Annotated in this window: 96 protein-coding genes, 1 tRNA gene, 2 pseudogenes and 1 riboswitch (2 of these 100 running past the window's edge); of the genes and pseudogenes, 43 read left to right on the top strand and 56 right to left on the bottom strand. The window is 73.4% G+C overall.

Annotation, left to right across the window (positions count from 1 at the left end):
- On the bottom strand, positions 1-9 hold the 5' portion of the coding sequence (gene map / locus ACFYXV_RS08745) for a type I methionyl aminopeptidase (protein WP_389382398.1). 759 nt of this gene lie to the left of the window's left edge; the window shows 9 of its 768 coding nt (coding positions 1-9); it begins with the start codon at positions 7-9; its stop codon lies beyond the left edge, outside the window.
- 64 nt (positions 10-73) lie between these two features.
- Here map and ACFYXV_RS08740 point away from each other — a divergent pair, with 64 nt between their 5' ends.
- From ACFYXV_RS08740 to ACFYXV_RS08665, 16 genes are all read left to right on the top strand, one after another.
- Positions 74-325 (top strand): helix-turn-helix domain-containing protein, encoded by a 252-nt coding sequence (locus ACFYXV_RS08740; protein WP_389382397.1) that lies wholly within the window; start codon positions 74-76, stop codon positions 323-325.
- Positions 326-616: 291 nt separating this feature from the next.
- Positions 617-997, top strand: a complete 381-nt coding sequence (locus ACFYXV_RS08735) for a PPOX class F420-dependent oxidoreductase (RefSeq protein ID WP_385464871.1) — start codon at positions 617-619, stop codon at positions 995-997.
- Positions 998-1,042: 45 nt separating this feature from the next.
- Complete coding sequence (locus tag ACFYXV_RS08730) at positions 1,043-2,398, top strand: hypothetical protein (protein ID WP_389382396.1); 1,356 nt, start codon at positions 1,043-1,045, stop codon at positions 2,396-2,398.
- Between the two features lie 149 nt (positions 2,399-2,547).
- A complete protein-coding gene (locus ACFYXV_RS08725) occupies positions 2,548-3,390 on the top strand; it encodes a nitrilase-related carbon-nitrogen hydrolase (RefSeq protein WP_385464877.1) in 843 nt (280 codons plus the stop codon).
- Positions 3,391-3,428: 38 nt separating this feature from the next.
- Positions 3,429-4,682, top strand: coding sequence for an aspartate aminotransferase family protein (locus ACFYXV_RS08720; RefSeq protein ID WP_385465005.1), 1,254 nt, complete (start codon positions 3,429-3,431; stop codon positions 4,680-4,682).
- A 16-nt stretch (positions 4,683-4,698) separates the two neighbouring features.
- Entirely contained in the window at positions 4,699-6,099 is a 1,401-nt protein-coding gene (gene hydA / locus ACFYXV_RS08715) for a dihydropyrimidinase (protein WP_389382395.1), read from the top strand.
- Positions 6,100-6,112: 13 nt separating this feature from the next.
- Positions 6,113-7,111, top strand: coding sequence for a TIGR03842 family LLM class F420-dependent oxidoreductase (locus tag ACFYXV_RS08710; RefSeq protein WP_389382394.1), 999 nt, complete (start codon positions 6,113-6,115; stop codon positions 7,109-7,111).
- 66 nt (positions 7,112-7,177) lie between these two features.
- Positions 7,178-7,582, top strand: coding sequence for a hypothetical protein (locus ACFYXV_RS08705; protein WP_389382393.1), 405 nt, complete (start codon positions 7,178-7,180; stop codon positions 7,580-7,582).
- A gap of 16 nt (positions 7,583-7,598) precedes the next feature.
- Positions 7,599-8,879, top strand: coding sequence for an MFS transporter (locus ACFYXV_RS08700; protein ID WP_389382392.1), 1,281 nt, complete (start codon positions 7,599-7,601; stop codon positions 8,877-8,879).
- Positions 8,880-9,142: 263 nt separating this feature from the next.
- Complete coding sequence (locus ACFYXV_RS08695; protein ID WP_389382391.1) at positions 9,143-10,642, top strand: NCS1 family nucleobase:cation symporter-1; 1,500 nt, start codon at positions 9,143-9,145, stop codon at positions 10,640-10,642.
- Between the two features lie 88 nt (positions 10,643-10,730).
- Positions 10,731-11,555, top strand: coding sequence for an inositol monophosphatase family protein (locus tag ACFYXV_RS08690; RefSeq protein ID WP_385464962.1), 825 nt, complete (start codon positions 10,731-10,733; stop codon positions 11,553-11,555).
- 98 nt (positions 11,556-11,653) lie between these two features.
- Entirely contained in the window at positions 11,654-13,075 is a 1,422-nt protein-coding gene (locus ACFYXV_RS08685; RefSeq protein ID WP_385464965.1) for a phytoene desaturase family protein, read from the top strand.
- Positions 13,075-13,587 carry an O-acetyl-ADP-ribose deacetylase gene (locus ACFYXV_RS08680; protein WP_389382390.1) on the top strand — a complete coding sequence of 171 codons (513 nt, stop codon included), beginning with the start codon at positions 13,075-13,077 and terminating at the stop codon, positions 13,585-13,587. Before ACFYXV_RS08685 ends, ACFYXV_RS08680 begins: the two co-directional genes overlap by 1 nt.
- A 106-nt stretch (positions 13,588-13,693) precedes the next feature.
- Positions 13,694-15,727, top strand: coding sequence for a DNA helicase RecQ (recQ, locus tag ACFYXV_RS08675; protein ID WP_389382389.1), 2,034 nt, complete (start codon positions 13,694-13,696; stop codon positions 15,725-15,727).
- 162 nt (positions 15,728-15,889) lie between these two features.
- Positions 15,890-19,105 (top strand): DUF3376 domain-containing protein, encoded by a 3,216-nt coding sequence (locus ACFYXV_RS08670; RefSeq protein ID WP_389382388.1) that lies wholly within the window; start codon positions 15,890-15,892, stop codon positions 19,103-19,105.
- A gap of 74 nt (positions 19,106-19,179) precedes the next feature.
- A complete protein-coding gene (locus tag ACFYXV_RS08665; protein WP_385464977.1) occupies positions 19,180-21,246 on the top strand; it encodes a SpoIIE family protein phosphatase in 2,067 nt (688 codons plus the stop codon).
- Between the two features lie 34 nt (positions 21,247-21,280).
- Here the strand turns inward: ACFYXV_RS08665 and ACFYXV_RS08660 are convergent, their stop codons facing one another.
- The gene (locus tag ACFYXV_RS08660) at positions 21,281-24,079 is read right to left on the bottom strand and encodes a SpoIIE family protein phosphatase (protein ID WP_389382387.1); all 2,799 of its coding nucleotides are present in this window, start codon (positions 24,077-24,079) and stop codon (positions 21,281-21,283) included.
- Positions 24,080-24,097: 18 nt separating this feature from the next.
- Positions 24,098-25,075 (bottom strand): GlxA family transcriptional regulator, encoded by a 978-nt coding sequence (locus ACFYXV_RS08655; protein WP_389382386.1) that lies wholly within the window; start codon positions 25,073-25,075, stop codon positions 24,098-24,100.
- 82 nt (positions 25,076-25,157) lie between these two features.
- Between ACFYXV_RS08655 and ACFYXV_RS08650 the strand changes: the two genes are divergently transcribed.
- Complete coding sequence (locus ACFYXV_RS08650; protein ID WP_389382385.1) at positions 25,158-25,769, top strand: cysteine hydrolase family protein; 612 nt, start codon at positions 25,158-25,160, stop codon at positions 25,767-25,769.
- Between the two features lie 88 nt (positions 25,770-25,857).
- Here ACFYXV_RS08650 and ACFYXV_RS08645 read toward each other — a convergent pair whose 3' ends face one another.
- A complete protein-coding gene (locus ACFYXV_RS08645) occupies positions 25,858-27,006 on the bottom strand; it encodes a glycerate kinase (protein ID WP_389382384.1) in 1,149 nt (382 codons plus the stop codon).
- Positions 27,007-27,149: 143 nt separating this feature from the next.
- On the opposite strand from ACFYXV_RS08645, the gene ACFYXV_RS08640 reads away from it, so the two are divergent.
- Genes ACFYXV_RS08640 through ACFYXV_RS08630 form a run of 3 tightly spaced genes read left to right on the top strand, consistent with a single transcriptional unit; the run spans position 27,150 to position 29,854 of the window.
- Positions 27,150-28,853, top strand: a complete 1,704-nt coding sequence (locus ACFYXV_RS08640) for a BCCT family transporter (protein ID WP_389382383.1) — start codon at positions 27,150-27,152, stop codon at positions 28,851-28,853.
- A gap of 36 nt (positions 28,854-28,889) precedes the next feature.
- Complete coding sequence (locus ACFYXV_RS08635; protein ID WP_383343511.1) at positions 28,890-29,390, top strand: NUDIX domain-containing protein; 501 nt, start codon at positions 28,890-28,892, stop codon at positions 29,388-29,390.
- Positions 29,391-29,425: 35 nt separating this feature from the next.
- Complete coding sequence (locus tag ACFYXV_RS08630; protein WP_385464993.1) at positions 29,426-29,854, top strand: hypothetical protein; 429 nt, start codon at positions 29,426-29,428, stop codon at positions 29,852-29,854.
- A 7-nt stretch (positions 29,855-29,861) separates the two neighbouring features.
- Here ACFYXV_RS08630 and ACFYXV_RS08625 read toward each other — a convergent pair whose 3' ends face one another.
- The 11 genes from ACFYXV_RS08625 to ACFYXV_RS08575 form a co-directional block, all read right to left on the bottom strand.
- The gene (locus ACFYXV_RS08625) at positions 29,862-30,359 is read right to left on the bottom strand and encodes a methylated-DNA--[protein]-cysteine S-methyltransferase (RefSeq protein ID WP_385465011.1); all 498 of its coding nucleotides are present in this window, start codon (positions 30,357-30,359) and stop codon (positions 29,862-29,864) included.
- Between the two features lie 24 nt (positions 30,360-30,383).
- Positions 30,384-31,865, bottom strand: a complete 1,482-nt coding sequence (locus ACFYXV_RS08620; protein ID WP_385464996.1) for an AlkA N-terminal domain-containing protein — start codon at positions 31,863-31,865, stop codon at positions 30,384-30,386.
- Positions 31,866-32,356: 491 nt separating this feature from the next.
- Positions 32,357-33,181, bottom strand: a complete 825-nt coding sequence (gene pssA, locus ACFYXV_RS08615; protein WP_383351671.1) for a CDP-diacylglycerol--serine O-phosphatidyltransferase — start codon at positions 33,179-33,181, stop codon at positions 32,357-32,359.
- A gap of 34 nt (positions 33,182-33,215) precedes the next feature.
- Positions 33,216-33,872 (bottom strand): phosphatidylserine decarboxylase, encoded by a 657-nt coding sequence (locus tag ACFYXV_RS08610; RefSeq protein ID WP_385463299.1) that lies wholly within the window; start codon positions 33,870-33,872, stop codon positions 33,216-33,218.
- A 186-nt stretch (positions 33,873-34,058) separates the two neighbouring features.
- Positions 34,059-35,264, bottom strand: a complete 1,206-nt coding sequence (locus tag ACFYXV_RS08605) for an acyl-CoA dehydrogenase family protein (RefSeq protein WP_048476593.1) — start codon at positions 35,262-35,264, stop codon at positions 34,059-34,061.
- A gap of 2 nt (positions 35,265-35,266) precedes the next feature.
- Positions 35,267-35,779, bottom strand: a complete 513-nt coding sequence (locus ACFYXV_RS08600) for a MaoC family dehydratase (protein WP_030155134.1) — start codon at positions 35,777-35,779, stop codon at positions 35,267-35,269.
- Positions 35,780-35,784: 5 nt separating this feature from the next.
- Entirely contained in the window at positions 35,785-36,777 is a 993-nt protein-coding gene (locus tag ACFYXV_RS08595; RefSeq protein ID WP_385463294.1) for an HpcH/HpaI aldolase/citrate lyase family protein, read from the bottom strand.
- The gene (locus ACFYXV_RS08590) at positions 36,774-38,825 is read right to left on the bottom strand and encodes a protein meaA (protein WP_376087761.1); all 2,052 of its coding nucleotides are present in this window, start codon (positions 38,823-38,825) and stop codon (positions 36,774-36,776) included. Before ACFYXV_RS08590 ends, ACFYXV_RS08595 begins: the two co-directional genes overlap by 4 nt.
- 31 nt (positions 38,826-38,856) lie before the next feature.
- Positions 38,857-40,194 carry a crotonyl-CoA carboxylase/reductase gene (ccrA, locus tag ACFYXV_RS08585; RefSeq protein ID WP_383351655.1) on the bottom strand — a complete coding sequence of 446 codons (1,338 nt, stop codon included), beginning with the start codon at positions 40,192-40,194 and terminating at the stop codon, positions 38,857-38,859.
- A 408-nt stretch (positions 40,195-40,602) separates the two neighbouring features.
- Positions 40,603-41,430, bottom strand: coding sequence for a TetR family transcriptional regulator (locus ACFYXV_RS08580; protein ID WP_385463291.1), 828 nt, complete (start codon positions 41,428-41,430; stop codon positions 40,603-40,605).
- A 175-nt stretch (positions 41,431-41,605) separates the two neighbouring features.
- Entirely contained in the window at positions 41,606-43,420 is a 1,815-nt protein-coding gene (locus ACFYXV_RS08575) for a 3-hydroxyacyl-CoA dehydrogenase family protein (protein WP_385463288.1), read from the bottom strand.
- Between the two features lie 370 nt (positions 43,421-43,790).
- Between ACFYXV_RS08575 and ACFYXV_RS08570 the strand changes: the two genes are divergently transcribed.
- The gene (locus ACFYXV_RS08570) at positions 43,791-44,342 is read left to right on the top strand and encodes an adenylosuccinate lyase (protein ID WP_385463285.1); all 552 of its coding nucleotides are present in this window, start codon (positions 43,791-43,793) and stop codon (positions 44,340-44,342) included.
- A gap of 78 nt (positions 44,343-44,420) precedes the next feature.
- Positions 44,421-44,621 (top strand): annotated as a pseudogene (locus ACFYXV_RS08565) (RidA family protein); the annotation flags it as partial.
- On the opposite strand, the gene ACFYXV_RS08560 reads toward ACFYXV_RS08565, so the two are convergent.
- The 3 genes from ACFYXV_RS08560 to ACFYXV_RS08550 all read right to left on the bottom strand — a co-directional run bounded on the left by ACFYXV_RS08560 (position 44,607) and on the right by ACFYXV_RS08550 (position 48,886).
- Complete coding sequence (locus ACFYXV_RS08560; protein ID WP_389382382.1) at positions 44,607-46,016, bottom strand: acyltransferase family protein; 1,410 nt, start codon at positions 46,014-46,016, stop codon at positions 44,607-44,609. The pseudogene ACFYXV_RS08565 and the gene ACFYXV_RS08560 sit on opposite strands and share 15 nt — an antisense overlap.
- A gap of 106 nt (positions 46,017-46,122) precedes the next feature.
- On the bottom strand, positions 46,123-47,733 hold the full coding sequence (locus ACFYXV_RS08555; RefSeq protein ID WP_385463279.1) for an alpha/beta hydrolase: 1,611 nt from the start codon (positions 47,731-47,733) through the stop codon (positions 46,123-46,125).
- 112 nt (positions 47,734-47,845) lie between these two features.
- The gene (locus tag ACFYXV_RS08550; RefSeq protein WP_389382381.1) at positions 47,846-48,886 is read right to left on the bottom strand and encodes an Rv2578c family radical SAM protein; all 1,041 of its coding nucleotides are present in this window, start codon (positions 48,884-48,886) and stop codon (positions 47,846-47,848) included.
- Between the two features lie 350 nt (positions 48,887-49,236).
- Here ACFYXV_RS08550 and ACFYXV_RS08545 point away from each other — a divergent pair, with 350 nt between their 5' ends.
- Positions 49,237-50,208, top strand: coding sequence for an SGNH/GDSL hydrolase family protein (locus ACFYXV_RS08545; protein WP_385463273.1), 972 nt, complete (start codon positions 49,237-49,239; stop codon positions 50,206-50,208).
- Positions 50,209-50,284: 76 nt separating this feature from the next.
- On the opposite strand, the gene ACFYXV_RS08540 is transcribed toward ACFYXV_RS08545, so the two are convergent.
- Both ACFYXV_RS08540 and ACFYXV_RS08535 read right to left on the bottom strand, forming a co-directional pair.
- Complete coding sequence (locus tag ACFYXV_RS08540; RefSeq protein ID WP_389382380.1) at positions 50,285-52,252, bottom strand: DUF5107 domain-containing protein; 1,968 nt, start codon at positions 52,250-52,252, stop codon at positions 50,285-50,287.
- A gap of 89 nt (positions 52,253-52,341) precedes the next feature.
- The gene (locus ACFYXV_RS08535; protein WP_385463266.1) at positions 52,342-52,899 is read right to left on the bottom strand and encodes a GNAT family N-acetyltransferase; all 558 of its coding nucleotides are present in this window, start codon (positions 52,897-52,899) and stop codon (positions 52,342-52,344) included.
- A 135-nt stretch (positions 52,900-53,034) separates the two neighbouring features.
- Between ACFYXV_RS08535 and ACFYXV_RS08530 the strand changes: the two genes are divergently transcribed.
- On the top strand, positions 53,035-53,265 hold the full coding sequence (locus ACFYXV_RS08530) for a hypothetical protein (protein WP_385463263.1): 231 nt from the start codon (positions 53,035-53,037) through the stop codon (positions 53,263-53,265).
- 5 nt (positions 53,266-53,270) lie between these two features.
- Here the strand turns inward: ACFYXV_RS08530 and ACFYXV_RS08525 are convergent, their stop codons facing one another.
- The 5 genes from ACFYXV_RS08525 to ACFYXV_RS08505 form a co-directional block, all read right to left on the bottom strand.
- Positions 53,271-55,277, bottom strand: coding sequence for a prolyl oligopeptidase family serine peptidase (locus tag ACFYXV_RS08525; protein WP_389382379.1), 2,007 nt, complete (start codon positions 55,275-55,277; stop codon positions 53,271-53,273).
- A 41-nt stretch (positions 55,278-55,318) separates the two neighbouring features.
- The gene (locus ACFYXV_RS08520; RefSeq protein ID WP_389382476.1) at positions 55,319-56,677 is read right to left on the bottom strand and encodes a M20/M25/M40 family metallo-hydrolase; all 1,359 of its coding nucleotides are present in this window, start codon (positions 56,675-56,677) and stop codon (positions 55,319-55,321) included.
- A 1-nt stretch (position 56,678) separates the two neighbouring features.
- Positions 56,679-57,512: a M55 family metallopeptidase gene (locus tag ACFYXV_RS08515; protein ID WP_389382378.1), complete on the bottom strand. Its 834-nt coding sequence runs from the start codon at positions 57,510-57,512 to the stop codon at positions 56,679-56,681.
- Positions 57,513-57,761: 249 nt separating this feature from the next.
- Complete coding sequence (locus ACFYXV_RS08510) at positions 57,762-58,205, bottom strand: SRPBCC family protein (RefSeq protein WP_366104841.1); 444 nt, start codon at positions 58,203-58,205, stop codon at positions 57,762-57,764.
- 156 nt (positions 58,206-58,361) lie between these two features.
- Positions 58,362-59,189 carry a methyltransferase domain-containing protein gene (locus ACFYXV_RS08505; protein ID WP_385463253.1) on the bottom strand — a complete coding sequence of 276 codons (828 nt, stop codon included), beginning with the start codon at positions 59,187-59,189 and terminating at the stop codon, positions 58,362-58,364.
- A 194-nt stretch (positions 59,190-59,383) separates the two neighbouring features.
- Between ACFYXV_RS08505 and ACFYXV_RS08500 the strand changes: the two genes are divergently transcribed.
- The 3 genes from ACFYXV_RS08500 (at position 59,384) to ACFYXV_RS08490 (ending at position 62,597) form a co-directional block, all read left to right on the top strand.
- The gene (locus tag ACFYXV_RS08500) at positions 59,384-59,995 is read left to right on the top strand and encodes a TIGR03086 family metal-binding protein (protein WP_389382377.1); all 612 of its coding nucleotides are present in this window, start codon (positions 59,384-59,386) and stop codon (positions 59,993-59,995) included.
- 200 nt (positions 59,996-60,195) lie between these two features.
- Positions 60,196-61,413, top strand: coding sequence for an aminotransferase class I/II-fold pyridoxal phosphate-dependent enzyme (locus tag ACFYXV_RS08495; protein WP_389382376.1), 1,218 nt, complete (start codon positions 60,196-60,198; stop codon positions 61,411-61,413).
- Between the two features lie 44 nt (positions 61,414-61,457).
- Positions 61,458-62,597: an MBL fold metallo-hydrolase gene (locus ACFYXV_RS08490; RefSeq protein WP_389382375.1), complete on the top strand. Its 1,140-nt coding sequence runs from the start codon at positions 61,458-61,460 to the stop codon at positions 62,595-62,597.
- A gap of 15 nt (positions 62,598-62,612) precedes the next feature.
- Here the strand turns inward: ACFYXV_RS08490 and ACFYXV_RS08485 are convergent, their stop codons facing one another.
- Together ACFYXV_RS08485 and ACFYXV_RS08480 are read right to left on the bottom strand one after the other, a co-directional pair.
- The gene (locus ACFYXV_RS08485; RefSeq protein WP_385463241.1) at positions 62,613-63,560 is read right to left on the bottom strand and encodes an NAD-dependent epimerase/dehydratase family protein; all 948 of its coding nucleotides are present in this window, start codon (positions 63,558-63,560) and stop codon (positions 62,613-62,615) included.
- A gap of 43 nt (positions 63,561-63,603) precedes the next feature.
- Positions 63,604-64,527: an alpha/beta hydrolase family protein gene (locus ACFYXV_RS08480; protein WP_389382374.1), complete on the bottom strand. Its 924-nt coding sequence runs from the start codon at positions 64,525-64,527 to the stop codon at positions 63,604-63,606.
- Positions 64,528-64,686: 159 nt separating this feature from the next.
- Between ACFYXV_RS08480 and ACFYXV_RS08475 the strand changes: the two genes are divergently transcribed.
- Positions 64,687-65,277: a TetR/AcrR family transcriptional regulator gene (locus ACFYXV_RS08475; RefSeq protein WP_385463235.1), complete on the top strand. Its 591-nt coding sequence runs from the start codon at positions 64,687-64,689 to the stop codon at positions 65,275-65,277.
- A gap of 25 nt (positions 65,278-65,302) precedes the next feature.
- Here ACFYXV_RS08475 and ACFYXV_RS08470 read toward each other — a convergent pair whose 3' ends face one another.
- Together ACFYXV_RS08470 and ACFYXV_RS08465 are read right to left on the bottom strand one after the other, a co-directional pair.
- Positions 65,303-65,908 (bottom strand): DedA family protein, encoded by a 606-nt coding sequence (locus ACFYXV_RS08470; protein ID WP_385463321.1) that lies wholly within the window; start codon positions 65,906-65,908, stop codon positions 65,303-65,305.
- Positions 65,909-65,964: 56 nt separating this feature from the next.
- A complete protein-coding gene (locus tag ACFYXV_RS08465) occupies positions 65,965-66,741 on the bottom strand; it encodes an MBL fold metallo-hydrolase (protein WP_385463231.1) in 777 nt (258 codons plus the stop codon).
- 127 nt (positions 66,742-66,868) lie between these two features.
- Here ACFYXV_RS08465 and ACFYXV_RS08460 point away from each other — a divergent pair, with 127 nt between their 5' ends.
- The 4 genes from ACFYXV_RS08460 (at position 66,869) to ACFYXV_RS08445 (ending at position 71,554) form a co-directional block, all read left to right on the top strand.
- Positions 66,869-67,273, top strand: coding sequence for a hypothetical protein (locus tag ACFYXV_RS08460; protein ID WP_385463228.1), 405 nt, complete (start codon positions 66,869-66,871; stop codon positions 67,271-67,273).
- A gap of 186 nt (positions 67,274-67,459) precedes the next feature.
- Positions 67,460-69,565 (top strand): phage holin family protein, encoded by a 2,106-nt coding sequence (locus ACFYXV_RS08455; RefSeq protein ID WP_389382373.1) that lies wholly within the window; start codon positions 67,460-67,462, stop codon positions 69,563-69,565.
- Between the two features lie 74 nt (positions 69,566-69,639).
- A complete protein-coding gene (locus ACFYXV_RS08450; protein WP_389382372.1) occupies positions 69,640-71,061 on the top strand; it encodes an amino acid permease in 1,422 nt (473 codons plus the stop codon).
- Positions 71,062-71,113: 52 nt separating this feature from the next.
- Positions 71,114-71,554: an SRPBCC family protein gene (locus ACFYXV_RS08445; protein ID WP_385463219.1), complete on the top strand. Its 441-nt coding sequence runs from the start codon at positions 71,114-71,116 to the stop codon at positions 71,552-71,554.
- A 170-nt stretch (positions 71,555-71,724) separates the two neighbouring features.
- On the opposite strand, the gene ACFYXV_RS08440 is transcribed toward ACFYXV_RS08445, so the two are convergent.
- On the bottom strand, positions 71,725-73,317 hold the full coding sequence (locus tag ACFYXV_RS08440) for an RNA polymerase sigma factor (protein WP_383338316.1): 1,593 nt from the start codon (positions 73,315-73,317) through the stop codon (positions 71,725-71,727).
- A gap of 227 nt (positions 73,318-73,544) precedes the next feature.
- On the bottom strand, positions 73,545-74,306 hold the full coding sequence (locus ACFYXV_RS08435) for a class I SAM-dependent methyltransferase (protein ID WP_385463216.1): 762 nt from the start codon (positions 74,304-74,306) through the stop codon (positions 73,545-73,547).
- A 107-nt stretch (positions 74,307-74,413) separates the two neighbouring features.
- A riboswitch (ZMP/ZTP riboswitch) is annotated at positions 74,414-74,511 on the top strand.
- 120 nt (positions 74,512-74,631) lie between these two features.
- Here ACFYXV_RS08435 and ACFYXV_RS08430 point away from each other — a divergent pair.
- Positions 74,632-75,477, top strand: coding sequence for a bifunctional 5,10-methylenetetrahydrofolate dehydrogenase/5,10-methenyltetrahydrofolate cyclohydrolase (locus ACFYXV_RS08430; RefSeq protein ID WP_389382475.1), 846 nt, complete (start codon positions 74,632-74,634; stop codon positions 75,475-75,477).
- A gap of 152 nt (positions 75,478-75,629) precedes the next feature.
- Positions 75,630-76,913 carry an NADH:flavin oxidoreductase/NADH oxidase family protein gene (locus ACFYXV_RS08425; protein ID WP_385463213.1) on the top strand — a complete coding sequence of 428 codons (1,284 nt, stop codon included), beginning with the start codon at positions 75,630-75,632 and terminating at the stop codon, positions 76,911-76,913.
- 31 nt (positions 76,914-76,944) lie between these two features.
- Here the strand turns inward: ACFYXV_RS08425 and ACFYXV_RS08420 are convergent, their stop codons facing one another.
- The 4 genes from ACFYXV_RS08420 to ACFYXV_RS08405 form a co-directional block, all read right to left on the bottom strand.
- Positions 76,945-78,135, bottom strand: coding sequence for an MAB_1171c family putative transporter (locus ACFYXV_RS08420; RefSeq protein WP_385463210.1), 1,191 nt, complete (start codon positions 78,133-78,135; stop codon positions 76,945-76,947).
- Positions 78,132-79,574 (bottom strand): NAD(P)/FAD-dependent oxidoreductase, encoded by a 1,443-nt coding sequence (locus ACFYXV_RS08415; protein WP_389382370.1) that lies wholly within the window; start codon positions 79,572-79,574, stop codon positions 78,132-78,134. The genes ACFYXV_RS08420 and ACFYXV_RS08415 overlap by 4 nt, the downstream gene beginning before the upstream one ends.
- 111 nt (positions 79,575-79,685) lie before the next feature.
- The gene (locus tag ACFYXV_RS08410) at positions 79,686-80,249 is read right to left on the bottom strand and encodes a toxin-antitoxin system, toxin component (protein WP_385463204.1); all 564 of its coding nucleotides are present in this window, start codon (positions 80,247-80,249) and stop codon (positions 79,686-79,688) included.
- The gene (locus ACFYXV_RS08405) at positions 80,246-81,265 is read right to left on the bottom strand and encodes a hypothetical protein (RefSeq protein WP_389382369.1); all 1,020 of its coding nucleotides are present in this window, start codon (positions 81,263-81,265) and stop codon (positions 80,246-80,248) included. The genes ACFYXV_RS08410 and ACFYXV_RS08405 overlap by 4 nt, the downstream gene beginning before the upstream one ends.
- 334 nt (positions 81,266-81,599) lie before the next feature.
- Here ACFYXV_RS08405 and ACFYXV_RS08400 point away from each other — a divergent pair, with 334 nt between their 5' ends.
- Complete coding sequence (locus ACFYXV_RS08400) at positions 81,600-82,022, top strand: hypothetical protein (RefSeq protein WP_389382368.1); 423 nt, start codon at positions 81,600-81,602, stop codon at positions 82,020-82,022.
- Here ACFYXV_RS08400 and ACFYXV_RS08395 read toward each other — a convergent pair.
- Positions 82,008-82,820 carry a helix-turn-helix domain-containing protein gene (locus tag ACFYXV_RS08395; RefSeq protein WP_389382367.1) on the bottom strand — a complete coding sequence of 271 codons (813 nt, stop codon included), beginning with the start codon at positions 82,818-82,820 and terminating at the stop codon, positions 82,008-82,010. The two genes, ACFYXV_RS08400 and ACFYXV_RS08395, sit on opposite strands and share 15 nt — an antisense overlap.
- Before the next feature lie 144 nt (positions 82,821-82,964).
- On the opposite strand from ACFYXV_RS08395, the gene ACFYXV_RS08390 reads away from it, so the two are divergent.
- Positions 82,965-83,270 (top strand): 4a-hydroxytetrahydrobiopterin dehydratase, encoded by a 306-nt coding sequence (locus ACFYXV_RS08390; RefSeq protein WP_030868143.1) that lies wholly within the window; start codon positions 82,965-82,967, stop codon positions 83,268-83,270.
- A gap of 13 nt (positions 83,271-83,283) precedes the next feature.
- Here ACFYXV_RS08390 and ACFYXV_RS08385 read toward each other — a convergent pair whose 3' ends face one another.
- The 9 genes from ACFYXV_RS08385 to ACFYXV_RS08345 form a co-directional block, all read right to left on the bottom strand.
- Positions 83,284-83,709 (bottom strand): RICIN domain-containing protein, encoded by a 426-nt coding sequence (locus ACFYXV_RS08385; RefSeq protein WP_389382366.1) that lies wholly within the window; start codon positions 83,707-83,709, stop codon positions 83,284-83,286.
- 7 nt (positions 83,710-83,716) lie between these two features.
- Complete coding sequence (locus ACFYXV_RS08380; RefSeq protein ID WP_389382365.1) at positions 83,717-84,565, bottom strand: aldo/keto reductase; 849 nt, start codon at positions 84,563-84,565, stop codon at positions 83,717-83,719.
- Positions 84,566-84,678: 113 nt separating this feature from the next.
- On the bottom strand, positions 84,679-85,455 hold the full coding sequence (locus ACFYXV_RS08375; protein WP_389382363.1) for an ABC transporter ATP-binding protein: 777 nt from the start codon (positions 85,453-85,455) through the stop codon (positions 84,679-84,681).
- Positions 85,452-88,220: an ATP-binding cassette domain-containing protein gene (locus tag ACFYXV_RS08370; protein ID WP_389382362.1), complete on the bottom strand. Its 2,769-nt coding sequence runs from the start codon at positions 88,218-88,220 to the stop codon at positions 85,452-85,454. Before ACFYXV_RS08370 ends, ACFYXV_RS08375 begins: the two co-directional genes overlap by 4 nt.
- A gap of 10 nt (positions 88,221-88,230) precedes the next feature.
- The gene (locus tag ACFYXV_RS08365) at positions 88,231-89,505 is read right to left on the bottom strand and encodes an ABC transporter substrate-binding protein (protein ID WP_389382361.1); all 1,275 of its coding nucleotides are present in this window, start codon (positions 89,503-89,505) and stop codon (positions 88,231-88,233) included.
- Positions 89,506-89,617: 112 nt separating this feature from the next.
- Positions 89,618-91,441, bottom strand: coding sequence for an AMP-dependent synthetase/ligase (locus ACFYXV_RS08360; RefSeq protein ID WP_389382360.1), 1,824 nt, complete (start codon positions 91,439-91,441; stop codon positions 89,618-89,620).
- 227 nt (positions 91,442-91,668) lie between these two features.
- Positions 91,669-93,384 carry a protein kinase gene (locus ACFYXV_RS08355; RefSeq protein WP_389382359.1) on the bottom strand — a complete coding sequence of 572 codons (1,716 nt, stop codon included), beginning with the start codon at positions 93,382-93,384 and terminating at the stop codon, positions 91,669-91,671.
- Between the two features lie 77 nt (positions 93,385-93,461).
- Positions 93,462-93,549, bottom strand: a tRNA-Leu gene (locus tag ACFYXV_RS08350).
- Between the two features lie 145 nt (positions 93,550-93,694).
- A complete protein-coding gene (locus ACFYXV_RS08345) occupies positions 93,695-94,156 on the bottom strand; it encodes a hypothetical protein (RefSeq protein WP_389382358.1) in 462 nt (153 codons plus the stop codon).
- Positions 94,157-94,362: 206 nt separating this feature from the next.
- On the opposite strand from ACFYXV_RS08345, the gene ACFYXV_RS08340 reads away from it, so the two are divergent.
- Positions 94,363-95,547 (top strand): low temperature requirement protein A, encoded by a 1,185-nt coding sequence (locus ACFYXV_RS08340; RefSeq protein WP_385463151.1) that lies wholly within the window; start codon positions 94,363-94,365, stop codon positions 95,545-95,547.
- On the opposite strand, the gene ACFYXV_RS08335 is transcribed toward ACFYXV_RS08340, so the two are convergent.
- Positions 95,526-96,467, bottom strand: a complete 942-nt coding sequence (locus tag ACFYXV_RS08335) for a beta-ketoacyl-ACP synthase III (protein WP_383338348.1) — start codon at positions 96,465-96,467, stop codon at positions 95,526-95,528. The genes ACFYXV_RS08340 and ACFYXV_RS08335 overlap by 22 nt on opposite strands.
- Before the next feature lie 223 nt (positions 96,468-96,690).
- Between ACFYXV_RS08335 and fdhD the strand changes: the two genes are divergently transcribed.
- Positions 96,691-97,527: a formate dehydrogenase accessory sulfurtransferase FdhD gene (gene fdhD, locus ACFYXV_RS08330; protein ID WP_389382357.1), complete on the top strand. Its 837-nt coding sequence runs from the start codon at positions 96,691-96,693 to the stop codon at positions 97,525-97,527.
- Positions 97,528-97,545: 18 nt separating this feature from the next.
- Here fdhD and ACFYXV_RS08325 read toward each other — a convergent pair whose 3' ends face one another.
- Together ACFYXV_RS08325 and ACFYXV_RS08320 are read right to left on the bottom strand one after the other, a co-directional pair.
- Positions 97,546-98,007, bottom strand: coding sequence for a (2Fe-2S) ferredoxin domain-containing protein (locus ACFYXV_RS08325; RefSeq protein WP_389382356.1), 462 nt, complete (start codon positions 98,005-98,007; stop codon positions 97,546-97,548).
- A 9-nt stretch (positions 98,008-98,016) separates the two neighbouring features.
- Entirely contained in the window at positions 98,017-99,069 is a 1,053-nt protein-coding gene (locus ACFYXV_RS08320; RefSeq protein WP_385463142.1) for a bile acid:sodium symporter family protein, read from the bottom strand.
- A 142-nt stretch (positions 99,070-99,211) separates the two neighbouring features.
- Here ACFYXV_RS08320 and ACFYXV_RS08315 point away from each other — a divergent pair, with 142 nt between their 5' ends.
- Positions 99,212-100,063 (top strand): LysR family transcriptional regulator, encoded by an 852-nt coding sequence (locus ACFYXV_RS08315; protein ID WP_385463312.1) that lies wholly within the window; start codon positions 99,212-99,214, stop codon positions 100,061-100,063.
- Positions 100,064-100,416: 353 nt separating this feature from the next.
- Here ACFYXV_RS08315 and ACFYXV_RS08310 read toward each other — a convergent pair.
- Together ACFYXV_RS08310 and ACFYXV_RS08305 are read right to left on the bottom strand one after the other, a co-directional pair.
- A pseudogene (locus ACFYXV_RS08310) lies at positions 100,417-101,166 on the bottom strand (IclR family transcriptional regulator C-terminal domain-containing protein); the annotation flags it as partial.
- 749 nt (positions 101,167-101,915) lie between these two features.
- Complete coding sequence (locus tag ACFYXV_RS08305; protein WP_385463139.1) at positions 101,916-102,530, bottom strand: sigma-70 family RNA polymerase sigma factor; 615 nt, start codon at positions 102,528-102,530, stop codon at positions 101,916-101,918.
- A 490-nt stretch (positions 102,531-103,020) separates the two neighbouring features.
- On the opposite strand from ACFYXV_RS08305, the gene metG reads away from it, so the two are divergent.
- Both metG and ACFYXV_RS08295 read left to right on the top strand, forming a co-directional pair.
- The gene (gene metG, locus ACFYXV_RS08300) at positions 103,021-104,736 is read left to right on the top strand and encodes a methionine--tRNA ligase (RefSeq protein WP_385463136.1); all 1,716 of its coding nucleotides are present in this window, start codon (positions 103,021-103,023) and stop codon (positions 104,734-104,736) included.
- A gap of 168 nt (positions 104,737-104,904) precedes the next feature.
- Entirely contained in the window at positions 104,905-106,074 is a 1,170-nt protein-coding gene (locus tag ACFYXV_RS08295) for a glycosyltransferase 87 family protein (RefSeq protein WP_389382355.1), read from the top strand.
- Here the strand turns inward: ACFYXV_RS08295 and ACFYXV_RS08290 are convergent.
- The 3 genes from ACFYXV_RS08290 to ACFYXV_RS08280 all read right to left on the bottom strand — a co-directional run bounded on the left by ACFYXV_RS08290 (position 106,050) and on the right by ACFYXV_RS08280 (position 109,690).
- A complete protein-coding gene (locus ACFYXV_RS08290) occupies positions 106,050-106,718 on the bottom strand; it encodes a LuxR family transcriptional regulator (RefSeq protein ID WP_385463134.1) in 669 nt (222 codons plus the stop codon). The two genes, ACFYXV_RS08295 and ACFYXV_RS08290, sit on opposite strands and share 25 nt — an antisense overlap.
- Positions 106,706-108,088 carry a sensor histidine kinase gene (locus ACFYXV_RS08285; RefSeq protein WP_389382354.1) on the bottom strand — a complete coding sequence of 461 codons (1,383 nt, stop codon included), beginning with the start codon at positions 108,086-108,088 and terminating at the stop codon, positions 106,706-106,708. The genes ACFYXV_RS08290 and ACFYXV_RS08285 overlap by 13 nt, the downstream gene beginning before the upstream one ends.
- 63 nt (positions 108,089-108,151) lie before the next feature.
- Complete coding sequence (locus ACFYXV_RS08280) at positions 108,152-109,690, bottom strand: YfcC family protein (protein WP_389382353.1); 1,539 nt, start codon at positions 109,688-109,690, stop codon at positions 108,152-108,154.
- A gap of 312 nt (positions 109,691-110,002) precedes the next feature.
- On the opposite strand from ACFYXV_RS08280, the gene ACFYXV_RS08275 reads away from it, so the two are divergent.
- Positions 110,003-110,602 (top strand): hypothetical protein, encoded by a 600-nt coding sequence (locus tag ACFYXV_RS08275; RefSeq protein WP_389382352.1) that lies wholly within the window; start codon positions 110,003-110,005, stop codon positions 110,600-110,602.
- A gap of 84 nt (positions 110,603-110,686) precedes the next feature.
- Complete coding sequence (locus ACFYXV_RS08270; RefSeq protein WP_385463122.1) at positions 110,687-111,466, top strand: hypothetical protein; 780 nt, start codon at positions 110,687-110,689, stop codon at positions 111,464-111,466.
- 37 nt (positions 111,467-111,503) lie between these two features.
- Here the strand turns inward: ACFYXV_RS08270 and ACFYXV_RS08265 are convergent, their stop codons facing one another.
- The 3 genes from ACFYXV_RS08265 to ACFYXV_RS08255 all read right to left on the bottom strand — a co-directional run.
- A complete protein-coding gene (locus ACFYXV_RS08265) occupies positions 111,504-112,691 on the bottom strand; it encodes an MAB_1171c family putative transporter (protein WP_383498771.1) in 1,188 nt (395 codons plus the stop codon).
- Positions 112,688-113,245: a toxin-antitoxin system, toxin component gene (locus tag ACFYXV_RS08260; protein WP_383338374.1), complete on the bottom strand. Its 558-nt coding sequence runs from the start codon at positions 113,243-113,245 to the stop codon at positions 112,688-112,690. Before ACFYXV_RS08260 ends, ACFYXV_RS08265 begins: the two co-directional genes overlap by 4 nt.
- A gap of 67 nt (positions 113,246-113,312) precedes the next feature.
- A protein-coding gene (locus tag ACFYXV_RS08255; RefSeq protein ID WP_383338376.1) for a helix-turn-helix domain-containing protein crosses the window boundary here: on the bottom strand, positions 113,313-113,886 show its 3' portion. Its footprint extends 92 nt past the window's final position; the window shows 574 of its 666 coding nt (coding positions 93-666); its start codon lies off the right edge, out of view; its stop codon occupies positions 113,313-113,315.

Below are 113,886 nucleotides of genomic sequence, written 5' to 3'. Positions count from 1 at the left end.
TTCCACCATGCCAATAACTATACCGGTATAACTTTAACGGGATAGTTATTGGCGGTGGGGGTAGGATGCGGTCATGGTCCGTACCCCTCTCACCCCCGAAGAGCGCGAGCGCGGCGAGCGTCTCGGCGCGCTGCTGCGCGACGCCCGCGGCTGCCGCAGCATGGTCGAGGTCGCGGCGAGCGCCGGTCTGTCCGCCGAGACCCTGCGCAAGATCGAGACCGGCCGCGCGCCGACCCCCGCCTTCTTCACCGTGGCCGCCCTCGCCGAGGCGCTCGGGCTGTCCCTGGACGATGTGCTGCGCCGCTGCGCCTTCGTGGCGGCCTGAGTCTCCAGCGGGGCCGCCTGAAGCGTTGCCCGAGCCGCGGACCTGCGGTTTCTTTCGGGCGGGGCCGGCGGGCCGAACGGCCCAATCGGCGGTGGGAGCATGCCGGCGCGGGGCAGGCGTGAAGGCGTGCCCTCCTCGAACGCTTCCCAACGACTCGGTCTCGCGCTCCTCGGCGCCCTGCTCGCGGCGGGTCTGCTGCTCGCGGTCTGCGTGACGCCGCAGGGCAGGGCGTCCGCCAGGGATCCGGGTACGCGGCCCTCCGCACCCCGGGCGCCGTCGTAGGCTCCGGGCATGACTCTCGACGAGCTGAACCAGGGCAAGTACGTCAGCCTCACCACGTTCCGCAAGGACGGCACGCCCGTCGCGACGCCGGTGTGGGCGGTGGCCGACGGGGGCGAGCTGTACGTGTGGACGCGCAGCGACTCCTGGAAGGTGAAGCGGATCCGCAACAACGGGCGGGTCGCGCTCAGCCCCTGTGATGTACGGGGGCGGGTCGCCGAAGGGGCGGCCGTGCTGGAGGGCGAGGCGCGACTGCTGGACGAGGCGGGGCTGGCGCGGGTGCGGAAGCTGATGTCGCGCAAGTACACGTGGCAGTTCTGGGTACTGGACGTGCCGGCCGCGCTGGCCCGGCGCGGGAAGCGTCCGCACACCGCGATCGCCGTCAAGGTTTGAGGCTCCCGTAGCCCGCCCGTAACGCGGGTGGGATCCAATGCGGGCATGGAGACCGCGACCTCGCTGGTGATCAGTCAACTCTCGGGCTACTTACGGGGTTTGACGCAGAGACTCGATCCGGGGACGGGCTGGTACGGGGAGTTTCTGCGCCGGGATCCGCAGGGCCTGAGGGCCTGCCTGGAGGGGGCCGCGATACCGCCCTGGGACGTGGTGGAGTCACTGCTTGAGGACCTCGCGGGCGCGCGCGGCGCTCAGCTCGCCGCGCGGGAGCGGGAGCACGCGGTCCGGCTGCGGGCCGCGGCCGTCACGGTGTGGGACCGGCTGCCCGGCGGCGCGGAGGAACTCCGGACCCTGCTGGCGGCGGCCGCGGAGCAGCGAGCCGTCTCGGATGCGGCGGCCGGCACCCTGACGGCCCGCCTGGCCGCGACCTCGGACCCGGCGCGGGCGGAGGCCCTGACCCGCGAACTGGCCTGGATCCACGACGACACCGCCAGGGCCGCCTCCCGCCAGGAAGACCTCACGGCCCGGCTCGAAGCCCTGGCGGTCCCCGCCGGCCCGCCGGCGCCCGCGCGCCCGGCCCGCCGCGAGCCGGCACCGACCGAGCCGCCCGTCGGGCGGGCGGAGGGCCGGTGGCTGCGCGGGGCGCGGCGCGGCGGCGGGGCCCGGTACGCGGGCGCCCCCGCCGCCGCCCCGGCACCTTTCACCCCGCCGCCCGGCCACCCGGAGGAGCCCGCCGCCGCCCCCCGCGGCGCCCGCTTCGCCCCGCCCGAGGCCGACGGCCCGGCCCCTGGCAGCCCGGCCTCCAGCGGCCCGGCCCCCGCCGACCCGGCCCCCGGTGGCCCGGCCTCCGCCGACCAGGCCCCCGGTGCCCCGGCCCCCGGAGGGATCGCCGCGGTGGTCGGGGAGTTGCTGGACCTGCGGGCCCAGGGCCGGGGCGGGGAGGCCCACGTACTGCTCTGCGAGGCGGCCGCCTGGCCCGCCGCGCGGCTGCCCGCCCTCGCCGACGAGCTGGTCCGGGCCGGGCTCGGGGCGGACTGGGCCACGCTGCTCTGGGAAGCGGCCTCGCTGCCGCCCGAGCGGCTCGCCGCGGCCGCCGCGGCCCTCGGCGAAGCCGGCCGGGGCGCCGATGGCGAGGCCTTGCTGCGCCAGGGCGCGGCCCGTCCCGCCGCCGAGATCGCCGAGGCCGCCCTGGCCCTGGCCGGGACCGGCCGGACCCGGGAGGCCGACGCCCTGCTCGGCGCCTTCGTCAAGGTCCGCACCGCCGAGGAGGCGGTCCGCCTGGCCCGCCGCGATCCGCAGTGGTTCACGCCCCGGCTGCTCCGGGCAGCCGAGGCCGTCTCCGGCACGCACCACCGTGACCTCGTACACGCCCTGCGGGTTGCGAAACCGCCCGTCCGATGAGCGGATCCGATCATCCGCAGTCGTAACTTGATCGACTCACCCAACCGCGCACGGCGGTCTTGCCCCGAGGTGTGACGAGGCCTACGTTCTACTCCCTACGCACCGTCTACGTGCGTAGAACTCGGCGTTCCCGTCGCGAGGAGCAGCTCATGGCCCAAGTCGTCCGCGCCGCACTCGTCCAGGCCACCTGGACCGGAGACACCGAGTCGATGATCGTCAAGCACGAGGAGCACGCCCGGCGGGCTGCCGCCGACGGCGCGCGGATCATCGGCTTCCAAGAGGTCTTCAACGCCCCCTACTTCTGCCAGGTCCAGGAACCGGAGCACTACCGCTGGGCCGAGGCGGTCCCCGACGGCCCCACCGTCCAGCGGATGCAGGCGCTCGCCCGCGAGACCGGGATGGTCATCGTCGTCCCGGTCTTCGAGCTCGAATCCGAGGGCTTCTACTACAACACCGCCGCCGTCATCGACGCCGACGGCAGTTACCTCGGCAAGTACCGCAAGCACCACATCCCCCAGGTCAAAGGCTTCTGGGAGAAGTACTACTTCCGCCCGGGCAATCTCGGCTGGCCCGTCTTCGACACCGCCGTCGGCCGGGTCGGCGTCTACATCTGCTACGACCGCCACTTCCCCGAGGGCTGGCGCGCCCTGGGCCTGGCCGGGGCCCAGCTGGTCTACAACCCCTCCGCCACCCACCGGGGCCTGTCCTCCTACCTCTGGCAGCTGGAGCAGCCCGCCGCGGCCGTCGCCAACGAGTACTTCGTCGCCGCGATCAACCGCGTCGGCCAGGAGGAGTACGGCGACAACGACTTCTACGGCACCAGCTACTTCGTCGACCCCCGCGGCCAGTTCGTCGGGGAGGTCGCCAGCGGCAAGGACGAGGAACTCCTCGTCCGGGACCTCGACTTCGACCTGATCAAGCAGGTCCGCGACCAGTGGGCCTTCTACCGCGACCGCCGCCCCGACGCCTACGGAGGGCTCGTTCAGCCGTGACCAACCCGATCCCCCTGCACAACCGCCACCAGGCCGTCATGCCCGACTGGCTGGCGCTCTACTACGACCGCCCCATCGAGCTCACGCACGGCGAGGGCCGCCACGTCTGGGACGCCGACGGCAACCGCTACCTCGACTTCTTCGGCGGCATCCTCACCACGATGACCGCCCACGCCCTGCCCGAGGTCACCAAGGCCGTCGCCGAACAGGCCGGCCGGCTGATCCACTCCTCCACCCTGTACCTCAACCGCCCGATGATCGAGCTCGCCGAGCGGGTCGCCGCGCTGTCCGGCATCCCCGACGCCCGGGTCTTCTTCACCACCTCCGGCACCGAGGCCAACGACACCGCCCTGCTGCTGGCGACCGCGTACCGCCGCTCCAACCAGATCCTGGCGATGCGCAACAGCTACCACGGCCGGTCCTTCTCGACCGTCTCCGTCACCGGCAACCGCGGCTGGTCCCCGACCAGCCTCTCGCCGCTCCAGACGTACTACGTGCACGGCGCCGTCCGCACCCGCGGCCCCTTCGCGCACCTCGACGACGCCGCCTTCACCGCGGCCGCCGTCGCCGACCTCGAAGACGTGCTGGGCCAGGCCCGCGGCGGGGTCGCCGCCCTCATCGCCGAACCCGTCCAGGGCGTCGGCGGGTTCACCGCCCCGCCCGACGGGCTGTACGGGGCCTTCCGCGAGGTCCTGGACCGCCACGGCATCCTCTGGATCAGCGACGAGGTGCAGACCGGCTGGGGCCGCACCGGGGACCACTTCTGGGGCTGGCAGGCCCACGGACAGAGCGGCCCGCCGGACATCCTCACCTTCGCCAAGGGCATCGGCAACGGCATGTCCATCGGCGGTGTCGTGGCCCGTGCCGAGGTGATGAACTGCATCGACACCAACTCCATCTCCACCTTCGGCGGTTCCCCGGTCACCATGGCGGCCGGCGTCGCCAACCTCGCGTACCTGCTGGAGCACGACCTCCAGGGCAACGCCCGCCGCGTCGGCGGACTGCTCCTGGAGCGGCTGCGCGCCATCGCCGCCACCGTGCCCGCCGTACGGGAGGTCCGCGGCCGGGGCCTGATGGCCGGCCTGGAGCTGACGAAGCCCGGTACCGACACCGCCGACCCGGACGCGGCCGCCGCCGTACTGGAGGCCGCCCGCGCGGGCGGCCTGCTGCTCGGCAAGGGCGGCGGGTACGACACCAGCGTGCTGCGCATCGCGCCGCCGCTCTCCCTCACCGTCGCCGAGGCGGAAGAGGGCGCCGAGATCCTCGAACGGGCCCTGCACAGCATCGTGTGACCGGGAGGCGCCGCACATGTCCATCCGCACCCTCATCCGCGGCGGCCTCGTCATCACGGCCGCCGACGAAGTCCACGCAGACGTCCTCATCGAGGACGGCCGCGTCGCCGCCCTGGCGGCCCACGGCTCGGCGGCCGCCGAGGCCTGGACGGCCGACCGCACGATCGACGCGAGCGGGAAGTACGTCATCCCCGGCGGGGTCGACGCCCACACCCACATGGAGCTGCCCTTCGGCGGGACCGCCGCCTCGGACACCTTCGAGACCGGCACCCGGGCCGCCGCCTGGGGCGGCACCACCACCATCGTCGACTTCGCCGTGCAGAGCATGGGCCAGGCCCTGCGCCAGGGGCTCGACACCTGGTACGACAAGGCCGATGGCAAGTGCTCCATCGACTACGCCTTCCACATGATCCTCTCGGACGTCAACGAGGGGACCCTGAAGGAGATGGACCACCTGATCGGGGAGGGCGTCACCTCCTTCAAGCTGTTCATGGCCTACCCCGGGGTGTTCTACAGCGACGACGGGCAGATCCTGCGCGCCATGCAGCGGGCCTCCGGCAACGGCGGGCTGATCATGATGCACGCCGAGAACGGAATCGCCATCGACGTGCTCGTCGAACAGGCCCTGGCCCGGGGCGAGACCGACCCCCGCCACCACGGCGAGGTCCGCAAGGTCGTCCTCGAAGCCGAGGCCACCCACCGGGCGATCCAGCTCGCGCGGGTCGCCGGCTCCCCGCTGTACGTGGTCCACGTCTCGGCGGACGAGGCGGTGGCCGAGCTGGCCGCCGCCCGCGACAAGGGCCTGCCGGTGTTCGGCGAGACCTGCCCGCAGTACCTCTTCCTGTCCACTGACAACCTCGAAGAGCCCGATTTCCAGGGCGCCAAGTACGTCTGCTCCACCCCGCTGAGGCCGCGCGAGCACCAGGCGGCGCTGTGGCGGGGACTGCGGACCAACGACCTCCAGGTGGTCTCCACCGACCACTGCCCGTTCTGCTTCCGGGGCCAGAAGGAACTGGGCCGCGGGGACTTCTCCAAGATCCCGAACGGGCTGCCGGGGGTGGAGAACCGCATGGACCTCCTCCACCAGGCCGTCCTGGACGGGCACATCAGCCGCCGCCGCTGGATCGAGATCGCCTGCGCGAGCCCGGCCCGGATGTTCGGCCTCTATCCGCAGAAGGGCACGATCGCGCCGGGCTCCGACGCCGACATCGTCCTCTACGATCCGCACGCCGAGCAGGTCATCTCCGCCGAGACCCACCACATGAACGTGGACTACTCGGCGTACGAGGGCAAGCGGATCACCGGACGCGTCGACACCGTGCTCTCCCGCGGCGAACTCGTCATCGACCGGCGCGAGTACACGGGCCGGGCGGGCCACGGGGCCTTCGTCCACCGCTCCACCTGCCAGTACCTGTAAGGAGAGTCCCCGCATGGACTTCGGCCTCGTCCTCCAGACCGACCCACCGGCCTCCCAGGTCGTCAGCCTCATGAAGCGGGCCGAGCGCAACGGCTTCCGCTACGGCTGGACCTTCGACTCGGCGGTCCTGTGGCAGGAACCGTTCGTCATCTACAGCCAGATCCTCGCCAACACCCAGAAGCTGACCGTCGGCCCCATGGTCACCAACCCGGGCACCCGCACCTGGGAGGTCACCGCCTCCACCTTCGCCACCCTCAACGACATGTACGGCAACCGGACGGTGTGCGGCATCGGCCGCGGGGACTCGGCGATGCGGGTCGCCGGCCGCGCTCCCAACACCCTGGCCCGCCTGGGGGAGGCCATCGAGGTGATCCGCGACCTGGCCGAGGGCCGGGAAGCCGAGGTGGACGGCAAACCGCTGCGGATCCCGTGGGTCAAGGACGGGAAGCTGCCGGTGTGGATGGCGGCGTACGGACCCAAGGCGCTGGCCCTCGCCGGCCAGAAGGCCGACGGGTTCATCCTCCAGCTCGCCGACCCCTACCTCACCGAGTGGATGATCAAGGCGGTCCGGCAAGCCGCCGCGGAGGCGGGGCGTGACCCCGCCTCGATCCGGATCTGCGTGGCGGCGCCCGCGTACGTGGGGGAGGACCTGGCCCACGCCCGCGACCAGTGCCGCTGGTTCGGCGGCATGGTCGGCAACCACGTCGCGGACCTGGTCTCCCGGTACGGCGAGCACTCGTCGATGGTTCCGGAAGAGCTCACGGAGTACGTCAAGGCCCGCCAGGGCTACGACTACAGCCACCACGGGCGCGCCGGGAACCCGTCGGCGGACTTCGTCCCCGACGAGATCGTCGACCGCTTCTGCCTGCTGGGGCCCGCCGAGGCCCACATCGAGAAGCTCCGGGCGCTGCGCGAGCTCGGTGTCGACCAGTTCGCCCTCTACGACATGCACGACGCCCGCGAAGCGACCATCGACGCGTACGGCGCCGACGTCATCCCGTCGCTGCGCTGACGCGCGCGGACCACTGCGGGGGCCGGCCACGTGGCCGGCCCCCGCAGCCGTTTTCCGTGCGCTCGCGTGCGCACGCGGACCAGGCAGGGCCGGCGGCACTCATGTAAAGGGGAGAAGCCCTGGCGCGCCACGGCCCAGTACACCGACTGGCGGAACGCCGACGGCGAGGCGGCCGACGCGCTCAGCACGGCCATGGCGGAGCGCTACTTCGAGCACATGACGCACGCGATCGACACCCGGCACCAACTGCCGGCCGAGTGGCGCCAGGCGGAGTGGTTCGGCGACGACGTCGTCTACCTGACGGCCGCCGAACTCACCGAAGTGGGCAAGCGCTTCTCGGAGATCCTGGGCTCCTACGCCGAGCGGCTCGACGACCCGTCCCTGCGCCCGCAGGACGCGGCACCGGTGACCATGCTGCGCATCGCGATCCGCCGGCGCAAGACGACCACATCACAGCCGGACGAACTCTGAAACGCGGAGTGAACGCATGCCAGCGACCAAGACCTCGACACGTGGAGAGTTAGCGAAGCCCGCGCACCGCGATCCCAACGTATTGCGCTGGGTCGTCGCCTACACCGCCTCGGTGGTGGGCAACGGCTGCTTCTTCCTGGCCCTCGGCTGGGCGGCGAGCCGGACCGCCTCACCGGCGGAAGCCGGTTTCGTCATGGCGGTCGGCGCCGTTCCCCGCGCAGTGCTCATGCTGGGCGGCGGAGTGATCGCGGACCGTTTCAGCCCCCGCTACGTGGTCATCGGCAGCGACATGGTGCGCTGCGCGGTGATCCTGGCTGCGGCGGCGGCGCTCGCCCTGGCGTCCCCCGGGCTGTGGCTGCTCGTCGCGGTCGCCCTCGTCTTCGGGGTGGCCGACGCCCTGTTCCTTCCCGCGGTGGGCGCGCTGCCGGCCCGGCTCGCCGACGCCGAACAGGTCCTGCGGGTCCAGGGCATGCGGTCCCTGGCGGTCAGGCTGGGCAACAGTATGGGGGCGCCGCTCGCCGGTCTGGTGATGGCTCTGAGCGGCCCCGCCGCCGCGTTCGCCGTCGCGGGAGGCCTGTTCGCGCTGTCGCTGACCCTGCTCTTCACCGTCCGCATACGTGCTCTGCCCGTGCGGAAGTCCGACCCGGAGGCGGAGGCGGAGGCGGAGGCGGGAGAGGCCGATGCCAAAGGAATGTGGCAGGAGATGACGAGTGGGCTGCGGTACGTGCGCGGACAGCCACTCGTCCGCATGCTCGTCCTGGCCCTGGTCGTCGTCGAACTCGGCTGCGTCGCCCCCCTGAGCATCGGCTTGGTGCTGCTGGCGGGTGACCGCGGCTGGGGGGCGTCCAGTGCCGGCTGGACCCTCGGCAGCTTCAGCGTCGGAGCCGCTGTGAGCTCGCTGCTGCTCACGACCATGGGCCGGCTGCCGCGCCCCGGTGTCTTCTACGTCGCCTCGCTCGCCGCCGGGTCGGCTTCGATCGCCTCGCTCGCCCTGGCCCCGAGCCCCCTGATCGCGGCCTCCCTCGGAGCCGTCGGAGGTCTGACCCTCGGCCTGAACGGCGGAATCTCCTACGCCCTCGTGCAGTCCGCCTGCAATCCCGCCTACCTGGGCCGGGTGATGTCTCTGCTGAGCCTCGCGAGCTTCGGTGTCGGACCCCTGGCCCTACCGGTCTTCGGCGCCGCCGCGGCCGGTTTCGGTACGGCTCCGGCCTTCGCCGTGTTCGGGGCAGTCGCCGGTCTCGGGGCGGTGGCCTGCCTCTTCTCGGCGGACGTCCGCCACGCCGAACTGCCCAACTGAACCGCGCGGGGCGGCGGCTGTCCTCACCGAGAGCGAGCGCGTCAGCGGGTGCATCGAGGTCCCCGAGGGCTACGATGAAAACCCGGTGCGCCCCAGGCGCACATCGGGAAGCCGCGGACCCCGCGCGACCCGGGCATCGACCGGTTCGCCGTGTACGACACGCATGACGCGCAGGAGGCCGCCACCGACGCGCACGGGCAGCACGTCCTCCCGGTGCTCAGAGCCTGACCGAGTTCCCCACCGACCCGAAGGGGCGCGCGTACATGCCGGACCACTCGATCGGCGAAACCCGGGACCGCGTGGAGCTCGCTCCCGGGGAGGTTCCCTCCGACGGCCGCTTCGCCAACCCCGACCTCCTCCCCGTACCCGTCGAGGCCAGGCGCTGGACGACGTACAACTTCACGGCCCTGTGGGTCGGCATGGCGCACAACATCCCCTCCTGGCTGCTCGCCTCCGGGCTGGTGGCCCTGGGGATGGACTGGAAGCAGGCCGTCTTCACCATCGCGCTGGCCAACCTCATCGTGCTGGTGCCGATGCTGCTCATCGGGCACGCCGGGCCCAAGTACGGGATCCCGTTCCCGGTGCTGGCCCGGGCCCCGTTCGGGGTGCGCGGGGCCAATCTGGCCGCCCTGATCCGGGCGGCCGTGGCCTGCGCCTGGTTCGGGATCCAGACCTGGATCGGCGGGTCCGGGATCTTCGTCCTGCTGGGCAAGGTCTTCGGCGGCTGGGAGGACGCCGCGGAGATCGCCGGCCAGCCCTGGCCGCTGTGGCTGTGCTTCATCCTCTTCTGGGTCCTCGAACTCGCCATCATCTACCGGGGTATGGAGGCCCTGCGGCGCTTCGAGAACTGGGCCGCGCCGTTCGTCATCGTCGGCGCGCTGGCGCTGCTGGTGTGGATCGGCGTCAAGGCGGGCGGCTTCGGCGAGCTGCTCGACCAGCCGTCCAAGCTCGGCTGGGGCGAGGACTTCTGGCCCGTCTTCTTCCCGTCGCTCATGGGAATGATCGCCTTCTGGTCCACCCTCTCGCTCAACATCCCCGACTTCACGCGCTTCGGCGCCGGCCAGCGCAGCCAGATCCTCGGACAGACCCTCGGGCTGCCGACGACCATGACCCTGTTCGCGCTGCTGTCGGTGTTCGTCACCTCCGGCTCGGAAGCGGTGTACGGCGCCCCGATCTGGGACCCGGTGGAACTGGTCTCCAAGACCGACAGCGTCTTCGGGCTGCTCTACGCCCTGGTCACGGTGCTCGTCGCGACGATCTCGGTGAACATCGCGGCCAACGTCGTCTCCCCGGCGTACGACCTGGCCAACCTGGCCCCGCGCCGGATCAACTTCCGCCGGGGCGCGCTGATCACCGGCGTGGTCGGCGTCCTGATCATGCCGTGGAAGCTGACCTCCACCCCCGAGCTGTACATCTACACCTGGCTCGGACTGGTCGGAGGCCTGCTCGGCACGGTCGCCGGCATCCTCATCGCGGACTACTGGGTCGTACGGCGGGCCCGGCTCTCGCTGCCCGACCTGTACCGGGAGGGCGGCCCGTACTGGTACACGGGCGGCTGGAACATCAGCGCCGTGGCCGCGTTCGCGGTCGGCGGCGTCCTGGCCATCGGCGGCTCGCACTCGGCCCCCGGCCAGGGCCCCTTCCCCGAGGAGGGCCTGATCCCCTTCCTCAAACCGCTCGCCGACTACGGCTGGGCGGTCGGCGTCGGCTCGTCCTTCCTCCTCTACACGGCCCTCATGATCCGCCGGCACCCCGCCCGCTGACCGGCGCCACCCGGAGTCCACCTGGAGGTCGTCCAGTGGACGGGACGACCGGTGGGGTTTGTCAGCCGGGCGTGGTGTGATGGGGGGCATGATCGAACAGTTCCTGGCCCAAGACCTGTCCGCAGTGGAAGAAGCGATCCGCAAGGCGGCGGCGGTCGAGATCATGCCGAGGTTCCGGCAGCTCGCCGAGCACGAAGTGGACCAGAAGAGCGGTCCGCACGATCTCGTGACCGTCGCCGACCGCAAGGCCGAGGAACACCTCACGGCCTCGCTGACGCGCCTGCTGCCCGGCTCCGCCGTCGTCGGCGAGGAGGCGGTCCACGCCGACCCTTCCGTGTACGGGGCGCTGCGCGCCGACGCGCCGGTCTGGATCGTGGACCCGGTCGACGGCACCCGGCAGTTCGTGGGCGGCGACCCGGCCTTCTGCACCCTGGTGGCGCTGGCACACCGCGGCGAGATCCTCGCCTCCTGGACCTTCGCCCCGGCGCTGGAGGAGCTGGCGACGGCCGTGCGCGGGCAGGGCGCGTACGTCAACGGCGAGCGCATCCGGAGCGGTTCGCCGCAGCCCGGCGCCGACCTGCGGGTCGCCATGGCCCACCCGCTGTACACCTCCGACGAGGACAAGGCCCGCCTCGCCCGGCTCGACGTGCCCGGGGTCGCGGCCCGGCCCTGCGGTTCGGCGGGCCTGGAGTACCTGAAGGTGGCCCGCGGCGAGATGGACGGCCTCGCCTTCACCTGGCCCTCCGCCTGGGACCACGCGGCGGGACTGCTGCTGGTCGCCGAGGCGGGCGGCGCGCAGAGCACCGTCGCCGGGGTCCCCTTCCGCGTCGACCGGGACAACGAGCTGCCGTTCGCGGTGGGCCGCGACGAGGCCACGGCCGTACGGATCCGCGAGCTGCTGCGCGGCGCGTAGGGCGTGCCTTCCGGATCAAGCCGGGCGCGGTCGGGGGCCGCCCTGGACGGGCCGAATATCCTGGGAGCGCAGCCGCTGCCGGACGAAGGAGTCGCAAGGTGCCGTCGATTCTCGATGCGGTCGTGGTGGGGGCGGGGCCCAACGGGCTGACGGCCGCCGTCGAGCTGGCCAGGCGCGGCTTCTCGGTGGCCGTGTTCGAGGCCGCGGAGACGGTCGGCGGCGGTGCCCGCACCGAGGAGCTCACCCTCCCGGGCTTCCGGCACGACCCCTGCTCGGCCGTACACCCGCTCGGCATCGGCTCGCCGGTGTTCTCCACCATGCCGCTGAAGCGGTACGGGCTGGAGTGGCTGCACCCCCCGCTGCCCATGGCGCACCCCTTCGACGACGGCACGGCCGCCGTGCTCTCCCGCTCCGTCTCCGAGACGGCGGCCTCCCTCGGGCCGCGCGACGCGGGCACCTACCGGCGGCTGGTGGAGCCCTTCCTCGGCAAGTGGGACACCCTGGCCCGGGACTTCATGTCCCTGCCCTCGACCGCCCTGCCCCGGGACCCGGTCACCCTCGCCCGCTTCGGACTCGCCGGACTGCCGCCCTCGACCTGGCTGCTGAACCGCTTCCAGGACGAGCGGGCGCGGGCCCTGTTCGCCGGGCTCGTCGCACACGTCATCGCCCCGCTGGGCGGGATCGGCACGAGCGCCGTCGGCCTGGTCTTCGCCCTCGCCGCGCACGCCGGCGGCTGGCCCATGCCGCGCGGCGGCTCGCAGGCCATCTCGGACGCCCTCGCCGGATACCTGCGCGACCTCGGCGGCGCGGTCCACACCGGCTTCGAGGTCAAACGCCTCGACGACCTGCCGCCCGCCCGGGCGTACGTCTTCGACACCTCGCCGACCGCACTGGCCCGGATCGCCCGGCTGGGGCGCGCGTACGACGGCTACAAGTACGGCGCCGCCGCCTTCAAGCTCGACTACGCCCTGTCCGGTCCCGTGCCCTGGACCGCCGAGGCCCCGCGCCGGGCCGGCACCGTACAGATCGGCCCGCACGCCCGCGACATCGACGCCGCCCTCCAGCTGGCCACCGGTGGGCGCGCCCCCCGCAACCCCTTCCTGATCACCGCCCAGCCCAGCCTGGTGGACCCCGGCCGGGCGCCCGAGGGCAAGCACGTGTTCTGGGCGTACGGGCACGTCCCCGCGGGCTGGGGCGGCAGTCTCACCGACGCCGTCGAGCGGCAGATCGAGCGCTTCGCCCCCGGCTTCCGCGACCTGGTGCTGGCCCGCGCCACCGCCGGACCGCCGGAGCTGGCCGCCCGCAACCCCAACTACGTCGGCGGCGACATCGCCTGCGGCGCGGCCTCCGGGCTCCAGCTGCTGCTGCGGCCCAAGCTGTCCCTGCACCCGTACGCGACGGCCCACCCGGCCGTGTTCCTCTGCTCCTCCGCCACCCCGCCCGGCCCCGGCGTGCACGGCATGTCCGGGCACAACGCGGCCAAAGCGGTCTGGCGCCACCTGAGAAGGGCCTCCTCCTGATGGTGCGCATCACCCTCGTCCAGGGCGACATCACGGCCGAGCACGCGGACGCGATCGTCAACGCGGCGAACTCCTCGCTGCTCGGCGGCGGGGGAGTGGACGGGGCCATCCACCGGCGCGGCGGCCCCGAGATCCTGGACGCCTGCCGGGCGCTGCGCGCCTCCCAGTACGGAAAGGGCCTCGCCACGGGCCGGGCCGTGGCCACGACGGCCGGCCGGCTCCCGGCGGACTGGGTGGTCCACACGGTGGGTCCGGTCTGGTCCCGGGAAGAGGACCGCTCGGCGCAGCTGGCCTCCTGCTACCGCGAGTCCCTGCGGGTCGCGGCCGAGCTGGGGGCCCGCACGGTCGCCTTCCCGGCGATCTCCACCGGCATCTTCGGCTGGCCGATGGAAGACGGCGCCCGGATCGCGGTCGAGACGGTCCGCGCGAGCGCCGCGGCGCCCGTGGAGGAGGTCCGCTTCGTCCTCTTCGACGAGAACGCGTACGCGGTGTTCGAGGCGGCCCTGGCCTAGGGACCCGTCCTGCGGGCTGGGCTGGGCTGGGCTGGGCGCCGGGCCGGGGCGGCCGGATCCGGCGGATGCGGTCAGGGGTGTCGGTGGGGGTCGATAGGCTTCTGGGATGAGCCTTGTCGACGCCCCCACCGAGACCCCCGATGCCCTGGAGGTGCTGCACCGCGTCTTCGGATACGACTCCTTCCGCGGCGAGCAGCAGCAGATCATCGAGCACGTGGCCGGCGGCGGCGACGCGCTGGTCCTGATGCCCACGGGCGGCGGCAAATCGCTCTGCTACCAGATCCCGGCGCTGGTCAGAGCCGGTACGGGCGTGGTGATCTCACCGCTGATCGCGCTCATGCAGGACCAGGTCGACGCCCTGACCGCCCTCGGGGTGCGGGCCGGGTTCCTCAACTCGACCCAGGACCCCTACGAGCGCCAGGCCGTCGAGCAGGCCTTCCTGGCCGGCGAGCTGGACCTGCTCTACCTGGCCCCGGAGCGACTGCGCACCGAGGGCACCCAGCGGCTGCTCGACCGGGGCACCGTCTCGCTCTTCGCGATCGACGAGGCACACTGCGTCGCCCAGTGGGGCCACGACTTCCGGCCCGACTACCTCGCCCTGTCGATGCTGCACGAGCGCTGGCCCAAGGTGCCGCGGATCGCCCTGACGGCGACGGCCACCGAGGCCACGCACGCCGAGATCGCGGCCCGGCTGGGCCTGGCGGAGGGCGAGGCCCGGCACTTCGTGGCCAGCTTCGACCGGCCCAACATCCAGTACCGGATCGCCCCGAAGAACAACCCGACCCGGCAACTGCTGGAGCTGATCCGCACCGAGCACGCCGGGGACGCCGGGGTCGTCTACTGCCTGTCGCGGGCGTCCGTGGAGAAGACCGCGGCCCTCCTCGTCGAGAACGGCATCGACGCGGTCGCCTACCACGCGGGCATGGACGCCCGGACGCGCGCCGCGAACCAGGCGCGCTTCCTGCGGGAGGACGGGGTCGTGGTGGTGGCCACGATCGCGTTCGGCATGGGCATCGACAAGCCGGACGTGCGCTTCGTGGCGCACCTGGACCTGCCGAAGTCGGTCGAGGGGTACTACCAGGAGACCGGCCGCGCCGGGCGCGACGGGGAGCCGGCCACGGCCTGGCTCGCGTACGGCCTCCAGGACGTGGTGCAGCAGCGCAAGTTGATCGAGGGCTCCGAGGGCGACGAGACGCACCGCCGCTCGCTGGCCGCGCACCTCGACGCGATGCTCGCGCTGTGCGAGACGGTCGAGTGCCGCCGGGTGCGGCTGCTCGCGTACTTCGGGCAGGCTGCCGCCGGGCCGTGCGGCAACTGCGACACCTGCCTGGCCCCGGCCGAGTCCTGGGACGGCACGGTCGCCGCGCAGAAGCTGATGTCCACGGTGTGGCGGCTGGCGAAGGAGCGGCGGCAGAAGTTCGGCGCCGGCCAGATCATCGACATCCTCCAGGGCAAGAAGACGGCCAAGGTCATCCAGTTCGACCACGACGCCCTGTCGGTCTTCGGGATCGGCACCGACCTGAGCACCGCGGAATGGCGCGGGGTCGTACGGCAGTTGCTGGCCTCGGGACTGCTGGCGGTCGAGGGGGAGTACGGCACGCTGGTGCTCACGGACGCGAGCGGCGAGGTGCTGGGCGGGCGGCGCAGCGTGCCGATGCGCAAGGAGGCGGCTCCGACCCCCGCGGCCCGCAAGTCCTCCGGCTCCGGCTCCGGTTCCGGGAAGACCGGGCGGGTCCCGGTCGACCTGCCGGCGGAGGCGGTCCCGGTGTTCGAGGCCCTGCGCGCCTGGCGGGGCGCGACCGCGAAGGAGCAGGGCGTGCCGGCGTACGTGGTCTTCCACGACGCGACGCTGCGGGAGATCGCGACCCGGCTGCCGCACTCGGCCGAGGAGCTCGGCACGATCAGCGGGGTCGGCGAGGCGAAGCTGGCCAAGTACGCCGAGGGGATCCTGGCCGCACTGGCCGAGACGGGCGCGACCGCGACCGCCGACGCGACCGCGACCGCCGACGCGACCGCGACCGCCGCGAGCGCCTCGCCCGCGCCCGTTCCCCCGGCGCCGCCGTCCCCCGCCCTGCACACCGACGAGGAACCGCCCTTCGACTTCGAGGACACGGACCCGCCCTGGGACGACTGGGAGTAGGCCCGGCAGTCCCGGGGGAGGAGGTCCCGTTCCTCCTCCCGGGCGGCGAAGGGGGTGTGAACTCCCCCGCCCGGCAAGGAACTTCGGCCGCTCCGCCGTCCGCTCCCGCGAGGTGGCGGCCGCCCGGGTGCGGTGCGCTTGATCCGGGGTCAAGCTGGTGCCATGAGCGACGACCGGCCGGGAAAGCGCAGTACCGAACTGCGCCTGGCCCTCGCGATGCGCGGCGGAGTCAGCCTCGCCGTCTGGATGGGCGGAGCCTGCTGCGAGACGGCGGCGCTCCGCGCGGCGGCACGACAGCCGGCCGCACCCCCGGCGGGCCAGGAGCCCGCCCCGGACGGCGGTCTCTACCCCGGGCTGCTCGGAGTGTGCGGATACGAGGACGTCGACGTCGACGTCCTCGTCGGGACCAGCGCCGGGGGGCTCAACGGCGTGCTCCTGGCCTGCCACCTCGTGTACGGGATGCCCTTCGGGCGGGGTGTACGGGACCTGTGGCTGCGCCTGGGCGACCTCGAAGGGCTGCTGCGCCGCTCGACGCCCTTCCACGTGCCGACCTCGCTGATGCGCGGGGACGAGGTCTTCTACAAGGAACTGCGCGACGCGCTGGGCCGGCTCGTCGACGAGGCCCCGCCGGACTGGAAGCCCCCCGCCTCGCTGCGGCTGATCCTGACGGCCACCCGGCTGCGCCCGCGCCGGGACCGCGTGCGGCCCACCCTCGGCCGACCGCTGCTGGTCGGCCGCTCGAACGCCTACTTCCGCTTCCGCCACCGCAGATCCCTGACGGACTTCCACGCCGACGTCACCGGTGCGGCCCGGGAGGCCGCGCTGAACCGGCTGGCCTACGCGGCGCGCACCTCCTCCTCCTTCCCCGGCGCCTTCGAACCGGCCCGGGTGTACGTCGGCAACGGCGCCCAGCCCGTCGAGGACCCGCCCCGGGTGGACATGCGCGGCGTCAGCAGCGAGAGCGGCTACCCCGACGAGAACCTGAACGGCTGCGCCGAACTGATGGACGGCGGGCTGCTGGACAACATCCCCGTCGCCTGGGCCGTACGGGCCGTCGCCGGGGCCCCGGTGGCCCGCAAGGCCGACCGCTGGCTCCTGTTCCTCCAGCCGGTGCCGCCGTTCCCGCCGCCGCCCGAGCCCGGGAGCAGCCGGCGCGTGACCCGCCTGGTGCGGATCGCCGCGAAGTCCCTGGCCGTGAAGACCGGAGCCGAGTCCCTGCGCGACGACGCCCTCGAACTGCGCGCCGCCGAGGCCGCCGCCCAGCAAAAGCGGGCCGCCAGCGGGGTGCTGCCGCCGGCCTTCGTCCCGGCGGCGGCCGGGGACGCGTCCCGTCTGGGCGCGTACGCCGACAAGGTCGGCCGGGCGGAGGCGCTGCGGCTCATCCGGTTGCTGGAGGACCCTGCCGAGGTGACCGGCCCGGACGCGCTGCCCCTACCCGCCGGCCCGGGGCCGCTGGAGGCGCTCGACGAGAGCGCGGGGCGGGGCTCGACGGACCTGTTCGCCCGACTGCGCAAGGCCTCCGGCGAGCTGGCGGCCGGCGCCGGCATGCTGCCCGCGCCCGGGTACTCCCCACTGCCCCTGGCGCGTGCGGTACGGCTGCTCATGGACTGGCTGAGCGCGTACGAGTCCGGCGAGGGGCCGGTGGACGTGGAGCTGGTGAGGCAGTACCGGAGGCGGTTGTTCGCCTGCCGTGTCGCCGTCGCCACTCTGATCGCCGCCCGGGACAGGCTGCTCCTCGACCGCTACCGGGCGGCCCTCGCGCTGGGGCTGGTCCCCGAGGACGTCACCACCCCCTTCCGCGAGGCGTCCGCGCAACTGGGCTCCCTCATGCCGGCGGTACCCGGCCCGGGCTCGGCCCGCGCGGTGTGGGAGGACTGGGCCGCGAACCTCGCGACGGCCGTCACCGGTGGATTCCCGCCTCCGGCACCCCCACCGGGCCCGGCGGCCGTACCGGAGGGCTTCGGCCTGCTGTGGGACAGGCTGTCGGAACTCGGCGCGGAGATCGGGGTGGGCCTGGCTCCCGACGTGCCCGGCTACGAGGCGCTGCACGCGGCGGCCACGGGCCTCGGTCCGCCGATGGCCGACGCGCTGGCGTACGCCGAGGTGCTGCTCGGCCCGCTGCGCCCGGACCCGCTGGCCGAGGCCCCCGACATCGACTTCCACACCGTCTCGGCGGCGAACACCAGCTGGGCCACCCGCCGGGTGCTGCCGGAGGCGGTCCAGAACTCCCCGAAGGGCCTGGTCTGCGCCAAACTCAGCGGCAACCAGCTCAACAACTTCGCCGCCTTCCTCAGCGCCCGCTGGCGGATGAGCGACTGGACCTGGGGCCGCCTGGACGGGGCCGCCTCCCTGGTGTCGATCGTCGCGACCGACGAGCGGCTCGGGGACGCGTTCGGCGGTATCGCCGATCCCACGGCACTCGGCGAGGCGGTCGCCGGCGCGACGGGACTCGGCCCGGCGTTCATGGACCCCTGGGCCGAGAGCGTCACGACGCAGCCGGGCCTGGACCCCTGGGACCGGGTGCGCGACGTGCTCACGGCCGTGCGCCAGCACGAGATCCTCCGCGAGGAGCTGCCCTTCCTCGCCGAGCTGAACCGCAAGGGCTTCCGGGGCGGCAACCGGCCCCCCGACCCGCCGCCGGACCCGCCCGATCTGGCCGACCCGGCCCGGTTCGACGCCGCGCTCGACTCCTTCGGCAGGATCGGCGCGGAGGAGGTCGGGCAGCTGCTCCGGGCCCGGGACCCGCGCCGGGCGGCCCTGCGGACCGGGCTCCTCGCGTGGCCCGCGGTCCAGCCGACCGGCAAGGTCGGGGCCCGCTTCGCACAGGGCGCCCTCGGCGTGCTCAAGCCCCTGGTCTACCTCCCGTTCCTGGTCGCCGCGGTCGCCCCGTTGTGGGCCCTGACCGCGGCCGTGCTGATGTGGACGGGCATCGCCTTCTCCACCGCCCACTGGTCCTCGCTGCTCGCCCACGTCCCGGTCTGCCTGTACGCGATGGCGGCCCTGGTGGCGCTGGTCCGGCAGCGGATCCGGCCGCACTGGCTGTGCGTCACCGTCGGCCTGATCGCGGCGGCCGGTCCGCCCGTCGCCCTCTGGCGGCTGCGCTGCGCGCCGTTCCCCGACGTCGGCGGAGGCTGGAGCACGCTGATCGTCGGGGCCTGCTTCGCGCTCGCCGCCGCCGCGGTGCTGTACGTGGGCACGGACCGGTGGTGGCTGCTGCCGGGGGCCGCCGTGATCGCGGGCCTGATCGCCGCCCTCGTCCAGTTCGACCGCGCCGGGCTCGGCGGCTGGTGGGCCGCCCTCATCCTCTACGCCGTCCTGTTCTGGGTCACCTTCGTCCTGCCCTGGCTGTACCCGAGGGAGCGGACCGCGCCGACCTGACACAGCGCCTCGCGCCGATGGCTCAGATAGGGTGAATCGGTAGGAATCGGACCCCCCGGGGTGAGGTCGGTGCGGTGGACACATACCAGTCGACGAGCGAAGTCCCGGAGCAGCCGGCCGCGGCCGTCGGGTACGCGGGCGTACTCAGCGAGCTGCTGCCGATCGCGCTGTGGCGGGAGGACGCCGACGGGATCATCGTCGAATGGTCGCTCGCCGCGCAGGACCTGCTCGGCCACCGTCCCGAGGACATCCTCGGCCTCCCCGGCACCTCCGTCCTCGTCCCCGAGACCAACCACGCCCTCGCCGACGACCTGACCCGGCGGGTCCAGGCGGGCGAGACGGTCGTCGGCACCCTGCCCGTGCGCCACCGCGACGGCCACCGCGTCACCATGGAGATGTGGATCGTCCCCGCCGCCGACCCGCAGGGCCGCCCCGGGGCCATGCTGATCGCCGTGGAGACCTCCGAGGTCCTGCGCATGCGGGACTCGCTCGCCGCCCTCCAGAGCCTGTTCACCCAGTCGCCCATCGGCCTCGCCACCCTCGGCCCCGACCTGCGCTTCCTGCGCGTCAACGACGCCCTGGCCCGGATGAACGGCGTCTCGGCCGAAGCGCACCTCGGCAAACGGCTCACCGAGGTCGTCCCTGGCGTCAACGCCGCCGCGCTCGAAGCGACCATGCGGCAGGTCCTGGAGCGGGGCACCGCCGTGGTCGACGTCCGCCGCACGGGCCGGACCCCGGCCGACCCCGGACACGACCACACCTGGTCCTGCTCGTACGCCCCCCTCCTCGACGGGTCCGGCCGCCCGCTCGGCGTGATCGCCTCCCTCATCGACATCACCGAGAGCCAGCGGGCCCAGGGCGACGCCGAGCGGGCCCGACGCCGCTTCGCCTTCCTCGCCGAAGCCGGCACCCGCATCGGCGCCACCCTCGACCTGAGCCAGACCGCACGGGAGATCGTGCAGGTCCTGGTGCCGCAGCTGGCCGACTCGGCGGACGTACAGCTGCTGGAGACCGTCCTCGCCCCCGACGACGCGGCGGCCAGCCACGAGGGCGTGCTCCGCCGCATCGCCGTCGAGTTCCCCGACCCCGAGGCCCCCACCGCCCGGCTGGAACCCGGCCAGACCTTCCAGATCCCGCCCGACTCCGTCTACGAGCGGGTCATCGCCGAAGGCCGCCCCATGAACCTGTACCGGTCCGACGTCCACGCACTGCTCCCCGACCCGCGCGCCGCCGAGCTGCGCGCCTACCTCGGTGCGCTCGGCTCCGCCCGGCTGATCCCGCTCGTCGCGCGCGGCACCGTGCTCGGCGCGGTCACCGTGACCCGGACGGCCGACCGCGAGCCCTTCGACGAGCAGGACGCCGTCCTCATCGACGAGGTGGTCGCCCGGGCGGCCCTCAACATCGACAACGCCCGGATGTACACCAACCAGCGCCGGGCCGCCCTGACCCTCCAGCGCAGCCTCAGCAACAGCGCCCTGCCCCGGGTCACCGGCCTCGAACTGACCGGCCGCTACCTGCCCGCCAGCGACCACGACGTCGGTGGCGACTGGTTCGACGTCATCCAGCTGCCCGGCGGCCGCACCGGCCTGGTCATCGGGGACGTCATGGGCCACGGCATCCACGCCGCCGCCGTCATGGGACAGCTGCGCACCGCCGTGCGCACCCTGGCCCGCCAGGACGTCTCCCCGACCAGCCTGCTGCGCTCGCTCGACGAGGCCGTCGCCGACCTGGGCGAGGACGAGATGGCCACCTGCGTCTACGCCGTCCACGACCCGGCGACGGGCGGCTGCGTCATCGCCCGCGCCGGCCATCCGCCGCCCGCCGTGGCCACGGCGGGCGGGGAGGTGACCTTCCTCGACGGCCCGCCCGGCACCCCGCTGGGCACCGGCGGGCAGGAGTTCCGCACCGAGGAGGTCGCCCTGCCGCCCGGGAGCCTGCTCGTGCTGTACACCGACGGCCTCATCGAGTCCCGCGACCGCGACCTCGACCAGGGCATGGCCCAGCTCGGGCGTGCGCTGCGCGCCGCCGCACAGCCCCTGGACGGGCTCTGCGACGACATCCTGGCCCGGCTGCTGCCCGAGGCCCCGCAGGACGACGTGGCGGTCCTGCTCGCCCGTACGACGGCCGGCGGGGGCCGCTGAGCCCACGGGGCGAATCGTTACGCCGCAGCCCCGGTCACCAGGCCAGGTCCTCCAGCGCCGCCAGGTCCGGTGCGGGCAGGGCCGGCTCCGGACCCCCGGTCAGCGGCAGCTCCGCCCAGATGACCTTGCCGCGCTCGGTGTACCGGGTGCCCCAGCGCTCGGCGTACTGCGCGACGAGGAACAGGCCGCGCCCGCCCTCGTCGGTGGTCGCCGCGTACCGCAGGTGCGGCGAGGTGCTGCTGGCGTCGGAGACCTCGCAGATGAGGCTGCGGTCGCGCAGCATCCGCACCCGGATGGGCGCGTTCCCATACCGGATGGCATTGGTGACGAGCTCGCTGAGGATCAGCTCGGCCGTGAAGGCGATCTCCCCCAGCCCCCAGGCGGCCAGCTGCGCCGAACCGGCGTTCCGCACCCGCGAGACCGCGGCCGGATCGGGCGGCACCTCCCACTCGGCGATCCGGTCCGCCTCCAGCCGCCGGGTGTCGGCGATCAGCAGTGCGATGTCGTCGCTCGGCGCCGGGAACAGCAGCGCGGCCAGTACGTCGGCACAGGCCTGCTCGGGGCTGCGGCCGGGGTGGGAGAGCGTCTCGGCGAGCACGCCGAGGCCGGTGTCGAAATCCCGGTCGCGGTCCTCCAGCAGCCCGTCCGTGAACAGCACGAGCCGGCTCGCCTCCGGCAGCCGCAGCTCCGTGGCCTCGAAGGGCATGCCGCCCACCCCGAGCGGCAGCCCTGCGGGCAGCTCCGGGAACTCCACCGCGCCGTCCGGCCGGACCAGGGCCGGTCCGGGGTGTCCGGCGCTCGCCATCGCGCAGACCCCCGAGACCGGGTCGTACACCGCGTACAGGCAGGTGGCGCCGGTCACCCCGGCCGCCTCGCCCGCCCCCTCCGCGGGATCCCCGGAGCCCGCGGTCTCGTTCTGGTCGATCCGGTGGATCAGCTCGTCCAGGTGCCCCAGGAGCTCGTCCGGGGGCATGTCCAGGGAGGAGAAGTTGTGCACGGCGGTCCGCAGCCGCCCCATCGTGGCCGCCGCGTGCACCCCGTGCCCGACGACGTCGCCGACGACCAGGGCCACCCGGGCGCCGGCCAGCGGGATCACGTCGAACCAGTCCCCGCCCACCCCGGCCTTCGCGGGCAGGTACCGGAAGGCCACGTCCACGGCGTTCTGCTCCGGCAGCACCCGGGGCAGCAGGCTCCGCTGGAGGGCCACGGCCGTCGCGTGCTCCCGGGTGTAGCGGCGGGCGTTGTCGATGGAGACGGCCGCCCGGGCCCCCAGCTCCTCCGCGAACGACAGGTCCTCCTCGTCGAAGGCCTCCGTGGTGTCGGCCGCCCGCCAGAAGTTCGCCATCCCCAGGACCACCCCGCGCGCCTGGAGCGGCACCGAGATCAGCGAGTGCAGCCCGTAGTCCAGGGCCTGGCGGGTGCCGGCCTCGTCCTGGGCCCGCCAGCCCATCGCCGCGTTCAGATCGGCGGCGAGCACCGCGTGCCCGGCGTCCAGCGCCGTCGCCATCGGCGCCGTCGGCACCGCGAAACGGATGATGTCGCCGACCGCCTGGAGCGGCTGGTCGGTGCGCACGCCGCTCATCGCGGCCCGGCGCATCTCCGTGTAGACCCCGGAGCCCCGCGAGGGCTCCTCGCCCCTCAGCACCGGCTCCAGCAGCTCCACCGTGACGAAGTCCGCGAACCGGGGGACGGCCACCTCCGACAGCTCCTCGGCGGTGCGCACCACGTCCAGGGTGGTACCGATCCGCCCTCCCGCGTCGTACAGCATCTGGAGCCGCTCCCGGGCCACCTCGGCGCGGCCGGACAGGGAGGCGAGTTCGGTGGTGTCGCGCAGGGTCATGACGCTGCCGGACGGGTGCCCCCCGTACGGCTTGGTCGGGCGCACGTTGACGGCCAGGAGCCGGTCCCCGGCCAGGTGCACCTCGTCGGTGGCGACCCGCCCGGACACCAGCAGGGAAGTGGTCCGCGGATCGAGGCCGAGCTCGCTCACGTGGCGCTGCTCGGCGTCGGGCGGCAGGTTCAGCAGCCGCCGCGCCTCGTCGTTGGCGAGCAGCAGCCGCTGGTCCGCGCCGATGATCAGGACGCCCTCGCGCACCGCGTGCAGGACCGCCTCGTGGTGCTCGTTCATCCGGGCCATGTCGGTCGCGCCCAGGCCCCGGGTCTGGCGCGACAGCCGCCGGCTGACCAGGGCGGCGCCGCCCGTGCCGAGCAGCAGGGCGCCGGCCGCGGCGCCGAGCAGCAGCGGCAGCTGACCGGCGACCGAGTCGGAGACGGTGTCGATCTCGATGCCGGTGCCGACCAGCCCGATGACCTTCCCGCTCGCGTCCCGTACGGGGACCACGGCGCGGACGGCGTCGCTCGGCGAACCCTTGAAGACCTCGGTGAACGGGTGCCCGGCCACGGCGCGCGAGAGGTCGCCGGTGGCCCGCTTGCCGATCAGCTCCGGCCGGGAGTCGGTGTAGCGCAGCCCGTCGGGGGTCATCACGGCGATGAAGTCGACGCCCGCGGCCTGCCGGGCGGCCTCGGCCAGGGGTTGCAGCTCGGCCGTCGGATTCGGGGACCTCAGGGCCGCGGGGAGGCCGGGGGCGTGGGCGAAGGCCTCCGCGGCCGCCAGCGAGCGGTGGCGCGCGTCGCGCTGGGTGCCGTACCGCTCCTGGAAGACGAGGGCGAGCGCGGCGGCGGTGATCAGCAGGATGACGATGACGGCCATGAGCGCGAAGACCTGACCGGCGACGCTGCGGGCACCGCGGGAGCGGCGCGCGAGCAGGCCCGGGTCGCGCCCGGTCGGCTGCCGGGGCGGCGATCCCCTGGGTCGACCCAAACGTCCGGTCATGAGCCATTTCTAACACTGTCACCGGGATTTGGGCGGCCCTGTCCGGCCGATCGCCGCCGCACTTCGGTACGCGCGGGGGCTGAGACCGACGTGGGAGGTGAAGTGCTGGCGGAAGGTGACCTCGCTGGCGAAGCCCGCGCGGCGGGCCACCTCGGGCACCGGGTGATCGGTGCGCTCCAGCAGCCTGCGGGCCGCGTCCAGGCGGTGGCCCAGCAGCCAGCGGTGCGGGGTGGTGCCGGTCGCGGCGACGAAATGGCGGGCGAAGGAGCGCGGGGACATTCCCGCCCAGCGGGCGAGCGCGGCCACGGACAGCGGCTCGTCGAGATGGCGCAGGGCCCGCTCCCGTACGGCCGCCAGGGCCTCGGCGGTCCGGTCCGCCGCCGGAGTGGGCCGGTCCAGGTACTGGGCGTGGTCGCCGGTGCGGAACGGGCCCGTCACCATCGACCGGGCGATGGCGGCGGCGGCCTCCGCCCCGTGGGCCCGGCGCACGAGGTGCAGACAGAGGTCGATCCCGGAGGCCACCCCGGCGGAGGTCCACAGCCCGGAGTCCTCCACGTACAGCGGGGCGTCCTCGACGAGCACGCTGGGGTGGCGCGCGGCCAGCCGCGGGGCCAGCGACCAGTGCGTCACGGCCCGGCGGCCCGCCAGCAGCCCGGCCTCGGCGAGGATGAACGCCCCGGCGCACAGCGCAGCCACCGGTACGCCGCGGGCGTGCGCCTCCCGCAGGGCGGCGAGCACCGGCTCGGGCGTCGGGTCGGACGGCTCGGCCAGCGCCGGTACGACCACGAGATCGGCCTCGGCGAGCCAGTCGAGACCCCGGTCGGGGGCCAGGGTGAGCCCGCCGGGCAGCGCGATGGGCCCGGTGTCGAGGGCGCACCGGCGCAGCTCGAAGCGGGGCACGCCGAGCCGGCTGCGGTCGGGCCCCCAGACCTCGGTGATGACGGCGAGGTCGAAGCCGCGGATGCCGGGCTGCACGACGATGGCGACACGATGCATGCTGCCATCCTGGCAGGATCCCATCGGTTCGGGTCCCGCCCGCCACTGTCGGCGGGCCAGCCCGGCGGAAGATCATGAAGCCATGACGAAGAACGAGATCGCCCTCGCCCCCAACGCCGCCCTGCTGGTCATCGACGTACAGAAGGGCTTCGACGACGCGTCGTACTGGGGCCCGCGCAACAACCCGGCCGCCGAGGCGAACATCGCCGCCCTCATGGACGCCTGGCAGGAGACCGGCCGTCCGGTGGTCCTCGTGCGGCACGCCTCGCGCACCGCCGGTTCGGTCCTGGCCGCGGACCACCCCGGGCACGCCTTCAAGGACTTCGTCACCGACCGGGCGGGGCAGGAGACCCTGCTGGTCACCAAGACGGTGAACTCCTCCTTCTACGGCACCCCCGACCTGGCCGAGTGGCTCACCGCCCAGGGCATCGGCCAGCTGGTGGTGTCCGGGATCCAGACCAACATGTGCGTGGAGACCACGGCGCGGATGGCCGGGAACCTCGGCTACGACGTGCTCGTTCCGCTCGACGCCACGCACACCTTCGACCTCGCGGGCCCGGACGGGGCGGGCCTGACCGCCGACGAGCTGGCCACCGCCACCGCCGTCAACCTGCACGGCGGCGGCTTCGCCCGTGTGGTCGCCACCGCCGAGCTGCTCGCGGCCTCCGCCTCCCCGGCCCGGCTCACCGCGTAGTACCGCCGCCGGCGGGCGGGGCCGCACGTGCCGAGGCCCGGCACCCCCAGGGGGGTGCCGGGCCTCGTACGGCCGTCCGGGTGCCGGGTCAGAGCACCTCGGCGGCGATGTTCGCCGCGACCAGCTCCAGCAGGGGACCCGCGTTCGGGATGGACTTGGCCGGGTCGGGCTCCAGGTCCGTCAGCGGGTACGCCTTGCGGATGCCCGCAGCCTCCAGGGCCTCCTGGTCCAGCAGCAGACGGCCGCACACCGCCACCACCGGCTTGCCCGCCGCTCGCGCCGCGGCCGCGACACCGGCCGGAGCCTTGCCGTGCAGGGTCTGCTCGTCCAGCGAGCCCTCACCGGTGATCACCAGCGTGGCCCGCTCCAGCGCCGGCGCGAAGCCCAGCACCTCCAGCATCAGCTCGATCCCGGGCCGGAACGACGCGCCGAGCAGCAGCGCCCCGTACCCGATGCCGCCCGCGCCGCCCGCACCCGGGGCGGCGGCCAGCCGGCCGGCCTTCTCGCCGATCGACTTCTCCAGCACCACCGCGAAGTGCGCCAGCGCCGCGTCCAGCGTCGCCACGTCCTCGGGCGTGGCCCCCTTCTGCGGGCCGTACACCGCGGGCGCGCCCTTCGGGCCCGTCAGCGGGTTGTCCACGTCGCTCGCCAGGACGAACTCGACCTCCGCGAAGCGCGGGTCGATCCCGGACAGGTCCGCGGACGCCAGCCCGGCGAGCGCGCCGCCGCCCGGACCGACCGGTTCACCGTTCGCGTCCAGGAACACGGCGCCCAGCGCGGCCAGCATCCCCGCTCCGCCGTCGGTGGTGGCGCTGCCGCCCACGCCGAAGACGATCGAGCGCGCGCCCGCGTCCAGCGCGGCCTTGAGCAGCTCGCCCGAGCCGTACGTGGTCGCCGTCAGCGGGGCGAACACACCCGCCGGCAGCAGCTGCAGCCCGGAGGCCTCCGCCATCTCGACCACGGCGGTGCCCCCGCGCAGCGCGAAAGCGGCCGTGACCTGCTCGCCGAGCGGTCCGGTGACCCGTACCTCCCGGCGCTCAAACCCGGCCGCCACGGCGGCCGCGACCGTACCGTCGCCGCCGTCCGCGACGGGGAGTGTTTCGATCTCCACGCCCGGTACGGCCCTGCGAAGGCCGGCCGTCACCCGCTCCGCGACCTGAACGGCCGTGAGCGAGCCCTTGAATTTGTCCGCGGCGATGAGCACGCGCGCGGTCTCAGTTACTGCTCCGTCCGTCACCTTGCTAATCCCTTGCTATCGAACAGTGCAGTCGCGCCTCCATGAGCCTATCCGGAGGATCCTCCTATGCCCATGGGTGGCCTGGGTCACAGGCGGCGCGCCATCCACCTAAATAGGGATATACGCCTGCATAGTGTGGCCGCATGAGCGCGGAATCACTGGACGACACCCGTCCGCAGGGCCCCGAGCCCGAACCGGACCGGGCCGTGGTCACCATCGGAGTGATCGCCGTGCTGGCCGTCGTCGCCTGGGCGGCGCTCGGCAAAGACTCCTTCGACACGGCGTCGAGCACCGCGCTGGCCTGGGTCCTGGCCAATTTCGCCTGGCTGTTCGTGATCGCCGCCGACGTCTTCCTCGTCATGTGCGTCGTCCTCGCGATCAGCCGCTTCGGCCGGATCCGGCTCGGCGCCGACGACTCCGAGCCCGAGTTCACCAACCTCGCGTGGATCGCGATGATGTTCAGCGCGGGCATGGGCATCGGCCTCATGTTCTACGGGGTCGGCGAGCCCCTCACCCACTACCTGAACCCGCCGCCCGCCTCCGGGGCGGCCCCCGGCACCGGGGCAGCCGCCCAGGCCTCCCTCGACTACTCCTTCTTCCACTGGACGCTCACGCCCTGGGCGATCTACGGCATCGCCGGCCTCGCCCTCGCCTACGCCACCTTCCGCAAGCGCCGCGGCAACCGGCTCAGCGCCGCCTTCGTCCCGCTGATCGGAGAGGCGCGCGCGAACGGCCGCCCCGGCAAGGCAATCGACCTGCTCGCCGTCTTCGCCACCGTCTTCGGCACGGCGACCAGCCTCGGCCTCGGCGCGCTCCAGGTCGCCGAAGGGCTCCACATCACGACCGGGATCGAGGACTCCACCGGCGTCGAGCTGATCATCATCGCCTCGCTCTCCGCCGCGTTCGTGCTCTCCGCCTTCTCCGGCCTGCACAAGGGCGTGAAATGGCTGAGCACGATCAACCTCGTGCTCGCCGCCGCCCTGATGCTCTTCGTCTTCCTCCTCGGCCCGACCGTCTACGTCCTCGACGTGATCCCCGCCAGCGTCGGCAGCTACCTGCACGAACTGCTCCCGATGGCCACGCGTACCGGCGCCTTCACCGACAGCGCCTGGCTCGGCGCGTGGACGATCTTCTACTGGGCGTGGTGGCTGTCCTGGGCACCGTTCGTCGGCACCTTCATCGCCCGCATCTCGCACGGCCGCACCATCCGGGAGTTCCTGATCGGCGTCCTGCTCGTGCCCAGCGGCGCCACGGTGGTCTGGTTCTGCGTGATGGGCGGCACCGCGATCCGCCTCGACTCCACCGGCGCGGCCGACCTCGCCGTCAAGGTCAAGGACGGGGCCGAGGCCTCCCTGTTCGCCATGCTGGACGCGCTCCCGCTCGGCACCGTCACCTCGTACGCCGCCATGGTCCTGGTCATGACGTACTTCGTCACCAGCGCCGACTCCGCCTCCCTCGTCATGGGCTCGCTCACCAGCCGCGGCTCGCTCAACCCGCCCACCTGGCTCGTCGTCACCTGGGGCGTGCTCATGGCGGCGGTGGCGGCCGTCCTGCTGGTCGCGGGCGGCCTCAAGTCCCTCCAGACCGCCACCATCCTGGTCGCGCTGCCCTTCGTGCTCGTCATGCTGCTGCTCTGCTGGGCCCTGGTGAAGGAACTCCGCGAGGACCCCGGCGCCGGCCCCGCCCGCCACCACGCCCTGCACGGCATGCGGGACGCGGTCACGGCGATGGTCGGCGACGCCGTCACCGAAGCGGGCCCGGCCCGCCACCCGCGCCTGCGCCGGCCGGCCGGTTCCGCCCGCCGCGACCGTGCGGACCCGCCCCCGCCGAACACCCCGGAGGCGTGATCCCGTCCGCCGGGGCGGCTGGGTAGGGTTGGCGGCGTGACCACCACCGACGACTACGCCACGTACATCGCGAGCCTGCCCCGGGTGCTGGCCGGCGCGGCCGCCCTCTACCGGGACGCCGAGGGGCGGGTGCTGCTCGTCGAGCCCAACTACCGCGAGGGCTGGGCCCTTCCGGGCGGCACCATCGAATCGGACCTCGGCGAGTCCCCGCGGACGGCCGCCCGGCGCGAGAGCGCCGAGGAGATCGGCCTGGACCTGCCGCTCGGCCGGCTGCTCGCCGTCGACTGGACGCTCGGCGAGGGCAGGCCGCCGCTGGTCGCCTACCTCTACGACGGCGGCGTGCTCGACGAGGCGCAACTCGCCTCGATCAGGCTCCAGGAGGAGGAACTGCTCTCCTGGCGGCTGGTCGAGCCCGCCGAACTCACCGCGTACCTCCCCGGATCGCTCGGCCGCCGCACCCGGGAGGCATACCGGGTCCTGGAGTCCGGCGAGGGCACCGCGGAGCTGGAGAACGGCAGCCGCCCGGTCTCCTCGTGACACCGGGCCTACTTCGAGCAGGACAGAATCCTCTGATGATCACGATGTACGCCTGGCCCAGCACCGCCGACGGGCCCGACGCCCTGCCGATGGTCCACTTCACCACCGAGCAGCAGGAGGGCGGCGAGGTCACGGCCGAGGGGACGCCGGTGTGGCTCTTCGACACCGCGATACGCGAGGGCGGCTGGGCCTCGTTCACCGACTTCGAGGGCTGGTCCGTCCCCGCCGCCGGCTGGCAGGCGTTCTACCGCCGCGAGGACGACCTCCTCGCCGTCACCGGCCCCGGCGCCTGCGAGGGCTGGTACCAGGGCAACCTCGGCGCCGACGCCGACTGGGTGGCGGCGGCCGACGCCCAGCGGAGCGTGGTCCTGCTCGCCGCCCCCGTCCAGCACCCCTCGCTGTACGCCTACGCGGTGGAGGCCGGGGCCGCCTTCGCCCTGCTCGTCCCGCTCGTGCTGGTCTGATCCACGGCTACGGCGCCACCTCGCCGGCCTCGAAGGCCAGCAGCCGCACCTTGCGCTCGACGCCCCCGCCGTAGCCGGTCATGCTGCCCGAGGCACCGATCACCCGGTGGCACGGGACGATGATGCCGACCGGGTTCTTCCCGTTGGCCAGGCCCACCGCGCGCGAGGCGTTCGGCTTGCCCAGCCTGGCCGCGAGCTCCCCGTACGACCAGGTCTCGCCGTAGGGGATCCGTACCAGCTGGTCCCACACGCTGCGCTGGAACGCGGTGCCCTCCAGCCGGACGGGCACGTCGAACTCGGTGAGCTCCCCGGCGAAGTACGCGGCCAGCTGCCGCACGACCTCGGGGAACGGCTCCTCGGTCACGGCGACCCGCTCCCCGAAGGACTCCTCGGCCGGACGGTGCCGCTGCCCGGTCATGTACAGGCCGCTGAGGACGCCGTCGGTGGCGACGAGGGTGAGCGGACCGTACGGGCTCTCGACGATGCTGTGCTGCTTGGTGCTCATGCTGCTCATGACGGGGTGCGCTCCTCAGACGGGCAGGTGGTTGACGGGGTGGGCGTCGGTGGCCCACAGGTACTGCACGGCGTACGCGCGCCAGGGCCGCCAGCCGGCCGCCCGGGCGGTGAGCGCCACGGGGGTGGACGGCAGGCCGAGCTCCTTCGCGGCACGCCGGACCCCGAGGTCGGACGGCAGGAAGGCGTCGGGATCGCCCAGCGCCCGCATGGCGATCACCTCGGTGGTCCACGGACCGAACCCGGGCAGCTCGTTCAGCCGCGCGCGGGCGGCCTCCCAGTCGCTGTCGATGCCGAGCGGGAGCGAGCCGTCGGCCAGTGCGCCGACGAGGGTGGTCAAGGTGGTGCGCCGGCTCGCCGGGAGGGCCAGGGACTGCGGGTCCAGGGCGGTCAGGGCCTGCGGCGAGGGGAACAGGTGGGTCAGCCCGCCCTCGGGATCGGGGTCGGCCACCGGTTCCCCGTAAGCGGTGACCAGCCGGGCCGCGTGCGTACGGGCCGCAGCCGTGGACACCTGCTGGCCCAGTACGGCCCGTACGGCGAACTCCGCCGCGTCGACCGTACGCGGCACCCGGCGCCCCGGGGCCTTGTCCACGAGCGGGGCCAGCAGCGGATCGGCCCGCAGCTGCTCGTCGACCGCCTCGGGATCGGCGTCGAGGTCGAGCATCCAGCGGCAGCGGCTGATGGCGATGGTGAGGTCGCGCAGGTCGGTGAGGGCCAGCTGGCAGCCGATGTGGTCGGGCTGCGGGCTGAGCGCGACGACCCCGGTGCCGTACGGCAGCCGCAGCGTCCGGCGGTAGGCGCCGGCCCGCCACTCCTCGACGCCGGGGACGGCCGTCGCGGCGAGGTGGCCGAAGAGGTTGTCGGGGTTGAGCGGGGCCCGGTACGGCAGGCGCAGGCTGATCGTCCCGGGCACCCGCGGAACGTGCCGGTTGGCCTTCTCGGCGCGCAGGCGCAGCTCGCCGGGGGCGAGGGCGAAGACCTCGCGGACGGTCTCGTTGAAGGTCCTGATCGAGGAGAACCCGGCGGCGAAGGCCACGTCGCCCATCGGCAGCCCGGAGGTCTCGATCAGCAGCCGGGCCGTCTGGGCGCGCTGCGCCCTGGCGAGGGCGAGCGGCCCGGCGCCGAGCTCGGCGTTCAGCTGGCGCTCCACCTGGCGGGTGGAATATCCCAGCCGCGCCGCGAGCCCCGGCACGCCCTCGCGGTCCACGACGCCGTCCTGGATGAGCCGCATGGCCCGGGCCACGGCGTCGGCGCGGGCGTTCCACTCGGGGGAGCCGGGGGAGGTGTCGGGCCGGCACCGCTTGCAGGCCCGGAAGCCGGCCTGCTGGCAGGCGGCGGCGCTGGGCAGGAAGCTCATGTTCTCGACCTTGGGCGGCACCGCGGGGCAGCTGGGCCGGCAGTAGATCCCGGTGGTCCGCACGGCGGTGAAGAACCATCCGTCGAAGCGGGCGTCCTTCGACTGGACGGCCCTCACACAGCGCTCGGTGTCGGTGTACATGGCTCCAGCATCCCGGCCCGGCCCTCACCGGGCTGGCGGTTTTCCGACATCAAGCGTAGCCCTCCGGGGGTGGGGCGGGTACGGAGTCGGGGGTGGCCGGGGTCGGGGGCGGGGCGGGGCGCTGTCCGGGGTAGGCATGATTTATGGCCCCCGAGCAGGAGCGTCATGTGCGCGGCCTCACGGGCCACAAATCACGTTTTACACCCCGGACAGCGCCCCACCCCGCCCCCGACCCCGGCCGGCCGGCTTCGGCCCGGGAGCTGCCCGGGCGGGGCCGGTGGCGGGGCGGGGGGTCGTCCGGGGTGTAAAACGTGATTTGTGGCCCGTATCCCGGCCGAGGTCGCCGATGCCGCTCGGGGCCATAAATCATGCCTACCCCGGACGACCCCCCGCCCCGCCACCGGCCCCGCCCCCTCCGCAGCCCCCCCCGTGCACGCGAAAGGGCCCCCGGTGCCGTGTGCCGGCACCGGGGGCCCTTCCGGAAAGAGGTCCTACGGGAGCTGCGACGCCGCTCGCGCCTCGCGGCGGTTGTGGCGGAAGGTGTTCGCGCGACGGGTCGTCGCGAACAGCGGGATGGTCGCCGCCAGAGCGATCTGCAGGGCGCAGCCCGCCTGGAGCAGCACCTGACCGCCCGGGGCGTCGAACGCCCAGGCCGCCAGCAGGCCCATGGCCCCGATGATCCAGCTGAGCATCGCCACCGCGAGGACACCCCGCGGCTTGGGGTACTCGACCCGGCTCACCATCAGCCAGGCCACCCCGATGATCGCGAGCAGCGTCGGGATGAACGGAAGCTCCAGCAGCACGATCGAGACGACCGTGAGCGCGCCGAAGGGGCTCGGCATGCCCTGGAACATGCCGTCCTTCATGGTCACGCAGCTGAATCTCGCGAGTCTGAGCACCACGGCGAGCAGCACCACGATCGCCGCCAGCGCCGACATCTTCTGCACCGCGTCGTCGGCGACCATGCCGTACACGAGCACGAAGTACGCGGGAGCCAGGCCGAAGCTGATCAGGTCGGACAGGTTGTCCAGCTCCGCGCCCATCGGCGAGCTGCGCAGCTTGCGGGCCACGATGCCGTCGAAGAGGTCGAAGACCGCCGCGAGCAGCATCAGTATCACCGCCGTGGCGGCGCTGTTGCGGGCCATGCCCGACTCGCCGCTGCCGGTGAGGTGCGGGATGAGGATCCCGGTGGTGGTGAAGTACACCGCCATGAATCCGCACGTCGCGTTGCCGAGGGTGAGGGTGTCCGCTATCGACAGCCGCAGCGAGAGCGGCATGTCGTCCTCGGCGGACTCCTCCTCCGCGGCCTCGGGCACCCAGCCGCCCGACGGTGTGGTGGGAGTCTCAGGGTCAGTCACGGTCAATTCGGGTCACCCCCGCGGTGGTGGCCTGTCCGACCTCGACCGCGACCTCGACACCCTCGGGGAGGTAGATGTCGACGCGGGAGCCGAAGCGGATCAGACCGATGCGTTCGCCCTGCTCCACCTTGGTGCCGGCCGGCAGGTACGGGACGATGCGGCGTGCGACGGCGCCGGCGATCTGCACCATCTCGATGTCGCCGAGCTCGGTGTCGAAGTGCCAGACAACGCGCTCGTTGTTCTCGCTCTCCTTGTTGAACGCCGGGACGAACCCGCCGGGGACGTGCTCCACGGACGTCACCGTGCCCGCGAGGGGCGCGCGGTTGACGTGGACGTTCAGCGGGCTCATGAAGATCGCGACCCGGGTCCGTCCGTCCTTCCACGGCATGATGCTCTGCACCACACCGTCGGCGGGCGAGATGACCCGGCCCTGCGTGATCTCACGCTCGGGGTCGCGGAAGAACCACAGCATGCCCGCCGCGAGAGCGGTGGTGGGCACGGCCACCGCGGCCCAGCGCCCGGACTTGCGGGCCCGGGTGAGGCTGAGCGCAGCGGTGGCGACGGTCGGCAGAAGCCACGGCGATGCTCCGCGTGCGAGACGTCCGTTCAGGATGCCGACGCGAGGTGCAGAGGTTTGGCTGTGGGGCATGGATGACCTTCGTAGCGGGTGATTGCCGCGCCGCAAACGGGGGGACGGGACGGCGGCTTTACTGGAATGCTATCGGTTGCACGCAACAACTGGGCAAGCCAGAAGCCGAGTCGATGGCCGCCAGCCAGTGACTGCCAGTGATTCTTTTGCGACGAACCCATGGAGGATTCGCCGCAAAAGGGACTTTCAGCCCTGCAGTCGGTACTCCTCGAGCAGGCGCCGACCGATGATCATTTTCTGGATCTCGGCCGTACCTTCACCGATCAGCAGCATCGGTGCCTCCCGGTAGAGGCGCTCGATCTCGTACTCCTTCGAGAACCCGTAGCCGCCGTGGATGCGGAAGGCGTCCTCGACTACCTCCTTGCAGTATTCGGAGGCGAGGTACTTCGCCATCCCTGCCTCCAGGTCGTTTCGTTCCCCGGAGTCCTTTTTGCGTGCTGCATTGACCATCATCGCATGGGCGGCCTCGACCTTGGTAGCCATCTCGGCCAGCTTGAACTGGATGGCCTGGTGCTCGGCGATCGCCTTGCCGAAAGTGTGACGTTGCTGGGCATACGAGACACCCAGCTCGAACGCACGCTGAGCGACGCCGCAGCCACGCGCCGCCACGTTGACGCGGCCGACCTCGACCCCGTCCATCATTTGGTAAAACCCTCGGCCCGTCTGGCCGCCGAGGACCCGATTGGCCGGAATGCGCAGTCCGTCCATGATCAGCTCGGTCGTGTCGACGCCCTTGTAGCCCATCTTGTCGATCTTGCCCGGGATGGTCAGGCCCGGACGGACCTCACCGAAGCCCGGCTCCTTCTCGACGAGGAAGGTCGTCATCGACTTGTGGGGCGCGGTGCCCTCGGGGTGTCCTTCGTCACTCCGGACCAGGACGGCCACCAGGGTCGAGGAGCCGCCGTTCGTCAGCCACATCTTCTGGCCGTTCAGGACGTACTCCTCGCCGTCCTTCACCGCCTTCGACGTGATGGCCGACACGTCGGAGCCCAGCCCCGGCTCGGACATCGAGAACGCGCCGCGCACCTCGCCGAGCGCCATGCGGGGCAGGAAGTGGTCCTTCTGCTCCTGCGTGCCGTGCTGCTTGAGCATGTACGCCACGATGAAGTGGGTGTTGATGATGCCCGAGACGGACATCCAGCCCCGCGCTATCTCCTCCACGCACAGCGCGTAGGTGAGGAGCGACTCACCCAGGCCGCCGTACTCCTCCGGGATCATCAGGCCGAAGAGGCCGAGCTCCTTGAGGCCGTCGACGATCTGCTGCGGGTACTCGTCACGGTGTTCGAGCTCGGTCGCGACCGGGATGATCTCCTTGTCGACGAACTCCCGGACGGTCTTGAGGATCTCCCGCTGGACGTCGGTCAGCCCGGCGGTCTGGGCGAGTCGGGCCATGGCTACTTCCCCTGTTCCTTCAGCTGCGGGCGGCCGGGCTGCTCGCCGCCGCGCTCCTTGATGTACGTCTCGGTCGGGACCATCACCTTGCGCCGGAAGACGCAGACGAGGGTGCCGTCCTGCTTGTAGCCCTTGGTCTCCACGTAGACGATCCCGCGGTCGTTCTTCGACTTCGACGGGGTCTTGTCGAGGACCGTGGTCTCGCCGTAGATGGTGTCGCCGTGGAAGGTCGGCGCCACGTGCCGCAGCGACTCGATCTCCAGGTTGGCGATGGCCTTCCCGGAGACGTCCGGCACGGACATGCCGAGCAGCAGCGAGTAGATGTAGTTGCCCACGACCACGTTCTTGCCGAAGTCGGTCGTGTTCTCGGCGTAATTGCTGTCCATGTGGAGCGGGTGGTGATTCATGGTCAGCAGACAGAAGAGGTGGTCGTCGTACTCCGTGACCGTCTTCCCGGGCCAGTGCTTGTAGACCGCGCCGACCTCGAACTCCTCGTACGTGCGTCCGAACTGCATCGTGCTCAGGCCTCCGCCGTCTTCTCGGTCGAGGGGTGTTCGAACTTGGTGGTGCGCTGCATGCCCGCGGCGCGGCCCTTGCCGGCGATGACCAGGGCCATCTTGCGGCTGGCCTCGTCGATCATTTCGTCGCCGAGCATGGCCGAGCCCTTCTTGCCGCCGGCCTCGGAGGTGCACCAGTCGTAGGCGTCGAGGATCAGCTCGGAGTGGTCGTAGTCCTCCTGGGAGGGGGAGAAGACCTCGTTGGCCGCGTCGACCTGGCCCGGGTGCAGCACCCACTTGCCGTCGAAGCCCAGCGCCGCCGCCCGGCCGGCCACCTCGCGGTAGGCGTCCACGTCGCGGATCTGGAGGAAGGGGCCGTCGATCGCCTGAAGGTTGTGCGTACGGGCCGCCATCAGGATCCGCATCAGGATGTAGTGGTAGGCGTCCGCGGGGTAGCCGGGCGGCTGCATGCCCACGACCAGGGACTTCATGTTGATCGAGGCCATGAAGTCGGCCGGGCCGAAGATGATGGTCTCCAGGCGCGGCGAGGCGGCGGCGATCTCGTCGACGTTGACCAGGCCCTTGGCGTTCTCGATCTGCGCCTCGATGCCGATCTTGCCGACCTCGAAGCCCATCGTCTTCTCGATCTGCGTCAGCAGCAGGTCCAGCGCCACGACCTGCTGGGCGTCCTGGACCTTCGGCAGCATGATGCAGTCGAGGTTCTGGCCCGCGCCCTCCACGACGGTGATGACGTCGCGGTACGTCCAGTGGGTGGTCCAGTCGTTGACGCGCACGACCCGGGTCTTGCCGGTCCAGTCGCCGTTGTTCAGCGCGTCCACGATCGTGTGGCGGGCGCCTTCCTTGGCGAGCGGGGCGCAGGCGTCCTCCAGGTCGAGGAAGACCTGGTCGGCCGGCAGGCCCTGGGCCTTCTCCAGGAAGCGCGGGTTCGAGCCCGGCACCGCGAGGCAGGAGCGGCGCGGACGCAGCCGGTTCACGGGGGAAGAGGGCGTGGTCATGCGGGGACCTCCAGAGGGTCGAGCTTGTTCGCTTTCCGGATCTCGTCGACGATACGGCCGATGATCTCCGTGATACCGAAGTCCTTGGGTGTGAACACGGCGGCCACTCCGGCCGCCTTGAGGGCGATGGCATCGGCGTTCGGAATGATGCCGCCGAGGACCACGGGGATGTCACCCGCCCCCGCCGTACGGAGGCGTTCCAGCACGTCCGGTACGAGCGCGCTGTGCGAGCCGGACAGGATGGACAGTCCCACGCAGTGCACGTCCTCGGCCAGCGCCGCCGAGGAGATCTCCTCGGGTGTCAGCCGGATGCCCTGGTAGACCACCTCGAACCCGGCGTCGCGGGCCCGTACGGCGATCTGCTCGGCGCCGTTGGAGTGCCCGTCCAGGCCCGGCTTGCCGACCAGCAGGCGCAGCCGGCCGGAGCCCAGGTCCTCGGCGGTACGGGCGACCTTCTCGCGGACCAGGGCCATCGGCGTGCCCTCCTCGGCGGTGACCGCCACCGGGGCCGAGGAGACCCCGGTCGGGGCGCGGAACTCGCCGAACACCTCGCGCAGGGCGGTGGCCCACTCGCCGGTGGTGACACCGGCGCGGGCGCACTCCAGGGTGGCCTCCATCAGGTTCTCGGTCCCGGCGGCGGCCTCCTTGAGCCGGTCCAGGGCCTGCATCACGGTCGGGAAGACGAACGGGTCGCCGTTCCCCTGCCGGTCCGAGGACTCCTGCCGCTCGGCCCGCCAGCGGACGATCCGCTCCACGGTCAGCGCCTCGGTGGCCGGGTCGACCGTCATGATGGCGCCGTCCAGGTCGGCCGTCAGAGGGTTCTCCTCGGTCTGCTCGAAGCAGTTGACGCCGACGATCTTGTCCTGGCCGGCCTCGATCCGGGCGCGCCGCTCGGCGTGCGAGGCGACCAGCTCGCCCTTCAGGTACCCGGACTCGACGGCGGCCATCGCGCCGCCCATCTCCTGGATCCGGTCGATCTCGGCCAGGCAGTCGGCGACCAGGGAGTCGACTTTGGCCTCGATGACGTGGGATCCGGCGAAGATGTCCTCGTACTCCAGCAGATCGCTCTCGTGCGCCAGGACCTGCTGGATGCGCAGCGACCACTGCTGGTCCCAGGGCCGGGGCAGGCCCAGCGCCTCGTTCCAGGCGGGCAGCTGCACGGCGCGGGCCCGGGCGTCCTTGGAGAGCGTGACCGCGAGCATCTCCAGCACGATGCGCTGGACGTTGTTCTCCGGCTGCGCCTCGGTCAGCCCGAGGGAGTTGACCTGGACGCCGTACCGGAAGCGGCGCTGCTTGGCGTTCTCGATGCCGTAGCGCTCGCGGGTGACCTGGTCCCAGATGCGGCCGAAGGCGCGCATCTTGCACATCTCCTCGATGAAGCGGACGCCCGCGTTCACGAAGAACGAGATGCGGGCGACGACCTCGCCGAAGCGCTCCTCGGGCACCTGGCCCGAGTCGCGCACCGAGTCCAGTACGGCGATCGCCGTCGACATCGCGTACGAGATCTCCTGGACCGGGGTGGCCCCCGCCTCCTGGAGGTGGTACGAGCAGATGTTGATCGGGTTCCACTTCGGGATGTGGTTGACCGTGTACGCGATCATGTCCGTCGTCAGGCGGAGCGAGGGCCCGGGCGGGAAGACGTGCGTCCCGCGCGAGAGGTACTCCTTGACGATGTCGTTCTGGGTGGTGCCCTGGAGCTGGGCGATGTCCGCGCCCTGCTCCTCGGCGGCCACCTGGTAGAGCGCCAGCAGCCACATGGCGGTGGCGTTGATCGTCATCGAGGTGTTCATCTGCTCCAGGGGGATGTCCTGGAACAGCCGCCGCATGTCGCCCAGATGGGAGACCGGGACCCCGACCCGGCCCACCTCGCCGCGGGCGAGGATGTGGTCGGGGTCGTAGCCGGTCTGCGTCGGGAGGTCGAACGCGACCGACAGGCCGGTCTGGCCCTTGGCGAGGTTGCGGCGGTACAGCTCGTTGGACGCCTCGGCCGTGGAGTGGCCGGCGTACGTCCGCATGAGCCACGGACGGTCTTTCTGGCGCTCTGTCATCTCAGGCTGTCCCTTTGGCCCTTGAACGATCTCAGACGTTGCGGAAGCGGTTGATCGCGTCGAGGTGCGTCGCGCGCATCTCGTGGTCGCGCACGCCCAGGCCCTCCTCGGGGGCCAGCGCCAGGACGCCGACCTTGCCCTGGTGGAGGTTGCGGTGGACGTCGTACGCGGCCTGACCGGTCTCCTCCAGGGAGTAGACCTTGGACAGCGTGGGGTGGATCTTGCCCTTGGCGATCAGGCGGTTGGCCTCCCACGCCTCGCGGTAGTTGGCGAAGTGCGAGCCGATGATGCGCTTGAGCGACATCCACAGGTAGCGGTTGTCGTACTCGTGCATGTAGCCCGAGGTGGAGGCGCAGGTGGTGATGGTGCCGCCCTTGCGCGTGACGTAGACGCTCGCGCCGAAGGTCTCCCGGCCGGGGTGCTCGAAGACGATGTCGATGTCCTCGCCGCCGGTCAGCTCGCGGATGCGCTTGCCGAAGCGCTTCCACTCCTTCGGGTCCTGGGTGTGCTCGTCCTTCCAGAACTTGTAGCCCTCGGCGTTGCGGTCGATGATCGACGTCGCGCCCATGGAGCGGCAGATGTCCGCCTTCTGCTCGCTGGAGACCACGCAGATCGGGTTGGCGCCGCCGGCCAGGGCGAACTGGGTGGCGTACGAGCCGAGCCCGCCGCTGGCGCCCCAGATCAGGACGTTGTCGCCCTGCTTCATGCCGGCGCCGTTGCGGGAGACCAGCTGGCGGTAGGCGGTGGAGTTGACCAGGCCGGGGGAGGCGGCCTCCTCCCAGCTCAGGTGGTCCGGCTTCGGCATCAGCTGGTTGGACTTGACCAGGGCTATCTCGGCGAGGCCGCCGAAGTTGGTCTCGAAGCCCCAGATGCGCTGCTCGGGGTCGAGCATCGTGTCGTTGTGGCCGTCGGAGGACTCCAGCTCCACCGAGAGGCAGTGCGCGACGACCTCGTCGCCCGGCTTCCAGGAGTTGACCCCGGGGCCGGTGCGCAGCACGACGCCCGCGAGGTCGGAGCCGATGACGTGGTACGGGAGGTCGTGGCGCTTGCTCAGGTCGCTGAGCTTGCCGTAACGCTCCAGGAAGCTGAAGGTCGACACCGGCTCGAAGATCGACGTCCAGACCGAGTTGTAGTTGACCGAGGAGGCCATGACGGCCACCAGGGCCTCGCCCGGGCCGAGCTCCGGCACCGGGACCTGGTCGAGGTGCAGGGACTTGCGCGGGTCCTTCTCACGGGTGGTGAGCCCCGCGAACATCTCCGCCTCGTCCTTGTGCACGGTGATCGCGCGGTAGGAGTCGGGGAGCGGCAGGGCCGCGAAGTCGGCGGCCGTAGCGGCCTGCGACTGGATCGCGTCGAGGATGTCCTTCACGGTGTTGCCTCCGGCGAGCGCTGATGAGGGTGCGCTGAGGGATACGCGGGTGCGCGGTACGGGTGTGGTGTGGGTGGTGCTGCGGTACTGCGGTGTGCCGTCGGTCCGGCAAAGCTGTGGTGCTGGCGCGGTGCCCGTGGTGGGGCGTGCGCGCGGGGCCTGGTGACGCAGGCATCCGGGGCGCGGTTCGTGCCGAGTGGGCGTGGACCGCGGGGACATCCGGACGAGATTCAACGTATGGCACCCCGTGTCACCTAGCAAGGCACCGCGTGCCAAAACTTTCTCTCATTTGCCTATTGACCTGCGCAGATGAGCGATGATCGATCAGGGTTACCCGCGAGTAGGGGCAAGTCGGACAAACAAAAGCGGCCGCCCCCGGAACGGGAGCGGCCACTGTGATGTGTGCGACTACTGCTTGTTTCTGAGTGCTTCCTCGATGGTCCGCATGACCTCGTCGAGCGGAGCGTCCGTACGGGCCACCGCCACCAGCACCTCGCCCTGCGTACGGACCTGCGCCGGCGCGGCCGGCGCCGCGGCAGGCGTGGTGCCCAGGGTGCGGCCCGCGCCGATGCCGGAGCCGAAGGTCTTCCGCACGATCGAGAAGGCGTGGTCCAGCTGCGCCTCCACGTCCCCCTGGCCCCCGGCCCGCAGCCAGCGCCGCAGCACGTGGTTGTGGGCCGTCACGACCGCCGAGGCGGCCACCTCGGCCAGCAGCGGGTCGTCGTTGCCGTCGTGGTGGTCGGTCTCGTCGAAGTGGGCCAGCAGATAGCGGGTGAACAGCCGCTCGTACCGGGCCACCGAGGCGATCTCCCGCTCCCGCAGCGCCGGCACCTCGCGGGTCAGCCGGTAGCGCTCCACCGACACCGCCGGCGAGGCGGCGTACATCTTCATGACTTCCTTGATCCCGCGGCACACCGTGTCGAGCGGGTGCTCGTGCGCCGGGGCCACGTCCAGCACCGCCTCGGCCCTGGTCAGGGTGTCGTCGTGGTCCGGGAAGATCGCCTCTTCCTTGGACCGGAAGTGCCGGAAGAAGGTCCGGCGCGCCACCCCCGCCGTCGCGGCGATCTCGTCGACCGTCGTCGCCTCGTACCCCTTGGTCGCGAACAGCTCCATGGCGGCGGCGGCGAGCTCGCGCCGCATCTTGAGCCGCTGCGCGGCCGCCTTGGTGCCCGCCGGGCTCTCCGTGCTGTCGGAGGCCGTGGCGGCGCGGGGCGAGGTCTTGGCGGGCTGGGACATAGAGCGAAAGTACTTCATTCGCGCGGGGGAGCGCGCCTGAGGGGGGTGGGGCGGGGGTGGATGCGGGGGAGGGCCCGCACTGGGCTCGGAAGGTACGGCCTGCCGTGAGGGTGCGGCAGACCCGAGCAGCCCTCCCCACGCATCCGGCTCTGGGGGCACCTGGCCGGGGGGCTGATTACCGGCGGGCGTACTCACGGAATCCGCGGCCGGTCTTGCGGCCCAGGCAGCCCGCCGCCACCAGGTGCTCCAGCAGCGGGGAGGGGGCCAGGCCGGGATCGCGGAACTCCTTGTGGAGCACCTTCTCGATCGCCAGCGAAACGTCCAGGCCGACGACGTCCAGGAGCTCGAAGGGCCCCATCGGGTACCCGCCGCCCAGCTTCATCGCGGCGTCGATGTCGTCGAGGCTCGCATAGTGCTGCTCGACCATCTTCACGGCGTTGTTCAAGTACGGGAACAGCAGCGCGTTCACGATGAACCCGGCCCGGTCCCCGCAGTCCACCGGGTGCTTGCGCACCTTCAGGCAGATCTCGCGGACCGTGGCGTGCACGTCGTCCGAGGTCAGGACGGTCCGGACCACCTCGACCAGCTTCATCGCCGGCGCCGGGTTGAAGAAGTGCATGCCGATCACGTCCTGCGGACGCGAGGTCACGCGGGCGACCGCGATCACCGGCAGCGAGGAGGTCGTGGTGGCCAGCACCGCGCCCGGCTTGCAGACCTTGTCGAGGGCGGCGAACAGCTCCTGCTTGACCGCCAGGTCCTCGGCGACGGCCTCCACGGCCAGGTCCACGTCGGCGAAGGCGTCCAGCGAGCCGGCCGGGGTGATCCGCTCCAGCGTCCGCGCCGCGTTCTCCTCGGTCAGCCTGCCCTTGGACACCGCACGGTCCAAGGACTTGCCGATCGCGGCCTTCGCAGCGGACGCCTTCTCCTGGCTGCGGGCGGCGAGCACCACCGCGAAGCCGGCCTGCGCGAAGACCTGCGCGATGCCGCTCGCCATGGTGCCGGAGCCGGCCACGCCGACCTTCGCGACCGGACGACCCTCGGTGAGCCGGGCCCCGTCCAGCGGGGTCTGCGCGTCGCGGACGACGGTGGAGCTGCCCGGCTCGGCGTACGTGTAGAAACCGCGCCCGGACTTCTGTCCGGTCAGGCCGGCCTCGGCGAGGTGGCCCAGGATCGGGGCCGGGGCGTGCAGCCGGTCGCCGGAGGAGGCGTACATGGCCTCCAGGACGGTGCGGGCGGTGTCCACGCCGATCAGGTCGAGCAGTGCGAGCGGGCCCATGGGCAGACCGCAGCCGAGCCGCATCGCCGCGTCGATGTCCTCGCGGGAGGCGTACTTCGACTCGTACATCGCGGCGGCCTGGTTGAGGTACCCGAAGAGCAGGCCGTCCGCGACGAAGCCGGGGCGGTCGCCGACGGACACGGGCTCCTTGCCGAGCTCGCGGGCCAGCTCCGTGACCGCCTCGACGGCCGGCGGGGCGGTCAGGACGCTGGAGACCACCTCCACCAGCTTCATCGCCGGCGCCGGGTTGAAGAAGTGCAGGCCGAGGACGCGCTCGGGGCGCTGGGATTCGGCGGCGAGGCGGGTCACCGAGAGGGCGTTGGTGCCGGTCGCCAGGATCGTGTCCGGGCGGACGATCGCGTCGAGCTCGCGGAAGAGGCGCTGCTTGACCTCGTAGTTCTCCGGGACGACCTCGATGACGAGGTCGGCGTCGGCGGCGGCGGACAGCTCGGTGAAGGTGCGGAAGCGGGCGAGGACGCCCTCGCGCTCCTGCTCGGTGAGGCGCTCGCGGGCCACCGAACGGGCCGTGGCGGCCGCGAGGGCGGCCGTGGCCCGGCGGGTGGCGGCCTCGCTGATGTCGATGCCGATGACCTCGCGGCCGGCCTGGGCGAGGACCTCGGCGATGCCGGTGCCCATGGTGCCGAGGCCGACGACGGCGATGGTCTGGAAGGCGGACTGGCCGGTGGACTGACTGGACGTGGACGGAAGGTCCATCGCGGGACTCCAGTGGAAGAGGGTGACGACTGAGGGGGCCGCACGGCGCACGACGCGCGGCGGAGATCCGGCCCGCGGGGAAACGCGGGGCGGAGAACGGCTGACCCTGTCCCGGGGCCGCGCCGTACACGAAAGGCAGCAGGGGTAGCTGGTGCACGGGAGTCGTGGGAGCTACCGGACCGACTGGTACGGGGCGGCTGCGTCACCAGGCCGGCCTCGTACGTTGAAGGGAGCGTAACCCGTCGGTAACTGCCGCGCCAGAGCGCGGAGATGTGACCTGTACCGCCCAAATGTACCGATCATCGATCATCGATCAGCCATCTGAAGGAAACCCGGCGTGGCGGCGGCCGCGCCGCCCTAGGGTGGCCGGGTGAACGACGTGCTGGAGCGCCTGCGAACGGAAGCCGCGGAATCCCCGCGGTACGAGGAGCTGCTCGCGGCGGACGCCGACGCGCTGGCCGCCTCCCTGACCTCCGCCGGCCTGCCCCTGTGGGCCCGCGAGCTGGCCGCGTACCGTCTCGGCCTGGCCGGGGACCGGCGGGCCTTCGAACCCCTGGTACTGCTCCTCAACCACCGCGACCCGCCGCGCTGCGCGGCCGCGGCCGAGGCGCTGGCCGCCCTGGGGGACCCGCGTACGGCCCGCGCCGCGGCCGCCCTCGCCACCAACACCCTGCGCACGGCCTACGCCCTCCAGCCCGTACGGCTCCTCGCGGCCCTGCGCGCCCCCGAATCGGCGCCGGCCCTGATGGCGACGCTCTCCCGGCTCCTGTCGCCGCACGAGCCGTACTGGAGGGTGGCCCTGGCCTGCGTCGAAGGCCTGGGCACCCTCGGGGACCCGCGTGCCCGGGAGGTCCTCACCCGCGCCCAGTCCCACCCCCGCCTCGCGGTCCCGGCGACGGCGGCCCTGCGCGAGCTGCGCTGAACGGCCCGCTCCGGCCGAGCGGACCGCACTGACATTCACCCCATGAGCGACCTCACGAGCGGGCCCGGCAACACCCACTTCGACGACGTGGTGAAGCTGACGTACTTCGTCACGGACGTCGCCCACCCCCCGGCGGTCCGGCAGGCGCGCGACCGCGTCATCCCCGCCGACCGTCTGCCGGCCTCATCGGCCGTCCAGGTGGCCGCCCTCTTCCACCCCGAGCTCCTCCTGGAGGTCGAGGCGTTCGCGGTCCTGCCCGTCCCCTCAGCCGGAGCCTGAGGCCCTCTCACCCGCTGCCACGGCGGCCGCGGGCCCGCTGTCCGCGTCGCCCTCCGGCGTCCGGGCCACCGCGTCGGGCCCGGCCGCCGCCGCGGCCGGGCGGCGGCCGTCCGCCGCCCGCTGGATCCGCTTGCCCAGACGCTGCGCCGGCAGCTCGACCAGGCGGTACATCACGTGGCTGGCGGCCATCAGCGCGGCGAGGAAGACTGCCGTCCAGACGATCTTGCCGAGCGTCGACCCGGGCACGGGCGGGACGCCCAGCGGCGGACCGATCGTGCGCAGCAGCGGAAAGTGCAGCAGGTACATCGAGAAGCTGATCGCGCCGAGCCAGGTCAGCGGCTTCGGGAAGTGCCGCCCCCGCAGCAGGAAGAAGAGACCGAACAGGACCCAGGCCGCGAGGTAGGAGAACGACCAGGCCTTCCATCCGGAGGTCCACGTGCTGTCCTGGACCCCGTCGCGGTTGTACAGCCATCCGACGAGCACGCCCGCGACGACCACGGACCCACAGGCGAGCAGAGCCGGAACGCGGCCGATCGTGCCGTGCTGCGCCCGGTACACGACGGTGCCCGCGAACATCGTTGCGAAGATCATCAAGGTCTCGAACGCGACGGCCCGGCTGTTGAGCGCGGCCAGCACCAGCCCGAGCGCGCCGAGCAGCAGGGCCCCTGCCGCGGTCGCCTTCCGGTTCCCGCTCAGTACGCCCCAGAATCCCGCGAGGACGATCGGCGTGACGATGAGCAGGAGCTGACGGACCGAGAGGAAGCCGGTCAGCAGCTGGGGGGCGAGGGCGGTGCCGATGGCGAGCGCGGCGCCGGCGAAACCGACGGCGATCGGAGCGCTGTGCCGGTGCAGGTTCCGGGTGAACAGGGCCGTGACGAAGAAGTAGAAGACCATCTCGTAGCAGAGCGTCCAGGTGACGTTCATGCCGTTGATGACGCCCAGCATGTCCTGGAGCATCAGGCCGTTCGCGACCAGGGAGGCGAGGTCGTCGCCGGTGCGCAGCAGCGCGACCGAACCGTCTCCCGCCGGCAGCATCATGATCGCGGCGGCGAAGGCGGCGATGACGGCCGGGTAGATCCGGAAGAGCCGGCCGATCCAGAAGCCCCGGACATCACCCCGGCGCTCCAGGGAGGCCGGGATGATGTAACCGCTCACGATGAAGAAGAGCATGACCCCGAACAAGCCGAGGTCGAAGTTCCACCGGATGATCGTCCCGCCGAAAGGCAGCATGCGCAGCACGTCGAAGTGGTGCAGGACGACGACCAGGGCGGCGATGCCGCGCAGCGCGTCCAGCCAGCCGAGCCGGGCGCCGGCGCCCGGGGCGGTGCCGGGGGTGGTGGTGTCCGGGGTCGCTGCGGCCTTCCGCCGGGCGAGTGAGGATGTCAGCGTCTTCACCGCAGGGACCCTAGCCCATGTCCGGGAGTCCCTCCCCGTTCACCGGAGTGCCGGGGACGAGACGTGAGAACCGTTACAGAGGAGGACAAACGCCGGTGCTCGGTGGTTACCCGCGGAAGCCCAGGAGGCCGTGGAGGGCCGTGCCGCCCGCCGTGGGCGGGACCGCGCGGGTGGCCGCGGTCGGCTTCGGGGGCGCCTGGGCCGGGCAGGCCGCGTCCGAGGCCAGGCCGCTGCGCAGGTACGCCGCCACCTTCTCGTCCAGGCACTTGTTGCCGCTGAGGGCGACCCCGTGGTTGCCGCCGCCCTCCTCGACCACCAGGGCCGAGCCCTTCAGCTTCCCCTTCATGCTCAGCGCCCCCTCGAACGGGGTCGCCGCGTCCTCCGTCGCCTGGAGCAGCAGGGCCGGCGGGAGGGCGGCGTTGGTCACGTCCGGCGCCGCCAGCGGCTCCGTCCGCCAGAACGCGCACGGGGCGTTGTACCAGGCGTTGTTCCAGGTCATGAACGGGGCCTTCGCGTGGGTGCGCCACATGTCCGCGCGCCACTGGTTCCAGTCCTTCGGCCAGGCCGAGTCCCGGCACTGCACCGCCGTGTACACGCTGTAGCTGTTGCCCGCGGAGGGCTCCACCGCCCCGAACCGCTCGTACGCCGCCACCAGCGGCTTGGGGTCCTTGGTCACCTCGTACGCGGAGAAGGCCTCGGCGAGGACCGGCCAGTAGCCGTTGTAGTAGCCGCCCGGCATGTACGTGTCCTCCAGCTCGGCCGGGCCCACCTTGCCGCCCGCCGGGGCCGCGCGCAGGGCGTCCCGCATCGCGTACCAGCGCTCTTCGACCCCCGCCGGATCGGTGCCCAGCCCGTACTTCTCGTCGTACTGGGCCACCCAGGCCAGGAAGGCCTTGTGCCGGGCGTCGAACGCCTGGTCCTGCGCGAGGTTGTCCTCGTACCAGACCCCGCCCGGGTCGACCACGGAGTCCAGGACGAGGCGGTGCACCCGGTCCGGGTGGAGTTTGGCGTACACCGCGCCCAGGTAGGTCCCGTACGAGTAGCCGAAGTAGCTGACCTTCGCCGCGCCGAGTGCCCCGCGCAGGAGCTCGATGTCGCGGGCGGCCGAGACGGTGCCGATGTAGGGGAGCACGTCCGCGTGCTTGGTCTGGCAGGACTCGGCGAAGGACTTCACCCGGTCCAGGTTGGCCTGCTCGGTCTGCGCGTCGAGCGGTACGGAGTCCGGGCGCACGGGGGTGAAGTGGCCGGGCCCGCAGTCCAGGGTGGGCTCGCTCTTGCCGACACCGCGGGGGTCGAACCCGATCACGTCGTACTGGGCCGCCACGTCCTTCGGCAGCGCGGAGGCCACGAACCCGGCCAGGGCGCGGCCGCTGCCGCCCGGTCCGCCGGGGTTGACGAGCAGCGGGCCCTGCGAGGCGGCGGCCGTGTGCGGGACCCGGGTCAGGGCCAGCGAGATCTGCCGGCCGGCCGGGTGGTCGTGGTCGAGCGGGACCTTGAGGGAGGCGCACTGCAGCGTCGGGTAGCGAGGGGTCGCGCATCCGGTCCAGCGCAGCGCGGCGGGCGCGGCGGCCGGTGCCGCGGCCGTCGGCGCGGCACCCGCCGGGCTCGTGACGACGGCGGCCGCGGTCGCGGTGGCGACCGACAGCAGGACGGCGGCGCGCTTCGACAGCGGGCCGCGCTTCTTCGCGGGGTTCGCAGGGTTCGCGGGGTGGAGCATGGGGCCTCCCAGCCGAGGGTTCTGGGCGGAATCGTCCCGGAAACCACGCCCGGAAGGTGGTATTGGGCCATGGATTGGCCCGATGTGATGAGCCTTCAGGGGCCGTACGAGGTCACAGGAGGCTGAGTTGGACCGGCTCGGCGGGCGCCGGCCCGGCCGGGTGCCCGGATGCGGGGATCCGGCGGGCCGCGCCCCGCCGGGAGGGCCCGATACCGAATTCGGCGGCGAGCTCGTGGACTTGCCGGGTGATCTGCCGCTGGTACCAGGTGGGTGCGTACGAGCCGCCCGCGTACATCCGCTCGTACCGCGCGACGAGGTGCGGGTGGTGGGCACCCAGCCACGCCGTGAACCACTCGCGGGCGCCCGGCCGCAGATGGAGTACCAGGGGTGTCACGGAGGTCGCCCCGGACTCGGCGACGGCCCGGACGGTGGCCCGCAGCTCCTCGGGGGAGTCCCCGAGGAAGGGGATGACCGGGGCCATCAGCACCCCGCACTCGATCCCGGCCCCGGTCAGGGCCCGTACGGCGGCGAGCCGGGCGGCGGGGGAGGGGGTTCCGGGTTCGACGGTCCGCCACAGGGCGGTGTCGGTGAAGCCGACGGAGACGGAGATGCCGACGTCGGTGACCCCGGCGGCCCGCCGCAGGAGGGGGAGGTCGCGCAGGATCAGCGTCCCCTTGGTCAGGATGGAGAAGGGGTTGGCGCGGTCGAGCAGGGCCTCGATGATCCCCGGCATCAGCCGGTAGCGGCCCTCGGCCCGCTGGTAGCAGTCGACGTTGGTGCCCATGGCGATGTGCGAGCCCTCCCACCGGGGCGCGGCGAGTTCGCGGCGCAGCACCTCGGGGGCATTGGTCTTGACGACGATCTGTGAGTCGAAGCCGATGCCGGTGTCGAGGTCGAGGTAGCTGTGGGTCTTGCGGGCGAAGCAGTACACGCAGGCGTGGCTGCACCCGCGGTACGGGTTGACCGTCCATTCGAACGGCATGCGCGAGGCGCCGGGCACGCGGTTGAGGACCGAGCGGGCGCGGACCTCGTGGAAGGTGATCCCGCGGAACTCGGGGGTGTCGAAGGTCCGCGTGACGACGGAGGCGGCCCCGAACAGCGCCCCCGCCTGCTCCCGGGCTCCGGGCCCGTCCGTCAGATTGTCCCAGCGCATGAGCGCCTCCCTCGGTGTTCTCGATCCGAGAATAGAACAAACGTTCCCATGATCGTGCGGGAGCGGACGGTCGTGAATAGGACAGCCGCACGTGCGGTGAGGGTGGCGGGAGCCTCGGGAGGCCCGACCGCACCCGCCTCACGGCCCCCATGCCGCGCGGAATCCGTCACCGGCGAAAAATCTTGGACGGCGAGGCGGACATTTCCGTTCAGAACGCGCGCCCAACGCAGCGCGAGGCCCGTGGAACCCCTCGTGCGTGACTGTCCGTATTCGATCTAGTGCGTGGAGTGACGAATTCCGTATGGTCGTAGCGCTGGCAACGCTGACAACGCCCCATCTCTGGAGGATTCGTGGCGAGCTTCCGCATTCGTCTGGCCCTGCTCGGTTCGGCCACCGCTCTCACCGCGGGAGCCCTGGTCCCCGTACAACTCGCCGGGGCGCAACCCGCCGCCGCGGCCTCCTACGACTGGGTCGCCCTGGGTGACTCGTACACCGCCGGGGTCATCCCGGCCGCCGGCGAGGTCTTCGAGTACCCCCGCGACGGCTGCGAGCGCACCGACCAGTCGTACCCGCAGGTCATCGACCGGGACCTGGGCTCGCTGATCGAGCTGACCAACGTCAGCTGCGGCGCCGCCACGATCCAGGACGTCACCTTCAGGGCCCAGGAGCCGATCGGGCGGCACCTGCCGCCCTTCTCCGAGGACCCGGACTACCCCTTCCCCCCGGTTCCTCCCCAGTCCGAAGCGGTCGGGCCCGGCACCGACGTGATCACCGTCGGCGCGGGCGGCAACAGCCTCGGCTTCGCCGGCATCCTGACGCAGTGCCTGCTCCTGGGCTCGGGCAGCGGAGGCGTGGGCACTCCGTGCAAGGAGGAACTGGCCGCGGGCATCCCCGCCCGGCTGGCCAAGGTGGGCGAGGAGTACGGCGAGATGCTCGCCGCACTCCACCGGAGGGCCCCGCACGCGAAGATCCTCGCCGTCGGCTACCCCACGGTCATCCCCGAGTCCACCTCCAAGTGCGGCTACAACGACCCGCAGCAGTTCCTCTCGATCACCGGGGGCGACCTGGACTGGCTGCGCCGGGACGTCCTCGAACCCCTCAACAAGGTCATCGAGAAGTCGGCCGGCGCACACGGCTCCACCACGTACGTCGACCTCTACGACTCCACCCGCGACCACAGCGTCTGTGACGCCGGCAAGTGGGTCGAGGGGGTCCTCGACCACGAGGGCCGCCCGGCCGTCGTGCACCCCAACGCCAGGGGCCACCGCAACGCCGCCGACCACGTCGCCTCGGCCATCCTGGACGCCATCGCGCCGCGCTGACGAACGACGCCCGCCCCGCCCACGGTCCCCCAGGGGCCGTGGGCCCAGGGGTGTCCGCGGACTTCGCGGACACCCCCTACGTCGGCGGGCGCATGCGGAAGTCGTACGTCGCGGGGAGCGGCCGGTGCGTTATCCGGGACCAGACCTCCGACAGGATCTCGTCGCCCTCGCGGAGGTCCGCCAGCTCGAAGCCGTCCTCGAACACGCGGCGGGCCGCGCCCGCGTGCCCCTCCGCCGCCAGCAGCCGCGCGGCCAGCAGCCGGAACCGGCCCTCCTCGCGCAGCGCCGGGCGCAGCCGGTCCCACACCGCCCGAGCCGCCGGCAGCCGGCCCGACGCCAGCAGCGTGGTCATCGCCTCCCGCCCCAGCGCCGACTCCGCCGCCGTCCACGGCTCACCGCCCCGGCTCTCCTCGGCGAGGTCCTCGAAGGCCTCGGCGTACCGCTGCGCCGCCCGCGCCGCGTCGCCGACCAGGGCGTCCGCCACCGCCAGGCAGCGCAGCAGCGGCCACCGCGAGGGCGCCAGCGCCAGCCCGCGCTCCCAGCTGCGCACCGCCTGCGCCACATCGCTCGCGTGCCACTGGGCCACGCCCAGGTGGTACTCGGTCAGCGGATCCGCCGGGGCCGTCTCCAGCATGTCCCGCCAGTGCGGGGCGACCAGGCTGGGACCCGGCGGCGCCACCCGCCGCGGCGCCGGGAAGACCCCGGTGCGCCACAGCTCCAGCCAGGGCGCCTGGGCCTCGCCGAGCCCCGCCTCCTCGAACGGGGTGCCGGGCAGCTCGAACCCGCCGCACAGCACCTCCAGGGCGCCCCAGCCCGAGCCCGCCGCCAGCCGCTCCCCGGGCTCCGTGTCGGCGCATCCGCGCCACGCCCCGTACGCCTCCTCGACCCGCTCCCGGGGCAGGGCGGCCGCCAGGGCCGCCTCGGCGGCGGAGCGGGCCGCCGCCCAGTCGGGGCCGTGCACCGGCCCCGGGTCCGCGGCCAGCGGTCCGTACGCCTCCAGCCAGCTGAACTCCGCTCCGGCCTCCAGCCGTACGTGCTCCAGCTGGGTCCGGGCGAGCCCGGCCTGGATCTCCGCGTAGCCCCCGGTCCCGGGCTCGGTCAGCCACTCCTGCCAGCGACGGCCGCCCTCCCCGGAGCCCCACACGAACAGCTTGCGCCCGCGCAGCCGGGCCGTGGAGGTCTGGACGAGACCGCGCCCCTCCGCGTCGAGCGAGGCGATCCACGGCCGGGAGCCGTCCCGAACCTCGTAGAAGAAATCGGCCGGGTACTCGCTGCGCAGCGGGTACGTACGGTCCCGGTCCTCCCACCGCGGCACGGGGATCCGGCGCAGGGAGCGCTCGTACCCGAAGTGCCAGGCCTCGTCGGCGGGGGCGAGCACCCGCGTGCCGGGGTCCTCCGGGACCGCGATGTTGGACCACCAGTACACGGGGGCCGGCCGCTCGTGGGGGTTGCGGACGCGGACGCCGACGTACAGGAACTCGGAGTCCTGCGGCAGCCACAGGTCCACCTGGAACGGCAGGTCGCGCAGCCGCTCCCACTCCCAGAGCCGGACCATCACGCCCCCGTCGGGCGCCGGGACGAGCGCGGCGTGCAACGGGGAGCAGGAGAGGGTGGTGTGGCCGGTGGCACCGATGTTCCACTCGATGCCGCCCGAGAACCAGGCGCCGTTGAGGGCGAAGTTGGCGGGCTGGAACACCGGGTTGCGGTAGAGGAGTTCCCGGCCGGTGGGCACGTGCACGAGGGAGTGGACGCGGCCGCCGAGCCCGGGCAGCACCGTGACCCGCAGGTGCGCGTTCTCGAGGACGATCGCCTCGAACTCGCCTTCCCGCCTGCGCCGCCGGTACCCGTCCTTCAGCCGTACGGGCAGCAGCGAGCGCAGCGGCTCGTAGCCGATCTGGCGGGCCATGTCGCGCGGCAGCCCCTCGCGCGCGCGTTCGTCGAGCGTGTGCGCGTCGTCGGGCGCGCGCAGGACGGGCAGCGGGTTCTCGGGGCCCAACGGGGCTGCGGGCAGGTTCAGTACGGCGCGGCGGACGGTGGTGGCCATGCAGGAAATGGAACACTCCGGGGCGGCCGGTGCACAGGGGTTCCGCGGATCATCACCGGTCAGGATTGCGCAAAGCCCTGGCCGGAGCGCTACGCGCCGGACATCTCGGCGGTCATCGCCCAGCGTTCGTGGTCGCGCCAGGCCCCGTCGACGAAGAGGAAGTCCGGCGAGAACCCCTCCCGCCGGAACCCGGCCCCGCGGACCAGCGCGAGGGAGGCCGCGTTGCCCGGCTGGATGTTGGCCTCCAGCCGGTGCAGCCCCAGGCCGCCCTCGTCCTCGGCGGCGAAGGCCTGCGCCACGACGAGCCCCAGTGCCTCCCGGAACAGGCCCCGCCCGGCGGAGTGCGCGAAGGCGCCGTAGCCGAGCGCACCGCAGTCGAAGGCGCCGCGGACGATGTTGTTGATGTTGACGAAGCCGGCGATGGCCCCGGTGCCGCGCTCGCAGACCAGGAAGCCCGCCCGCCCGTCGCCCCCGATCAGCGGGGTCGCGTACGCCTCGTACTCCTCGATCGTCGACGGCGGGCTCAGCCAGGGGCGGTGGAGATGCCGGCTCTCGTGCACCCGTGCGGTGAACTCGGGCCCGTCGGCGAGCCGGAAGGGCCGCAGCCCGACGCGCTCCCCCTCGCGGAGGTACGTGAAGGATGACATCCGCCCAGGCTATGAGGCGGGGCGGCGCCCCGGGCGCCACCTGCGCAGGGCCGCGCTGCTAAAATTGGGTGATTCTGCCCAAAAGGGGCTTCGGTCCGTGTCGGGCCGCCGCCCACACCGGGTTGGGGTGAGTGCATGAGGACCTCCCGGGCACGCCGGACCACGGCCCTGCTGGCCCCCTGCGCCGCCCTCGTGATCGCGGCGGGCGGCTTCGGCCCGGCCGCCGCCGCCCGGGCGCGCAGCGACCCGTCGCCCACACCCGTCCCCGCGGCGACGATGACGGCCCCCGCACCCACCCGCATCCCGTCGCCGCTGAAACCGATGAAGCCGGCCTCTCGGCAGGCCCCGGCCGTCTCCGCCCGCTGAGGCGCCTACCGGTCCGCCGCCGGGCCCGGCTCCAGTGCCAGCCGCGGGACGTCCGTCCGCTCGATGCCGAACACCTGGGCGTACAGGGAGAGTTCCGCCTCCAGTGCGCGCACCATGGTCTCCGCCCGCCGGAACCCGTGCCCCTCGCCCTCGAAGGCGACGTACGCGTGCGGCACCGGCCGCCCGCGCAGCGCGGCCAGGAACCGCTCCGCCTGGGCGGGCGGGCAGACCGGGTCCTCCAGGCCCTGGAGGAGGACGAAGGGCGCGGTGATCCGCCCGGCGCGGGCCAGCGGCGAGCGCTCCCGGCACCGTACGGCGAGGGTCTGCGGGGGGCCGGCCAGCCCGTCGATGTAGCGGGACTCCAGGTCATGGGTCTCCTCGGCGAAGCCCAGCAGGTCCAGCACGGGGTAGATGACCGTCCCGCACGCGTACAGGTCGGTGGCGGCCAGCGAGGCCGCCGCCGTCCAGCCGCCCGCGCTGCCGCCGCGGATGGCGAGCCGCGCCGGGTCCGCCGTGCCCTCGGCGGCCAGCGCCCGGGCCACCGCCGCGCAGTCCTCCACGTCCACGACGCCCCACTGCTCGCGCAGCCGTTCCCGGTAGGCGCGCCCGTAGCCGCTGGAACCGCCGTAGTTCACCTCGGCGACGCCGATGCCCCGCGAGGTGAAGTACGCGATGTGCAGGTCGAGTACGGGCGGCACGTGGTCCGTGGGACCGCCGTGCGCCCAGACCACGTACGGGGGGAGTTCGTCGGCGGGGGCCCGGCGCGCCGGGTGGTGCGGCGGGTAGATGTGGGCGTGGATCTCCCGGCCGCCCGGGCCGGAGAAGGTCCGGCTCTGCGGTTCCGGGTAGTACGAGGGGTCCACCGGGTCCACCCCGGCCGCGCCGACCACCCGGGCGTGCCCGGACTCGACGTCGAGCTCGACCACCTCGTAGGCGCTGCGCGGGCTGGCCGCGACCCCGTACACATGGCTGCCGTGCGCGGCGAGCGTCGGCTGCCAGGCCGTCCACGGCCCGGCGGCGTCCACCAGGTCGCCGCTCTCCGGGTCGAGGACGCCGAGCACGGAGGAGCCCTGGCCGTGCAGGACGGCGACGAGCCCGCCGGGCAGCGGGGCCAGCCAGCTCAGCCCGGGCTTCCACAGGGGGCCGCCGAACTCCTCCTCGCGCGGGCACAGGTCCACGGCCTCGCCGGTCTCCGGGTCCACCCGGTACGGGTTCCACCAGCCGCTGCGGTCGCTGACGGCGAGGAGGGCCCCGCCGGTGCTCCACTCCACCTGGGCGACGGACTCCTCGGGGCCGCCGAGTACGGTGCGGGCCCCGGTCAGCGTCCCGTCGGGCCCGACCTCGGCGAGCCGCACCTCGGTGCCGTCCCAGGGCATCCGGGGGTGGTCCCACACCAGCCAGGCCGCCCGCAGCCCGTCGGGGGAGAGCCGGGGCCCGGTGGTGAACCGGTGCCGGTCATCGGTCAGTTCGCGTACGAGGGCGCGGTCCTCGGCGGCCGAGCCGTCCAGTGGTACGGCGGCCAGCACCCGGCGCACGTCGGTCGGTGCCGGGCCGGTGAACTCCTCCAGCACGCACCAGACTTCGCCGTCCCGCAGGACGGGGTCGGCCCAGCGCAGTCCGCCGCCGACCGTGGAGACGGGGGTGAGGGGCCGCGGGACGCGGTCCGCGCCGGACGCATCGGGCTCGTACGCGTACATCCGCTGGTCGGCGAAGTGGACGAACACCAACAGGGGTCCGTCCGAGGGCCGTTCGGCACCCGCCCAGGGCCGGCCGCCGTACTCGGTGACCCGGCTGCGGACGTTCCACGGGGCCGGCAGCACCGAGGCCTCGGAGCCGCCGTCGGCGGGCCGGCGCACCAGGGTGCGCCGGCCGCCCTCGGCCGGGCGGGGTTCGGTCCACCACACTTCGGGGCCGACGGTGCCCACGTACTCGGGCCGCCCGTCGAGCGAGGCGGCGAGGGCCGCGTCGATGGGCGAGGGCCAGCTGCCGTAGGGCCCGGTCGGCACCGCCATCACCGGCTCACCATCACAGAATCACCATCACGGGGTCACCATCACAGGGTCCGCAGGGCGTGGTCGAGGACGCGTACGCCGAAGTGCAGGGCGTCGACGGGGACCCGCTCGTCCACGCCGTGGAAGAGGGACCAGTAGTCGAAGCCGGGCGGCAGCTTCAGCGGGGAGAAGCCGTATCCGGTGATCCCGAGCCGGGAGAACTGCTTGGCGTCGGTGCCGCCGGCCATGCAGAACGGCACCACGTGGCCCTCGGGGTCGAAGCGCTCCACCGACTCGCGCAGGATCCCGAACGTCCGCCCGTCCACGGGGGCTTCGAGGGCCATCTCGCGGTGGTGGAACTCCCAGGTGACGTCGGGGCCGGTGAGCTCGTCGAGGGTGGCGATGAACTCGGCCTCGGTGCCGGGCAGCATCCGGCCGTCCACGTACGCGGTGGCCGTGCCCGGGATGACGTTGAGCTTGTAACCGGCGCTGAGCATGGTCGGGTTGGCGCTGTTGCGCACGGTCGCCTCGACGAGGAGGCCGGCCGGTCCCAGCTTGCCGAGGACGGCGTCGAGGTCGAAGCCGCGGGCGGCGGGGTCGAGCGACAGGCCCTGGAGAGCGGCGAGCCGGGTGATGCAGGCGGCGACCGTGCCGGTGAGCCGGACGGGCCAGCGGTACTCGCCGATCCGGGCCACGGCGCCGGCGAGCCGGCTGACGGCATTGGCCCGGTTGGGCTTGGAGCCGTGCCCGGTGGTGCCGTGGGCCGTCAACTTGAGCCAGGCGGTGCCACGTTCACCGGCGGCGATCGGGTAGAGGGCCTGGCCTGGGCCGTTGTGCACGGTGAAGGCCCCGGACTCGCTCAGGCCCTCCGTGCAGCCCTCGAAGAGGTGCGCGTGCCGGTCGGCGAGGAATCCCGCGCCGTCGACGGCGCTGTCCTCCTCGTCGGCGGTGTAGGCGATCACGATGTCCCGGCGGGGCCTGACCCCGGCCCGCGCCCAGGCCCGTACGACGGCCAGCACCATCGCGTCCATGTTCTTCATGTCGACGGCGCCGCGGCCCCAGACCACCCCGTCGCGGATCTCCCCGGAGAAGGGGTCCACGCTCCAGTCGGCGGCCTCGGCGGGCACCACGTCGAGGTGGCCGTGGACGAGGAGCGCCTCGGCGCCCGGGTCGGTGCCCTCGATCCGCGCCACCACGTTGGTGCGGCCGGGCGTGCGCTCCAGCAGGACCGGCTCCGCTCCGGCCGCGGCGAGCCGCTCGGCGACGTACTCGGCGGCGGGGCGCTCACGGCAGTCGCCGCCGCCCCGGTTCGTGGTGTCGATGCGGATCAGACCGGACGTGAAGTCGACGGCTTCGTCGAGAGCGATCCGGTCCACGGGGGACTCCCGGTCCGCCGGGGACTCCTCGGTGAGTGCGGGCATGTCAGCCATACTGCTCCTCCACGGCTGCCGAGACGACCGTCGTGACCGCCTTGAAGGTCCGGATCCCCTCGTACATCGTCTCGCTGGTGTACGCGACCCTGCGTTCCCCGAAGCGCTCGGCGCCCGGGACGACGGTGGCGGCCATCGCCAGGTGCACGGCGTCGAATTCCAGCTCCACCGTGTACGGACCGCCGCGCACGGGGTCCCGGCGTACGGCGAGGGCCGTGGCCTCCTTGGCGGCGGTCCGGATGTCGGCGGCGGTACGGGCCGGGGTGCGGCAGACGGCGGCGTAGCGCGAGACGTGGTCCTTGACGGCGACCTTCAGCGCGTCCGGGGCGTAGCCGCCGGCGTCGGCGCAGGTCAGGTCGTCCCCGGTGACGAGGATGACGGGTACCCCGTACTCGGCGACGACGTGGGCGTTGAGCAGGCCCTCGCTCGCGCGGGTCCCGTTCAGCCAGACCCCGGTGATGGAGTTGGCGAGGTAGGTGTGGGCGAGGACGCCCTCGGAGCCGGCGCCGGTGTGATAGCCGACGAAGGCGATGCCGTCGACGTCCCCGTGCTGGACGCCCTCGACCATGGAGAGGGTCTTGTGGCGGCCGGTGAGCATCTCGGTCCGCTCGTCGAGCTGTTCGAGCAGCAGGTTGCGCATGGTCCAGTGGGCCTCGTTGACGAGGACCTCGTCGGCGCCGCCGTCGAAGAAGCCGAGGACGGCCGCGTTCACGTCGGAGGTGAACAGGGGGCGGCAGCGCTCCCACTGGGGGGTGCCGGGCAGGACGTCGGCGGGCCAGGTGACGCCGGTGGCGCCTTCCATGTCGGCGGAGACGAGGATCTTCATCGGGCCCCCCGGGCGGTCGGCTGCGCACGGCGCGTCGGCGCGGGGCGGCCGAGGCGGACGACGGCGTCCGCGCGGGCTTCCACGCCGGTTCCGCGCAGGGGTCCAGCCTAGCCGCCGGGGCCCGCCGCGGCCCGGGGCCACGCCCGGGCCGGGGGCTCACATCGGCGGGGAAGTCCACCCGATCCGGTGAACCGCCCGGGGGCGGCGGCAGTGCCCGGCCGTACGCCGACCGCTCGGCAACGGCCTTGCTCAGCCCTCGACTTCGGTGGCCAGGTTGGCCAGCAGCGTGTCGTAGATCCGGCCGAGGCCCTTGGGGGCGAAGGTGCGCTCGAAGAACCCGCCGATGCCGCCGGCACCGTTCCAGACGGTGGTGACCACGGCCTTGGACTTGCCCTCGCCGGCCGGGGTGACGACCCAGGTGGTGACCATGGTGGAGTTGCGGTCCTTCTCCACGAGCTGGCCGTCGGTCGGCTCGGTGACCTCCAGCAGGCAGTCGCGTACGCGCTTGCTGGTGGCCTGGAGCTTCCAGTGGACGAGGGTGCCCTCGCCGTCGCCGCCCTCGCGCACCTCGTACTCGCTGAAGTGCTCGGGCAGCAGCTTCCCCCGGGTTCCGGTGTAGTCCGCCAGCGCGTCGAACACGGTCTCCGCGTCAGCCGCGATGATCCGCTCCGTGGTGGCTTCGACCTGCGCCATAGCTGTTCCTCCAGCAGTTGTGTCCGCTCTTCGCGGCAAGCCAACCACCTCCGGGGCACGGGCCCAAATCCGGGTCGCGGCGAACCCTTCCCGACCGGTCCCGACCATTCCTCCCGCCCGTTCCCGGCGGCCCCGTCGGCGACCGGGAACGGGGCGTCAGGCCCGGGCCAGGATTTCGCCGTTCAGGACCGAGAACCAGGCGTCCGGGGCGGCGGCCCAGCGGTGCCAGGCCCCGCCGATGGCGGTCAGGTCCTCCGGGGAGGCGTGGCCGGAGGCCGTCGCGAGGGAGGCGTACGCCGAGGCGGTCGTGCGGTCCGCCCACAGGGAGGACCACCAGGCGGTCTCCTCCCGGGTGGCGTAGCACCAGGCCGTCGCCGACGGGGCCACCTCCGTGAACCCCGCCTCCCTCGCCCAGGACAGCAGGCGGCGCCCGGCGTCCGGTTCGCCGCCGTTCGCGCGGGCCACCCGGCGGTAGAGGCCCAGCCACTCGTCCAGGCCAGGCTCCGCCGGGTACCAGGTCATCGCCGCGTAGTCGGCGTCGCGGGCGGCCACGATCCCGCCCGGCCGGCACACCCGGCGCATCTCCCGCAGGGCCCGTACGGGGTCGCCGACGTGCTGGAGCACCTGGTGGGCGTGGACCACGTCGAAGGAGTCGTCCGGGAAGTCCAGCGCGTGGACGTCGGCCGTGGCGAAGGTGACCGCGTCGGCCAGGCCGCGCTCCCGCGCGTACCGCGCGGCCTGTTCCAGGACGTCCCCCGCGGCGTCGACCGCCGTCACCCGGCCGCCCGGCGCGACCAGTTCCGCCAGGTCCGCCGTGATCGTGCCCGGACCGCAGCCCACGTCCAGGACCGCCATCCCCGGCCGCAGCTCGCCGATCAGGTACGCCGCCGAATTCGCGGCGGTGCGCCAGCGGTGCGAACGCAGTACGGATTCGTGGTGCCCGTGGGTGTAGACGGCCGTTTCCCTGTTCTCCTCGGCGCTCATGAGCCGACTCCTCCTCGTCGTCGAAGCGTTGTGATCACCGTAGGGGATTCGTTCGATGGATGAGATATGTGTTTTGACATGTGGACAGAGTCCTTGTGTCGCACGTCATCCGGACAGGTCGGTGGCAGGGGGAGGGGTGTGCGAGGACAGTGGGCCGCAGAGAGGTGGCCCCCTGGCGGAGGACGGTGAGAGCCATGCCGGACACGAGGGACGGGGATGCGTTCGCGGCCGCGGCCGCGAACGGGCTGCTCGAACGGCACGCCGAGGCCGTACGGCTCTTCGGCGAACGGGTGCGCGCCGTCGGGGACGGCCGGTGGGACGCCCCGACCCCCTGCACCGAATGGACCGTCCGCGACCTGGTCAACCACGTCACGGGCGAGCAGCTCTGGATCCCGCCGATGGTCACCGAGGGGCGCACCATCGAGGAGGTCGGCGACGCGTTCTCCGGAGACGTCCTCGGCGAGGACCCCGTGGGTGCCTGGGAGCGGGCCTCGGGTGCCGCACACGCCGCGTTCGCCGCGCCCGGGGCGCTGGACCGTACGGTCAGGCTCTCGTACGGGCCCGCGCTGGGGCGGGCGTACTGCGCCGAGCTGACCGCCGACTGCGTCGTGCACGCCTGGGACCTCTCGCGGGGCATCGGAGCCGACGACCGGCTCCCGGACGGCCTCGTCGAGTTCGCCCTCAAAGAGGTCATGCCCTACGCCGACGGGCTCGCGGCCAGCGGTCTGTTCGCCGCGCCGCTGGAGGTGCCGGCCGGAGCGAACGCCCAGACCCGGCTGCTGGCCCTGGTGGGGAGGCAAGGCTAGGCCGTGTCTTTCGGATCACGGCGGGGCCGCGGCGCCCGGGGCCGACCTGATCCGGGAGGCGCGGCCCGGCCCGGCGCCGCCCGTCGGCGGACGACAACAGGCACACCACCGCGAACCGCCGTATAAAGGGCATGTTCGAGGCCGTGGCCGGCCGTCGGCGGACCGACGCGGAACGGGGAAGGCGGGGAAAGGTGCCGGGGATGCAGCGCACCGCGGAGGGCCGCGGTCCGGTCCGCTACGGGCCGCCCGCGCCCGAGCCCGGGCTGCCCGTGCTCCCCGAGCTCACCGCCGTGATCGCCGCGGCCGCCGAACGCTCCGCGCCCGAACCCCCGGGCGGCGGGGAGCCCGTGCGCGAGGCCGCCTGCCGGCACTGGGGGCGGCGCGGGCTGCCCACCGCCCCCGAGAACGTGGCCGCCGGGCCCGGCGCGCCCGCCCTGCTGCTGGCGCTGCTCGGCGCGTACGGGGGCGATGTGATGCTGCCCCGGCCCTGTCCCGCATGGTGGACCCCGCAGGTCCGGCTGCTGGGACGGCGGGCCTACCACGTGGCGACCCCGGCCGAATGCGGGGGCATCCCGGACCCGTACGCCCTGCTGGAGACCGTACGGCGGGTGCGCGCCGAGGGCGGCGATCCGCGCGTGCTGCTGCTGTCGGTCGCCGACGACCCGACGGCCACCGTGCCCCCGCCCGAAATGCTGCGCGAGGCCTGCGAGGCCGCCGGGGACGCGGGGCTGTTCGTCGTCAGCGACGAGAGCTGGCGTGACACCGTCCACCGGCCGCACGACACCCTCGTCCTGAGCCCCGCCGAGATGCTGCCCGACCAGGCCGCCGTACTCCTCGACCTGTCCGGGGCGCTGCTGCCCGCCGGGTGGCCCGCGGCCGTGGTCCGCTTCCCCGGCACCCCGCGCGGCACCTGGCTGCGGGCCCGCACCCTCGACATCCTCACCGCGACCGGGGCCATGGTCGCGGGCCCGGTCGCCGGGGCCGCCGCGTACGCGCTCGACGAACCCGACGCCGTCGCCGGACGCGCCTACGCCGCGGCGGCGCTGCACGGGGTGGTCGCCGCGGCGGCCCACCGGGAGCTGCTGGCCGCCGGCGCGTTCGCCCGGCCGCCGCAGGCAGGCCGCCACCTCTACGCCGACCTGACCCCGCTGCGCGCCGGGCTGGCCCGGCAGGGGGTCCGCGACGCGATGGAACTGGAGGACTACCTGGGCGGGCGGCTCGGCGCGCCCGCTCCCGGCGGGCAGCGCTTCGCCGACGAGCTGGGCGCGCTGCGGGTCCGCCTCTCGACGGGCCCGCTGCTCGGCGCCACCCCGCAGGAGCGGCTCGCCGCGCTCACCGCCCGCGACCCCCTCGGCCTCCCGCACGTACGGCGCTCCCTGGACCTCCTGGGATCGGTCCTGGCCGGACTGACCTCCTGACCTGACCGGAACGAGCCCGCTGTGCGGTGAACGGAGAGCTCCAGATGAGGGACCGGACGGACACCCCCGCGCCCCCGGGCCCCGGGGCCCCCGCCCCGGCGGCCACCGACCCCGCGGCCGCCGCCCCCGCACCCCCGGCCCGCCCGGGCACCGCCGCTCCGCGTCCGGCTCCCACGGGCCCCGGCCGACCGGGTCCCGCCCCGGCGCCCGCCCCCGGGGCACCCCGGCCGCCGGGGGAGGTGCGGAGCTGGCCGCGCTCCTTCGCCGACCGGCTGACCACCCCGCTGCCCGGGGTGCGGGCCTTCGCCCGGCTCGCGCGCGAGGGTGCGTTCCGGCCGGGCCCCGACGGGCTGCGCGGCATCCCCGACCTCCCGTACGACCCCGCCCCGCTGCCCGCGGCCGTCCCGGGGACGCTCTGCGCCACCTGGGCGGGCCACGCCAGCTGGGTACTGCGGATCGGCGGCCTGACCGTACTGACCGACCCGGTCTGGTCGCGGCGCATCCTCGGAACCCCGGCCCGGCTGACCCCGGTCGGCGTGCGCTGGGAGGAACTGCCACCGGTGGACGCCGTGGTGATCAGCCACAACCACTACGACCACCTCGACGCGCCCACCCTCAAGCGGCTGCCCCGGCACACCCCGCTCTTCGTCCCGGCCGGCCTGGCCCGCTGGTGCCGGCGCCGCGGCTTCAGCCGGGTCACCGAGCTCGACTGGTGGGAGTGCGCCGAACTGGACGGCGTACGGTTCGACTTCGTCCCGGCGCACCACTGGTCGAGGCGCTCGGTGCTCGACACGTGCCGGACGCTGTGGGGCGGCTGGGTGCTCAGTGAGACGCGTGCCGCCGGGGCACCGCGGAAGGCGTACTTCGCGGGGGACACCGGGTACGGGCACTGGTTCGGGGAGATCGGCCGGCGCCATCCGGGGATCGACCTGGCGCTGCTGCCGATCGGCGCGTACGCCCCGAGGTGGTGGCTGAGGGACGTCCACACCGATCCGGAGGAGGCCGTGCGGGCCTGCCGGGACGTGGGGGCGAGACGGATGGCGCCGATGCACTGGGGCACCTTCGTCCTGTCGGCGGAGCCGGTGACGGAGCCGCTGGAGCGGGTCCGGGCGGCCTGGGCCCGGGCCGGACTGCCCCGCGAGGACCTCTGGGACCTCCCGATCGGCGGCTCCCGGGCACTGTGACGCCCCGGACCGGGTTCAGCTCCGGTGGCCCGCGCGGAGCCACGCGATGTAGTCGGCCGCGGCCCGCTCGGTGTCGTACGCGGCCCGGTAGCCGGTGTCCTCCCGCAGACGGCCGATGTCGAGGACCAGGTGGTGGGCCGCGCCGCCGTCGGGGAGGTCGATGTCGGCGCCGGGGACCACCTTCCTGATCGCCCCGATCAGCTCGGCGTTGGTGGTGGCCCGGCCGGAACCGATGTTGTACGTACGGTGGTTGAGCCGGTCCGCGAGCTGGAGCAGGGCGATCGCCCGCCCGGTGTCCTTCACGTAGCTCAGGTCGAGCCCGTCCCCGGCGAAGGCCGGCTCCATGAGGTGGGAGAGGTCCGGGGCGGTCCCGCGGGCGGCGGCGTGGACGAGGGCCGGCGCGGCGAAGAAGGGATCGGCGTGGCCGTGGGGGCCCCAGGTGCCGGAGATGCGGTAGTTGACGATGTCGAGGCCGGTGGCGTCGGCGAGGAATCCGCCGAGCATCTCGCCGACCTTCTTGAAGGTGGGGATCGAGACGGGTGCGGTCAGCGACAGCGGGGCGTCCTCGCGGAGGGGTCCGACGAGGTCCGGTACGCCGAAGTAGACGCCGATCGTGCTGGCGACGCCGAGCCGCTTCACACCCCAGTCCTGGGCCGCCCGCACGACGTTCAGCAGTCCGCCGAGCGACTCCCGGGTCGTCTCGACGGCCGTCGCGGGCACGGAAGGCCAGGGGTGGGACCAGGCCAGGTGCACGATGCCGGTGATGTCGTGGCGGTCCCCGATGGCGAGCAGCGCCTCGCGGTCGGCGATGTCCGCCCGCTCCACCGCCACCTTCGCTCCGGCGAGGACGGCGGGGAGCCGCGTGGTGCGGCGCTGGACCACCACGCAGTCCTCGCCCTGGTCGAGCAGGGCCCTGACGGTGTGGGATCCGATGAAGCCGAGGCCTCCGGTGACGAGGATCATTTCCTGTCCTTTCCGTGCCGGTTCGATGGGTGGGGCGCCGGAGCTACTTGCTCCGCAGGCCGCCGAGTGCGTGCGGGTCGTTCTCCAGGGCGGTGACCGCCTCCTTCCAGCCGGTGTCCTCGGACGAGAGGGCGCTGCGGAGGTAGGCCGTGCTGAGCCGCCGGATCAGGGCGACCCGCGCCGGGCTCTCGTCGGTGGTCTCGGCCACCTCGGTCCCGGGGATGCCGCCGAGCGAGTGCTCGGCCCCGAACAGGGTGAGCAGGCTCTTGCCGGCCGGGCTGTGGGTGTAGGGGTCGGTGAACCAGTCCGGTCCGCGGGTGGACAGCGCCGAGTCGTCCTCGTCGCCGGCGACGATGAGCGCCGGGGTGGTCATGGTGTCGAAGTGCGGCCTCATGAAGGGCAGGTTCTCGGCGGCGAACGGGGTGAGTCTGTCGCCCAGACCGGGCAGGGCGAGCAGTACGCCCGCCCTGACGCGGGGGTCGGACATGTCCTCGCCGGGAACGCCGTCGGCGTCCAGCACGCGTGCGCCGAGCAGCGTGCTCGCCGTCTGGGCCCCCCAGGAGTGGCCGGCCACGGCGACGCGGCCGTGGTCGACGCGGCCGGCGAGGCCCGGTACGGAGGCTTCCAGGGCGCCGAGGCCGTCGAGCACGAGCGTGAGGTCCTCGACGCGGATGCGCCAGATCCGCGGCGTACGGGGGTCCTCGTGCGGGAGGGCGAGCGTCCGGGAGTCGAGGTGCGTGGGCCGGACGACCACGAAGCCCTGGGCGGCCCAGTGGTCCGCGAGCGGGGCGTAGCCGTTCATCGACCAGCCGAAGCCGTGCGAGAAGACGATGACCGGCAGGTCGCCGCCGGTGGCGGGGGCGCAGACACGCACCTGGAGGTCCTCGCCGCGGCCGCTCGGGGCCGGCAGGACGACCGGCCCCGCGGAGATCACGGTGGTCGGAGCTGTTGCGGAGGTTGCGGACATGGAACTGCCTTCCGTTCGGTGTCTTCGCAGGCGTGGTCCGGTGGGCGGCCTGGTGGACGGCGCGCCGTTCTGCCATGATGGGCAAACCGGAACCTTGCTCCGCTAACGATACGGAGCGCTGTTCCGCTTTGCAAGGCCGGTGAGGGAAGGAGTGCCGCCGTGAGCGACAGCGGCCGGAACGTGGGCAGCGCGGCAGCGTCCAGGCGCAAGGACGCGCGACGCAATCAGCAGACCCTGCTGGACGCGGCGGCGGAGGTCTTCGTCGCCTCGGGCGTCGAGGCGCCGGTACGCGACATCGCGGCCAAGGCCGGCGTCGGCATGGGCACGATCTACCGGCACTTCCCCACCCGGGCGGACCTCGTCATCGCCGTCTACCGCCACCAGGTCGAGGCCTGCGCCGAGGCCGGACCGGCCCTGCTGGCGGCCGGACCGACCCCGCACGCCGCCCTCGGCAGGTGGGTCCGGCTCTTCACCGACTTCCTCGTCACGAAGCACGGACTCGCGGGCGCGATGCAGGCCGACAACACCGGATTCGAGACGCTGCACGCCTACTTCCTCGACCGCCTCCTGCCGGTCTGCACCGAGCTCCTCGACGCCGCCGTCGAGGCGGGCGAGATCCGTTCCGACCTCACCGCGTACCAGCTCATGCGCGGCATCGGGAACCTCTGCATCGGCGCCGAGGCCGACTCCCGCTACGACGCGCGCCGCATGGTCGAGCTCCTCGTCGCGGGACTGCGCGAGCCGCGCTGACCGCGCCCGCGGGGGCGGGCGGGTATCAGCTCCGGATCCGGCGCCACAGCGCCGGCGCCCCGCTGATCAGCAGGGTCACGGCCACCGCCAGCGCGACGCCCTTCCACGGCTCCGAGAACAGGGAGCCGCCCAGGATGCCGATCAGCCCGTACGTCGCCGCCCAGGCGAGACAGGCCGGAGCGTCGCCGCGGGCGAAGCGGCGCAGCGGGAGCCGGGCCAGCAGGCAGGCCAGCATCACCGGGATCCGGCCCGCCGGGACCAGCCGGGAGACCACCAGGACCAGCACCCCGTGCTCGTCCAGCTTCCGCTGCGCCTGCGCCAGCCGTTCGGGTGTCGCCCGCCCCCGCAGCGCCTCCAGCCACCGCGAGCCGCCCCGGGACCGCACCCCGCGCTGCCCCAGCCAGTACAGGGCCAGGTCCCCCGCGAACGCGGCCACGGCGGCGACGCCGAACACCAGCAGCACCCCGAACGGCAGCGACTGCTGATGGAAAGCCACCACCGCCGCCGAGCTCACCAGCGCCCCCGTCGGGATCACCGGCACCAGCGCCCCCAGCGCCACCAGCACGAACAGCGCCGGGTAGCCCACCGCCTGCCGGGTCGTCTCCGGCGGCACCTGGCCGACCGCCGCCACCGCCGCCGCCCCGAGACCGTGCGCCCCGAGACCGTGCGGCCCGTACGCCTCCCACGTCACGGCAGCCGCACCCGTTCGCCGTGGCCGGGCACCCGTACCGTCACCTTCGGCGCCAGCCGGCGGGCCCGCCGCGCGAACTCATCGCCCGGCGCGTGGAATTCGTGCGGCCGCACCGCGTCCAGCCCGATCGGCCAGTACGTCCCGTAGTGCACCGGCACCGCCGCCGCCGGCGCCAGCTCCGCCAGCGCCCGCGCCGCCCCGGCCGGGTCCAGATGCCCCGGCCCCAGGTACGGGCCCCAGCCGCCGACCGGCAACAGGGCCACGTCCACCGGCCCGACCTCCTCGGCCATCGCCTCGAACAGCCCGGTGTCCCCGGCGAAGTACGTCCGCGCCGAGCCCTGGACCACGTACCCGAGCGCCGGCGCCAGACGCGGCCCGAACGGCAGCCGCCGCCCGTCGTGCCGCGCGCTGACGGCCCGGACCCGCACCCCCGCCCGTACGCCGACCTCCTCGCCCGGGGCCACCTCCGTGACGGGCAGACCGCGCGCGCCCGCCACCCGCGCGAGCCCCGGCAGGGCCCGGCGCGCACCGCGCGGCACGACCAGCCGGGTCCCGGGGGCCAGCCGGGCCAGCGAGGGCAGGTGCAGATGGTCGGCGTGCAGGTGCGACACCAGCACCACCTCGGCCTCGGCCGCCTCCGGCGGGGGCAGCGCCCCGCGCCGCCGACGCAGGTGCGCGAGCCGCCGCGCGAACAGCGGGTCCGTCAGCAGCCGCACCCCGGAGTCCTCGACCGTGCACGTGGCATGGCCCCACCAGGTGATCTCCACCGGCACCCGGCCTCCCCGTCGCTCGTGCGTCCCCCGGCCCCTTGAAGGGTAGATCCTGCCCACCCGATGTGACCCGAACCGAAGTCCGCAGCCCCCTCCTCCCGGGCCGCGGATCGGAGTAGGGTCGGGCGGCATGGATGAGCTGCGCGTGGCCGCTATCGCCAGCCTGGCCCCGCTGGAGGATCTGGACGCCGACCCCTTCGCCGTCGACACCCGCAGCCAGCAGGCCATGTGCGCCCGCTGGGCCGCCGACCAGGGCTACGTGGTGACGAGGACGCTGCTCTTCTACGGACTGCGCGCCAACCACTGCGGGCTGTGGTGCGACGTCGAGGCCGGTCAGGTCGACCTCTTCGTCGCCCCCAACCGCCGGGTCCTGGCCCGCGCCCTGCGCTCCGTCGAGGAGTTCGCCGCCGAGTGCGAGCGGCGCGGCGTACGGCTGGAGACCGCCGGGCTCGCCGAGCCGCAGTACACCTCCGCCATGAAGGCCGAAGTGCACCGCCGCCTGTCGATGCCGACCGCCGGCTACGACGGCACGTAGCCCGCGCACGCCCGACCACGCCCGACCACGCCCGAGCGTGCGCCCCGCGCTCCCGGCCGCCGAGGTTCGCACCTTCGTGCGCCACCCCGGTCGCCCGGCCCGGGCCGCCGCCCTGTGCGACGCTGGAGGGTGCGGCCGGGACCGCGGGCGGGGCGCGGATGCGGGGGAGACACGAGGCGGTACGGCGTGTGGCGAGGACGGTGGCGGACCCTGGGCAGCGCCTTGGTACGGGTGATCCTCGTCTGGGCGGTGTCCACCCTCACGATGCTCGTGCTCGCCGGTGTCCTGCCCGACTTCCGGCTCCAGTCCGGCGACGGGGACAGCATCACCGAGATCGGGCTGACCGCGGCCTGGGGCGCCGGGGCCTTCGGCCTGCTGAGCGCACTGGTGTGGCCGGTACTGGTCCGGGCCCTGCTGCTGGTGCCCGCGCTGGTGCTCGGACTGCTCGTCTTCTTCCTCAACGGCTCGCTGCTGCTGCTCGCCCTCAGCCTGATCCCCTCCGGACGCGGCGAAGTGGCCCCGGAGACCGCCGTGGTGGTGGCCGCCGTCATGTCCGCCGTCGCCTCCGCGACCTCCACCGCACTGGCCGTACGCGATGACGAGGCGTACCGGCGCCGGCTCCACCGGCTCGCCGACCGGCGCCGGCGGCGCACCCGGCACCGGGACGCGCCGCGCCCCGGCGGGGCCGCCCCCGGCCTGCTCTTCCTCCAGCTCGACGGCGTCGGGTACGAGACGCTGCGCCGGGCGGCGGGCAGCGGCCTGATGCCCACGGTGGCGGGCTGGCTGGACGGCAGCCACCGCGTCACCGCCTGGAGCACCGACTGGTCCAGCCAGACCGGCGCCAGCCAGCTCGGCATCCTGCACGGCTCCACCTTCGACGTGCCCGCGTTCCGCTGGTTCGAGAAGGACACCGGCGAGGTGGTGGTCTGCAACCGGCCCACCAGCGCCGCCGAACTCCAGCGCCGGGCCATCGCCCGCACCGGCGACGGCGGACTGCTCACCCTCGACGGGGCCAGCCGGGGCAACCTGTTCAGCGGCGGCGCCGACCAGCTCGCCCTCGTCCTGTCGGTCTCGGCGCGGCGCGGCCGGGCGAACCGTTCCCGCGCGGGCTATTTCGCGTACTTCTCCGACCCCGCGAACGCCGTCCGCACCGCGGTGTCCTTCGTCGCCGAGGTCGCCCGGGAGATCGGCCAGTCGCTGCGGGCGCGGCTGCGGGGAGTGCGGCCGCGGGTGGCCCGCGGCGGTCTGTACCCGCTGATCAGGGCCTTCGCGACGGTGGTCGAGCGGGACGTCGTCGCCGCGGCGGTGATCGGCGACATGCTCGCGGGGCGCGCCGCGATCTACGCGGACCTGGTCGCCTACGACGAGGTCGCCCACCATTCGGGACCGCACGGCCGGGACACCGACCGGGTGCTGGCCCGGCTCGACCGCAGCCTCGCACTGCTCGCCCGCGTCGCCGAGCACGCGCCCCGGGAGTACCGGATCGTGCTGCTCTCCGACCACGGCCAGAGCCCGGGGGAGACGTTCCTCGGCCGGTACGGGCTGACGCTGAAGGACCTGGTCCGCGCGGGCTGCGGACTGCCGGTCTCCCGCCGGGCCGGCCGCACCCGCAGCGGCGCGGAGGCCCGTGCGGCGGTGCTCGCGGCCCTGCACCGGCCCGTGGAGGAGGACGAGCGGGCCCGCCCCGGGCGGGGTCCGGAGCCGGTGGTGCTGGCCTCGGGCAACCTCGGCCTGATCTCCTTCCCGGACGTCCCGGGGCGGGCCTCGCAGGAGCGGATCGAGCGGGCGCACCCGGCCCTGCTGGCGACCCTGGCCAACCATCCGGGCATCGGGTTCCTGCTGGTGGACGGGGAGGTGCTGGGCCCGGGCGGGACGGTGGCCCGCCTCGACGAGCCCGGAGCGGCCGAGGAGCTGCTGGCCCGGTTCGGACCGGGCGCGGCGCGGGCCGTCCGGCGGACCGACGCCTTCCCGCACGTGGCCGACGTCATGGTGAACTCGGCGTACGACCCCCGCACCGGGGAGGTGCACGCCTTCGAGGAGCAGATCGGATCGCACGGAGGCCTGGGCGGGGAGCAGGGGCATCCGTTCCTGATGTGGCCGACGGAGCTGTCGGAGCCGGAGCCGGACCTGGTGGGCGCGGAGGCCGTGCACGAGGTGCTGCGGCGCTGGCTGCGGGAGGCGGACGGCCCCCAGGTACCGCTGACCGCCCCCGCGGAGGATCCACGGCCGGAAGCCGGATCGAGTGGAACCTTTCCTTCCGTGGGGGTGCCCGCGCAGGACGAAAACCGCTGATTTGGTGCGGCTTTGGGCTTGCCCGACGATATGTCGACCTGTCCAGCATATGAAACACCCGAGGCGTAACACCCGTGAGCTCCACCCTGCGCGCCCCCGCCCCCGCCCCGACCCCGACACCGGCCCCGGCCGGGGAGGCCGCGGGCCCGCACTCCCGGCGCTTCGGCCTGCCGATCGCGACCTGCCTGGTCATGGGCAACATCATCGGCGGCGGGATCTTCCTGCTGCCCGCCTCGGTGGCACCCTTCGGCACGATCAGCCTGGTCGCCTTCGGCGTGCTCACCGCCGGAGCGATCGCCCTCGCCCTGGTCTTCGGCCGGCTCGCGCGGCGGCTCCCGCAGACCGGCGGCCCGTACGTCTACGCCCGCGCCGCGTTCGGCGACTTCGCCGGGTTCCTCGCGGCCTGGAGCTACTGGATCACCGCCTGGGTCTCGAACGCGGCCCTCGCGGTCGCGGCGGTCGGCTACCTGTCCGTGCTCTTCCCGGCCATCGGGGAGCACAAGGCGGCGATGTGCCTGGCCGCCCTCGCCGTGCAGTGGCTCCCGGCGCTCGCCAACCTGGCCGGCACCCGCTACGTCGGCGCCGTCCAACTGGTGGCCACCGTGCTGAAGTTCGCCCCGCTGCTGCTGGTCGCCGTCGGCGGGCTGTTCTTCTTCGACCCGGCGAACCTCGGCCCCTTCCAGGCCACGGGCCAGAGCCCCGTCGGCGCGGTGTCCGCGGCCGCGGCGATCCTGCTGTTCAGCTACCTCGGCGTGGAGTCGGCCGCCGTCAGCGCGGGCGAGGTCCGCGACCCCGCCCGCAACGTCGGCCGGGCCACGATCCTCGGCACCGCCGGCGCGGCCGTGGTCTACCTGCTGGGCACCCTCTCCGTCTTCGGCCTGGTCCCCCACGACCGGCTGGTCGCCTCCGAGGCCCCCTTCACCGACGCCGTCAACGCCATGTTCGGGGGTACGTGGGGCGGCACCCTCGTCGCCTGCGCGGCCGTGATCTCGATGCTCGGCGCCCTCAACGGCTGGACGCTGCTCAGTGCGCAGACCCCGTACGCCGCCGCCCGCGACGGGCTGTTCCCCAAGGTCTTCGAGACGAAGAAGCGGGGCGTCCCGGTGGCCGGCGTGCTCGTCACCGTTGTCCTGGCCTCCGGCCTGACGATCTACAACTACACGGCGGGTTCGGACGGGGTCTTCGAGATCCTGGTCCTGGTCACCACCTTCACGGCGACCGTCCCGTACCTGCTCTCCACCGCCGCGCAGATGTACTTCCTGCTCTCCGGGCAGGCCGGGCGCGTCCACCGCGGCCGCCTGGTCCGTGACGGGATCCTGGCCGCCCTGGCGTTCGGCTTCTCGATGTGGCTGGTCGCCGGCTCCGGCTACGCCGCCGTCTACCAGGGCGTCCTGTTCCTGTTCGCCGGCGTCCTCGTCTACGCCGCGATGAGCGCGCGCAGGCAGCGGGCCGAGCAGCGGGCCGGGGAGCGAGCCGAGGAGGGGGACACCGCCTGACCTGCGCGGTAGCGTGGAAGGAGAGGCCGGCAGGGGGCAGTAAGGGGTCGCCATGTCCGCGATCAGGAAGAGCATCGACATTTCCCGCAGTCCCGAAGACGTCTTCGACTACGTGACGGACCCGACGCGCCTGCCGGAGTGGCAGGACAGTGCCGTTTCCGCCCGCCCGCTCGACGGGGCACCCGTCCACGTCGGATCGAAGGCCGTCATCACCCGGCGCATGGGCAAGCGGGAGTTCCCGATGACCATGCAGGTCACGGAGCTCGACCGGCCGCGCAGCTGGCACGTCCGGGGCATCGGCGGACCGGTGCGCGGCGAGGTGCACGGCACCATCGAACCCCTCGACGGCGGCAAGCGCTCGCGCGTCACCCTCGACCTCGACTTCGAGGGCCGCGGCATCGGCAGGGTCATCGCCCCGCTCGTGATCAAGCCGCACGCCCGCAAGGAGATGCCGCGCGACGAGGAGATGCTGAAGCACCTCCTGGAGAACTGAGGGCGGCGCACGCGAAAGCCCGCGACGTACCGGCGGCACGCGTCGTGTTCTGCGACGCGGCGCCGTACGACGCGGGCTGTCCGGCCCCTCAGGGCGCCCACCTTGCCGTTCACGCCCCGCGGGCCGGTCTTGCGACTGGCCCGCAGGGCGCGGACGGCCCGGCGGACGGCTTAGTCGAGGTAGTCGCGCAGCACCTGCGAACGCGACGGGTGGCGCAGCTTCGACATGGTCTTGGACTCGATCTGGCGGATGCGCTCACGGGTGACCCCGTACACGCGGCCGATCTCGTCCAGGGTCTTCGGCTGGCCGTCGTTCAGGCCGTAACGCATCGAGACGACGCCCGCCTCACGCTCCGAGAGCGTCCCCAGGATCGACTGGAGCTGCTCCTGGAGGAAGGTGAACGACACCGCGTCGGCCGGCACGACCGCCTCGGAGTCCTCGATGAGGTCACCGAACTCGCTGTCGCCCTCCTCACCCAGCGGGGTGTGCAGGGAGATCGGCTCGCGGCCGTACTTCTGGACCTCGATGACCTTCTCGGGGGTCATGTCGAGTTCCTTGCCCAGCTCCTCCGGAGTGGGCTCCCGGCCGAGGTCCTGGAGCATCTGGCGCTGCACGCGCGCCAGCTTGTTGATGATCTCGACCATGTGGACGGGGATGCGGATCGTGCGCGACTGGTCGGCCATGGCGCGCGTGATCGCCTGCCGGATCCACCAGGTCGCGTACGTGGAGAACTTGAAGCCCTTGGTGTAGTCGAACTTCTCCACGGCGCGGATCAGGCCGACGTTGCCCTCCTGGATCAGGTCCAGGAAGAGCATGCCGCGGCCGGTGTAGCGCTTGGCCAGCGAGACCACGAGGCGGAGGTTGGCCTCCAGCAGGTGGTTCTTGGCGCGGCGGCCGTCCTCGACGAGGATCTCCAGCTCGCGCTTGAACGCGGGCTTGTGGTCCTCCTCCTCTTCGAGCTTGTACTCGGAGAAGAGACCCGCCTCGATGCGCTTGGCGAGCTCGACCTCCTGCTCGGCGTTGAGGAGCGGCACCTTGCCGATCAGCTTCAGGTAGTCCTTGACGGGGTCGGCGGTGGCGCCGGCCACCATGACCGTCTGCGCCGGGGCGTCGTCCTCGTCGTCGTCGGACAGGACGAAGCCCTGGGTGCCGCCGGCCTTGGGGGCCTCTTCCTCGACCTCGTCGACGAGGTCCTCGGCGGCCCAGTCCTCACCCTCGGCGGCCGGGGTCTCGCCCTCGTCGGCGTCCTTGGCGCTGGTCTTCTTGGCCGCGGCGGCGGTCTTCTTCACCGCGGTCTTCTTGGCGGCGGTCTTCTTGACCGTCCGCTTCTTCGGCTCGGCGACGGCGTCGGCCGTCACCTCGTCCTCGGTGGCCGCGGCCGGCGAAGCGGATATCGCCGCCGCGGTGGCGGGGGCCGCGCTGGTGGCCGAGGCCTTGCGCGCACCGATGGGGCGCGGCGCGGCGGCCGCCTTCTTGGTCACGGTGCGGGCAGGCGCGGCGGCCGCCTTGCGGGGCTTCTTCGCGGCAGCCTTCGTGGCGGGGGCGGCGCTGACGTGCAGCGCGACACCCTCCTCGTCCAGGACCTGGTTCAGGCTGCGCAGGACCCGCTTCCACTGGTCCACCGGGATGCGGCCGGCCTCGAAGGCCTGGCGCACGTCGTCACCGTTGATGTGACCCTGCTCGCGGCCGCGCTCGACGAGCGCGACGAGGGCCTCCGATTCGGCGATCTCCGGAGGGAACGTACGGGACGGGCTGAGCGACACAAGGAGCCTCTCGTTGCGAACAGATAGGGAGTGGGCGGGACATCATCGCGCGGACTCGGGAAACAGACCCGAGGGGGGTCTGTATTCCGGGGCCGCGCGAGGACACCTGTCGGTTCATCGCATGCCCGAGTCGATTCGTTACGCGCTGAATTGAGTGACCTGCGCCACGCTGTGGGCGCGCAACCATTCGGCCGTGGATCCGTCCGCGTCCGCGCCCCCCGTTTCCGTCAGCCCGTTTTGCGAGCCTCGATGAGGAAACGGGCGGTATGTGCCACGAACGGGCCGTCACGTTCGATCTGTTCGTGGAGCTCGCGCAACCGGTCCCGGTACTGCCCGACCGTGAAGCCGGGCACCATCCAGATCACCTTCCGGAGAAAGTAGATCACGGCCCCGATGTCGTGGAACTCCGTGCGCAGTCTTTCGGAGCGCAGATCCACCACTTCGAGTCCGGCCCTGCCGGCGTCCGAGACGGCGTCGTCGGGGTGGCGGCCGCGCCGGACCTCCTCCGGCTGGGGTCCGAGGAAGTACTCGACGAGCTCGAAGACGCTCGCCGGCCCGACCTGCTGCGAGAGGTACGTCCCGCCCGGACGCAGGACCCGGGCGATCTCCTCCCACCAGATGGTCACCGGGTGGCGGCTCGCGACCAGGTCGAAGGCCGCGTCGCCGAACGGCAGCGGCGGCTCGTCGGCGTCCGCGACCACCACCGCGCCCAGCGGGTGCAGGAGCCGGGTCGCCTTGTCGATGTTCGGCGGCCAGGACTCGGTGGCCGCCGTCAGCGGGGGCAGCGGCCCCGCCCCGGCCAGCACCTCCCCGCCGCCCGTCTGGATGTCGAGGGCGGAGCGGACCCGGGCGAGGCGCTCGCCGAGCAGCCGCTGGTAGCCCCAGGAGGGGCGCTGCTCGGTGGCCCGCCCGTCCAGCCAGGAGAAGTCCCATCCGTCCACCGAAACGGACTCGGCCTCGGCGACGAGATGGTCGAAAGTGCGTGTCATGTCTCGATCGTCCCAGGAGTGGCGCCGGTGATCCACCGGTTTGACCGGATCCTGCGGATCGGGGCCGCCGCGCGCCACCGCACACCCGGACGGGGTCCATTAGAGTGGAGGCGGGCCGTGACTGGCGTTCGGGTGGATCACCACCGGGGAGCGGCCCGGCGTATGTCCGCACGTACGTCTCCTGCCGCGCGCCTGGGCGAACCGCGACACCGCGACACGCGAATCCGCGCACCGCGATCCGCAGCGACGCCCAGGAGACCCCGTGACGACTGCCCAGACCGCCACCCCCACCGCCACTGCCGCCGACGGCGGCTCCGCCCGGCTGATGGACGGCACCGCCCTCGCCCGCCGCATCTCGGAGCAGACCGCCGTACTCGCGGCGAAGATCACCGAGCGCACCGGCACCGCCCCCTGCCTCGCGACCGTGCTGGTCGGCGAGGACCCGGCGTCCGTGACGTACGTGAAGATGAAGCAGAACCGCTGTGCCAAGGCCGGGATCACCTCCCGCCACGTGGAGCTGCCGGCGTCCACGACGACGCAGGAGCTCGTCGCCGCCCTCACCGCCCTGTCCGAGGACCCGGAGATCAGCGGGATCCTGCTCCAGCACCCGGTCCCGCACCACATCGACGAGCGCGCCGCCTTCGAGGCCATCGCCCCGGGCAAGGACGTCGACGGCGTCACCATGCACTCCTTCGCCGCCATGGGCTTCGGGCTGCCGGGCTTCGTCTCCTGCACCCCCGGCGGCATCATGCGCCTCCTCGCCGAGTACGACGTGGACCTGACCGGCAAGCACGCCGTGGTCGTCGGCCGCAGCGCGATCCTGGGCAAGCCGGCCGGCATGCTGCTGCTGGAGCAGAACGCCACCGTCACCTACTGCCACTCCCGCACCGTGGACCTCCCCTCGATCGTGCGCCAGGCCGACGTGCTGGTCGCCGCCGTGGGCAAGGCCGAATTCATCCGCGGCGAGGACATCAAGCCCGGCGCCGTCGTCCTGGACGCCGGCTACAACGAGGGCAACGTCGGCGACGTCCACTTCGAGTCGGCCGCCGCCCGCGCCTCGCTGATCACCCCGGTCCCGGGCGGCGTCGGCCCGATGACCATCGCCGTCCTGCTGGAGCAGACCGTCTGGGCGGCCGCCGCGCAGGCCGGTCTGGAGCTCGCGGACCTCTGACCGCCACCCGCGGGGAGGGCCCCGTACGGATGCGCCCCGGGGCTTCGGCCCCGGGGCGTTCCGCGTTCCGGGGGTGTCCGGATTCTTCCGTACGGAGCCTGACGGGCGCCGGGCAGCGGGCGGTATCTTTGCGCCGGGGCGCGGGATGACACGTGCAACACGTTTCCTGGGGGGAACTGCCGATGGACCTGTTCACGCCACTGGAGCTGCCGGGCGGCGCCACCCTGCCGAACCGCCTGGCGAAGGCGGCCATGGAGGAGAGCCTCGCCGGGGCCGGCCAGCTCCCCGACCAGCGCATCGAGCTCCTCTACCGCCGCTGGGCGCGGGGCGGCGCCGGCCTGCTGATCACCGGGAACGTGATGGTCGACCGCCGGGCGCTGACCGCGCCGGGCACCATCGTCCTCGACGCCCGCTCCCCGCTCGACCCCTTCCGCCGCTGGGCCGAGGCCGCGTCCGCCGGCGGCGGCCGGGTCTGGATGCAGATCAACCACCCGGGCCGGCAGGTCGGCTCCGAGATGCCCGGCACGGCCTGGGCTCCCTCCGACATCGGGGTGAGCCTCGGCAAGCACACCAAGCGCTTCGCCCGCCCCACCGCGATGACCGAGGCCGACATCGAGGCCACCGTCGCCCGGTTCGCGGTCACCGCCCGGCGGGCCGAGGAGGCCGGCTTCGACGGGGTGCAGATCCACGCCGCCCACGGCTACCTGATCAGCCAGTTCCTCTCCCCGCTGGTCAACCGGCGCACCGACCGCTGGGGCGGCAGCCCGGAGAACAGGGTCCGGCTGCTGACCGAGGTCGTCCGGGCGGTCCGCGCGCAGGTCGGCCCCGGCTTCGCGGTCGGCGTCAAGCTCAACACCGCCGACTTCCAGCGCGGCGGATTCGACACGGAGGACGCCGCGCGGGTCCTCGCGGCGCTCGACGGCCTCGGCGTCGACCTGGTCGAACTGTCCGGCGGCAGCGTCGAGAGCCCCGCCACCCTGGGCCGCACCGCCGATCTGCGGACCCTCGAACGGGAGGCGTACTTCCTCTCCTTCGCCGAGGGGATCCTGGACGCGGCCACGATGCCGCTGATGCTGACCGGCGGGATAGCCCGCCAGGAGACCGCGCGGAAGGTCCTGGCGCGCGGGGTCTCCGTCGTCGGGCTCGCCTCCGCGCTGGCGTTCCGCCCCGACCTGCCGGCCCGCTGGCGCGCCGGGGAGGACGTGCGCGTGACCGTGGAGCGGCTGGCGTGGAAGGACCGGGACCTGGCCGGGGCGGGGCTGCTGGCCTTCGTACGCTTCCAGCTGCACCGGATGGCCCGTGGCCTGGAACCGCGCCCGGAGGCCTCCCCGCGGGCCGCGTTCGCCCTCGACCAGCTCCAGCACTGGCGCCGGGTGCGGGCGTACGGGGCCTGGCTCGCCCGCAACCCCGAGCCCGAGGACGCCCTTGCGGGCTGAGACCGGCCCGCCGGCCCCCGTGCCGGGCCGTTCAGAGCGGGGCCGGGTCCCTGCGGACGGCCGCCACGATCGGCGAGGTGCGGAACTCCCGGGCCAGCGCGGCCAGCGGCCGGGAATCCAGCCGGTAGGGCTCGGGCAGGCCCTGGTCGGACGCGGCCGCGCGGTCGGCGGCCTCGGCGGCCGCGGCCGCCTCCCGGCGCCGGCAGGCCGCGGCGAGCATGGCCGCGTCCGCCACGAGCGAAGCCCGCGCATCGCACAGGCCCTGGCCGAGGGCGGCCCCGTACGCCGCTTCCCGTACGGCCGGATCGAACCAGCGGGCCAGCGCCAGGATCCCGTCGTCGATCACCGACTCGCGGTGGATCAGCCGGATCCCGATCGGCGACCACCAGGTCAGCGGCACCGTCGTCACGCTCGACGCGGCGAAGCCGTGAAGCGCCTTCCACAGCGGGTGCAGCCGCCGGTACCGGCTGAAGTCCCGCCAGGCCGCCGAGCCGCCGACCAGCGGGACGATGAATCCCGAGCCCACCATCAGGGCCGCGGCGGAGGCGAACGGCGGGGCCACGTACGTGGACAGCCCGTCCCAGTCGCGGCCCGCCCAGCGGGCGCCCACCGCGGCCCACTTCGCCACCAGGTAGCCCAGGTCCAGCGCCCCGCCGAGCACGATCAGGGCCAGCCCGGTGCGCAGCGGGCGCAGCGAGGGGCGCACGCGCAGCAGCCACTTCCAGCACAGCACGGTGAGCGTCGAACTGCCCACCGTGTGCGCGAGGAGGTAGCAGACGATCATCTCGCGCAGCCAGGGCGTGTTGGCGTAGTACGTGTCCAGGTCGCGCAGCCGCTCCACGGGCGCGTCACCGATCGCGAACAGGACGACGATGAGCAGGGTGACGGCGCCGAACACGGCCACCGTCAGCCGGGTCGCCCGCCGTACGACGGCCGGCGGGCCGCCGCCCCACTGCAGGACCAGGACGATGCACGAGCCGGAGAACGCGGTCAGCACGCTGTACACCAGCGGTGCCGAGAAGTTGACGATCCCGGTGAGCCGGTTGACCGCGGCGATCGTCGGCGGCGCCGCCAGGAACATGACCATGCAGCCGACGACGAGCAGGGTGCACACCGCCCGCATGAGCGGCTGGTCCCAGCCCCGGCGCAGGGTCGGCGCCTTGATCAGCAGCGCCAGGATCATCACCGACCCGGGAACGTAGAGGATGAGTCCGTCGCTCATCGAGCCTGGCCGACGGGGCCCACGGGATCGACCGGTCCGGCCCCCTGGTCGAGCCCCGCGACGGAGCGCTCGGCCGCGGTCAGCGGCGGTGCCTTCAGCGCACCCCGGTCCGAGGCGCGCAGCACGTGCCAGACCACCGAGGGGCGCAGCCAGTACGCGGGGGTGCTGCTCATGGTGATGACCTGGAGGAACGCGGCGGTCAGCGCCTCCCGCGTGGTGGCCCCGGTCATCAGCCGGTTGACGTACGAGTTGAGCAGCCCCGTACCGGCGCGCGGTTTCATGCCGGTGGCCCCCGGATACAGGATGTCCTGTGCGGTGGCGAGCTCCCAGGCGGTGGACACCTGGGGCACGAGCGCGCGCTGCGCCTCGCGGCCGAAGGAGGGGTGGGCGAGGCCCTGGGCGCGCAGCAGGGCCCGTACGGCCAGCAGCCCCTGCGCGGCGACCGTCATCCCCTGCCCGTACAGCGGGTTGAAGGTGGCGACGGAGTCGCCGACGGCGAAGAACCCGTCGGGCAGGTCCGCCTTCTCGAAGTAGACCCGGCGGTTGGCGGTCCCCTGGGTGACGGCTATGTCGGTGAGGGGCTTCCTGCCGGCGAGGAGCTCGCCGACGATCGGGTCGCGCAGCCCCTTGGCGAACGGGACGAACAGCTCGGGGTCGCCGGTGGGCTGGCCGCCGCGGGTGCCGGACAGGGTGGCCTGCCACTGGCCGTTCTCGATGGGGACGATCGTCGCGGTCTGGCCGGGTACGTACACCCGCGGATCGGACTGCACGTTGACGATCGGGAAGCCCATCTCGTGCGCCCCGGCCGGGGCTTCGAAGATCCGTGTCGCGTACACCAGGCCGGAGTCGACCTGGGCCTGTCTGATCCCGCCGACCCCCAGTTGCCGGAGCCAGGACCGGGCCCGCGAGCCGCGCCCGCTCGCGTCGACCACGAGGTCGGCGGTCACCAGCCGGTTCTGTTCCCGCGGGGTGTCGACGCGGACGCCGGTGACGCGGGCCGCCGTGCCCTCCAGGGCCCGTACGCGGCTCTGCTGGAGCGTGCCGACACCGGGAAGGCCGGTCACCCGGGCACGGACCACGGCGTCGAGGAGGTCGCGGCTGCACGAGATGTTGAACTGCTTCTCCCCGCAGCGCGGGATCCAGCCCTGGGCCGTCATGGTGACCAGGTCGGTGGGCAGGCTGCGGCGGATCGCGCCCGCCGCCGTCCACGCGTCGGTGATGCCCGGGAGCAGCCTCTCGATGGCGCGCGCCCCTCCCGACCACATCACGTGGACGTGCCGGGCCTGCGGGAGTCCGCGCCGCGGCGCCGGGCTGTCGGGCAGCGTGTCGGCGTCGATGATCGTGACCGTCGCGTGCTCGGCGAGCACGGCCGCCGCCAGCAGGCCGGCCATGCTGCCGCCGATGACTACGGCGTGGCGGGGCGGGGAGGACTGGGTCATCGTGGTGCTCTCTGTCGGGGCCGTGCGGGGGCAGCGGCGCGCGTGACGTGCGTCGGGAGGGGGTGGCACCGGTCGCCGGGGCGTCATCGGCACGCCGCGGGGGGCGTGTATTCAACGGCCCCAGCCGAGCGAGGACTTGATGCGCTCGATCGCCTCGGGGAACTGCTCCTCGCGGGGCCCCGGAAGGTAGGCCTTGAGGACTTGGCCGAGGTACAGGCCGAAGGTTTCGGCCCGGATCTCCGCCGGGTCCTCCCGGTCGGCGCGAGCGGCCGCCTGCCGGACCACGCTGCCCAGTCCGGTCTCCGAGTGCAGCAGCTCCGCGAGGTCGCCCCGGGCTCCCGTGAGCCTGGCCGCCACGGCCATGCCCGGGCCGTGACTGTCGCAGGTGCCCTCCTCCAGGTGCCATAACTCGTGGCAGGCGATCACGAGTTGGTGCTCGGGGCGGGTGCGCTCCTCGATGACGAGCAGGTCGCGCTCCTCCATCTCCAGCCAGAGTCCGCTGGCCGTGTCGGGCGGGAACTTGGCGAAGCGGAACTCCACCGGCCGGCCGCCGCGCCTGCGGCCGTACGCGGCGCACAGGCTCCCGATGATCTCGGCGGCATCGGCCGGCTGCGCCAGGCGCGCTTCCGCCAGCAGATCCCCGCCGAGTTTCCGCATGGTGCGTGTGGTCCTCATGGCGCTCCCCCCTCGGCAGCCTTCCGGTCGTCCGGCACCGCAGCGCGGCCCGCGCTCCCGCGTGTCAGCTGTCCCTCGCGGGCCAGCAGGTCGTCCAGGTGGTCGGCCAGAGACTTCCAGCCCGCCGGGGAGAGCCGCCCGGCCCGCGTGACGATGCTCCGTACATCGTGCGCCCGCAGGACGGCCAGCATCGGGTTTTCCGTGCGGCGTCCGGCGGTTTCCAGCTCCAATTCGATCCCGCCGAGGGCGCCGGCGAGCGCCTCGGTGTCGTCGGCCAGCAGGAAACCGCCGTCGACCCCGTAGAAGCGCTGGATCCCGGCGGCCGCCGCGAGGTTGGGCAGCCCCTCGCCGCGCGCCAGGCGGGTCAGGGACTGGCCCGAGGCGTAGAAGGACCGGGCGATGGCGGCCAGGGAGTGGACCTGGCCGTCCGCGCGGAGCCGGGTGCGCCGCAGGTGTTCGAAGCGCCGGTGGACCTGCTCCTTCAGCGGGAGCCGGGGCGGTGAGCCGTCGAGGGTGAGCCGGATGTCGCACGGGTCCATGCCCGTCAGGTACGAGAGGTGCCCGAGGTCCGCCGCCGCGCCGGCGCCGGTGGCGGCGAGGGCGTGTTCCACCGCGCTCTGGCTGTCGGCGAGGAGGAAGCCGGCGTAGACCCCGAAGAATCGCTGCACGCCCGCCGCATGGCCCAGGCGGGGGAGTCCGGTGCCCGCGTTGAGCGGGCCGAGGGAGGCGCCGGGCGCCCGGAAGTCCTCGGCGATGGCGGCCAGCGGCCACTCCCGGCCGTGCTTGTCACGGCGGGTGGCCCGCAGCCGCAGGAAGCGCCGGTGGACGCGCAGGCACAGCGGCACTTCGGGCGCTGTCCCGGCCACGACCTGCGGGACGAGCGCCGGTTCGACCCCGCACAGGCGGCTCAGCCGCTCCGGGCACAGGACCGCGGCCGGGTCCCGGCCGCTCCGCTCGGCCAGCGCCGCGACGCGGACCCAGGCGGAGCCCAGGTCGGGTCGGTCGGCGGCTGGCACCGTGAGGTTCTCCGTATGTCGAGAGGACGTTCGAGAGATTCGGCTGGGTGCAGCGTAGCCCTCCGCCCATCCGTGAAACAGGAGAATCCCAACCTTTCTTGCGATGTAGGTCAAAGAAAGTTGGCAAGCCCGCCCCGGCCCGCGGGCATGACCTCGCAGGTAATCGACCCCGGCGCGGGCCCGGCCGCACAGTGGGGCCATCGGGTCCCGAGCCCGCGCACTCGGCCTCGGGACCCGTCCCCACCAGCGCGTTCGACCGCGGCATCACGACCGCGACCGTGATCGTGACCGCGACCGCGCGAACGCCCCGACCCGTCATGGAGGCCGATCCGTCATGTCCGCGACCCTGCTCGCCAGCATCGCCCGTACCGCCGTCCCGCGGACCGCGCTGCGCCGCCTGCTCGCCCTCGACGCCGTGGTCACGGGCGGGAACGGCCTCGCGTACGCCGTGTTCGGCGCCCCGCTCGGCCGGCTGCTGGGAGCAGGGCAGGGCACGCTGTTCGAACTCGGCCTGTTCCTGACCCTCTACGGGGCCGGCGTCGGCCTGCTCGCCGCCCGCCGCAGGCCCCCGGCCGGCCCGGTGGGGTTCGTCATCGTGGCGAACTGCGCCTGGGCGGCCCTCAGCCTGGTCTCCCTGTTCCTGTGGGACGCCCCCACCACCGCCGGGCTGGTGTGGATCCCGGCCCAGGCGGCCGTCGTCGGCGCGTTCGCCGTGCTGCAGCGGTCGGCACTGCGCTCCGCCTCAGGAGACCAGTGAGCGCAGGTACTTCGCCGTCGCCGCGTCGGCCGGGAGCAGCGTCTCGACGGCCAGCTCGGCGACCGTCACGTCCATCGGGGTGTTGAACGTGGCGATCGAGGAGACGAAGGAGAGCAGGTGTCCGTCGTGCTCGATCAGCAGCGGCAGCGCGACGTACGGGACGGCCTCGTCGGGCCCGGCCTCCTCCGGCCCGGCCCCCGCGTCCCCGGACCGCCCGGCGACCGGATATCCGGACACCTCCTCGTACAGCGCGCGCAGCGGCGCCGAGCGGGACAGCGCGATCTGCCGCTCCATCTGGGCCAGCAGATGCCCGCGCCACTGGCCGAGGTTGCGGATCCGCGGCGCAAGGCCCTGCGGGTGCAGGGTGATCCGCATGGCGTTCAGCGGCGGGGCCAGCAGGTGTTCGGGCAGCCCGTCGAGCAGCATCGCGATGCCGCGGTTGGCGGCGACCACGTCGTACGCGGCGTCCACGATCAGGGCCGGGTACGGCTCGTAGCCGGTCAGCAGCCGTTCCAGGCCCTCGCGCAGCGTCCCGAGCGAGGGGTCGTCGAGCGGGGTCTGCGTGTAGTGCGGGGCGTAACCCGCGGCGAGGAGCAGCGTGTTGCGCTCGCGCACCGGCACGTCGAGGTGGTCCGCGAGCCGCAGGACCATCTCCTTGCTCGGCCGCGACCGGCCGGTCTCGACGAAGCTGATGTGGCGGGAGGAGGAGTCGGCGCGGCCCGCCAGCTCCAGCTGGCTGATGCCGCGCCGCTCCCGCCAGGTGCGCAGCAGGGCTCCGACGGACGGGGTGGAGGTCATGCCCACGACGTTAGCCGAGGGCCCGTACGCGCAGGCGCGGAAGCACCCGCACGCACCATGGCGCGGAACCTTCCCCGCGGCCCGCGCTGTGGGAACCTTGACCGCACGTCAGAATCCCGGTCCGAACGGTGAAGGAGCATGCCGATGGCAGACGAGCCGCTTTCGCAGAAGGAGATCGAGGACCGGTTGCGGGAGCTCCCCGGCTGGGCCTTCGAGGACGACAGGATCATCCGCACCTACCGGCTGGGCACGCACTTCGCGGCGAGCGCGCTGGTCGCCCACATCGCCTCGGTGCAGGAGGAGTTGAACCACCACTCGGACCTGACGCTGGGCTACAACACGGTCCGGGTGTCGGTGAACACCCACAGCGCGGGCGACTCCGTCACCGGCGCCGACTTCGCGCTCGCCGAGCGGGTCGAGGCCCTCGCCCCCGCCCACGGCGCGAGCTGACGGGGGCGGCCGCTCAGACGGGCTCCAGCCGCCACCACTGGGCGGGGGAGTCGGTGTCCTCGCACTGGCGGGCCCGGCCCTCCTCGTCCGCCTCCAGCGGCAGGCCGCTGATACAGGCGATCAGGGACACCACCCCGGGATCGTCGAGGTGTTCCTCGACGATCCACTCCTGTGCCCCGAACGCGTTCGCCCGCCAGACCTGGACCCGGGCGCCGCTCTCCGTCGAGGCGTTCGCCACGTCCAGCAGCCTGTCGTTGTGGACGCTGACGATGTGGACGATCCCGCCGCCGCTGTGGACCGGCGAGATCCGCCACCGGCAGGCGGCCGGCGGAGCGGGCGGGCCGTCCGAGCCCACCCCCACCCGGGTGCTGCCCTCCAGGCGGAGCAGCAGGCCGCTGGCGGCGTTGCGGATCCGGTAGACCCCGTCGGGCGGGCTCATCCGCGGCTCAGATGTCGAAGACGGCCGGATCCGGCCCGATCCGCCCGGCCGAGGAACCCCGGCCCAGCGCGTCCAGCGCGGCGAGGTCGGCTTCGTCCAGCTCGAAGCCGAACACGTCCAGGTTCTCCCGGATCCGCGACGGGGTCACCGACTTCGGGATCACGATGTTGCCGAGCTGCAGGTGCCAGCGCAGCACCACCTGGGCGGGGGTGCGCCCGTGCCGGTCGGCGGCCTCGACGACCGCAGGGAGCGTCAGCAGCTCCTTGCCCTGGCCGAGCGGGGACCAGGCCTCGGTGGCCACGCCGAGCGTCGAGTGCACGGCGCGCAGTTCGTCCTGGGGGAAGAGCGGGTGCAGCTCGATCTGGTTCACGGCCGGGACCAGCGGGCTCTCGGTACCGAGCCGCTCCAGGTCGGCGGGGCGGAAGTTGGACACGCCGACGGCGCGGGCGCGGCCGCTCTCCGCGATCTCCTCGAAGGTCTTCCAGATGGTGAGGAAGTCGTCGCGCATCGGGCGCGGCCAGTGGATCAGGTACAGGTCGAGGTGGTCGAGGCCCAGCTTGCCCAGGGAGTCGTCGAGCGCGCGCAGCACGTCCTCGCGCCGCCAGGTCCGGGAGCGGTCGTTCCACAGCTTGGTGGTGACGAAGAGCTCCTCGCGCGGCACCCCGGACGCGGCGATCGCCTGGCCGGTGCCCCTCTCGTTGCGGTAGGCGGCCGCCGTGTCGATGCTCCGGTACCCCGCCTCCAGCGCCGTCCCCACGGCCCGCGCGGCCTCGGAGTCCGGGACCTGGAAGACGCCGTACCCGAGCCGGGGCATGAGCGTGCCGTTGTTGAGCCGGATGGCGGGGGCTTCGTTCACGTCGGGTGCGGTTCCTTCGTCGGAGGCCTGGATACGGGGTGAAGGCGGCGGAAACCGGCCGCCCCGGCCGAGCGTATTCCCGCCAGGGCGGCCCACCCGGACCGGACACACCGTCAGGACACCCCCAGATAGGCCTCCCGCACGCGCGGATCCGCCCGGATGGCGGCGGGCGCGCCCTCGGCCAGGACCGTGCCGAGGTCCAGGACCACCACCCGCGTGCAGAGGTCCATCACGAAGGCCACGTCGTGCTCCACCAGCAGCACCGCGCAGCTCTCCTCCTCGGCCAGCCGGCGCACGACCGCCGCGAGCCGCTCCCGCTCGGGCGCCGACAGACCCGACGCGGGCTCGTCCAGCAGCAGTACGCGCGGCGGATCGGCCACCGCCCGGGCCAGCTCGGCCATGCGGGCCTGACCGACCGGCAGCCCGCCCGCGTACGAGGCCCCCAGCGCGCCGATCCCGCAGGCGGCGAGCACCCGCTCGGCGCGCTCGCGCCGCTCCCGCTCGCGGCGGCGGCGCGCCGGGGAGCCCACGAGGTCGGCGGCGAACCCGCCCCCGCCGCCGCGCCACTCCTGCGCGACCAGCAGGTTCTCGGCCACGCTGAGCCGACCGAACAACTGCTGCCGCTGGAACGTCCGGCGCATCCCGTGGCGGGCCCGCCAGACCGGGGAGCGGCGGGTGATGTCCACCCCGTCGAGCAGCATCCGCCCCCGGTCGGGCCGCCGGATCCCGGACAGCACGTCGAACAGGGTGGTCTTCCCCGCCCCGTTCGGTCCGATCAGCCCGCACACCTCCCCGGCCCGGACCCCGAGGTCCACCCCGGTCAGCGCCTGCACGCCGCCGAAGCGGACGCTGATGCCGGAGCCCTCCAGCACGTACGGCCGCGCCGTCATGTGGCCCTCCCCAGGTAGGCCGCGGTGAGCCGGTCGGCCTCCACCTCGGCGCGCGGCCCGCACCAGGTGACCCGGCCCCGGGAGAGGTACGCGACGGTGTCGGCGACCCCGAGGATCCCGGCGGCCTTCTCCTCGACCAGCAGCAGCGCGGTCCCGGCGTCGCGGAGCTCGGTGAGCAGCGCGTACACCTCCTCCACCACGCGTGGCGCCAGCCCCATCGAAGGCTCGTCGGCGATCAGCACCCCGGGCGGGCGCTGGAGCAGCGGAGCGAGGGCCAGCATCTGCTGCTCCCCGCCGGACAGGGATCCGGCGGCCACCCCGCGGCGCTCGGCGAGCCGGGGGAAGCGGTGGTAGACGGCGGCCCGCGCGTCCGCCGCGCGGAGGTACAGCGCGAGGTTCTCCTCGACGGTCAGCGCGGGGAAGATCCCCCGCCCCTCGGGCGCGAGCAGCACCCCGCTCCGGGCCCGCCGCACCGGACCGTCACGGGTCATGTCCCGCCCGTGTACGAGGACGCTCCCGCCCGAGGCCGCGACCGACCCGGCGGCGACCCGGCAGGCGGTGCTCTTGCCGGCCCCGTTCGGCCCGAGCACGACGAGGATCTCCCCCTGCCGGACGGCGAGATCGACCCCGTGCAGGACGAGCCCGCCGCCGTACCCCGCGGTGACGTCGCGCAGCTCCAGGGCGGCCCCCGCAGGGCTTTCGCCCACCCCGTCGCCCCGCCTCGTCCCGGGCTCCGCCCGGACCCGCGCCCCGGGCGCCGGCGGGGCCGAACCGGCCGGCCCGGCGTCGGGTCCCCCGCCACCCGGCCCGGCGTCGGGTCCCCCGCCACCCGGCCCGGCCGTGGCCCGGCGCTTCGCCAGGCGGACCGGAACCGCCGCGCAGTACCCGTCCGGATCGTTGGCCAAGGCCAACCCCGCCAGGCCGAACAGGATCACCGGCAGGTGCGCGGACTGCGTCACGTAGTCCGACAGGACCCGCGGGGCCACCGCGAAGACCAACCCCGCCACCACCGCGTACTGCGGCCGCCGGACCCCCGCGGCCACCACCACCGCGAGCCACACCAGCCCCGTCATGGCGGTGAAGTCCGTCGCCGTGATCCGGGTGTTGTACGAGGCGAGCAGCACGCCACCGAACCCCGCCAGCCCCGCCGACACCGTGAACAGCAGCAGCTTGGTCCGCAGGACGGACACCCCCGAGGCCATCGCGGCCGCCGGCGCCGACCGTACGGCCAGCATCGCCCGCCCCGACGGCGAGTTCCGCAGCGCGCTCAGGGCGGCCGCGCACACCGCGACGAGCACCACCAGCGCCACCCCCAGCGCCCGGTCGTCGCCGAGGTCCACCGGTCCGAACACCGGCCGCGGGACGGACCAGCCCGAGTCCCCGTTGCGCAGCCACCGCATCTGGAACAGCACCTGGTCGGCCAGGAACGCCAGCGCCAGCGTCGCCAGGGCCAGCGTCCGCCCGCCGAGCCGCAGCGCCGGCAGCGCGACCAGCGCCCCCAGCACCGCCGCCACGCACGTGCCCACCGCCAGCGCCGCCACGAACGGCCAGCCCCGGCTCATCAGCAGCCCCGCCACCAGCGCGGCCCCCGTCACGAAGGTGCCCTGCGCCAGCGAGACCATCGCCCCGAGCCCGGTCACCACCGTGAAGGACATGAACACCAGCCCGATGGCCAGCCCTTGGGCGAGCAGGCCGCTCCAGAACGGGGTCGTCACGGTGTAGAACGCCACGGCCAGCGCCCCGGCGGCCACCGCCCACACCCCCCACCGCCGCGCCCACGAGGCACCCGCCGGATGGTCCGGCGCGGCGGCGTCCGCGTCCCCCGCCGCGTCCCCCGCCGCGGTGCCCGCCGTCCGCCCCCGCCGGGCCAGTACCAGCAGCCCGCCGAACAGGATCAGGAACGGCACCGCCGTCCGGAAGCCGGTGATCCCCTCGGCGAACGCGGCGTACCCGGCCACCAGGTTCTGCAGCACGCCCAGTCCCAGCCCGCCCGCGAAGGCGAGCGGCACCGAAGCGAACCGCCCGATCACCGCCGCCGTGGCCGAGACGAACAGGAACAGGGTGAAGTCGTGAGCCGACAGCCCCAGCAGCGGCGTCGCCAGCACCCCCGCCAGCCCCGCCAGCGCGGACGAGATCATCCAGGCCACCGACGACAGCCGGTCGGCGCTGATCCCGCGCAGCTCGGTCAGCGACCGGTTGTCGACGGCCGCCCGCAGCCGCAGGCCCAGCCGTGTGTGCCGCATCAGCACCCACAGCCCCGCCGCCACCACCGCCGTCACCGCCCACGTGATCAGCTGGTCGGAGTCGACGCCCACCCCGTCGAACAGCTGCCAGCTGCGCGCCGGGCTCGGCCCCACCCCCGCCAGCCCGAACTGGTTCTCCGCGGGCTTCACCGGCGCGCCCGCGTCCCCCAGCAGCTCCACGGCCCACAGCCCGGCCGCGGGCAGGGCCACCAGCAGTCCGATCGTGGCCACGATCTGCGCCGTCTCGCCGACCCGCGCGAGCCGCCGGAACATCAGCCGGTCCAGCCCCCACCCGAGCCCGGGGGCCAGTACGCACACCACCAGCAGGGCGGCCGGCACGGCGGGCCAGCCCAGCCCGGAGTGCAGCTCGTAGAAGGTCAGCGCGCACAGGTAGGCGGTGGCCCCGTGCGCGAAGTTGAACAGCCCGGACGCCGAGTACGACAGCACCAGCCCGGTGGCCAGCAGTGCGTACAGGGCGCCGGAGACCAGACCGCTCAGCACGAAGACGAGCAGATCTCCCATCCGGGGCCGCCTACTTGAAGGGGATGGGCTGACGGCACGAGAAGGGTACGGAGACCTCGTACGCCCCGCCGCGCAGCTGGACGAGCGCCCCGCAGCCGAAGCTGTCCTTCTGCCCCTTGGGCTCCGAACGGTCGCCGACGAGCGTGCCGGTGTCGGAGAAGCCCTGCGCGGCGGCCTGGAAGGACTCGACGGTCAGCTCCTTGCCCGCCTTCTGCGCGATGGAGACGAACAGGTCCGCCGACATGTACCCGGTGAGCGTGTGCATGCTCAAGGGGACGTCCTTCCCGCCGGCGGCCGCCTTGACGTCGGCCTTGAACTGGGCCATCTTCGGGTCCGCCGACTCGAACGGCTGGAACTGCAGCAGCACGTGCACCCCTTCGAGGGCCTGCTTGGTGGCGTCCTTGGTGAGCAGCCCGGGGTCGTAGTCGGTCGGGTCGGAGAGCAGCCCCTGGTAGCCGCTGCGCTTGAGCGCGGTGAACAGGCCGATGTTGTTCGGGGTCTGCATGACCGAGACCACGGCGTCGGGCGCCTTGCCGTCGTTGCTCTCCAGGATCTCCTTCACGTACGCCGACCAGTCGCTGGGCACCGCCGTCGCCGGTACGGAGGCCTTGGCGTAGGCGACCTTGAACCCGGCGGCCGCGAAGCCCTGCTGGAAGGTGCGGATGCCGAACTTCCCGGCGTCGCTGTCGTTGGCGATCACCGCGACCGACTTGCCCCGGGCGCCGCCGAGGAGTTGGCCGATCCCCTCGGGCCAGGTCTGGTTGAGGGTGCCGCCGGGGGAGGGGACCAGGCAGCCGTTGAACCCGTAGACGTACTTGGGCCCGCAGAAGGAGGGCAGGGTGCCCCAGCCGAAGGTCGGCACCTTCTCCTGCTCCAGGAAGTCGGCGCCGGAGAAGGTGACCGAGCTCATCGGGGCGACCGCGAAGACCTTGTCCTGCTGGACCAGCTTGCGGGCGGCGGCCATGTTCTTGGCGGGGTCCTGCCCGTCGTCCTCCGCGCCCAGGTAGTCGATCTTGCGCCCGTTGATCCCGCCCTCGGCGTTGGCCCTCATGTACCGGGCCTTCGCGCCGAGGTCGGTGTCCTTCTTGCTGTAGCCGCTGGCGGAGGTCATCGAGACGATCCCGCCGACCTTGATCGAGTCGGCGCTCACCCCGCGGGAGTTCCCGGCTGCCCCGGGCTTGGCGGGGGAGGAGCCGGCGGAGGGGCCGTCGGAGGCGGAGTTGCAGGCGGAGACGAGCGCGAGCGCAGCCGCCGCGGCGGCCAGGGTGCGGATCGGTCGCAGCATGTGTGGGATCCCCTCCGGTCGGAATCCCCGCATTCTGTGCGTGACCTGACGACTCGTCAATACGATCGGCATGGTCAAATGACGGAGTGTCAGATACCGCCGGAGCGACCCGTCAGGGCTGGTAGAGGGCCGCCACCTCCTGCGCGTACGCCTTCTCGATCGCCCGCCGCTTGAGCTTCAGCGAGGGCGTCAGCAGCCCCCGTTCCTCCGTGAACTGCTCCGCCAGCACCCGGAAGGTGCGGATCGCCTCGGCCTGCGAGACCAGCGTGTTCGCCGCCACCACCGCCCGCCGCACCTCCGCCGTCAGATCCGGGTCGTGGACCAGGTGCGCCGCCGGCATCTGCGGGCGCCCGCGCATCGACAGCCAGTGCGCGATCCCCTCCATGTCCAGCGTGAGCAGGGCGGCCACGTAGGGCCGGTCGTTGCCGACCAGCACGCACTGCGCGACCAGCGGATGCGAGCGCACCCGCTCCTCCAGGGCGGTCGGGGAGACGCTCTTGCCGTTGGACGTCACCAGGATCTCCTTCTTGCGCCCGGTGATCGTGAGGTACCCGTCCTCGTCGAGGCGCCCCAGGTCCCCCGTCGCCAGCCAGCCGTCGCGCAGCACCGCGTCCGTGGAGCGAGGGTCGTTCAGGTACCCGGAGAACACGTGGTTCCCGTACAGCCACACCTCCCCGTCCTCGGCGATGTGCACGCTGCTGCCCGGGATCGGCCGGCCCACCGTGCCGTACTTCGTCGCGCCCGGCGGGTTCGCGGTGGCCGCCGCGCAGGACTCGGTCAGGCCGTAGCCCTCGAACACCGTGATCCCGGCCCCGTCGAAGAACAGCCCGAGGCGGCGAGACATCGCCGACCCGCCCGACATGGCGTGCCGCACCCGGCCGCCCATCGCCTCGCGGACCTTCCCGTACACCAGCTTCTCGAAGAGCTGGTGCTCCATGCGCAGCCCCGCCGAAGGGCCCGGCCCGGTCCCGAACGCCTTCTGCTCGCGCGCCTCCGCGTACCGCACGGCCGTCTCGACCGCCCGGTCGAAAGGGCCCGTACGGCCTTCCGCCTCCGCCTTGCGGCGGGCCGCCGCGAAGACCTTCTCGAAGACGTACGGGACCCCCAGCACGAACGTCGGCCGGAACGCGGCGAGGTCCGGCAGCAACTCGGCGGCCGCCAGCACCGGCTGGTGGCCCAGCTTCACCCGCGCCCGTACGGCCGCCACCTCCACCATCCGCCCGAAGACGTGGGCCAGCGGCAGGAACAGCAGGGTGGAGGGCTGCTCCCCGGGCCCTGCCCGGAAGACCGACTCCCAGCGGGCCACCATCGTGTCGGCCTCGTACATGAAATTGCCGTGCGTGAGCACGCACCCCTTGGGGCGCCCGGTGGTACCCGAGGTGTAGATGACCGTGGCGACGGCGTCGGGCGTCACCGCCGCCCGGTGCCGGTGCACCAGGTCCTCGGCGACCCCGCGGCCGTCCGCGACGAGCGCGTCGACTGCCCCGGCGTCGAGCTGCCACAGCCGCCGCAGGTGCGGCAGGCGCTCGATGACGGAGCCGACGGTCATGGCCTGGTCCTCGTCCTCGACGACGCAGGCGGTGCAGTCGGAGTCCTGGAGGATCCAGTGCACCTGCTCGACGGAGGAGGTCGGGTAGACCGGCACGGGCTGGGCGCCGATCGCCCACAGGGCGAAGTCGAACAGGGTCCACTCGTACCGGGTCCGGGACATGACGGCGACCCGCTCCCCGAACCGGACCCCCTGGGCCAGCAGCCCCTTCGCCAGCGCGAGCACCTCGTCGGCCAGCTCGCCGGAGGTCACGTCCCGCCAGACCCCGTCGGCCTTGCGGCCCAGCACCACCCGGCCGGGGTCCTCCTGGGCATGGTGGAACACGGCGTCGGCGAGCCCGCCGACGGGCGCCGCAACAACGACTGGTGGGACGGTGATCTCGCGCATGCCCCGCTCCTCTCCGCGCAGCGCGGCGACGCTACCCCACACCTCACGGGGGTTGATCACCGAGCGAAGACCTCCACAAGACCTCCCCAGGCAGTCACGGAGGCCCGGCGGAAGGGAAACTCCCCGGTCCACGGCCCCGGAAACGCCGAACGCCGCCCCGATCCCGCGCGGGGGCGGGACGGGGCGGCGTGCGCACCGGGTGGTCCGGGGCGGCCGGACGGCGCTTCCTAGCCCCCCGGTGCGAAGGAGTCCAGCGCGGCGTCGAAGTGGCTGCGCGCCTCCGCGAGCCGGCTGGTGGGCGCGGACACCCAGAGGTCGTACATGTGCCCGTTCTCCTGCCAGCAGACGTCGAAGGTGTGCCGGGCGCCTTCGGCGGCGGTGAAGCCGTCCCAGGTGAACTCCCACAGGGCGGCGGGCAGTCCGTTGTGCGTGGTCGGTACGACCGTGCCGTCGCGGTAGCCCGGGTTGGTGGCCGGGCCGCTCGCGTGCGAGAGCCGCATGACGGTGACCGGTCCCTCGGACCCCGCGGGCTTCGCCTTGACACCGATGCGGAAGGCCCCGTCCGGGGACACGTAGAAGACGCGCTGGTCGTCGGTGCTGCGCTGGAAGCCGTCCGGTACGGCGAGGCTGAAGCCCTCGGCGTCGGACACCGACCGGTACCCGGCGGGCGCGGGCTTGGCGGCCGCGGGGGCGGGCGCCGACGCGGTACGGCCGGGCTTCGCATCGGCGGGGGAGGCGGAAGGGGCGGTGGCCCGGCTCGAAACGGACGCGGCGGCCTGCGGCGCCTGCCGCGCGCCGTCCGCCGACCGCTCGCCGAGCTGCGTGGTGACGGCCACGGCCCCGGCGACCGCGGCGGCGAACAGCGCCGCGATCAGCCCCGCCCGCAGGGCCGGCCGGCTCCGGCGCGCCGGAGCGGACGGCTGTGCGACGTGCTCGGTGGGGGAGTGGCCGACCGCGCCGCCGACCCCGCCGCCGGCTCCGCCCGTGCTCGCGCCCGCACCCGCGTTCCCGGTCGCGGCTCCGGTCGCGGGAGCGGGCTCCGGGTCCGGCGCGGGAACCCGGTCCGGCGCGGGAACCCGGTCGGGCACGGCGGGGACCGTACCGGTGCTCACGTACGCCGACAGCAGCCGCTCGGCCTCCGCCGCGTCCATCCGCCGCTCCGGGACGCGGTCCAGCAGGCCGCGGATGACCGGGGCCAGCGGCCCGGCCTGCGCCGGCGGCCGGAACTCGGCGAACACGACGGCGTGCAGGACCCCGCCGAGCGAATCGCGGTGGAACGGCGACTTACCGCTGAGCGCCGTGCACAGCAGGACGCCGAGCGACCACAGATCGGACTCGGGTCCGGCGGCGCCTCCCCGCATGCGCTCGGGCGAGGTGTACTCGGGCGAGCCGACGAACGCGCCGGTCTCGCTGACGGTGGTGGAGCCGGCGATGCTCGCGATGCCGAAGTCGGTGAGGACCACCCGCCCGGTGCCCGCCTCCAGGAGCACGTTGGCCGGCTTGACGTCCCGGTGCAGTACCCCGCGGGCGTGCGCCGCGCGCAGGGCGCCGAGCAGGGCCAGCCCCGTCCGCGCGGTCTCGGCGGGGCCCAGCGGCCCCTCGGCGCCGAGCCGGTCGGCCAGCGAGCCGCCCTCGACGAGTTCCATGACGATGTGGGGGCGCCCGTCGTGCTCCACGACATCGTGCACCACCACCACGTGCGGATGCCTGACCTGCGCGACGGTCCGGGCCTCCCGCAGAGCGCCCTTGGTCTCCGTTCCCCCGTCGACATGGAGTTCCTTGACGGCGACGGGACGTCCGAGGAGCTCGTCTGAGGCCTGCCAGACGGTCCCCATGCCGCCCCGGCCCAACCGCTTCTCCAGTCGGTACCGCCCGGCGATCACGATGCTGCTGCCCGGCCCGTCGTGCGACACGTTGTTTCCCCTCCGACCCCGTGCGCCCATGATGCCGTACCGCCGGATCGGCCCCCGCGAACAGGAGCCGGAAACGCAAAAGAACCCCACCGAAGTGGGGTTCCCGCTGGTGTCCGAGGGGGGACTTGAACCCCCACGCCCGATAAAGGGCACTAGCACCTCAAGCTAGCGCGTCTGCCATTCCGCCACCCGGACCAGGTGGTCGGCCCCGGTTTCCCGCGGCGACAAGGACAACAATAGCAAAGGATCGGCGCGCCTCCGACCAGGTATTTCGACCCGGGCCGCTCGCTGACCTGCACGCATGTCCCCGGGGTGTCGGCGAGACCCCACGTCTCGCGCGTCAGCGGGCCGGTTCGGCGCGCTCGGCCCTCAGCCAGTCGTCGTGGTCCTGCCATGCGTAGAGGGTCGTGCCGTCCATGTAGGCGTAGTAGAGCCCGCAGCGCGCGGTGGCCTTCCCCCGGGCGTCCTTCGGGAACCAGTCCTCCTTGAGCGCGACCCCCTGTGGCTGCGGCCGCGGCTCCGTCGTGCACGCCACCGGGAGCCGCTCGTCCGGCAGGGTCGCCTTCAGCAGCCGGTCGCCGCCGGTCGTCCGCATCGCGTACCGCACCGACTCCGCCTCGTCCGCCAGCCAGCGCGGCACCGAGGCCCGGGCCGACTTCGCCTCGGCCCCCGTCGCGAACGCGTCCGACTCCTGGTGGCGGTTCCCGTACCAGTCCGCCGCGGCCGGGAGGGCGACGACGACCGCGAGCCCCACCGCCGAGACGACTGCGGCGATGGTCAGGATGACGGACCTGCGGATCATGGGGCTTTCGCTTCCCTCGGCGGCGGACGGCGTGCCTTCATCCTGCGCCCCCGACCGGCGGCCGCGCGTCCTTCCGCCGGGCGGGATCCGCGTACGTCTCAGGTCGTACGCCCCCGAGGGCACCCGGATGCCGATACCCGCTGGACACCGGGGCCGCAGAGGCGGTCGGATGAGCGCCGCACGTCCGCATCCAGGGGGAGTCACGCATGGAAACACCGCACCGCGTCAGCACGTTGGAGCTCTTCTTCGACCTCGTCTTCGTCTTCACCATCACCCAGCTGACGGTGCTGCTCGCGGACGACATCAGCCTCCGGGGCGCCGGCCAGGTGCTGGTGATCTTCACCGTGCTGTTCTGGATGTACGGGGGCTACGCGCACCTGACCAACCAGGTGCCGCCCGACCGGACCGTGCGCAGGCTGCTGCTGATCCTGGCCATGGGGGCCTTCCTGGTCTGCGCGCTGGCGGTGCCGACCGCCTTCGGGGCCGGCGGGGTCGCCTTCGGCCTGGGATACGTGTGCGTGGTCCTCGTGCACAGCGCGCTGTACACCCAGGCGCACGGGTCCGGGGTGCTCTGGTTCGCGCTGCCCAACCTGCTGTGCGCCCTGTCGGTGCTGGCCGCGGGGTTCTTCGACGGGCCGCCCGCCTGGGGGCTGTGGATGCTGGCCCTGCTGATCCAGTTCGCCGTGCCGCAGCTGGTGCAGCGGGTGGCCGCGAGCGGGGAGACCGAGGAGGCCGTCACGACCGTCAGCGACCAGCTCGGCGGCATGAGCGCCGAGCACCTCGTGGAGCGGCACGGGCTGCTGCTCATCATCGTCTTCGGGGAGTCCGTCATCGCGATCGGCATCGGGACGGGCTCACTGCCGCTGTCCGCGGGGATCGCGGGGGGCGCCTTCCTCGCGCTCGCCGTCGCGTCGGCGCTGTGGTGGATGTACTTCGTGCGCGACGAGGGCCGGGCCGAGGAGGTCTTCGCCGCGACCGCCCCGGAAAAGCGCTTCAAGCTGGCGATGCTCGCCTACTACTACGCCTTCCTGCCCATGCTGCTCGGGATCGCCGCCTTCGCGGCGGGCGTCAAGAAGACCATCGGGCACCTGGGTGAGCACCTGCACACGGGCCCGGCGCTCGCCCTCGCCGGCGGGGTCGCCGTCTATCTGGCCGGGGACCTGGCCTTCCGGGCCGTCCTGGGGATCGGCCCGGCCCGGTTCCGGGCGGCGGCGCTCGTGCTCGTCCTGGCGACGGTGCCCGTCGGCACGGGCACCGCCGGACTCTGGCAGCTGGTGGCGCTGGTCGTCGTGCTCCTGGGCGCGCTGGGAGCCGAGCTCCGCTGGAGCCCGGACTGCGCGGGTGGAGGCCGTGTCCGGGAGGACACGGCCTACGGGCAGCGGATGACCTGACCCGCGTACGAGAGGTTGCCGCCGAAGCCGAAGAGGAGGACCGGGGCGCCGGTGGGGATCTCCCCGCGCTGGACCAGCTTCGACAGCGCCATCGGGATGCTCGCGGCCGAGGTGTTGCCGGAGTCCACGACGTCGCGGGCGACGACCGCGTTCACGGCGCCGATCCTGGCTGCGAGCGGCTCGATGATCCGCAGGTTCGCCTGGTGCAGGACGACGGCGGCCAGCTCCTCGGGAGCGATCCCGGCCTTCTCGCACACCTTGCGCGCGAGCGCCGGGAGCTGGCTGGTGGTCCAGCGGTAGACGGACTGGCCCTCCTGGGCGAAGACGGGCGGGGAGCCCTCGATGCGCACCGCGTGGCCCATCTCCGGGACCGAACCCCACAGGACCGGGCCGATGCCCGGATCCTCGCAGGCCTCGACCACGGCCGCGCCCGCGCCGTCGCCGGTCAGCACGCAGGTGGTGCGGTCGGTCCAGTCGGTGATCTCGGTCATCTTGTCGGCACCGATGACCAGGGCGCGGCCGGCCGAACCGGCCCGGATCGCGTGGTCGGCGGTGGCCAGGGCGTGGGTGAAGCCCGAGCAGACGACGTTGAGGTCCATGACGGCCGGACTGCCGCCCATGCCCAGCTTGGCCGCGACACGGGCGGCCATGTTGGGCGAACGGTCGATCGCGGTGGAGGTGGCCACCAGGACGAGGTCGATGTCGTCGGGGGTCAGGCCGGCGCCGGCCAGGGCTTTGCCCGCGGCGTGGAAGGCCAGTTCGTCCACCGGTTCGTCGGGGCCCGCCATGTGCCGGGTCTTGATGCCGACCCGGGAGCGGATCCACTCGTCGTTGGTGTCGACCATCGCCGCGAGGTCCTCGTTGGTGATCACTTTCGCGGGCTGGTAGTGCCCTAGCGCCACCACGCGTGAACCGGTCATGGGCGGGGTTCCCCCTTGCTGCGGAAGTCAGGATCACCCAGCTTGACCTGCTACCGGTGGGTACAGGTGCACGTGACCCAACAGGATTACCGCCCCTTAATTTGGAGATTCCGGAGGATCTTCCTGCCGGGAGCGCCGTGCGGCGGCGATCCGCGAGAATGGGCTCGTCAGCCGCACGACGGAGTGCGCGACGAGGACAGACAGAACGGGCGGGCTGATCACCATGGGACGGGTCACCGAGCGCCGTCGCGTCATTCGGGTACGGAACGGGGCGGCCGGGGTCCGCCCCGACACGCTGGTCGCCGAGGAGCCGCTGGAGATACGGCTGAACGGCAAGCCGCTGGCCATCACGATGCGCACCCCCGGCGACGATTTCGCGCTGGCCGTGGGCTTCCTGGTGAGCGAAGGCGTGCTCGGCTCCGCCTCGGACGTACGGGCGGTGACCTACTGCGAGGGGGCCGCCGAGGACGGCTCCAACACCTACAACGTGGTCAACGTGCAGCTCGCCCCCGGGGTCCCGGTGCCCGACATCACGCTCGAACGCAACGTCTACACCACCTCCTCCTGCGGGCTCTGCGGAAAGGCCAGCCTGGACGCGGTGCGCACGGCGACCCGGTTCCCGATCCGGCGGAGCGCGGCCGACGACACCCTGCGGATTCCCGCGCGGCTCCTCGCCGAGCTGCCCGAGCGGCTCCGCGCGGCGCAGAAGGTGTTCGACAGCACCGGCGGGCTGCACGCGGCGGGGCTGTTCTCGCCGGACGGCCAGCTGCTGGACGTACGCGAGGACGTCGGCCGGCACAACGCCGTGGACAAGATCGTCGGCCGGGCGCTCCAGGCGGGGCGCCTGCCGCTGGAGGGCGCGGTCCTGCTGGTGTCGGGTCGCGCCTCGTTCGAGCTGGCGCAGAAGGCCGTGATGGCGGGCCTACCGGTCCTGGCCGCCGTCTCGGCCCCGTCCTCGCTGGCCGTGGACCTGGCCCTGGAGTCGGACCTGACGCTGGTCGGCTTCCTGCGCGGGCCCAACATGAACATCTACGCGGGAGAGGACCGGATCACGCTGTAGCGGTCCGCCCGCCGCGGCTCAGCGCCTCCGGCGCGTGCGGCCCTTGGCCTTCGTCCCGGACCCGGACCCGGACCCGGACCCGGACTCGGACCCGGACTTCGGCGGGTCGATGCGGTGGAGGTCCAGGGTCGCCGGGACCGGCGTGACGCCCGGACCGCCGGACTGCGCCCACGCGATGACCTCGTCGGTCGCCGTGTCGTCCAGCGCCCAGCCGAACCAGGCCGCCCGGGCGCCCCGGCGGCGCGCCTCGGTGGTGGGCTGCACCACGATCACGTTGGCCTGCGCGCACGGCCCGAGGCAGTCGCTCGTACGGACGGCCAGCCGGCCCTCCGACGCCGCCGCGGCCTCCCGCAGCCGGGCCAGCTGGCCGGCGTGGTCCGAGCCGGGGTTCTTGCGCGGGTCACCGCAGCAGCAGCCGCGGCACACCACCAGGGTGCAGGGGCGTTCGGCGTGGGCGGCGAGCGGGCGTATCCAGGTCACCGACGCACGTTACCGGGCCTGCGGCGCGGGGTGTTGGAGCGCCGACGAGACCTCCACCACATGGCCGGCGGGCAGTTCGGCGCCCGCCTCCGGCACGGCGTCCCGGGCCCGCCGGCGCGCCAGCACCGCGCACACCATCAGCTGCATCTGGTGGAACAGCATCAGCGGCAGCACGGCGAGGCTCGCCTGCGCCCCGAACAGCACGCTGGCCATGGGCAGTCCGGCCGCGAGGCTCTTCTTCGACCCCGCGAACTGGATCGCGATCCGGTCCGCCCGGCCGAACCCGAGCCGCTTCGCCCCGTACCAGCTGGCCAGCAGCATGACGGCCAGCAGTACGGCCTCCACCGCCACCAGCGCGCCCAGCCGGGCGGCGCTGACCTGGTGCCAGACCCCGGCGACCATGCCCGCGCCGAAGGCGGTGTACACGACGAGCAGGATCGAGCCGCGGTCGACGTACCCGAGGACCCTCTTGTTCCGGACCAGGAAGCCGCCGACCCAGCGGCGCAGGGCCTGCCCCAGCAGGAACGGCAGCAGGAGCTGGAGGACGATCTTGAGGAGGGAGCCGGCGGAGAAACCGCCCGCGCTCGCGCCCAGCAGACCGGCGGCGAGGAGCGGGGTCAAGACGATGCCGGCGAGGCTGGAGAAGGAGCCCGCGCAGATCGCGGCGGGCACGTTGCCGCGGGCTATCGAGGTGAAGGCGATCGAGGACTGGATGGTCGAGGGGACCAGGCAGAGGAAGAGCAGTCCGCTGTAGAGCGGGGGCGAAAGGAGGGTGGGGACGAGGCCGCGGGCGGCCAGGCCGACCAACGGGAAGAGCACGAAAGTGCAGGCCAGCACGGTGAGGTGGAGCCGCCAGTGGCGCAGGCCGTCGAGCGCCTCGCGGGTGGAGAGCCGGGCGCCGTAGAGGAAGAAGAGCAGGGCCACGGCGCCGGTGGCCGCGCCCTCGGCGACGGAGGCGGCCGGGCCGCGGGCCGGGAGCAGTGCGGCGAGTCCGACGGTGGCGAGCAGGGCCAGGATCCACGGGTCCAGGGGCAGCCAGGCGGGTATCTGCGGGCGGCGCATGTACGGGGCTTTCCGGTCGGCGGCTGGTACGTCTGGGGCCCCCTCATCGTCACGGGTGGGACGGTGATCGGGAAACCCGCACACCGCACTGACTGTCATCTCGTTCCGTGATGACGGTGCCACCATGGGAGTCATGGGAGCCATGTACGACCCGGTCCAGCTGCGCACGTTCCTCACCGTGGCCCAGACGCTCAGCTTCACGCAGGCCGCGGGCCGGCTGGGCGTGCGGCAGTCCACGGTCAGCCAGCACGTACGCAGGCTGGAGGAGGCGACGGGCCGGCCGCTCTTCCTGCGGGACACGCACAGCGTGGAGCTGACGGAGGACGGCGAGGCGCTGCTGGGCTTCGCCCGGACCATCCTGGAGGCCCACGAGCGGGCGGCGGCCTACTTCACCGGGACGCGGCTCCGCGGGCGGCTGCGGTTCGGGGCCTCGGAGGATTTCGTGCTGACCCGGCTGCCGGAGATCCTGGAGGGCTTCCGCCACGAGCACCCCGAGGTGGACCTGGAGCTGTCGGTCGAGCTGTCCGGGACCCTGCACGAACGGCTCGACGAGGGGCGGCTCGACCTCGTCCTGGCCAAGCGGCGCGGGCCGGGGGACGAGCGGGGCCGGCTGGTGTGGCGGGACCGGATGGTGTGGATCGGGGCGGAGGGGCTGCGGGTGGATCCGGAACGGCCCGTCCCGCTGATCGTCTTCCCGCCACCGGGGATCACCCGGGCCCGGGCCCTGGAGGTGCTGGAGCGGGAGGGGCGCGGCTGGCGGATCGCCTGTACGAGCGGCAGCCTGAGCGGGCTGGTCGCGGCGGCCCGGGCAGGGCTCGGCGTGATGGCGCACACCCGGGGGCTCATCCCGCCGGGGCTGGCCAAGGTGGCGGGGCTGCCGGACCTCGGGCCGGTGGAGTTCGCGCTGGTGCGCGGCGGGCGCGGCTCCCCGGCGGCGGAGGCCCTGGCCTCCGCGATCCTCTCGGGCGCGGACCGCCTGACCCGTCCCGCCTGACCGCTGCGCGGGCGGTGTGGCGGACGTTACGTGCTCAGCACCACCAGACCCTCCGCCGTGCGGAGGGTCCCCGGGGTCAGCGGGGCGAAGGTGACGGGGAGGGACAGGCGGGGCTCCTCGGACTCGGGGAGGGGGTCGAAGAAGTACGCCGCCTCCGATGCCGTGTCGCTGACCAGGTGAGGCTCGGCCGGCGAAGCGGTCGAGAGGGTCAGCGGAGTACGGAACAGCATGCGCAGGTGCCGCAGGGTCTCCGGGGTGACCCCGCAGGGCCGCGGCGGCGGCGGTGCGTCCGGGCCGGCCGGGTCGGACGCGGCGTCCGGTGCGTCCGGGGCGTCCGGCGGGATCGCCCCCGACAGCAGCAGCGCCAGCAGCACCGGGACCGCCTTGCGGCGCAGGGCCCCGGTCGCCTCGCGCAGCCGGTGGGCGCGCGCCGCGGGCAGCGACAGCGCGAGGCTGCCGGCGGCGTCCCCGGCCGCGATCGGGACCGCCGAGCAGACCACGCCGGGGGAGTACTCGCGCAGGTCGAAGACCGGCGCCCCCGGAGCCACCGCGTCGAGGGCGCTGAACAGCGCCCGGCTGTCGGTGATCGTCCGGGGGGTGAGCCGGGCCGGCCGGTGCCGGGCGACGTGGTCGCGGCGCCGGTCCGCATCGAGCTGCGTCAGCAGGCACTTGCCGACCGCGCTGGCGTGCGCGGCCGCCTTGAAGTCCACCCACTCCCGCACCGGCGGGGCCCCCGGCCCGTCCGCCATCTGCGTGATCCTGACCTCCCCCTCGGCGTACCGGCTCAGGTACACCGCCGCGCCCGCGCTGTCCCGGGCCAGGGCCAGGGTGCGCTGGAGCTGGTCCGCCAGCCCCCCGCCGCCGGGCGCGGCGAGCCGGTCGAGGGCGGGCCCGCGCGCGTACACGCCCGCGCCGGGCCGGTAGGCGTACTCCTCCTCGCACAGCATCGCCAGCAGCGGCCGCAGCTCCGCCTCGGCCAGGCCGGACTCCCGCCGCAGCTGGGCGGCCCGCACCCCCAGCGGATGCCTTTCCAGGACCCGTACGACGGCCAGCGCGCGCCGCGCCTGCGCCATGGCCTCGCCCGTGCCCGGGGGCCGGGCCACACCGGAGGCCGGCGCCGTGCGCCGCCGCGCCGCGGACGGCTCCGGCTCCGCCGCGGCCGGCGGCGTCGGCCGGAACGCGGCCAGCACCGAAGGCAGCCCCGGCCTCGGCAGCGGCACCGGGCCCAGATCGGCGTCGTCGAGCTGGTCGACGTAACGCAGCACGGTCGCCTGCGCGCACAGCCGCACCTCCCGCAGCTCCCGCCGGCCGCCCGGCCGGTAGCCCCGGCGGCCCAGCTCGCGCGCCCAGAACCGGGCGTCGTGGTGCTCCCCGCGCCGGGAGTGGTCGAGGAAGAGGCAGTACGCGGCCGGGGCGGTCCGCGCCCGTCCCGAGCCGGCGGCGAACTGCCACCAGAAGCGGGCGCCTTCGCGCAGCCCGGCCAGGTGCAGCAGGCAGCCGAAGACCACGGCCCCGGCCAGGTCCGTGTGCCCGCCCTCCGGCTCGGTGAAGGCGGTGAGCTGCGCCTCCGCCTTCGGGGCGCAGACGGTGGCCAGGCAGACGGCCTTGAGGTCGCGCCGGGCCCGTTCGGAGTCGAGCGGGCAGTCCCGCGCGGGATCGCTCCACCCGTACGCGGCCCGGCGCCGGGAGGGGGACGCGGCGGACCGGCCGCGGGCGGCGCGCAGCAGGCGGGCCTCGGCCGCGCCGAGGTCGTAGTGCGGATAGCGGTCGCGGACGCCGGCCCGGGTCAGGAACTCGGCCAGGGAACGGCGGCCGGCCTCGCCGCCGCGTTCCTGCTTGTCCTCGCGGCGCCTCATGACTCGGGTGATCCGGCCGGGTCGGCCGTCCCGGCCGAGCGGGCGCGGCCCGCCGGGCCGGCCGGTTCGGCGGAGGCGTCGAGCATGCGCGCGAGCCGCCGGTGGGCCTGGCCGAGCTGCGAGCGGACGGTGGCCTCGTCCACGCCCATCACGGACGCGGCTTCCCCGGGGGTGCACTGGAGCCCGTAACGCAGCAGCACGGCGTCGCGCTGGCGCTCGGCGAGCCGGGAGACGGCGGAGTAGAAGCGGATCGTGTCGGTCAGCACCTCGCACTGCTGATCGGCGCGGGCCTCCTTGAGGGCGGCCTCGAAGGCGCTGATGTCCATCGGCTCGGGTGCGGTGGGTCCGGGCGGCCGGGCACCGCGCCCGCCGCGCCGCGGCTCCCGGTCGACCAGGCGCTGCTTGAGGATGGTCCAGGCGTAGGCGTCGAGCCGGTCCATGTGGAGCATGCGTAACCACTCGTTCATGATCGAGTCGAAGGTGGCGTCCACCGCGTCCTCGGCCGCCGCGTCGGAACCCAGCTGCAGGTACGCGAAGCGCATGTACGAGGGCCGCCGGTTCGCGTGGAAGGCCCAGTACGACAGACGTGCCGTCGGGTCCCACTGGCTCATGGGCGTCGGCCGCCGCCGTCGGCTGGGCAGTGGCAGTCCCACCGCCCCGCCGGGCTCCTCTGGTCCGCCATCGCTCACCGCTCCACCTCACCTCGTCCCCTGTGCGCGGACAGCCTGGCAGCGCGGGCGCACCCGGGGAGCGCAGAAGAGAGACGTCGAGGGATTACGTTCGGTGATGATCGACCGATGACCGTTTCCGACCACGCGCGCGCCCGGTCATTGCGTACGCATATGCCGGAGCCAAGCGGGGCCGCCGTGCACCGGCGCACGCCCGGCGGACCGGTGTCCGCGGTGATCCGCTCCGGCTGTAACATGGGCCCATTGCGAGGGCCGTGACGCAGAGGTCACCACCCTCGCTTTTGCGTTACACCCACTGACGTCCACCCCACGAAAATGCGGCACGTGGCCTTTCGGCGGTTCGATACGATGAACCGCATCACAATCCGTCACGTCACGTTGTCACCGCATATACGAAATGGAGCATCCGAGGATGGCTCGACACCTGATCACCAGCGCGCTTCCCTACATCAACGGGATCAAGCACCTGGGCAACATGGTCGGGTCGATGCTTCCGGCGGATGTGTACTCCCGGTACCTCCGCCAGCGCGGCCACGACGTCCTGTACATCTGCGCCACCGACGAGCACGGCACCCCCGCCGAACTCGCCGCGAAGGAGGCCGGCCTCTCGGTCGCCGAGTTCTGCGCGCAGGCCCATGACGCCCAGAAGGCGGTCTACGACGGCTTCGAGCTGTCCTTCGACCACTTCGGCCGCAGCTCCTCGGCGCAGAACCGGGAGATCACCCAGCACTTCGCGCGGCAGCTCCAGGCGAACGGGTTCATCGAGGAGCGCGCGATCCGGCAGGTGTACTCGCCGGTCGACGGCCGCTTCCTGCCGGACCGCTACGTCGAGGGCACCTGCCCGCACTGCGGCTACGACAAGGCCCGCGGCGACCAGTGCGAGAACTGCACCCGCGTCCTGGACCCCACGGACCTGATCGAGCCCCGCTCGGCGATCTCCGGCTCCACGGAGCTTGAGGTCCGCGAGACCAAGCACCTCTTCCTCCTCCAGTCCAAGCTCCAGGTCGAGGTCGAGGCCTGGGTGGCCGAGCACGAGGAGGAGTGGCCGCAGCTGGCCTCCTCCATCGCCCGCAAGTGGCTGACCGAGGGGCTGCACGACCGCGCCATCACCCGCGACCTGGACTGGGGCGTGCCGGTACCGGCCGACACTTGGCCCGAACTGGCCGCCGACGGCAAGGTCTTCTACGTCTGGTTCGACGCGCCGATCGAGTACATCGCCTCCACCAAGGAGTGGGCGGACGCCGACGCGGACAACCGCGACTACAAGGCGTGGTGGTACGAGGCCGAGGACGTGCGCTACACGCAGTTCATGGCCAAGGACAACGTCCCGTTCCACACGGTGATGTTCCCGGCCACCGAGATCGGCACCCGCGAGCCGTGGAAGAAGGTCGACTACGTCAAGGCCTTCAACTGGCTGACGTACTACGGCGGCAAGTTCTCCACCTCGCAGAAGCGCGGCGTCTTCACCGACCACGCGCTGGAGATCCTCCCCGCCGACTTCTGGCGCTACTTCCTCATCGCCAACGCGCCCGAGTCCGACGACTCCTCCTTCACGTGGGAGCACTTCACCACCACGGTCAACAAGGACCTCGGCGGCACGCTCGGCAACTTCGTCAACCGCGTGCTGACCTTCTCCCGCAAGAAGTTCGGCGACGAGGTCCCGGCGGGCAGCCCGGCCGGCGAGGCCGAGGCCAAGCTGGGCGAGCAGATCGCCGAGCTGCTGGCCGAGTACGAGGGCCACATGGACTCCCTCCAGTACCGCAAGGCCGCGGCCGCGCTGCGCGCCCTGTGGTCGGCCGGCAACGCCTACCTCGACGAGAAGGCGCCCTGGCTGGAGGTCAAGACCGACCTGGACGGCGCGGCGCTCACCCTGCGCACCGCCATGAACCTGATCCACCTCTACTCGGTGGTCTCGGAGCCGTTCATCCCGGCCTCGGCGCGCACCATGCGCTCCTCCTTCGCGCTGGCCGACGACACGGCGACGTGGATCAGCCCGGAGCAGGCCAAGTCCCTGGACGCGGTCCCGGCCGGTACGCCGTTCACCGTGCCGCCGGTGCTCTTCGCGCGCATCGCCGAGGAGGACCTCCAGTCCTACCGCGAGCGCTTCGGCGGCACCGAGACCGCCTGATCCGAAAGAACACGGCCCAGGGGCGCGACCTTCCGAGGTCGCGCCCCTTCGCCGTACCCCGCCCCGCCCCCGCGGGCGGGAGAGGGCGGGCGGGGTAGGGAAAACCCGACCGCGAAGTGTCCGCCTGGGGGGACCGACCCGGCGCGGCCGGGCGGCTGGAATGGGCCCATGACCCCTTCCCCTCCCGTCTTGCGTACCCTCGGCTGGCTCGTGGCGGCCGCCTGGGCGCTGTCCTTCCCGCTCGTGTCCCCGCTGGGACCGCACCGGCTGTGGGGCTGCTGCGCGGCGGTGGGCTACCTCTGCGCCGCGGCCCTCGAAGCCCGCCGGCCGCGCGCCGCCCTCGCCGCCGCCCTCACGGGCGCGATCGCCGTCCCCCTGCTGTGGCTCGTCCTGAGCGGACAGGGCCAGTCCGAGGTGACCGTCATCGAACGCTCCGGCCGGCTGCTCCTGGAGACCGGTCGGATGTACGTGGACCGGCCGGCGGGGGTCGGGGAGTACACCCCGTACCTGCCCGGCATGGCGGTCTTCGGCATCCCGCACGCCGTGCTGGGCGGTCCGCTGGGCGACGCCCGGCTCTGGTGCGCGGCCGCTCTGTTCGGCTGCCTGTGGGCCGGACGCCGGCTGCTGGGCGCGGCGCACGCCCCGTGGCTGCCGCTGCTGGTGGCCTCGCCGGTGGTGGCCCTGCCGCTGACCGTGAGCGGGGTGGACCTCCCGCTGGCCGGGCTGCTCTGCCTGGCGCTGGCGGCCGCGGCGGCCGGGCGGCCGGTCCTGAGCGGAGCGGTGCTCGCCGCGGCCTGCGCGCTGAAGTGGACGGCGCTGCCCGCGGTGGCCGTGGCGGTCGCGCTGCTCGCCGTCCTCGGCGGCCGGCGGGCCGCGGTGCGCTGCGCCCTGGTGGCCTTGTCGGGCGCGGCGGGGTTGGTCCTGCCCGGTGCGGTGCTCCAGCCGGCGGAGCTGTGGCGGCAGGTGTTCGCGTTCCCGACCGGGCGGGCCGAGGTACCGACCCCGGCGAGCAGCCCGCTCCCCGGGCACCTGCTGGCCGAACTGGGCCCGTGGGGCTGGTACCTGACGGTGGCCCTGCTGGCGGTGGGGGGCCTCGTGGTGGCGGCCTCCCTGCTGGTGCGCCCGCCCCGCACGGTGGTCGCCGCCGCCGACCGCCTCGCGATCGGCCTCACCCTGGCCTTCGCCCTGGCCCCGGCGGGCCGTTTCGGCTACCTCGCGCTGCCGGTCCTCCTGGCGGTCTGGGCCCGGTCGGTGGCCCGGCCCGGTTCCTCCCTCGTCGTGGCCGGATCCGCGGCCCGCGACGCGCAGCGGGGTCAGCCCTCGGCACCCCGCAGATGAGCCAGTACGGCCAGGACGCGCCGGTTGCCCTCGGTGGGGTCGAGGTCCAGCTTCATGAAGATGTTGCTCGCGTGTTTGACGACGGCGGCCTCGGTGACGAACAACCGGGCGGCCAGGGCCTGGTTGTTGAGGCCCTCGGCCATCAGGGCCAGCACCTCGCGCTCGCGCGGGGTGAGCCGGGCGAGCGGCCGGTCCGCCGCCTGCCGGCCCAGCAGGACCCGGACCACCTCGGGGTCGATGACCGTCCGGCCGGCCGCCACCCGTTCCAGGGCGTCGAGGAACTCCGCGACCTCCCCGACCCGGTCCTTGAGGAGATAGCCCAGTCCGCCCGCGCCGCCCGCCGCCGCGCCGGCGGTGAGCAGCTGGGTCGCGTACGCCGTCGCGACGTACTGCGAGAGCACCAGTACCGGCAACGAGCCGTCCCGGGAGCGCAGTTCGAGGGCGGCGCGCAGCCCCTCGTCACGGAAGCCGGGCGGCATCCGGACGTCGGTGACGACCACATCGGGCCGCTCGGCCTCCACCGCCCGCACCAGCGCGTCGGCGTCGGCCACGGCGGCCACCACCCGGTGGCCGCCGCGGGTCAGGAGTTCCGTCAGCCCGGCACGCAGCAGGACCGAGTCCTCCGCGAGGATCAGCCGGAGCACGGCACCTCCACGCGCAGCTCCGTCGGACCGCCCACCGGACTGGACACCACCAGCCTGCCCTGCAACATCGCCACCCTGTCCGCGAGACCCGCCAGGCCCGCTCCCGCGCCGGGATCCGCCCCGCCGCGGCCGTCGTCGGTGACGGAGAGGGTCAGCCGGCCACCGTCGACCCTACCGGCGATGCCGATGCGGGAGGCACCGCTGTGCTTGGCCGCGTTGGCCAGGGCCTCGGTCACGGTGAAGTACGCCGTCAGCTCCACCGGTTCGGGCAGCCGGGGCACGTCGTCCAAATCGACCGTCACGGGCACGGGATGGCGCAGCGCGACCTCCGCGACGGCAGCCGCGAGCCCGTGATCGGTGAGCACCTGCGGATGGATCCCCCGTACGAGGTCCCGCAGTTGCTCCAGCGCCCGGCGCGCCTCCCCGCGGCCCCGGGTCACCAGCGCGGCGGCATCGGCGGCCTGCGGCACCCGGCGCAGCTCCAGCTCGGCGAGGCCGAGGGTCATGCCCAGGGCGACCAGCTGCTGCTGCGCGCCGTCGTGCAGGTCCCGCTCGATCCGGCGCCGTTCGGCCTCGAACGCCTCCACGAGGCGCACCCGGGAACGGGTCAGCTCCAGCACCCGGGGGTCCTCCTCGCGCGCCCCGAGCAGCATCCGCGCCGTCTTCACCTGCGCGCCCGCGAGCAGCCCGGCCCCGTACGCGGCCAGCACGAGCCCGGCCAGTCCGACGGCGGTGCCGCCCAGGGCCTCCAGCGGCCCGGAGACCGTCCTGCCGGGGATCAGCATCACGGTCTCGGGGGCGAGGGCCCACACGACGACCGGGCTCGCCACGAGGATCAGCGAGAAGGCGAGCAGGCTGACGATCCCGAAGCCCGCCGCTCCGAACGCCGGCCCGAGCAGGGCCGCGTACCCGAACTCCCGCCACGTGGCCCGCTCGCGCAGCCGGGTCCGCAGCCAGGCGGCGCCGCCGGCCCCGGCGAGCGAGGTGTGCGGATCCGGCACCGGGACCGGTTCCACCCACCGCAGCCGCCACCGTTCCAGGGCGCCGAGCGGCACCCCGCCCGCGACGGCGCCGAGCAGCAGGAGCAGTCCGATCCCGGCCACCGCCAGGAGCACCCCCAGCCCGACGAGCACCGCCAGCGCGAGCAGGACCCCGTACCCGAGGACCGTTCCGCTGCCCAGGTACGCCCAGCAGCGCCAAGGCCACCACGAGGCGAGGAAGCGGGCCGGTGTCTTCAGCGCGGCCCAGACGGCCACCGGTGGTGCGCCGCCCTGCGGTTCGGCAGCCCGCGACTCGGCGCCCCGCGATGGCTCGCGCGGCTCCCCGGGGGCGGTGGGTTCGGGTGTCGTGGGGGACGTGCGGGCGGACATGCGGTCAGCGTAGGCGAGGGGCGCCCGGGCCGGGGCGGGAGGTTCGCCAGGGCCCACGGGGCGTCAGAGCGTGGCGCCGAGGACCAGGAAGCCGCAGATCAGGACCAGCAGGACGGCGAGCAGCGGCCAGACGAAGCGCAGGTACGTGTCGTAGCCCACCTTGGCCAGGGCCACGCCCCCGATCGTCACGGCCGTGGTCGGGACCCAGAGGTTCATCCAGCCGCTCGCCGCCTGCCAGGCGGTGACCACCACGGCCCGCGAGACCCCCGCGAAGTCCGCGAGCGGGGCCAGGATGGGCATGGCCAGCGTGGCGTGGCCGGAGGTGGAGGGGATCAGGAAGGCGAGCGGGAGGTTCACCAGGAACACGATCACCGCGAACAGCCCGGACGACGTTCCCTTGACCACCCCCTCGATGGAGTGCAGGACCGTGTCCGTGATCTTCGAGTTGTTCATGATGACGGTGACGCCGCGCGCCAGCATGATGACCAGCGCCGGAGAGATGAAGTCTGCGGCGCCCTGGATGATCGTGGAGCTGAGCTTCGCCTCTCCCAACCGCGCCACCAGGCCCACCAGCACCGCCGCGCACATGAACAGGGCGGCCAGCTGCGGGAAGGACCAGTCCGGTTCCCAGGAGTACGGGACCGCGTCCGCCTCGCCCGTCAGCGCACTGGACCAGGGCACCACCGAGAAGATCATGAGGGCGAAGACGAGGACGAGCAGGACCAGCACCGTCTTGTGCAGGCGGGTCAGTTCCGGCTCCACCACGTCGGCCCCGGTCGCCCTCTGCTCGCGGTCACCGGGCAGGAAGCCGCACAGGGACTTCGCCGGGTCCCTCTGGACGCGCCGCGCGTACCGCACGACGTAGAGGATCGTGACGGGGGTCAGCACCAGCCACATCGCGAAGCGCAGCGCGATGCCGTCGCCCAGCGAGATGTCGGCGGCCGAGGAGGCCACGCCGGTGGCGAAGGGGTTCACCGTGGAGCACAGCACCCCGATGCCCGCGCCCAGGATCGCGGAGCCGGCGGCGACCAGCCGGTCGTAGCCGAGGGCCAGCATCATCGGCACCAGCAGCCCGTAGAAGCCGAGCGTCTCCTCCGCGAATCCCTCCACGGTGCCGAGGACGGAGAAGGCCAGCATCACGGCGGCGATCAGCAGTGCTCCGCGGTCGCGCAGCCGGTGGGCGAGGAGGGCGATGCCGCGGTCGAGCGCGCCGGTGGCGAAGACGACCGTGATGAACGCGCCCATGGCGAGGACGAAGAGGAACACGCCCGCGCTGCCGTAGAGGGTCCCGGTCAGGCTCGGGCCGACCTCGTGGGTCTTGGGGTCCTGGATCCCGTACAGGCCGTTGACGGGGGAGAGGAAGAGGTCGTCGAGGCGGTCGGTGAAGCTCTGTGTCCCCTCGACCCGGTGGTAGGTGCCGGAGACGGGCGCGCCGCCGTCGTCGCGGTCGTACTGGCCGGCCGGGATGAGGAAGGCCAGGGCCCAGATCGCCACGGTGACCAGGGCCAGGACCGTCAGTGCGCTCGGGAAGGCGAACTTCTTCGCCGGCGGCGGCTCCTCGTCCTTCCCGGGTGCCGGGGGCGCGACGGGCGGCGTCGTCACCGAGAACCTCCCTCCGGGCCGGGCCGATCCCCGGCCGGGTCCCCTTCCGGGCGCCGCCGGGCTGCGGGTCCACTGCTCCGATCATGGGGCGGGGGAGCGGCGCGTGCGGTGGCGGAATGGGCCGGGCGGGTGAGCGGTCTTCGGGACGGGGCCGGCGCCGCGCGGCACGTGCGGCCGGTGCGCCGGCGTGCGGTTTCGGCATCGATGGCTTGAAGTAGCCCATCTGCCGAAGATCTTGACGCGTCTGCGGCGTATCGAAGCGGCGTTGTGATCGTTTCTTCAGCCGAAACCCTCACAACGGGAGGACGCGCGGTGACGGCTTGGCAGTACCTCGCCGGAGCGGGCATGGTGGCCGCACTCTGCCCGCTGTACGGCCATGTGGCGGTCGCGGACGACGGCACGGGCCCCGAGCCCCTGCGCGGCCACGGGGCCCGGCTCGACGTCTGCGTCCGCGGCGGGCAGCCGCGGCCGCCCGCCGCGGTACCCCCGGCCGTGGTCCCCCCGGCCGCCGTGCCGCCCGCCGTGCGGCCTCCGGTACGGATCCTCGTGCCCGGCGCCGAGCGGCCGACCGTGCACCACCCGGGGACGGGGCCCGCGCCGGGTGCCGCGGCCCCCGGGGCGGCTCCCCCGCCGACGGCGAAGGCCGAGGCCGGGGAGGCGGAGCCCGCGCCGCCCGCGCCGGAGCCCGCGGTGGTCGCCGAGCCCGCGCCGGCCACCACTCCCGCCCCGCCCCGGGCCGCAGCCGCGGCCGCGCGCGTGAGCTCCTTCCACGTGCGCCCGTACCACTCGATCGCCCTGGAGCGGCGCACCGCGGGCGGGATGTCCACCGTGATGCTCATGGTCGTCGTCACCACCCCGGCCGTCCTCGCCGCCGCCGCGCTGCGGCCGCGTTCCAAGAGCGGCCGCAGCTGACCCTCACCGCTCCACCCGATTCACCCGCTCCACCCGATTCACCCGGTCCACCCGATCCACCGAACCGTCTACGGGAGAACCCTCGTGTCCGAATGGCTGGTCCTGGCCGTCGCCATGGCGCTCGTCTGCGCCCTCGTCCTCGCCTTCACCGCGCTCCGGCACCGCCGCGTCGCCGAGGACGAGGACACCAGCGAAACCCCCGACGTCATCGAGTACATGACGATGATGGTGGGCGTGGTCTACGCGATCGTGCTCGGTCTGGCCATCGCCGGCGTCTGGGAGGCGCGCGGCGCCGCCGAGGACAGCGTGCGCCGCGAGGCCCAGTCGCTGTACGAGGTCACCCAGCGCGCCGACGTCTACCCGGCCCCCGTCCGCGACCGCATCCGCGGCGAGGTGGACGCGTACGTCTCCCACACCGTCGCCGTGGACTGGCCCCTGCTCACCTCGGGCCGGGGCGCCTCGGCGCAGGGCGCCGACCTGCTCGGCAAGCTGCGCACCGACGTCACCCACCAGAGCCCGGCGAACGAGCTCCAGGCACAGGCCTACCAGCCCCTGCTGGACCACATCGCGGCCGCCGACGACGCCCGCCACTCGCGCATGCAGGCCGACGAGTCCACCCTGCCGAGCGTGGTGTGGTTCGGGCTGCTGGTCGGCGGGCTGGTCACGGTGGGGCTGATCTTCACCCTCCAGATCCGCCGTTCCGGGCGGGAGCTGCTGCTGGCGGGGCTGTTCAGCGCGCTGATCGTGTTCCTGCTGTTCATGGTGTGGAGCTTCGACGCGCCCTACGGCCGGGAGGGGATCGACTCCGCCGGTCCGTTCCAGGACCTGTTCCCGAAGGTGGCGCTGGCCGCTGCCGGGCGCTGACCCGCCGAGGTCCCCGACAGGGCGCGGGCGGGCCGGCTCAGGCCGGTCCGCTCCCCGACAGCGCCACCTGCCGTCGTACGGCCGCCACCACCGGCGAATGCCGCAGCGCGTGCGAGATCCGTACGAGGTCGCGCGGCCCCCCGAGGGTGTCGAGGACGCTCTCCTCGCTCGCCCCGATGACCGCGCCCTCGGGGTCCGCCGAGCGGGCCTGGACGGCGGCCGCGACCATGGCCGCGTCGGCGACCGCCCGCGCCGAGTCCTCCGGCGCTCCCGCGGCGCGGGCCCGCGCGTACGCGTCCTCGCGGCGGGCCGGGTCGAAGTACGGGCCCAGGTGCAGGAATCCGTCGTGGATGTCCGACTCGCGCTGGATCACCCGCAGTTCCGCCGGGGCCCACCAGGACATCTGCACGACGTGCGTACCGCCGGGGGCGCCGATCTGCACCTCGTGCCAGAGGGCGCCCAGGCGCCGGTACGTCGTCCAGGTCTGCCAGCTGTCGGACAGCCGCTGGCACAGCAGGGGCAGGACGAAGCCGATCGCGCTGATCAGCGCGCCGACGGAGGCGAGCGGCGGGGCGATGTAGGTGCTCAGGTCGTCGAGGTCGTGGCCGGCCCAGCGGGCGACGACCGCGGAGATCTTGGTGGCGTCGTAGCTGAGGTTGAAGACGTAGCCCGAGACGATGATCATCAGGCCGATCCGCAGCCAGCCGTGCACCTGGAGGGACCAGCGCCAGCACATGGCCACCATCACGACGGCCGCCACCAGGTGCGCCGTCAGGTAGAGGGCGATCATCTGCTGGATGTACGGGGTGTTGGCGTAGTACGTGTCGAAGTCCCGCAGCCGTTCGACCGGGGTGTCGCCGAGGGCGAAGAGGACCACCAGCACCACGACGACCGCGGCGTAGCCGATCATCCAGCGGCGCGAGATGCGCCGGGTCTCCTCGGGAGGGCCGCCGCGCCAATTCATGATCAGGACCAGGCACGCGGCGCTGAAGAGGGTGATCAGGCAGTAGACGAGCGGGGCGGAGACATTGGTGATGCCGGTCCACTCGTTGACCGCTTCGATGGTGGGCGGGGCGGCGAAGGTGAACACCGATCCGGCCAGGACCAGCAGGGCGCAGACCGACCGCAGGAGCGGGTCGCGCCAGTTGTGCCGTAGCGCCGGCAGCTTGAAGGCGAGGGAGACCGCCAGGGCGGCTGCCGGTATGTAGTAGTCCTGGCCGTTCAACGGTCGTTCCTGTGCCCCCGGTATCCGAGCGAGGCCTCGATGCGGCCCGCCAACTGATCACGCTGTGCGGGCGCCCGATGGCTCCCGGACCCGGCGAGCCAGGTCCGGCACCTGCTGCCCAGCAGTAAACCGAACGTCTCCGCCTCGGTCTCCTCCGAGACGTCGGCGCGCGTGCGCGCGGCGACGCTGCGGACGGTTTCGCCGAGGTCCGCCCCGTCGGTCAGCAGCCGGGCGGCGACGGCGGCGCCGTCGACGTGGTGGCTGCAGTGGCCGGCCTTCATGTGCCACAGCTCGTGGCCCAGGATGACCAGCTGGTGGTCGGGTGCCGTGCGTTCCTCGATGACCACCAGATCGCGGTCCGCCATGTCGAGCCACAGGCCGCTGGCCGTCCCCGGCGGGAACGAGGCCATCCGGAAGTCCACCCGGCGGCCGCGGTGCTTGCTCATGCCCTCGCAGAGGGCGGCGTAGAGGTCCACGGGTTCCACGGGCGCGGTCAGCCGGAGCCCGGCCACCAGTTCGCCGCACAACCGGCGCTGCTCTCTGCCTATGCTCACCGTTCTCCCCGTCGGCGCGGATCCGGATCAGGACTCAAGGATCAGACCCAGACTCTCGACCGGGTCATCATTCATTCGGTTTGACGCTTTCGAGAAGCATGTCCAGCCACTCGGTCACCTTGTCCCGGTGTTTGTCGCTGGGCAGTTGGGCCGCGCGCCAGGCGATGCCGCGGACACCGTGGTTCTGCAGGAGTCTTGCCAGCGGATCGCCGGTCGAAGCGGCCGGGGCGGGTACGGTTTCGCGCGCGCGGACCGCGTAGTCCTGGAGCAGCTGCTGCTCGGTCCGCTGGAGGGCGTCGGTGAGGGCTTCGGCGTCGTGCGCGGTGAGGAAGCCGGCGTGGACGCCGAAGAAGCGCTGGATCGCGTCGCAGTGCTCCATGGTGGGCCGGCGGTCGCCGTTGATGAGGGCGCCCGCCTGCTGGCGCGACATGCCGGCGCCGTCCGCGATCTCCTGCTGCGTGTAGCGGCGTCCGTTCGGTTTCAGCCGGGTGCGCCGGAGCAGGTCGAGGCGCTGGAGGAAGCGCGTCTGCAGGCAGGGTTCGACGGCGGGCCGGCCGTCGAGCAGGGACCTGATCACGTCGGCGGGGACGCCGGAGGCCTCGGACAGGCGGCGCAGGTCGAAGACCTTGTTCAGGTCGCGG

The sequence above is a fragment of the Streptomyces sp. NPDC002181 genome, assembly GCF_042890485.1.
Taxonomy (GTDB): domain Bacteria; phylum Actinomycetota; class Actinomycetes; order Streptomycetales; family Streptomycetaceae; genus Streptomyces.
The sequence above is the reverse complement of the archived record's forward strand: the minus strand, read 5'-3'. Positions and strand labels throughout refer to the sequence as shown.

Excerpts from the sequence above, each read along its gene's own strand:
- ACFYXV_RS08740 (WP_389382397.1), top strand. The coding sequence starts at position 74 with ATGGTCCGTACCCCTCTCACCCCCGAAGAGCGCGAGCGCGGCGAGCGT.
- ACFYXV_RS08735 (WP_385464871.1), top strand. The coding sequence starts at position 617 with ATGACTCTCGACGAGCTGAACCAGGGCAAGTACGTCAGCCTCACCACG.
- ACFYXV_RS08730 (WP_389382396.1), top strand. The coding sequence starts at position 1,043 with ATGGAGACCGCGACCTCGCTGGTGATCAGTCAACTCTCGGGCTACTTA.
- ACFYXV_RS08725 (WP_385464877.1), top strand. The coding sequence starts at position 2,548 with ATGGCCCAAGTCGTCCGCGCCGCACTCGTCCAGGCCACCTGGACCGGA.
- ACFYXV_RS08720 (WP_385465005.1), top strand. The coding sequence starts at position 3,429 with ATGCCCGACTGGCTGGCGCTCTACTACGACCGCCCCATCGAGCTCACG.
- hydA (WP_389382395.1), top strand. The coding sequence starts at position 4,699 with ATGTCCATCCGCACCCTCATCCGCGGCGGCCTCGTCATCACGGCCGCC.
- ACFYXV_RS08710 (WP_389382394.1), top strand. The coding sequence starts at position 6,113 with ATGGACTTCGGCCTCGTCCTCCAGACCGACCCACCGGCCTCCCAGGTC.
- ACFYXV_RS08700 (WP_389382392.1), top strand. The coding sequence starts at position 7,599 with ATGCCAGCGACCAAGACCTCGACACGTGGAGAGTTAGCGAAGCCCGCG.
- ACFYXV_RS08695 (WP_389382391.1), top strand. The coding sequence starts at position 9,143 with ATGCCGGACCACTCGATCGGCGAAACCCGGGACCGCGTGGAGCTCGCT.
- ACFYXV_RS08690 (WP_385464962.1), top strand. The coding sequence starts at position 10,731 with ATGATCGAACAGTTCCTGGCCCAAGACCTGTCCGCAGTGGAAGAAGCG.
- ACFYXV_RS08680 (WP_389382390.1), top strand. The coding sequence starts at position 13,075 with ATGGTGCGCATCACCCTCGTCCAGGGCGACATCACGGCCGAGCACGCG.
- recQ (WP_389382389.1), top strand. The coding sequence starts at position 13,694 with ATGAGCCTTGTCGACGCCCCCACCGAGACCCCCGATGCCCTGGAGGTG.
- ACFYXV_RS08670 (WP_389382388.1), top strand. The coding sequence starts at position 15,890 with ATGAGCGACGACCGGCCGGGAAAGCGCAGTACCGAACTGCGCCTGGCC.
- ACFYXV_RS08660 (WP_389382387.1), bottom strand. The coding sequence starts at position 24,079 with ATGACCGGACGTTTGGGTCGACCCAGGGGATCGCCGCCCCGGCAGCCG.
- ACFYXV_RS08655 (WP_389382386.1), bottom strand. The coding sequence starts at position 25,075 with ATGCATCGTGTCGCCATCGTCGTGCAGCCCGGCATCCGCGGCTTCGAC.
- ACFYXV_RS08650 (WP_389382385.1), top strand. The coding sequence starts at position 25,158 with ATGACGAAGAACGAGATCGCCCTCGCCCCCAACGCCGCCCTGCTGGTC.
- ACFYXV_RS08640 (WP_389382383.1), top strand. The coding sequence starts at position 27,150 with ATGAGCGCGGAATCACTGGACGACACCCGTCCGCAGGGCCCCGAGCCC.
- ACFYXV_RS08630 (WP_385464993.1), top strand. The coding sequence starts at position 29,426 with ATGATCACGATGTACGCCTGGCCCAGCACCGCCGACGGGCCCGACGCC.
- ACFYXV_RS08625 (WP_385465011.1), bottom strand. The coding sequence starts at position 30,359 with ATGAGCACCAAGCAGCACAGCATCGTCGAGAGCCCGTACGGTCCGCTC.
- ACFYXV_RS08620 (WP_385464996.1), bottom strand. The coding sequence starts at position 31,865 with ATGTACACCGACACCGAGCGCTGTGTGAGGGCCGTCCAGTCGAAGGAC.
- ACFYXV_RS08610 (WP_385463299.1), bottom strand. The coding sequence starts at position 33,872 with ATGCCCCACAGCCAAACCTCTGCACCTCGCGTCGGCATCCTGAACGGA.
- ACFYXV_RS08605 (WP_048476593.1), bottom strand. The coding sequence starts at position 35,264 with ATGGCCCGACTCGCCCAGACCGCCGGGCTGACCGACGTCCAGCGGGAG.
- ACFYXV_RS08600 (WP_030155134.1), bottom strand. The coding sequence starts at position 35,779 with ATGCAGTTCGGACGCACGTACGAGGAGTTCGAGGTCGGCGCGGTCTAC.
- ACFYXV_RS08595 (WP_385463294.1), bottom strand. The coding sequence starts at position 36,777 with ATGACCACGCCCTCTTCCCCCGTGAACCGGCTGCGTCCGCGCCGCTCC.
- ACFYXV_RS08590 (WP_376087761.1), bottom strand. The coding sequence starts at position 38,825 with ATGACAGAGCGCCAGAAAGACCGTCCGTGGCTCATGCGGACGTACGCC.
- ACFYXV_RS08580 (WP_385463291.1), bottom strand. The coding sequence starts at position 41,430 with ATGTCCCAGCCCGCCAAGACCTCGCCCCGCGCCGCCACGGCCTCCGAC.
- ACFYXV_RS08575 (WP_385463288.1), bottom strand. The coding sequence starts at position 43,420 with ATGGACCTTCCGTCCACGTCCAGTCAGTCCACCGGCCAGTCCGCCTTC.
- ACFYXV_RS08555 (WP_385463279.1), bottom strand. The coding sequence starts at position 47,733 with ATGCTCCACCCCGCGAACCCTGCGAACCCCGCGAAGAAGCGCGGCCCG.
- ACFYXV_RS08550 (WP_389382381.1), bottom strand. The coding sequence starts at position 48,886 with ATGCGCTGGGACAATCTGACGGACGGGCCCGGAGCCCGGGAGCAGGCG.
- ACFYXV_RS08540 (WP_389382380.1), bottom strand. The coding sequence starts at position 52,252 with ATGGCCACCACCGTCCGCCGCGCCGTACTGAACCTGCCCGCAGCCCCG.
- ACFYXV_RS08535 (WP_385463266.1), bottom strand. The coding sequence starts at position 52,899 with ATGTCATCCTTCACGTACCTCCGCGAGGGGGAGCGCGTCGGGCTGCGG.
- ACFYXV_RS08530 (WP_385463263.1), top strand. The coding sequence starts at position 53,035 with ATGAGGACCTCCCGGGCACGCCGGACCACGGCCCTGCTGGCCCCCTGC.
- ACFYXV_RS08525 (WP_389382379.1), bottom strand. The coding sequence starts at position 55,277 with ATGGCGGTGCCGACCGGGCCCTACGGCAGCTGGCCCTCGCCCATCGAC.
- ACFYXV_RS08520 (WP_389382476.1), bottom strand. The coding sequence starts at position 56,677 with ATGCCCGCACTCACCGAGGAGTCCCCGGCGGACCGGGAGTCCCCCGTG.
- ACFYXV_RS08515 (WP_389382378.1), bottom strand. The coding sequence starts at position 57,512 with ATGAAGATCCTCGTCTCCGCCGACATGGAAGGCGCCACCGGCGTCACC.
- ACFYXV_RS08510 (WP_366104841.1), bottom strand. The coding sequence starts at position 58,205 with ATGGCGCAGGTCGAAGCCACCACGGAGCGGATCATCGCGGCTGACGCG.
- ACFYXV_RS08505 (WP_385463253.1), bottom strand. The coding sequence starts at position 59,189 with ATGAGCGCCGAGGAGAACAGGGAAACGGCCGTCTACACCCACGGGCAC.
- ACFYXV_RS08500 (WP_389382377.1), top strand. The coding sequence starts at position 59,384 with ATGCCGGACACGAGGGACGGGGATGCGTTCGCGGCCGCGGCCGCGAAC.
- ACFYXV_RS08495 (WP_389382376.1), top strand. The coding sequence starts at position 60,196 with ATGCAGCGCACCGCGGAGGGCCGCGGTCCGGTCCGCTACGGGCCGCCC.
- ACFYXV_RS08490 (WP_389382375.1), top strand. The coding sequence starts at position 61,458 with ATGAGGGACCGGACGGACACCCCCGCGCCCCCGGGCCCCGGGGCCCCC.
- ACFYXV_RS08485 (WP_385463241.1), bottom strand. The coding sequence starts at position 63,560 with ATGATCCTCGTCACCGGAGGCCTCGGCTTCATCGGATCCCACACCGTC.
- ACFYXV_RS08480 (WP_389382374.1), bottom strand. The coding sequence starts at position 64,527 with ATGTCCGCAACCTCCGCAACAGCTCCGACCACCGTGATCTCCGCGGGG.
- ACFYXV_RS08460 (WP_385463228.1), top strand. The coding sequence starts at position 66,869 with ATGGATGAGCTGCGCGTGGCCGCTATCGCCAGCCTGGCCCCGCTGGAG.
- ACFYXV_RS08445 (WP_385463219.1), top strand. The coding sequence starts at position 71,114 with ATGTCCGCGATCAGGAAGAGCATCGACATTTCCCGCAGTCCCGAAGAC.
- ACFYXV_RS08435 (WP_385463216.1), bottom strand. The coding sequence starts at position 74,306 with ATGACACGCACTTTCGACCATCTCGTCGCCGAGGCCGAGTCCGTTTCG.
- ACFYXV_RS08430 (WP_389382475.1), top strand. The coding sequence starts at position 74,632 with ATGGACGGCACCGCCCTCGCCCGCCGCATCTCGGAGCAGACCGCCGTA.
- ACFYXV_RS08420 (WP_385463210.1), bottom strand. The coding sequence starts at position 78,135 with ATGAGCGACGGACTCATCCTCTACGTTCCCGGGTCGGTGATGATCCTG.
- ACFYXV_RS08415 (WP_389382370.1), bottom strand. The coding sequence starts at position 79,574 with ATGACCCAGTCCTCCCCGCCCCGCCACGCCGTAGTCATCGGCGGCAGC.
- ACFYXV_RS08410 (WP_385463204.1), bottom strand. The coding sequence starts at position 80,249 with ATGAGGACCACACGCACCATGCGGAAACTCGGCGGGGATCTGCTGGCG.
- ACFYXV_RS08400 (WP_389382368.1), top strand. The coding sequence starts at position 81,600 with ATGTCCGCGACCCTGCTCGCCAGCATCGCCCGTACCGCCGTCCCGCGG.
- ACFYXV_RS08395 (WP_389382367.1), bottom strand. The coding sequence starts at position 82,820 with ATGACCTCCACCCCGTCCGTCGGAGCCCTGCTGCGCACCTGGCGGGAG.
- ACFYXV_RS08390 (WP_030868143.1), top strand. The coding sequence starts at position 82,965 with ATGGCAGACGAGCCGCTTTCGCAGAAGGAGATCGAGGACCGGTTGCGG.
- ACFYXV_RS08385 (WP_389382366.1), bottom strand. The coding sequence starts at position 83,709 with ATGAGCCCGCCCGACGGGGTCTACCGGATCCGCAACGCCGCCAGCGGC.
- ACFYXV_RS08375 (WP_389382363.1), bottom strand. The coding sequence starts at position 85,455 with ATGACGGCGCGGCCGTACGTGCTGGAGGGCTCCGGCATCAGCGTCCGC.
- ACFYXV_RS08370 (WP_389382362.1), bottom strand. The coding sequence starts at position 88,220 with ATGGGAGATCTGCTCGTCTTCGTGCTGAGCGGTCTGGTCTCCGGCGCC.
- ACFYXV_RS08365 (WP_389382361.1), bottom strand. The coding sequence starts at position 89,505 with ATGCTGCGACCGATCCGCACCCTGGCCGCCGCGGCGGCTGCGCTCGCG.
- ACFYXV_RS08360 (WP_389382360.1), bottom strand. The coding sequence starts at position 91,441 with ATGCGCGAGATCACCGTCCCACCAGTCGTTGTTGCGGCGCCCGTCGGC.
- ACFYXV_RS08355 (WP_389382359.1), bottom strand. The coding sequence starts at position 93,384 with ATGGGCGCACGGGGTCGGAGGGGAAACAACGTGTCGCACGACGGGCCG.
- ACFYXV_RS08345 (WP_389382358.1), bottom strand. The coding sequence starts at position 94,156 with ATGATCCGCAGGTCCGTCATCCTGACCATCGCCGCAGTCGTCTCGGCG.
- ACFYXV_RS08340 (WP_385463151.1), top strand. The coding sequence starts at position 94,363 with ATGGAAACACCGCACCGCGTCAGCACGTTGGAGCTCTTCTTCGACCTC.
- ACFYXV_RS08335 (WP_383338348.1), bottom strand. The coding sequence starts at position 96,467 with ATGACCGGTTCACGCGTGGTGGCGCTAGGGCACTACCAGCCCGCGAAA.
- fdhD (WP_389382357.1), top strand. The coding sequence starts at position 96,691 with ATGGGACGGGTCACCGAGCGCCGTCGCGTCATTCGGGTACGGAACGGG.
- ACFYXV_RS08320 (WP_385463142.1), bottom strand. The coding sequence starts at position 99,069 with ATGCGCCGCCCGCAGATACCCGCCTGGCTGCCCCTGGACCCGTGGATC.
- ACFYXV_RS08315 (WP_385463312.1), top strand. The coding sequence starts at position 99,212 with ATGTACGACCCGGTCCAGCTGCGCACGTTCCTCACCGTGGCCCAGACG.
- ACFYXV_RS08305 (WP_385463139.1), bottom strand. The coding sequence starts at position 102,530 with ATGAGCCAGTGGGACCCGACGGCACGTCTGTCGTACTGGGCCTTCCAC.
- metG (WP_385463136.1), top strand. The coding sequence starts at position 103,021 with ATGGCTCGACACCTGATCACCAGCGCGCTTCCCTACATCAACGGGATC.
- ACFYXV_RS08295 (WP_389382355.1), top strand. The coding sequence starts at position 104,905 with ATGACCCCTTCCCCTCCCGTCTTGCGTACCCTCGGCTGGCTCGTGGCG.
- ACFYXV_RS08285 (WP_389382354.1), bottom strand. The coding sequence starts at position 108,088 with ATGTCCGCCCGCACGTCCCCCACGACACCCGAACCCACCGCCCCCGGG.